The sequence below is a fragment of the Mesorhizobium sp. BH1-1-4 genome (genome assembly GCF_020165665.1).
In the GTDB taxonomy this organism is placed as follows: domain Bacteria; phylum Pseudomonadota; class Alphaproteobacteria; order Rhizobiales; family Rhizobiaceae; genus Mesorhizobium.
In genome coordinates, this window is record NZ_JAIUIN010000001.1 from 688344 (window position 1) to 803686 (window position 115343).

Here is a 115343-nt window from a genome sequence, read left to right on the forward strand (position 1 = left end):
AAGCAACGTCGATATCGTTGAGCGAGCGCAAGGCGGTACCTTTCGCAAGGCTTCCAGACAGCAACATCTTCCTCAATGTGAAGTCCGGATGTTCAGCGAGATAGCCTTCGAGCTTCTCGCGAAGACGCCTTACCTGAGCTCGGTACTCATCGGCCTGCTCTTTGGGCAGGTTCACTCGCTCCTGCGCGAAAGTGGCGATATCGCCATGTCCAACATGCATTCGTGTCATGCTCGCGCCCTCCCTGAAATCTGGAGTGCGTGAGCTTCTCTGTGCCGGGGTTTGTTTTGTGACATGGTTTACCTCACCCGCCGGCGAGACTGAGCTGCCGGGGATTTGCAATTGCTGGGGATGTGCGTTTGGAGATGAGCGTCCGGGCTGTACCCGAGACACTTACATCGAGTTCAATTTTTTATGATTGCTGTCGCCGCGTCGCCTTCTTCAGGCAGGGCTATTGACATCCAGAATCGCTGAGGGTTTTCTCTCAGGTGTTGTGATCCGGTTGTGTCACCGCTCTGCGCTGATCCAATCGATTTCATTCGGGCCGCCGGAGTTTGCCGCTCCGGCGGCTTTTTCGTGGACTGGTACTAAGGCTGTCATCCTCCCTTGATACAATTTGATGCTGCTAGGGGCCTCGTTTGCCGGCGGGAGCCAAGCACTTTACCTCTCTGAAACCATATATGGCACATTTGGACAGAATGTCAATCATTGATCAATGATGCTAGTTGATAATTTCCTGCGATGCTCTATGTTTCGCCGCAGGACAGACAGGATGATGAGATACCCAATGAGCGATTGGACCTTAATGAAGCAGCTTCCCAAGGCGTTTGAAGCGGCGTCACAGCTTCCGCCCGGGGTGTTTTCTGCAATTGCCACCCGCATCGAGGACGCTATCGCGGATGGTTCGCGCGAGCATTTGATCGAGATGCAGGACCAGCTCTCAGGTCTATTGAAGCTTTATGCGAGCAGATCAGGCGATGAGGTGATTGGTGCATTGCAAGGCTCGGCGAGCCCGGACTCCGCAGCTGCGACCGCCTATGCCCTCGGCCAAATAAATTTCGCGCAGCTTCTAACGGCGCAGGCTGGGACCCGTCGCGTGGAAGCGGCATTTGCGATGCTTGTCGAGGATCACGGCGATATCGTTCGCATGCTTTTGTCACGCAACATGACAGGATTGGAACTGGCCGAGGCGACCGGCTTTCGACCTGAAACAGTCAGTCGAAAGCTTAAGGTCATGAGAGAGGCTGGCATTTCGGATTATTACCGCGAGGGCACTAGTCTCTACAATTTCCTGACACCTGCGGCAAAGGCGCTCGCGCCGGACCTCCAAAGCGCGGATGAACCGCGCCACGGCGGGGTGGCGGTTCGGCGAGCCATTGTTTCCCGGCAAAGCTCGCTGCAGCTTCACATGCGCCACGCGCTCACATTCGCACCAAATCCTCCCTCCGAAACCGCATCCGCAAGAGTTGGATTATGACCGGCAGGATTGTGACCTTCTACTCCTTCAAAGGGGGGGTGGGACGCACAATGGCCTTGGCCAACATCGCCTTCCTGGCTGCCCTGAACAAATTTCGGGTTCTCGTCATGGACTGGGACTTGGAGGCTCCGGGTCTGCCGTATTACTTCCGGGGGCTGATGGAGGGGGCCGACCTGAAGGACCTGAAGGAGGCGCCTGGTCTGCTTGACCTTGTCTGGAATTGGCGCAACGGTCTTGTGGACGCTAGGTCGGCGAACCAGGTGGATCGTGTGCTGGAGGATCACCGGGACGGCGGCGCATTTTCTCCATTCGTCCGCCGAATATTCACTAACCGGGACGGGGAGGGCGGATCCCTTGATTATCTGGGCGCAGGCAGTCCTCAGATCGATGCACCTGAGCGGTTACCTTATGAGGAAGCTCTCGCTCGCTTTTCATGGCCGGATTTTTTCGACCATCATGCTGGTGGCGTGTTTCTGCAATCGATGCGTGACTGGGCCAAGAACAGCTACGACTATGTATTCATCGATAGCCGTACGGGCATGGCCGATGTCGCCGGCATCTGCACAATGCAAATGCCGGATGTTGTGACGCTGTGTTTTGTCTTGAACCGGCAAAATATCGATGGCGTGTCGAAGGTCGCCGCTGCTATCCGCGCTCGTCGGGAGGATCGCATCGAGCTGCGTGCAATGCCGATGCGTGCCGCCGGTGTTGGTGCATCTCTCGAAACGGATGCAACAGCGAGAGCGCAGCAACAGCTGATCAAGATTGGTGGCTTCTCGGCGGATGCTCTCCAGGACGATTTTCGCGCACTCTCTGTAAATGCAGTACAGGATCTGCCCTACTACGAGACGCTGGCGCCTTTCGTCGCGCAGGATCCGAATTTGGACTATCTGACACTGAATTATATCAGGGCGGCAAACCACTTGTTGGAAGCCAATTTTGAGATTCCAGAGTTCGACCCGGACTGGATTTCCGTCATTCAGCGTCGCCTGCGTCCAACGCACGCCACCGTCGAATACGTTCTGAAACTACGAGGCGCTGAACCAAGCAGGGCTCTCGATGAGCTTGCTCGACTGATCGAAAACGCCGTCGAAGACGAAATTGACGGCGCCGAGCTCGACGATGACTACGTCTCGGCTCTGGTGGAGGCCGCGTTAGGACTTACCGACTATTCGGATGATCCGTACGAAGCGGTCGAAATGCTGAATCGCGCGATAGATTTGCTTAGAGACCTAGAGAGCCGGCATCCGGAGAAATGGAAGGCATTGCTGGTTTCCGCGCTCGAGCGATGCCTGTCGGATCTAAATGCGTATCTTGAACCCAGCGAAGAGCTTGCCCTTCTGGAAGAATTGGACGGTCTGCTGGCGACAGACACTACATTGGCGGGACGTCTGCGCAGAATCTATAACCGCAGACGCACCGCGCGTATCTACATAAGCGAATTCGAGCCGGATCCGGCCAGCCAGACGGTAGGCGAGCTTACCAAGCTTTTGAAGGACATCAGGGAGATTGGTGCTGATGTTAAGCTGTCGAGCGACCAGATAGACGACATAACGGCTGGGGATGTCGACGTTTCGATACTGCGTGGCGATATATCCCAGATTCACAAGAACTATCGAAAGATGGTTGATGAATATAGAACTGGCCTGCGCAAGTTGGCGGCGGCTATGACAGGTTTTCGCCCGGAATTCTTGAAGCTCCAATATGATCTGAACAGCCGTCTCGCTCGCTCGCCCGTGGAATTTGTCGGCAGCGAGGAAGCGGCTGGATACGCTCTCCAAGCCGCAAGAGGGGTAAGCTGGAGCGCAAGTGTCAATGCTATGGTAGGCCAATTCGAGGATTTGGCGCGGGCGGTGATGCGTTCGGAAAATGACGAGAATGTATTCCAATTTCTTGACGCTGCCTTTGCGGACGAACGGCGTGGAAATATTCAGTATGCCAATTACTACGGCAGACATCCGCGTTTCGCTGTGAGTTTTCTTTCTGTTCTTGAAGATTTGGGAAAGCGCCTCGTCAAAGGTAGCTATCCAAGAAAGGAAGTGATCAAGCGGCAGATTGCCGCAATCGCCACAGTTATTTATTCAATCCTTGAGCGAAGACGACACACCATAAACGATAAAACCCGCTCGGATGTCCGAGAGCGCGTGGAGCGGGTCATGAATATGGTTGCGCCTGACGATCAAAGCTGGAGATCGGCGCATGTACCGCTACCCCGACCGAAGAGATCAGAATGAATGATCTCGCCGTGCTCCTCGCCGGCGGTGTCAAATGCCCGTCGGCTCTTTTCGTTGCATTGTGGAGGGCGGCCGAGGTCTGGACGCCTAGCGAAAGGGCAACAGCGGATCCGCCAGCGCACACTTTCACGACGCGGCTCGATCAGGCTCTTGATTTGGACGATGCCGAAGACGCTTACGACGCTATCATAGATGTCTTCGCAGCGCCGGCTCGTTCAGAGGCTGCCTATCGTGGTCAGGTGCTAAGGCTGATGCGGGGGATCGACCAACATTTTCTAAGCATTCATCCTCGCAGCGTGAGTGTCATACCGACGTCGGGGCGGCGCCCTTCACTGCCTCGCTGGCTGGGGGAGGCGAGAGAAACTAGGGAGGTTACAGGGACTTACTGGCTTGACGGGAGCGCCATGCTGATTCCGCGCGGCCCTCTTTGCCGCCAGTCTCGTCATCCAGTCGCAGCCAATGCCGATACATTGGCCGACAGATTTGCCGCATTGAGCGTTGTGGCATCCTTGGTTGAGCACGATGGCCGGCCAGTTCAAATACAGCATCAATTCGTTACCGCAGACGCTGCGCGCGGGATTGTGCCTTCGGCGCGCGTTGGCACCGAGAAAGTGGCCTTCCTGCCTGTGGCCGAGGGTGACACAGACATTACCAAGTCCGAGATTCAGCGTGGTGAGAATTCGTTTGTTGATTTCCGTATCGCCGGGCATCTCGATGCAGCGAAAGCTGTCATCGAGGCGCTCTCCGCTGCGGGCTTTGTCGACATTGCGATCGCTGCCGAGTTCGTCATGAGTGAGGACGATGCTGATCGCCTGGCGCAAGGTTTGCTTAAGGCATCGGACAGCCCCCGCGCTGTCATCTCTGGCTCGGGGCCTACACGGACGTTGAAGGAAGGGCAATCCTTCAACGAGGCCAGAATTCTGAACGGCTTTGGAACAGAGATCTGGAGGCAGAAAAAGCTTTGGCCTGCTGGTATCACGCGTAGTCTGGCCACTGCCTATGGGCTGTCTGACCCTGGCATTGGAATGCTGATTGAGGATAGTGCCAGTGGCGATCAAGTTTTCGTAGCCGACGCAGATGCACTCGGACGTTGTGTCGTGTTCATCTGCCAAGATCTTCAGGCGCGCCCGTTGACCGAAGACATTTTGCGAATGTATCAGCCCGATTGGGTTTTCATACCTGTTATGGACTACGGAGTAGAGTCCAGCAGATGGACGCATCGCAGATCAGCGGAACTCAGTTCGGTTTCGCAAGCCAGATTCCTTGTCAGCAGCAGCCTTACACTTGCCCGATGGCTGAAGATGGATCCTCTTCCCCCCTGTGGAATGGCTATGGGTCCGGCGGCTCCCGCGTATGGTGATGGCGGTCGAGTGGAAGATGACGAGCGAGCTGTCGCGTTTGCCTCTGTTGACCCTGCGTCAACACCCGGTTTTTCGGTGGTAGTGTGGAGGTCCGGTACTTGGGAAAGGACTAATGTATCAACGAGTGCGCCCGCCTTATCGGCCTAGTATTGAACGTCTAGGACAAAGGGTCTTAGCTTGGCGCTGAGGCGGCGGGTGCGCTTCGCGCCGGCATGCCTGTCAGTTTGGCGCGTACCGCCTCTAAAACAATTACCAAGGTCTCATCGGTAGCTGAACCAGCCGGGCGACGGCTTTGTTGTACCCATTCTGAGCTATGATCGGGCATCCCGGCAAATCGACCGATTGATCTCCTAGTCATTGGTGCCGCTATCGCCTCCGTCGCTGCTTTCGGCAAGCGTCCCGACGACCTCTCGAACGGGCTGATCTGGCCGAAGGACGGCGGAAATCGACCGCCTATGCCGCAATGGCGCGTCACGCGTTTCTTCCCCTGGGCAAAGCCCATTCCTCGCGGAACCAAGAAACGCGCGCCTGCGCCATCCTCCGCTTTGCTGCGGTCGCAAGCGATGCGGCGGCGGTCGCCTCCGGCCCCACGATCGCCATCGAGGTCGCATGGTGCGGGCTCGGAAACGAGAAAACGGAGAATGAAAATGGCTACCATCGGCACTTTCAAGAAGACCAATGCGAACGAGTTCACCGGCGAGATCGTGACCCTCAGCGTCCATGCCAAGGGCGTACGCATCGTCCCCGACACAAGGGCCAGCGGCGAGAACGCTCCAAGCCACCGCGTGGTGGTCGGCAAGGCCGAAATCGGCGCCGCCTGGTCCAAGCGCTCCAATGAGGGCCGCGACTATCTCGGGCTTAAGCTGGACGATCCGAGCTTCACCGCTCCAATCTACGCCAACCTCTTCGCGGACGAGGAAGGCGAGGGTCACAGCCTCATCTGGTCCCGCCCCAACCGCCGCAACGGCGAGTGAATCAATACAGTCTCGCCTAGCGACCGCGCCAGGCGAGACTTTCCCTAGTTTTGATCAGACCTTCGCGCAAATCGGAGGCCGGCACCGCCGCCGTTCTCTGCAAGGAATTCTATCCCCGCTGCCTCAAACGCGCGTCGGATCGCAGCAAGGTTATTTCGATGAGGAATACGAATACTCCTCTCGAAGTCTACTATTGTAGTCCTCGAAACAGCAGCTGCCTCGGCTAGGTCGCCCTGACTCCATCCGAGCATAGCTCTTGCAGCACGACACTGCTGAACAGAAATCGCCTCGTTCTCAAAATCGTTCTTTTTGGTTGACATAGGTCAAAAAAGCCGCTTTTAGTAGGCAACCCTACGGAAGTCATTGATGAGGTCCGGCGAAAAAGCCTCGCTCGGCCCCACTAGACGACGTCGTTGATAGCTCAGAATCTTCGTTGATTCTGACGATAGCTACCAATTGTCCTTTCGTCACGGGTTAGAGCGGGAGGAGGTGTCGGTGAGTGGAGATATGCCAGCTTCAAAATCTTCATCAATCTCCCACAACGAGCCATCAGCCGATCCGGCACTTGTCTTGTCCGTTGCATGGATCGACGCTCATGTCGGGATGCAGGCCTCCTGTATCCGGCAGCAGCAGGCGGAGGAACGGTTCTTGGAGCGCGGCGTCAGGTGCGGGGAGGGGGCTGAGACCTACCGCGACTATCTCGATGCCCGGACCGTGGAGCAGGATGACGCGAAAAGGGCCGATGCCTTGTTGGCAGAGCTTGCGGCGACGCCCGCTCAATCCTTGGCGGGCGTGGTTGCCAAGCTCGCGGTCATCCTCCGGGAAGCGAGTGACAACACAGACCTTTTTGAATTTCCGGTGCCGCACATCCGCTCGGCCTTGGAGGATCTGCGGCGTCTCGGGCATGAAGCGATAAGCGACCAGCGTGCCGGCTGGCCCGACGGCGACCAGTCTATCGCCTCGCTGTTCGAGCAGCCCGCATCCTCTTTCGCGGCCTGGCGCGCTTTTAGTGCCTGGAGCCATGGTGATGATGACGCCTATCGCGCCTGGTCAGACACGTTCAAGACGCTACAAGGGGCGAGCCAGTAGGCATCACAAAAGTCTCGACTTGATCGCTCAGCGGCGAGATCTCTTCTCGTCCATTCGTCAATGACGGAATCCAAGGATTTCGCCCAACACCGCATCCCCCTATCAAATTCTTGAAAAGGGAAGGATGCGGATGAAGCCGGATACATCGCAGTGGCGTGACCCACAGGCATATGCGTTCGTCAAAGGGGCCGCTGCCGATGCGATTGCCTGGGAGTTCCTGAGACGCAATCCGCAGTATCAGCAGGACTTCGCGGCGGTCCGCTCGGCCAAGGCAATGCGCGCATTGCGCAAGCGCTGGGGGTTGCAGTTTCGCCGCCAGGCCTGACCAATCCGCAGTCGAGCAGCCAGTCTATTGGGCGCCTCAGATAGACCCTGGGGTTGTGAACCTAACCGAAGTTCCGCCGGATCTGCGAGCGCGGGAGGTCAGCACCCTCGACGTTCCGCTGGCGGCAGGCCAGCGTGATGAAGTCGGTCGTCACCTCCGCTCTTCGCCGGGCGGAACGCAACTGACGCTTCTCGGCGATGCGCAGCCCGGCGAACCGTTGGCCGCCATAATTCCACTCGATGACTTGGCACACGACCGGCTCCAGGCGATCGAGCGGTTCATCCGCTCGATCCACAGGCAGCACCTTCCCGACGCTCGCTTGACTGGGGCACAGCGCCGGCGCCTCGGCCTTATGCTGCAATGCCTCGACGGCCGTGAGGAACAAGCATCTCATTTCGACGTCGCAACCGCCTTGTTCGGCCGGCGGCTGGTCAGGGCTGCCGACTGGCACGACTCGGCTTTTCGGTACCAGACGCAACGCCTCGTGCGCGACGGCCTGAAGATGGTCGAGCGCGGCTATCGCCAATTGCTTCGCGCGCGACGGCGCTCTTCTTAAGGTGTTGGCTGCCTGATCGACCTTTTATCAGTGCCTGCGACCCAAGGGCCCACTACTTGCATCTTCTTCCTCAGGCGCTAGATCCGGGCCACCTCAGACTGGCGTTACACATAGAACTTGAACGGCTGGCGTTCCTGACCTTTGGCCGATCCCATTGTCAGGACATCGCCGACCATGCGCGCAAAACGAACCGTGACAGGCAGCCCATCGTTGAAGTTGCATGAATTGTAGTTGATCTTGGTCAGACCCATGATGTCTTCGAGGACGGTGCTGATTTTCGGTTTGGGGTTTTTAGATCGCATCACCGTGATGTGCAGCGGATTCGGCGTTTCGGGCCCAATGTAAGTGTCGAGCTGCGGTACGTAGCCTGTTGTCCACAGGTAGGCCGTCTGATCGTCGAGCACGAGCGCTGTGCCACGGAGCACCGGGTAGTCGCCATCGCGAAAGAGTTTGGTCTCGCCACCCGTGGGTCGGATCCTCACGCCGACGACATTTGTCTCCTTCGGCGCGGCCGCGACGAAGGCATCCCACTCTTCATCGTTGAAATAGGTTTGACCATGAATGAACAGCTCCTTCGGCGGGCCGCCATGCTCTTCGCTGTAGGTTTTTAGCACGAGTGCAAGCAAGTCCTTCGCTGCTGGCGCCTTGAGATGATACTCGTAGTCTCCAGTCTTCCACGGCCCATTGGCGCCGCGGAAAACGACGCCGTCGCCCTCATTGAGGAACATCTGCGCCGCGCAGCACGCGTGCCCGTCAGGATCGTTTGGCAGGCTCTTGTAGACCATGCCGATGTAGCAAACACCAGGCCGCACATCGGCCAGGCGCCATGGCGGTTTCGGCTGCGTTTTATAGTAGAGCCCCGTTGCGAGATTCCATGCGACCGTCGCCGCGTCTTGAGTTTTGCGAACGGGATAGTTGGCCTTGTTAAGGAAGGCACCAGGCGCGAGCGTCGTCTCACGAACCAACTGAGTAGGCGCGATCCTGAGGAACTCGGCCTTGATCCTGCGATGAAAGTCCGGGACGTCCTCAAAGATCGCTTCATCGGACTGATCGATCGCACCCATGGCAGACAACAGCGGCAGGTTTTCTTTTGCCTTCTGCCGCTTCTTGAAATCACCCAGTTCCATCGCAAGGCCCGCCCGCTTAGATTGGGGCCGGCAGCGCTCATAGACGATATCCGGCAGGACAAGGACCCAGACATCGACCGATCGCTCGTCGTTGCGGCGATGCTGCTCGACCCGATCGATGTAGAGACGTGCGACCTTGTCGACGGCTTCGTTCAGATTGAACATGCGCGTGGCGCGATCGATATCCTTCAGCTGGATGGATAGCGCACTACATTCATCCGGATCGAAAGATATCCCGAAGGCCTCCTCGAGACCGGGGAAGTTCGCCAGGTGCAGGCGATCGGCCTTCTCACCCTTTCCGGCCGGCGGAACCAGAACAACGGACTTTAGCTTGCGCGCCCAGGTGCGAAAATGCGCAATGCCGTCGCTTGTGCCGACCACACCGACACGGATTTCACGGGTCTTCTTCGCCTTGGCATGTGGTCCGTAGAGAAACAGGCCGTCTTTTGGATGAGGACTGCGCTGCGCGTAGGCGAACTCCAGCAACGGCTCATTGAAGTGTTCGACTTGGAGCGATTTCTCGGGAAACTTCATGCGTCGGCCTCGTCATCATTTTCCGGACGACCCAAGGTGCTGATGTCGGCCTCCTCTTCCTCGGCATCGAGAACATCGGGAAGTGCTGTACTCACCGGGGACGTGAACAGCATCGGCGCTGCATCGATCACGAGCTCGGCATCCCTCGCGAGCGTCAGGCGAATATTCGGACTTTCGCCGGACAGGAGCTCGAGAAACGCAAGCATGCGGCCGTGCCATTGCTTGTTACGCCATCCTTTGCAGACGCTACGGCGCAATCGATGCAGTTTCTTGGCATCTTCAATATCGAGCCCGGCCGGCGTGTTGTTGTCTACGGAGAACAACACCCGCGCCTTCAGCTTCAGATGCCAGAACGGCCAGAAATAGGGCATCGCGGTGACGCCAAACTGCCAGATATGTCCCTTCGCCACATTGCGCAGCATCGAGGATCGTTGATCCCCTTGCCTGCCCCAGGGGATGCGTTGACCGGTCCGCACCTGCGCGGCCGACGCGTGGAAACCAATCGCGTTGGAATAGTGATACTCGACGAAGCCCTTCTCCCTGCAGAACGCGAACCAAGCCTTCTTGATCATCGCAATGACGAGGTTGGATGCCACCTGACGCTCGATACCAAGCTTCGGGAAACCCTTGTTGACGAAATCCAGCAACGGGACTTCGTGCTTCATCCGAAAACGGCCAGCGGATGCGAACGCCATGTCGACTTCGGTCTGGTCCGCGAAGGTGATAAAGCCGGCGCTCTGCAGGGTGCATGGATACTTGAACTGCTCGACCGCTCGATCGAGCAATCGGCTGTCGATCGCTCCAATGCTCTCGTAGTAGCGGATGACGTCGGGCGCCTCCGCGGCGCGAAGCCAGTTCGATGTCAGGCGCTCGGCTTGGTTGATGAGCGGGACCGCGCCGCGCCGACGAAAGATTTCCCAGTTCGGATCGATCACGGCTGGACTACCGGATCGCGGAATCTTCTGTCTTTGAAGGGCATCCAGAAGACCGTCGACGCCTTCTCCCCACCCACGGACGAAATCGACGGGCATCGCGTCGCCGAGACCTTTTACCTTTTTCCCCTGTTCGAGACGCAACGGGATGATGAAGCGTGGATCGTCGATTTCCTTCGCCACTTCCAGCGCGATGTCGAGATCGTCCTGCAAGTGCTGATCGGCGAGCGTCGCGTCACGCCACACGAGGAGGACTTTCACCGCTCGATACTGCAGTGCCTGATTCACCTGCCGCCGCCATTTGTCGCCCGGCTGCAGCGTCAGGATGTCGGCGAAAACCCGATAGCCTTCTGCTTCAAGCTTTGGAGCCAGCCACAGCGCAAATTCGTCGTCGATCGGCGAGGCCTTGAGCAGAAATATCGTGTCGCGCTTCGCTGGCTCGACAGCCGCGCCGGGTGCGGGCCCTTGCGCTGTCGGCAGCAGATTAGCGAGGACGGGAGGGACAGGCCCCGGCTTTGCTAGCGCTTCTTCGAACGCTTCCTTGATCACCGATTTCAGGACAGGGGTGCTTTGCGCCCAAAGCTTCTGATGAGCTTTCTCGACCTCGGGATATTTGCGCAGCAGCGCATTGAGGTCGCCAGGCCCGAATATGTCGCCAGGGGTTTGCAGCGCAGGCCCGACGATCTCAGCCAAGACCGTCTTGTTGTTCGGCGTGAGCGAGGCGGACGTGACGAGGATGTAACGCGTGGGTGCCAGTCCGTCGATGGCCGCGCGCTCGTTCTTCATCTTCGATTTCAGCGCCGAGAAGCCCGATCGGTAATAATGCTTCGCCTGCAGCACAATATCGCCGTCGGCGAGGGCGTGGCGTCCGTCCATCGCGTCGTCCGGTCCCTCCGCAAAGGCCTCGAAACGCTTGTCGATCTCGCGACCTATAAGATCGCGGGCCAGATCCTCAAACTCGTTGTGGGACAAACTCGAGAAGTCGTAAGCCATGCGTCCAAATGAGTGCCCATTTCATGGGCAGTCAAGCAATCGCAAGCACAATTGAGTAGCGTATAAGCCTTACCAACAGATAACGTGCCTGCCGGTCCGAATGCCAGACTTACTTCGGCAATCCACCCAGCCTGAAAAACGGCTGGCTACAGCGCCCCACCCGATACAGTTGGACGACCGACAATGCTGCAATCTCCCGAGCCGCGTGGTTGTTAAGCGTTGAGGGAGAGCCGCCAGAAAGACTGCATGATCTGAATGCTGGCCTTTTCGGCGCAGAGCCGCCGGTCCGCTCACGGCCTAGATAAGACACACGTGGTGTGTGTCGTCGTATGCGCTTGGCACCGGATGGGCAGCTGAAATCACCGGCGGTTCATCGACCATGGGAACCATCGCCGCGATGTCAGCCGCGGCTCCTCCGCCGGGCGCGGGCAAGCCATCCGGGACTCAAGCACAGCCCGAGTGGGCCAGACGCCTGCACCGCTCCCAGCGCCTCTCTCATGGGGCCCAGACCGCCGCTCACGCGGTGCGCGCCGGCGACAGCCATGGCGGCGGAGCCTCGATTTCTCTTTCTGAAGGCGAACGACCATGAACATCTTTAGGCGCCCCGCCGTCCACTACGGCAAGACCCCTCGACCCGAAACGCCCTATCAAAAGGCGGAGCAGATCTGGGATGAACGCATCGGCTCTGCTCGCGTGCAGGCACGCAACTGGCGCGCCATGGCGTTCGGGTCGCTCATCTTGTCGGCAGGCCTTTCCACGTCATTGGTCTGGCAATTGGGCCGCGGCACCGTCGTGCCCTGGGTCGTGCAGGTCGATACGATGGGCCATGTTCAAGCGACCGCGCCCGCGATCGCGGATTATAAGCCGACCGATCCTCAGATAGCGTGGCATCTCGCCCGCTTTGTCGAACAGGTGCGCTCCATCCCCGCCGATCCGATCATCCTGCGCCAGGACTGGCTGCGCGCCTATGATTGGACCACCGACCAGGGCGCCGCAGCGCTCAACGACTATGCGCGCGCTGCGGATCCTTTCTCCAAGGTCGGCAAGCAGCAGGTCGCCGTGGACGTTTCTTCGGTCATCAGAGCCTCGCCGGGCTCCTTTCGTGTCGCCTGGATCGAGCACCACTACGAAAACGGTCAGCTTTCAGGCACCGAGCGCTGGACCGCGATCCTGACGATCGTGACGCAGATGCCAAGCGACGCCGAACGGCTTCGCGCCAATCCGCTCGGCATTTACGTCAACGCCATCAACTGGTCGCGGGAGATGAGCCAATGAGCCCGACATCGCGTCTTGTTGCCTGCACGACTTTCCCAAGATACCTGCTATCCGCCATATTGGTCTCGGGGACGACGCTGCTTGCGGGTTGCGCCACGCCGGCGACGAAGCCGCCGAACATCAGCTACGATACCTATGTTCCGCCCTTACCGCCGGCTCCGGCCGCCGCGACCGACCAACTGCCGAAACCCCTTCGCGTCCCACCAGGCTGGGCGCCCGCGCGGGGCGGCGCCACCGGAGAAACGCCGGCCGCCCGCGTCGAGAACGCAAATGCCGCGGCGCGCGTGCAACCGCGCCGTGAGGGCTACTACAACGCGATTCAGATCTACCCATGGAGCGAAGGTGCGCTCTACCAGGTCTACGCCTCACCTGGCCAGATAACGGACATCGCGCTTGAGCCGGGCGAGAGCTTGACCGGAGACGGTCCGATCGCGGCTGGTGATACCGCGCGCTGGATCATCGGCGACACCGAAAGCGGCTCCGGCATTGCCCGACGCGTCCACGTCCTGGTGAAACCCTCGCGGGCGGACATCACAACGAACCTTATCATCGCCACGGACAGGCGCAGCTATATGCTTGAGCTACGCTCAGGCGCGAAGTCCTACATGCCCGCCGTTGCGTGGTCCTATCCGACTCTGAAAGCGGGCCTCCTGCAGACGATCGCCACAACCCCGGTCATACCGGATGTCACGGTGCGCAACTATCGCTACGGCCTCACCGGCGACAGCCCGCCCTGGAAGCCGGTGAGCGCCTATGACGATGGCCGCAGGGTCTATGTCCAGTTTCCCCGCGGCATCGTGCAAGGCGAGATGCCGCCGATTTTCGTCATCGGTCCGGACGGCGAGGCTGAAATCACCAACAGCCGCGTCTATCAAAACATCCTCATCATCGACCGCCTTTTTGGTGCCGCCGAACTGCGTCTTGGCGCAGGCAAGCGGCAGCAGACGGTAAGGATCGTCCGCATCGATGGAGCAAGAACCGATGGGTTGTGGCGGAGGCCAAGCGACAGCGCCGCTTCAAAGGTGCCGAACGCAACGCACAGGGGAGCGCTTTCGCCATGAACGAGGACGATATGGCCGTCGAACCGATGCGACTTCGCGCCGACCCGCCGCGCGTGACGCGCCTGTCGCGCAAGATGCTGGCAGGCATCGGCTTCGTCGCCTCGCTCGGTCTCGGCGGTGCGCTGATTTACGCTCTGCAGGACGCTAACACATCCAAGCAGGGGGAAGAGCTCTATCCAACCTCCAATCGGCCGCCTGCCGACGGACTGGCGCGCCTGCCACGCGACTATGCCGGCCCGATCCTTGGGCCGCCGCTGCCTGGCGATCTCGGCAGGCCAATCCTCGATGCTCAGAACAAGGGGCAGACCGTCGCGCCCCCGTCGACCCCACCCCCCGCGATTGACGAAGCCGAGCAACGCCGGCGGGCTGACGAGGAAGCGGCCAGAACCTCGCGCGTCTTTTTCCAGACAGCGCGGGGAAATGCCAGATCGGCGGAAGCATCCTTACCGCTCGCTATCCCCAACGTTAACGACCTTGCCAGTCAGAACGGTCAAGCGAATGCCCAGGATCGCCAGCTTGGCTTTCTGACCGCCGCCGCCGACCGGCGTACGGTGGCCCCGGATCACATCACGCCGCCGGCGTCACCTTATGTGCTTCAAGCCGGCGCCGTGATCCCGGCCGCGCTCATTACCGGTATCCAGTCGGACCTGCCCGGCCAGATCAGCGCTCAGGTAACTGAAAATGTCTATGACAGTCCCACCGGCCGCTCGCTGCTCATCCCGCAAGGCACTCGCGTTATTGGGCAATATGATAACCGAATTGGTTCGGGGCAGCGTCGCGTGCTGCTCGTCTGGAACAGGCTGATCTTTCCCGACGGACACTCCATCGTTCTGGAACGGCAGCCTGGCGCGGACGCTCAGGGTTATGCTGGTCTCGAGGACGGGGTCGACTATCACTGGGGCGAGCTGTTCAAGGCCGCGGCGTTGTCCACCGTTCTGAGCGTTGGCGCTGAGGCCGGTTCGTCCGACCAGGACAGCAATATCGTGCGTGCTCTGCGCAGCGGCGCCTCCGATAGTGTGAGTCAGGTAGGCCAACAGGTCGTTCAGCGGCAACTCGCTGTAGCGCCGACGCTTACGATCCGACCCGGGTTTCCCGTTCGCGTCCTCGTCACCCGCGACCTTGTGCTTGAACCATACGGAGGTTGACATGGCCAAGTTGAAACTCGCAACGATCGCTGACGACAAGCCAGTCAAGATCACGCTGGAACTGCCGGCGCCTCTGCATCGTGATTTGGTCAAATATGGAGAAATCCTCGGGCGGGAGACCGGGCGGCCATCCGCCGATCCATTGCGCTTGATCGTGCCGATGCTTGAGCGGTTCATCGCAACCGATCGCGGTTTTGCGAAGGCAAAGAAGGAGGAGGCTTAGATAAGGCTGTCCTGTGGCCGACGACGACCGAGAAGTGGTTTGCCAAAGTCGATTCAAGGAGCCGGTCCAGCCACTTCCGATCGCATCTATCTTCTACGGCATTCAATCGTTGACCGACATCCTCCTCTTGGGGCCATCCTCTTGTGACCAAGCGAGCTGCAAGCTGCGGGCTCCCTCGACATCCCGTACGTTCCAGGTCACGGCGACCGAACCCTTATTGCCGACAGGACTCCATATTTGGCGGCGTTCCTGCAGAGCTCATCGAATGCGATGCAAAGATACGGTACCGTCAAGTCGTTGGGACACCAAACGCCCTGTCGCCGCTACCTCCCATTTTAGCGATTGTTTGGCAAACTTCGCTCTGAAGTGGGTCACTTCGCTTTTTCCCCGCAGGCAGGCCGTTTGTTCTGGCATCAACAAGATCCATGAGCCAGGGACGATATTTCCCCCGTGACAATTTTACCATTACCACGTGAACGCAACCGCCGTACTTCGCGAACTCGGAGACCGCACCCTGAACTAATCGCCTAGACTAAGAGTAGTGCCACCCAAATGCATGGAGCCGCATCCTGTGCATCGTAACCCGCTACGGCAAGCGCGACCACCACAGGGAATGGAGGGAGAAATTCATTTTAGTTTATTCGGCAGAGTTTATGACCGGCATCTGCCTGCAATAGCTATAATCTCCAATCTGATCACCAGCGGTAACTTTCTCAGAATGCTTTCGAGATTGCAACTGATGTCCATAGTGCTGTAGTCAACCTTAATTGCTGAAGTTGCGCAGCTGTGTTCAAGGACATATCCGCTGCCGCCTAGACCGTCGCCCTTTCGGCCTTCCTCCAGCCCACGTAAGACGAAGCGGGGCCCTCACAGCTATGTCCTGACTTTTGGTATCGGGAAGCGGCTTTATCGCGTTCCCGTTGAGCGCATGTGGCCTCTTGCTCTTGCACTGCTATCTCATTTTCGTGAGTGATTGCTGCTCATCGGAATAGACTGAGCAGCCATCGCTGCAGCGCTGGCCACTACCGCCCCTTCGACCCGATTCGCCCATCTGACGACGCGTCACGAAGCGTGCGCCGCCCTCTATCTGCGTTCAAAAGGCGGGTTATGTCGTCCGCTTGCAAGAAGGGCATGCCGATCAGCACCAAGGCACCGCGTTCGTAGGGCTGGCCGGTGAACACGTCGAACATGGTCCAGGAACCGTCTTCCTCCCAGCGGGCGTCATAGCGATCGGTCGTCATCCAAGGGAGGCTAGCGCATGCGAGCATGAACGCAAGGGTTACGTGATCGCGCCATTCACACGGTTGCCGACTCGGCTATCAGTCCGGCTGCGGCGGATCCGAGCGAACCGCCCGGCCGGCGCTCATTTAAACCCCAAAGCCCCCCGCCCAATGAGCGCCGGCCAATTAGCCTTCGTAGTGATGCATCACCAAGTGCGCCCTGCCATCCCTCTCGGCGACGAGCTCAAGATATTGCCGCCCGGTCAACAGGGCCGCCGGCAGGTCGGATGGATCGATGGCAAGGCCGAAGCCGGACTTGGCGCGTTCCGGCACACTGGCAAGGTCGGCGTCGATCGCCACGGTCCCCCCGTGCGGCCGGATCTGGTCGGTGATCGCCCTGAGCAAGGTGGACTTGCCCGAACCATTGGCGCCGAGCAAGCCAAGGATGTCGCCCCGGCAAAGGGATAGGTCGATCCCGCTCACGACTACGCGGCCACCATAGCTGGCGCTGAGCCCGCGAACCCTCAAGATCTCGGCAGGATCGATGAGATCAGAAGAGTGCTGGCGATTTCATAATGCTCGCTCGCCCCGAAGAGGCACATCCATAGGCACTTGCTCTAGGCGCCATGAAAAAGGTGCCTCAGCTGCAGCGCGACGAAGGGCGGCAACGGTGCTATTTCGCCAGCCTCTGCCTCCGTTTTTCCATACATCATGTGACCTCGATCGCTTCTTGCGGACCGGAGAAAATCTAGCACTCCGGCTGATCCCGCTTATGAGAAATTAGAGCCATAAGCCGACGGTTGCGCCATGCCGAACGGGCCTCAAGCTCTGGCTTTGCGAGTATTTCCCGGCGCTCGGCCGTGGCGAATTCTATCAGATCAGGGGACCAAGGTTTCGGATCGCGGCGATCCTGCGCGATCGAGTGGTAAAGCGTTCCCAAACGCTGCGCGTAATCGTCTATGCCACCGGGCGCATTCAGATCGATCGTCTCGAACGGTCCCATGAACGACCAGCGCAGGCCGAGACCATGAGCAACTGTTCGATCGATGTCGGCCACGCTTGCCAAGCCCGCATCCAACAGCGCCCAGGCCTCGTTCAGCAGCGCACCTTGGAGGCGGTTGAGAATAAAGCCTTCGATCTCACGGTTGACGACGATCGGCACCTGTCCGACTTGCTCCATCGCCTCGCGCAGCCATGGAACGATTTCCGGATCTGTCCATGGCGCAGCTACCAGTTCGACAAGCGGCACCAGATGCGGCGGATTGACCGGGTGGGCGATTAGAAAGCGCGAACGCCTGGGAGCCTGGTCCGTAAACGCAGATGCCGGTATGCCTGAACTCGAACTGCCAACCACCGCATCGTCACGCATGGCCGCGCCGATCTCGGCGGACACTGCTTTTTTTACGTCGACGCGTTCGAAGACGGATTCCTGAACATAGTTGGCCGCTGATACTGCATCGACCAAGCTGTCAACCACTTCGATGCGTTGCGCGATTGCATCGACATCGCTGACCAGACCAAACTCTTGCATGTCCGAAAGACTGGCACGGATACGAGAGGGCGCGCCTTGCCGGATGTCTTCACTTGCGTCGAATAGCCGAACCGGGATGCCGGCACGCGCAAAGACGACCGCCCAGCCGCTTCCGACCAGTCCGCCGCCGATAACTGCGACTTGCTTCAACTTCCCTGTCATCATCGTACCTTGGACGTCTCGCCGTCAGCCAGGCAGATCTCCGAAATGCGCAGTCCGTCCTTGGTGATCCGCGACGGAAAGCGGTCCTTGAGCCTTTCCTCGTGTACTGGAATGACACGTTGGGCTTCATAGCCGACCTGTTTCATCATCGCTTCGGTGGCCATCAACAGGTTCTGTTGGCTGCCAAGAGCAAGACCGACCGGCACATACATCGGCGTATCGACATCGACGACGCCCCCTGGGCCTTCGACATTCTCGAAGACATAGACCAGGTCGCCGGCGAGCACCCAGGCGTCGGAAGACCGCGCCTTGCCGTCGTTGCGGACATTGACCCACATGGACGCAAAGGTGTGGCTGTCGTAAGCGACATGAAGGTCGATCCCCGGAAGAGCGTTCTCTACGGTGCCATCGACGCAAATGAGCCGTTTCTGGCGCGCAAGATCGACGCCACGGATGATGTCGCCGGGATCGACAGCCACCATCATCCAGCGGAGCCTGTCAGGCAGCGACATCGCCCAGGTCCACTTCGCGATCTCGCGTTCCTGAATGTAGAATTTCGCCTTCGGAAAATCCTCGACATTGCCGAAATGGTCGAAATGGGCGTGGGTGATGAAGACCGTATCGACCTCCTCGGGTGTCAGGCCGACCCCGGCGAGAACCTCCTTTGGGGAGCGCCAGTTCTCGACACCGAACTTGTCTCCAAGGTGCTTTCCATAGTCTTTGTCGTTGTAACCGACATCCACCATGGCAACGTGCCCGTTGCCTTTGATCAGGGCGTAGCAGTACGGAAGTTTGACGTAGCCCTGGTTGTGCGCACCATAAAGAACGCCACTTTTGTGGTATTTGGTGACGTAGGAATATTCGAGAATCCAGATCGAATACTGTGACATTATTTCCTCCCTAGACTGATGATAAGCGGCCTTCGGCCCCGCAGTTGCAACAGGAATGCCTGAAGTCGACCATGGTCATTCCGAAGCGATCCTCGGATGCCGATTGCAGATGCCTGTAAGCCGCCGACAAATTGCCGAGCGGCTCGGCGAGGTCTGGGGTGTTCTTGGCAGCTTGCTGCTCGCGCAAAACAGCGAGGCAGGTGCCCACGAGCCTGTGTGCGCTCATCAACTGCTGCAGATGCACATCAAGGCGAGACGTTGTCCGCAACTTTGAAAGGCGTTCGCGGAGTTCGTCGAACAATTCCGCGGCACTGGCGATAGACGGAAGATCGAGCACTTCGCGGCGGCCGCTTGCCTGCAGCAGGATCATCAGGCCAGCGACCTGCCCGATTAAACGCTTAAGACCGTTGTAGACCTGGCGGGCCTCGAGACCATAGGCGACCACCTCATCCGCCACACCTTCAGGCAGAGACAAGGCCGCGACTTCGCGAGCGGGGCCAAAGCCAGCACAGTCCAGGCCATGAATTTGCGCCGCCCAGTCCAGCATCGACAGAGAAGACTTATTGCCTGCCATCGATGGCCCTCGTGGTGCTGCGTTCGACGAGTTTTCCCGGAATGCGCTGCAGGGCGGGCTGACTGGCATCGTTGCGCGACAGGGACAGCGTCAGGTCCACGGTGCGCTCCACCATCAGTTCCATTGGCTGACCAACAGTTGTGAGATCATGCGACGGCCAGGAGGCCATCGCGATGTCATCGAAACCAACGACGGACAGACGGTCCGGTATCGAAAGGCCGAAATCGCGTCTTGCCGCGTCCATGGCGCCGATCGCCAGGATGTCGTTCGCACAGAAAAGCGCAGTCGGTGGTTCGTCGGACGAGAGAAACCCATGCGCGGCGGCATAGCCGGCCGCGTAGCTGAATTCCTGCCCTACGCTGCTGAGAGGAGCCTGCACGCCTCTTTCCAGGCAGCGGGCATGAAAACCCTTCCAGCGATCGACGTTGGTCGAGGCATTCGGCAAGCCGGCGACATAGGCCAGGCGCCTGTGTCCGAGATCGATCAGGTGGTCGGCGACCGTCCTGCCGCCGAGTTCATTGTCGCAGGTCACCGCATAGGAGCGCTGGCTGGCATCGTAGCGGTTGAAAAACACGACGGGTGTACCGACCTTGCGGCAAGCATCGGACGATGCCGAAGAAAGCGTCGTGGCCAGGATGATCACCACGTCGGGGTGATAGGAGAGCAGGACGCGAAGCGTCTCATCCTCGCTGCGCTTTGGTTCGGTCACCACCAGCATCACATTCAGGTCCAGGGCTTGCAGCTTTCCCGTCAGCCGCGTCAGCACTTCGGGGTAGAATGGATTGGTGATGTCGGACACGACGATGCCGACGATGCGGCTGCTCTTGGTGATGAGGCCGCGTGCGAGCGGATTGGGCTGGTAGCCGAGTTCCGCCGCGCGCGCGAGGATTCTCGCGCGCGTCTTTGGCGCGATCACGGCGTCCTCGTAAAAGGCTCGCGAAACCGTGGATACCGACATGCCCAATTGTCTTGCCAAATCTTTCACCGTTATGCGGGGCGTGTGAGGCTGCTTCAGGGCGACTTCGGTCATGGCTGCTAGGCTCCAGTTTTAGCGGCGAACCATGTTTTCGACGTGCTTTGTTCAAGGTCGTCAAGCGGCGTTTCGGCCGCCGTAGCGCCGCACGCGGATATTGGCCTGCTCGGCGTGTCCGGCAAAACCTTCCAGCATGCACAACCTCGAGCAATATTCGCCGACCAGTCCACTGGCCTCGTCGGTGAGGATCCGCTGGTATGTGCAGGTCTTGAGAAATTTGCCGACCCACAGTCCGCCAGTATAGCGTGCTGCTTTCTTGGTCGGCAGCGTGTGGTTCGTGCCGATGACCTTGTCGCCAAATGCCACATTCGTGCGGGGCCCAAGGAACAAGGCGCCGTAGTTGGTCATGTTGTTCAAGAAGTAATCGGGGTCGCTCGTCATGACCTGCACATGCTCGGAAGCGATGCGGTTCGCCTCGCGCACCATCTCCTCATCGGACTCACACACGATCACTTCGCCGTAGTCTGCCCAGGCCTTGCCGGCGAGTTCCGCTGTCGGCAATCGCAGAAGCTGCCGTTCGACTTCGGCCATCGTTGCCCGGGCGAGCTTCTCGGAGGTGGTAAGCAAGACGGCGGGCGAGGTGGGCCCATGCTCGGCCTGGCCGAGGAGATCGGTTGCGCAGATCTCGCCGTCGACGCTTTCGTCGGCGATGATCAGTGTTTCGGTCGGGCCAGCGAAGAGGTCGATACCGACGCGGCCGAAGAGCTGGCGCTTGGCTTCGGCGACAAAGGCATTGCCGGGACCGACCAGCATGTCGACCGGGGCGATAGTACCGGTGCCGAGCGCCATGGCGGCTACTGCCTGCACACCGCCAAGCACGTAGATTTCGTCGGCACCGCCCAGATGCATGGCGGCGACGATCGCCGGATGCGGGCCGCCGTGGAAAGGCGGTGCGCAGGCAATCACGCGCTTCACGCCGGCTACGCGCGCCGTGACCACGCTCATATGCGCCGAAGCAACCATCGGATATTTGCCGCCGGGCACATAACAGCCAACGGCATTGACTGGAATGTTGCGGTGGCCGAGTACGACGCCGGGCAGGGTCTCGACTTCGATATCCCTGATGGAATCGCGCTGATGCTGGGCAAAATTGCGCACTTGCGCCTGGGCGAAGCGGATGTCTTCAAGATCGCGTGGAGCAACCGCGGACAGGGCTTTTTCAATGTCCTGCTCGGAAAGGCGAAAGCTTTCTGGCGACCAGTTGTCGAATTTTTCAGAGAGCTCGCGCACGGCCGCGTCACCTCTCGCCTCGACGTCGGCGAGAATATTTTCAACGGTCAATCGCGTTCTGGCGTCGACCGCCGCCACTGTGCTCGCGTCCTGGCCGCGCTTGAGATAACTGGGCATGTTCGTCCTCGTTCTTGAAAAAGGTGGAGCGGGCGGCGTGACGCCGCCCGCCTTGGCCATTACGGATTGACGGTTGGCTGAACCTTGGTGAGCTTGTACTGGTCTGCCGGCGGCTCGCATTTCTGGCAGTTGATGCCGGGCTCGTCGGCGGCTTTCGGAACATCGGCCGGCAAAGGCTGGATGGTCGCGCCTGGGGTTGGCTTGCCTTCAAGCGCCGACTGGATGGAAAGCTCCGGCAGCAGCGTCGGGCTGAACACCTCCGTCACGAAGGAACTGGGCACGACGCCTTCCGGGAAGGCGTTGCAACCATCTTCGAACGTCTGGCCTTTGCACAGCTTGACCTGGTCGGCGGGCACCCATGGCAGAGGATATTCGATGTTGCCCGGCTTGAGATCGCGCTTTCCAGTCAGGGCTTCCATCATCAGCTTGAAAGCATAGCCAGCACTGGCCGGCGGCGAGCCGGCGGAAACGCCTTTCAGGCCACGCTTCTGGAAATCTGGATTGGCCAGCGCAAGGCGGAAGCCATTCGAGTTTTCGCCCGTCATCGGCACCAGTTTGCTTCCCTTGTCCATGAGGGCCTGGATCGCACCGTATTCACCGGCCTGAGCCCAGATGCCGTCGACGTCGGGATGCGCTGCGAGCGCCTTGGCTGTTTCCTGCTGGGTCGTACGGTCGTCCCAGAAGGAATAGTATTCGTCCACGACCTGTATGCCGGGGTACTTATTGAAGACCGACATGGCTCCATCGGTGTGGCGCTTGTCGACCGAGTTGCCCGGAACGCCGCGGCTGAGGAAGATCTTGCCTTTGCCGCCGAGCGCATTGACCAGGGCCTGAGCGCTGTTCTCGCCAAAGCCAGCGGTAATGTAACTGACGTTGTAGGCGCAGGGCTCGGTGACCGTCGCGTCGTACATGAAGAACTTCACGCCCTTCTCGCAGCCTTTGTGGATGACGCGATTGAGGGCGGTGGAAGAAATCGGAAAGCTGATAATGCCGTCGGCTTTGGCGGCAATCATGCTCTCATACGCAGCGATCTGAGCCTGGGGATCCGTGCCCGAGATCACCTGGGTCAGTTCCACGGTCTTGTCGTAGGGTGGGGTGGCGGCAAGCGCCTTGACGATGTTGGCTGCCTCCGACTGCCAAGAGTTGCCGCTGTAGCTCATGCTCAGGTAGATTTTGAACTTCTTGTCCTGCGCTGACGCCGACGGGGCGGTGAGCGAAAGGCTGACCGCGGCAGTACAAAGAGCGGCTGCGCATAGACTTAGTTTTCTCTTCCAGTTTGGCATCGAAGGTCTCCCAGATCGTTGACCGCTTGTTGATGGGAACGTTCTCACTGAACGTCCCGGATCGCCGGGCGCGGGCGGTCTTTTACCGCGCCAATCGGCGTCTTAGAAACGCGAAGGTGTTTTCCCTCAGCAGGAGCAAGGCTATGAGGATGATCGAGCCCTCGATAACTGTGCGCCAGCCCTGTGGAATGCCAAGGGCCGAGATCACCGTGCTCAACGCCGTGAGCAGGATCGCGCCGCCTATCGTGGCGACAAAAGAGCCACTGCCACCAAGAATGGACGAGCCGCCGATGACGACAGCTGCAATCGAGGGCAGCAGATAGTCGTCGCCCATGCGCAGCGTTGCGCCGTTTGCGTAGCCCGCCAGCATCATGCCGGCAAACCCAGATGCGGCTGCGCTCAGCATATAGGCGATCAGAACCGAACTGCGCACTGCAATGCCTGCGACATCAGCCGCGACCGGATTGGCGCCGATGGCCGTCAGGCGGCGACCGTAGGACGTTCGACCCTGCAGCACTGAGCCGAAGATGGCGAAAGCCACGATGAACAGGAGGATGACCGGGATGCCGATCCAACTCGCTTTCATCAGCGCGGTCAGGATTGGGGGAGCCGCGCCGCGCGGTGTACCGCTCGTCAGCCCAAGTGCCGCGGAAGCGGTGATGATCCCGGTCGCCATGGTCATGATGAAGGGCGGGATACGCAGCAAGGTCACCCCAAGGCCGCTGATCCCGCCAATGCAGGCGCAGATCAGCAAGATTGCCGGTATCAGCGGCAAGCTCATGCCGTTCGAGGCATCGATCCAGCTGGTCGTTAGCACGCCGCCAAGCGTTATGAGCGCCGGGACCGAAAGGTCGAGACCTCCGATCATGATGACGATCCCCTGGCCGAAGGCCACGACGATCAGGAACGACGCTAGTAGGATAATGGTGTTGACGTGATCCCATGAGCCGAGTGTCGGGCTGACGAAGCGCGACCCCAGCACCAGCAGGATACTGATGCCGAACACGCAGACCGCCGTGATTGTCTCTGACCGCAAGCGGGCGGTGCGCCGATTGTCAGCCGCACTTTCCGTCTGTCGTCGTGCCTGCGGGGCAGGGGTTAAAGTCACGCCGGGAGAGTGCGTTTCGGTCACGATGCACCTCTTCGTTCGACAAAATGCGTCACGACATTTCCAAACACCACCGCCATCACGAGCACCACGCCCTGGAAAATGCCGGTGTAGAAGGACGACACGCCACCGGCGAACAGCACCTTCTGCAGCAACATGAGCGTGGCGGCGCCGATGATGCTGGCGATGACACTGCCGCGCCCACCGCTCAACGAGGTGCCGCCGAGCGCTACGGCTGCGAAGGTCAGCATCAGGAAAGAGGCGCCTGCGTTGGGATTACCTGTCGCGGTTTGAGCGCTGAGCATGAAACCCGCGAGGCCGTAGAGCATGCCGCCGATGACAAAGCTTAGGATTCGCACACGTTTGACATTGATACCGGACAGATGCGCGGCTGTTTCGTCAGCCCCCACGACATAGAGGCCCGTGCCGAACGCCGTGCGTCGGCAAATCATCCAGAGGACGACAACGGCCGCGACGAAGAGCCCCGAGATCGGGATCACGCCGAAAAGCACGTCGGTCAGATCGTAGGAAATGAAATCGGCGACCGTACCTCCCGGCGCGTCGAGGATCACCAATGAAAGGCCCTGGCAGATGATCATCGTCGCCAGCGTGGCGGCGATCGACTGGAGACGCAGCACAGCGACGAGGAAGCCGTTTATCAGGCCGACCAGGCCCCCGATCGCCAGGCAGATGGCAAGGCTTTCGACCGCTCCCATCGGGCCGTCCAGCGGATAGGCGGCCATGATGACATTGGTCAGCGAGATGACGCCGGCGACGGAAAGGTCGAAGCCTCTGGACAGCACGATCAACGTCTGACCCGCCGCCGCGATCGCAAGGGGAACGGCATTGTTCGTTAGGTTGAGCACCGTGTCGGCGGTGAGCGCGGTAGGATCCCATATGGAATACAGGCCATAGAGGATGATGTAGAGAACAATGATGATGCCGGTGCCGCTGGCCAGCAAGGCTTTTGCCCTTGCCGACATTGACGGAGCGAGACGGTGACGGGTGGCTGCTGTCTTGGTTGCAAGAATGCTCATGCCGCGGCCTCGCGCTTTGATTTTGCGGGGTCTCGGGAATGACCGGTAAGGGCTGCGACCAGCGCACGCTCTTCGATGGCTTCGCCCGTGAACTGCTCGAAAATACGTGCGCCGTAGAGCACCAGACAGCGGTCGGCCAGACGCGTCAGTTCCGTCAGTTCCGATGAATAGAGAAGCACCGATCCACCCCTGTCGGCGAAGGCCTGAATGGCTGCGTAGATAGCCTGCTTGGTGCCGACATCTACACCTCGTGTCGGATCGTAGAGAAGCAACGTGCGCGCGCCCGTAAACATCGCACGCGCAAGCAACGCCTTCTGCTGATTGCCTCCGGAGAGGTCGGCGATACGAAAATCGAGATAGCGAGGATTAAGTTCGACCGCTTCGGATGCCCGTGCGGCACCGTCCCGTTCCAGCGCGGGCCAGACAAAGCCGGCCCGGCTGATGTTCTGGATGACGGGCAGCACGATGTTTGCTGCCGTCGACAGCGTCGAGAATATCCCTTCCACCTTGCGTTCTTCAGGAAGGAAGCTCAGTCCGGCCGTGATGGCATGACGCGGGCTCTTTGGTTGTACGGGTTTTCCCTCGACGAGTATTTCTCCCGACGTCGCTTTATCCAGGCCGACAAGCGTGCGGAAAAGTTCGCGCTGACCTTGGCCTTCCAAGGCGGCGATGCCAACGATCTCGCCCTCTTTCACGTCGAGTGTGACGCCCTTGAGTTTTGCGCCGGTGACATTCTTCAGTTCGAGCACCGAACGCGTCTCGCGACCGAGCGAGTGGGTGCGGCGTCCGTGCGCCATCTCCGTGCGGCCGACCATCAGCTCGAAAATATCGGCATCGCTGGCATCTGACAGTCCGACGCTTGCCACAGAACGGCCGTTTCGCAACACCGTTGCCTGCTTGCACAAGGTGCGCACCTCGGCCAGGCGGTGAGAGATATAGAGGACCGCGGTCCCGGCCGCAGTCGTGCTGCGAACCAGATCGAACAACCATTCGACATCGGTCAATGCCGCCGTAGGTTCATCAAGGATAAGAACCTTTTCGGCATAGTGCATGGCGCGGGCGATCTCCAGGCGCTGCCTGTGGGCGAGCGACAGGCTGGCGATGCCAGCGATCGGCGAGACGTCATCCAAACGATAGCGGTGCAGGATTTCAGCTGCGGCTCGCGCTGTCTGGTAGGGAGAGACCAGGCCGAACGCCCCGCGCTTCATGGCGGGCAGCAGCAGCGCTTCGGCAACGGTCAAGTTGGGCGCAAGGCTCAATTCCTGGAAAGCCGTCGCCACGCCTGCTTGTCGTGCATGGAGGATTGAATGCGGCGCATAGACCGCACCGTCGAGATGCATCTGACCGCTGTTTGGCGCAAGCACACCGCTGAGGATCTTGACCAGCGTGGACTTGCCGGCGCCGTTTTCGCCGAGCAGCGCATGGACTTCGCCCGCCGCCAGATCCAGCGACACATTTTCCAATGCTGTGGTCGCACCGTAAGATTTGGTAACGGCAACGGCCTGCAATCGTGGCGGCGACACACTCAACGGATTTCCTCCAAAACGTTCTCTTCGATCCCAAAATACGCTGTGAGAACGTTCTCTTTTTACTATTTCATCGAAACGCGCTGCGATCAACCGATCATCGCTGGTTAAATGGCGGAGCCACACACCATCGAGTTTTCATACCTCGCTGCTGCTTTCATCGGCGGTTCAACGAGACGGCAATGATGATGATGGCTCCCTTAATGACCTCCTGAATGCTGGTCGAGAGACCGAGAACGAGAAGGCCAAACCCGAGAATGCCTATGAAGATCGCACCGACGACGGAACCGACGATTGATCCGTAACCGCCAAAGAGACTTGTCCCGCCTATGATCACAGCCGCGATCACGTCCAGTTCAAGACCCGCTCCCAGGCTGGGATTGCCAGCCGTTGAGCGAGCCGCGAGCATCAGGCCCGCCAGGGATGCGGTCATGCCGCACAACACAAAAGCGAAGATCTTGACGCCGTCCGTGCGCACGCCGGAAAAGCGCGCGGCAACGGCATTTCCACCGGTCGCATAAACACGCCGGCCGTAGGGCATCTGATGCAGCAGGTAGTAGCCGGCGGCCGTAAGGACGATCGTCCACCAGATCGGTGCCTGAACGCCGAGGAAACTGCCGTTCCAGAACAGATTCGAAAAATCATCATCGACGATCGACACTGGCCGGGTGCCGGTGATGGTCAGCGCCAGCCCGGAAAAGATGGACAACATGCCAAGGGTCACAAGAAACGATGGGATGCGCAGTTTTGTAACAAGCACGCCCGACACTGCTCCGATCGCGGCCCCGGCGCTCAACACCAGAAGCGCGGCGACATAGGTCGGGACATTTTGATCGAGCAGCAAGGCTCCGATCATGCCTGAGAAGCTGGCAACCGACCCAACCGACAGGTCGATTTCACCGCAGATGATGACGAACGTCATGCCGATCGCCATCACGGAGACGATGGCCGTGATACGCAGAACCGCGCTTGCGGTTGAGACCGACGCGAAGTGGGGAGCGAACAAGACGAAATAGAGGGTGATCACTAGAAAGATCACATAGGTGATGTGATCGCGGAAGAAATCCATCGCAGCTAAGCGCATCGGCATCGAGGACGGTTTCACGCTGCAACTCCCTGGGTGCCTACGTTGGTTTGTCTGGCGGCCTCGGCCTGCAGCAACGCGCGCAGCGCGGCCTCGTCGTGCGCGTTGCCGATGCTGCGGGTTATCCGCCCCTGCGCCATCACCAGAATGCGATCGGACAGATCCAGGAGTTCCTCGAGTTCCGAGGAAATGAGCAGCACGGCGACGCCTTCGCCGGCCGTGCGACGCACAAGCTCGCGCATATCGCGCTTGGCATTGACGTCGACGCCGGAGGTTGGCTCATCGAGGATCAACAGCTTCGGCTTCATTGCCAGCCATTTTGCGAAGACGATCTTCTGCTGATTGCCGCCCGAAAGCTCCTGGGCTTTCTGCAAGGGGCCGCGGCACAGGATATTGAGGTCGTCGCGGTATTGTCGGAATAGTGCCGTTATCCGGGCCTTCGCCATCGGCCCAAAGGGGCCCGCCAGCGAGAAATCGGAAAGGCGGGGAAGGGAGAGGTTCTCCTCGATCGAGCGCCCGCCAACAAGCCCTTCGAGCCGACGGTCTTCTGGAACAAGCGCGACACCAGCAGCGATGGCCCCACTGACGCTGCCTGGGCGAACGGGTTCTCCCGCGACAGTGATGTGGCCGGATACATCCGGAAGGATGCCGAACAAGGCTTTGCCCAACGTCGAGCGGCCGCTGCCGACAAGCCCGGCAAGGCCGATGATCTCGCCTGGATCGATCGAGAACGATACGTCGGACAGCTTGCGCGATGTGGCCAGATCGCGGACCTCGAGAGCCGGCGTCCCGACCGGCGTTGCCGGGGGGCGTTTCGCAGGCGCCGCCACGGTAGGCAACGACGCTTCGCCCTTTGGCCGCGACATCATCGCGGCGATCTGCTCGATCGATGTGCTGCCCGGATCAAGCGGGCCAACCAGCCGCCCATCCTTGATGATCGAGATGCGATCCGAAAGCCGCAGCACATCGGCCATGCGATGGCTGATGTAGACGATACCGATCCCGTTCTGCTTGAGCTGACCGATGGTGCGGAAAAGTGTTTCTTCCTCGTGGATGGTCAGAGAGGAAGTCGGTTCATCCATGACGAGCAGTTTGGCGCCGCGCGAGATCGCCTTGAGGATCTCGACCATCTGCCGTTGGGCGAAGGCCAGATCGCCCACACGCGCGGAAGCATCAAGCGAGAAGGCGTACCGCTCGATCAGAGCCTGGGCATCGCGAACCATTTTTCTGGCGTCGACGCGCAGGCCGTAGGCGAGCGGCTCGCGAAGGACGAACAGGTTTTCGGCAACCGAGCGGTTCGGCAAGACGCTCAGTTCCTGGAAGATCATTGCGATACCGCGGTCGATCCTCTCGCGAAGCGACAAGGCGGTGACGTCCTCTCCAGCGAACAGGATGCGGCCTTCATCCGTTCGATAGGCTCCCATGAGAATCTTCATGAGCGTCGATTTTCCCGCACCATTCTCGCCGAGCAGCGCGTGCGTTTCACCGGCCATGACCTCGAACGAAACATTGGACAGCACGCGGTTCGCGCCAAACGACTTGCTGATGCGTTGCATCGCTACGATCGCGTTCCGGGATGTTGAGGTTTTGGCTTCGGCCATGACGATTTTCTCGATCGCTTGGGGAGCGGCGGCGGACCGCGGGGGCCCGCCGACGAAAAGTGGCTAGAAGCATTCGCCGTTGCAGATTTTCACCACCGAGGCGGGAGCGTCTTCCTTGGTGACCTGCTTGAGGGCACTGAGAAGATCGAGTTTCTTGACACGCAATGTCGGCACCGAGATGTATGGCGGGACGTCATGTCCAAGCAGTGCAAGCGCGGCTGCCTTGGCCTCGGCGACGCCCTGGTCGTAGGGACGCTGCGCGCCTACCGCCAGAAATTCGCCACGTGCAACGTTCAGCGCGCTGTCCGCGGCAATGTCATTGGTGGTGACGACGATATCGCGGCCGAGTGTCTTTGCCGCAGCCACGACTTGCTGGGCGGGCGTGTCCCAGGCAACGAAAATACCCTTCATGTCGGGGTGCGCCGTCAACATTGCGGTGGCAACCTCGTAAGCCTTCTCCGGCGCCGTGAAGGTGCCGATATCGGCAACCTTGATGTCGGGATGTTCACCGAACGCCTTCAAGGCACCGACCTTGCGGGCCGCGACCGAGTAGTAATAGTCATAAACCAGCGTGATGACGCCGACCTCACCCTTGCCACCAATCGCCCCGACAAGTTCCTGCGCGGCGAAATAGGCGTTCTTCTCGTTGTCGGAAGCGACGACGGTCACATAGTCCTTGGCGGGCGCCATATCGACGGGGACGTTGTCCATGAAAACCAGCTTGATGCCAGCTGCCGCTGCCTTCTTGTAGGCTTCGGACTCAGACTTCGGATCGATCGGGATCGAGAAGATCACGTCCGGCTTGCGGGCGATCATCTGCTCCAGATCGCTGATCTGCTGCCCGGGCTGGAACTTGGCGTCGGTGGTTCCGACAACTTCGATGCCCAGGTCCTTGAGCGTGTTGCTGATTCCGGCGACTTGCAACTGAGGCCAGCCGGCATCCATGGTGTGCATCACCAGGCCAGCGGTGAACTTTCCCGCCTTGAGCTTGGCAAGGTCCTCATCGGAGAATTTCAGCACATCGGGTGATACCGCCGGCGGACCGTCCGGGAAGCCTGGGACAGGTTGGCCCCTCGGCGACAAGGGCAGCGGCTCGAGCAGGGCTTTTGCTGCCGGTGGAATGGCGTCATCGGCGAGCGCCGGCGATGCGGCCAGTCCCGATAGCGCCAAGGCCAAGGCGGCCCCCATAAATCCACGATAGTGCATGTCATTCCTCCCGATCAGATGAAACGGCCGCAACGGCCGGGTGGCGACCTGGCTGGTCGTACTGGTTGGGCGCTGTTCAGCGCCCGTAAGGCATCAATGCCGCCGTGGCGGCACCCGAATAGTTCACGTAGACCGTCTTCTTGCGCATGTAGCTCTCGAGCCCATGCACGCCGTCGTCACCGCCCAGGCCGCTTTCGCGGAAGCCGACATGGAAACCCTGCAGCATTTCCGGTCCAATCCGGTTCACGTAGATCTCACCGAACGAAACCTCGTTTACGGCGTTCATGACGCGGCCCAGATCATTGGTGAAAAGATAGGCCGACAGGCCATAGTTGCTGGCATTGGTGATGCTGACCGCCTCCTCGAAAGTGTCGAAGGGCATGATCGGCACGACCGGGCCGAAGATTTCGCGCGTCATGATCGGCATGTCGGGCGTGACGTCTGTCAGTACGGTCGGATTGAGCCAGTAGCCGCCATCGATCGGCGCCTTGGTCGGGCGCCCGCCTGCGAGGGCAAGCCTCGCGCCGCCCGCGACGGCTTCCGCAAGGACCGCCTCGACCTTTTCCAGCTCGTCGCGGCTGACTTTCGGGCCGATATCCGTATTTGCCTGCATCGGATCGCCGACGACGAGCGACTTGGAGAATTCCACGAAGCGTGTGACGAACTGATCGTAAATCGAACGGTGAACGAGCGTGCGTTCGTTGCATATGCAGACCTGTCCGCAATTCATGTAGCGCGACGTGGCCGCGGAACGAACCGCCAGTTCGAGATCGGCATCAGCCAGGACGATGAATGGGGCCTTGCCGCCTAGCTCCAGCGAAACAGGCGTCAGATTGCGCGACGCATTCGCCATGATGCGCTTGCCGGTCGGTACGCTTCCCGTCATGGTGATGAGGTCGACGCCGGGTTGCGTGCAGAGCACTTCGCCGATAGTTTCACCTCGTCCCGTTATGACGTTCACCACGCCGGCCGGCACGCCCGCTTCGACAAAGATGCGGGCCATTTCGAGCGCCGAAAGGGGCGTGTCTTCATGCGGCTTGATGACGATGGTGTCGCCGGCGATCATGGCTGGCGCCACCTTGCGGCTGACCAGGGCGCTCGGGTAATTCCATGGAATTATGGCGGCGACGACGCCTACCGGCACACGCTGTATCCAGACCTGCTCTCCCGCGTAGTCGGATGGCAGGATCTCACCTTGAATGCGACGGGCAAACTCGGCGTAGTAGTCGAAGAACTCGGCCGCGCCGCCGACTTCACCTATTGCTTCATTGATCGGTTTGCCTTGTTCCCTGACCACCACTTCGGCCAGATGTTGGGCATTCTGCCGGATCAGGACCGCGATCCGCTTCATGATCATCGCGCGGGCGAGAGGCGATTTGAGCCCCCAAGCCTTCTGCGCCTTGCGGGCGGCTTCTATCGCCTGGCGAGCCTGGTCCGGGCTTGCCTCTGGCACGTCGACAAAGGCCATGCCATTGGCCGGATTGATCACCGATCGCGTGCCGGCTTCGCCGCTGACAAACTTCCCGTCGATCAACATGAGATAGGATGTCTTGTCTTCTACTGCCATGGTTCAATCCGCTTCCGCGTGCGTTGCAGGCGTGCCGACGCCTAAGGGTTGGATTTCGCCGCGGCCATCTGGACCGCGAACTCGATCGCTTCGACCAGACTGTCCTCATTGGCGATGCCCCTGCCGGCTATATCGAAGGCCGTGCCGTGGTCGACGGAGGTGCGGATGATCGGAAGGCCGAGCGTGACATTGACACCGGAGAGCGCTTTCCACTCACCGGTCACGGGATCGACGTTGAAGCCGAGCAATTTCACGGGGACATGGCCCTGATCGTGATACATCGCGACCACGGCGTCATACTGGCGGGCACGCAGCTTGACGAAAACCGTATCGCCCGGAACAGGCCCGAATACCGTAAAATCCGCGGATTTGTAGGAGACGACGACAGGGGTCGTGATGTCGATATCCTCACGACCGAAAATGCCGCCCTCACCGGCGTGCGGGTTAAGCGCGGCGATCGCAATGCGGGGATGGGCAATGCCGAGGCCGCGCAACGCCTCGACCGTCAACTGGATAACCCGCCGCAGCCGAGGCTCGGTCAGTTTCGACGGAACCTGGGCCAGCGCCACATGGGTCGAGACGTGGCTGACGCGAAAATCGCCATGGGCGAGCATCATCACGGAATCGCGGGCGCCTGTCAGTTCTGCCAGCATGTCGGTGTGGCCGGCATAATGATAGCCGGCCAGATTGAGCGCTTCCTTGTTGAGGGGGGCCGTAACGATGCCTGCAATTGAACCGGCCTGCGCCAGGCGAACAGCCTTTTCGATCGCCAGATAGGCGAGGCGCCCGCCTTCGGCCGACAGGACGCCTGTCTCAATAGGTGTCCGTTCGGGGCCGGCTTCCAGAATGGCCAGCGGCGGAAAAACCCCAGTGGCCGAAGCCGACGGCTGTTCCTCCTCGATGCGCCCGGAAATCGACTCCATTGCACGCATCGCGGTGACGCTGCCGATTATGAGAAGGGACAACGATCCGTCGGCAAGGCGCGGTTTCAGCCGTGCGCATGCCTTTGCGATGATCTCGGGGCCGATGCCCGCAGGATCACCCATTGTGATGCCGAGTCTTGGACCAGACATGAACGCCTCTAATTGGTCAATTGTGATCATCTTCTAATCCTTATAACCATGAATACGCAATAGTTTTCTTTTGCGGTCATTCGTAATCAACCGCGCGGTGAAAATCCGCATGTTTTTCAACCGCTCCGAAGGGGCGATCCCATATCCCCGGGCTGCTGAACCGTCGTTTGACGTCATTTGACCGGCGCTAACGACCCGCCCCCAATGCCTTTGGTCGGCGACGGTCGTGATCAGCGATGGGCTGGAGCCGCGAGCCTGCAGAAGAGGGCGCTGTCGCCGAATGCGCCAGATTTCGAGATTGTGGCCAGCCCCTTGAAGACGCCGGCTTCGATCCTGGAGATCGGAAGCCCCGGCTCAATCTCGCTCTCGACCGTGAGTGCGACGACGCCCAGGCTGGAGCACACCGATCGCAATGTTTCACCGCCGGTGACGAGCAGCGTTCCAGGCATTGGCAAGCCGTCGAGAAGCGAGGCAAACGCCTTGCTGATATGATCCGCCACCACGTGGCGATCACCCGATGCAGCGACGGTGACAACCGATGGCGCGCCTCTCATGATGCGTTTCGCCAAATCCCTTTTCGCTTTGTCGATGTCGCTTTCCACGACGATATGCGCGTCCGCATGCCCGGCGGAAAAGCAGGCCACTTGCGCCGCCGTGACTTCGTGATTGGTGCCGACAAGGCCCAGGAATGGGGCGGGCAATGCCGGAACAGGTTTGTGTGGCGTGCCCAGGTGCCGTGCCAGCGCGGCAGCCAGGCCGCCCGTACCAACCCAGAGCGTCCGCGGCGCGCTCGCCGTTGCAACGATTTCGTTCAGGTCCTTGTCCGTTTCGGCGTCGTAGAGCGTGATGAAATGAACTGGCCGCTCCCCCGGTACCGACCGGCCAGACGAAAAGCGCCGACCCAAGCCGGCGACGATGTCGGGACCTACCATTTCGGGCCGGTCGAGCCGCCATTGACGCCCAAGGCGTGTAACGCGGCCCTGAAAGGGGAACGCGGGCGCCAGGACAACGCGCTGGTAGCCGCTGTCGACGATACAGGCTTCTATTTCGGCGATGACGTGACCGCGCAAAAGGCTGTCGATCTTCTTGAAACTCAGCTGTCCGGCGGCAAGCCACGGCGCGAACCTCAAATGTCTCGCGACGGCCGTTGTCTCGGCGCCCTCACGTGTGGCGATATCGACAGCCAAACGGCCCGAGAGCTCACGATCCAGTTGCCAGCTCACGCGGACACCCTGGCCTGGCGAGGCGAAGCAAACCGCGCTGTCCAGGGCGCCGGTCAGGTCGTCCGCGATGATCCGGATATCCACAGTCTCAAGTACGCTCAACTGAAGAACCCGAACGGCTGACGCGCACGACGCGGACGTTCACATCGAGCGTCCGAAGATTGGTGAGGTTGGCCTGATCGATGCCGTCATCGGTAATGATCTGGTGGATGTCGGCCAGGCGGCAGATGGTGCAGAAATTGGGAGTGGTGAATTTGGAATTGTCGGCAAGCACGACGACCCGGCGCGCCGCGGCGATCATCGCCTGCTTCATCGCCGCGACCTCGAGCGAGGTCTCCGTGAGCATGTCCCCGGTGATGGCGTGAGTGCCCAGAATTGCCACATCGGCGTGGATGGTGCGCAGGAAATTCTCGCCAGGCTGGCCAACCAGAGTCAGAGAACCCGGCTTGCAGGTGCCTCCAAGCATGACGAGCCGCACTCCAGGCACGTTTGCAAGTATCTGCGCGATCGCGAGACTGTTGGTGACGGCCGTAAGCGCAATGGGTGCAGCCGCGATGGCGCGAGCGACTTCCAGAACTGTCGTGCTTGCGTCGAAAATGACACTCTGGCCGGGGCGAAGTTCCGACATCATGGCCGCACCTATGGCCTCCTTCTCAGCCCTGGCGAAGTGCGCGGCAGTGGCGAGATCCGGCTCGAAGGTGGCGAGTTCCGTGCGTTGAAGCATCGCGCCACCGTGCGTTCGCTCCAATGCTCCCTGCCGTTCCAGTGTCTCGAGGTCTCGCCGTATGGTCGAAGGTGACGCGCCGATGAGATCGATGAGTTCCTGAACGCCGACGGTTCCTTCCCGTTTGAGGCATTCGAGAATGAAAGCATGGCGCTTGGCCGGTATCAGATCGACCCGTCCACGCCCGCCATCGTCTTCCCATGACCCGGCGGACGCCGAGGGCCCGGTATCTTCCACCGTTGATTTTCGAACATTCCTTGCCACGTTCGTATCTCCGCACAGTGCAGCAACGCGCTCGCCGGAATCATAGCGAGCCCAGCATCGCGAATATCACGAATTCATTCGGCGAGCCCACTGGTTTGTCATGGCGATGAGCGAATTCCTGTCGCTTTTGGTCTTATTAGAATTATTTTGACTGATTTTGACCATATGTGATAAGCGGTGATCGTCAATCATCGTCAATTGGCACTGACAAGTGCGCAGTTCTTGTCAAAAAATGGGAATTAAGTCAGCGATTCAGAGCGCTTGGCTCTGTTGCGAACCGGGTTGGAGGAACCATGTCTTTCTTGTCGAAGCTGAAATCGGCCCTTGTCGGCGCCGCTGCCGCGGCCTTCTTGTCAACGGCGGCCGTCGCTGCCGATGAACCCACGGTCGGCGTTGTCGTGCCGACCCTGGATGCGCAATTCTGGAACAGTTATGTCGCTTTCATGAAGAAGGGAGCGGATGAGCTTGGTGTGAAGCTCGTCGTGCTCAATGCCGACAACAAGCCTGACCAGATGGTCAAGTCGCTTGAGGATCTGGTGGCCCAGAAGGTCGACGGCATTGTCTTCACGCCCTATTGGGCCACTGCCGCTCGCGGGCTTACCCTGGCGAAGGAAGCCGAGATACCGGTCATCCTTACCGACAGCTATCCGGATTTTTCGCCTCAAACCGAGCGTTTCCCCAATTACATCGCCTTTATCGGGCCGAGCGATGAGGACGCCGGATACCAAATGGCCAAGGCGCTGTTCGCCGCGATCAAGCCGGGGCCTGATGGCAAGAAAGTTATCGGAGTGGTGAACGGCACCGCCGGCACCTCGGTCGCCATTGATCGCCGCAAGGGGCTGGAAGATGCTCTCAAGGAAGCGCCCGATGTGCGCGTCGCCGGCGAAGTCGATGGCAATTTCGTCCGTGATACGTCACAGACCGCATTTGAGTCCCTCTTTCAGGGCAACCCGGACATCACCGGCGTCTGGGCCGCCAACGGCGGCACCGCGACCGGCGTAATGGCTGCGCTCAAGAACCATGGGAAAGCGCCCGGCAAGGACGTTATGGTCGTCGGGATGGATCTCAACCCCGAGAATGTCGATGCGGTAAAGTCCGGCGACCTGCTATTCGATATTGGCGGTCATTGGCTTCAGGGCGGCTTCGCCCTTGTCGCCCTTTTCGACCAGATCAAGGGAATTCCGGTTCCCGCGGGCGCCGACAATGTCAAGCTGAAGCTGCTGCCGCTGACCAAGGATCGCGTTGCGCAGTTCGAGAAGGACTTCCCCGGCGGCGTGCCAACATATGATTTTAAGCAGCACTCCCGCTTCTACAACAAGGACGCCAAGCCGGCCGTGTTCGAGATGCAGTATAGCAACTGAAGGTCCGATTGGGTCTGCCTGTGATCCCACGGTTGCAGGCAGGCTCTGCTTGGCATTTGGGCGTAGTCAATTCATGACACTTGCTGCGAGCGACCTGCGCAAAAGCTACGGCCAGACACGTGCCGTGGATGGCGTATCCGTGGTGCTTCGGCCCGGTATGGTTCACGCCATCGTCGGCGAAAACGGAGCCGGCAAATCGACGACCTTGCGTATGCTTGCGGGCGCGGAGCGGCCTGACAGCGGCGTCATGACGTTGGATGAAGCAAGCTATGCACCACCAAGCGCCATCGGTGCGGCGGCCCTTGGCGTATCGCTTGTATACCAGGAAATCACGATCAACCGTTCGCTGACTGTTGCCGAAAACATCTTCATCGATCGCCTGCGGCAGTTCGCCGGCCCTCTCGGTTTTATCGATCGCAGACGTATGGAAGCCGCGGCGCAAGCGATCCTGGAACGGATCGGCGCGCAAATATCGGTCTCTGCCGATACAGGCCGCCTCAATCTCGGCGAGCTGAAATGCATCGAGATCGCCCGAGCGCTGTCTGCAAATCCGAAAATCCTCCTTCTCGACGAATCCACCGCCTATCTCGATCATCGAGAGGTTCAGGCCGTCCTTCGCGTCATCAGCGAACTCAAGGTGCAGGGGATGACGGTCGCCTTCGTTTCTCATCATCTCGATGAGGTGCTCGCCGTCGCGGATGAATTGACGATCCTGAAAGACGGGCAATATGTCGGAACCTATCGCACGACCGAGATCGAGCCCAATGAAATTCATCGCCGCATGGTGGGGCGCGAGCTCGCGAGAAGCATCTATCCGCCGCGGCCGCCGAGAGATCAAAGCAAGCCAGTTGTCTTCGAAGCCTGCGAGGTCGCCGTTGGGCGCGAACTCGGCGGCGTCAGCCTGAATGTGCGTGCCGGCGAAATTCTCGGCCTTGCCGGATTGAAGGGCGCTGGCGCCGAAGCGCTGTTCGCGGCCATTTGCGGCGACTTGCCCTTGCGTGGCGGCTCGATGAAGCTTGCGGGTGGTTCATATGCGCCATCCAGCCCGACATCTGCCTGGGGACAGGGCGTCGCCTATCTGCCGGGTGACCGTCACAATGAAGGCCTGATCGCCGACTTCAGTATCCTCGACAATCTGGTGATGGCCCGCCCGCCGAATCATGGGCCGTTCTTCGATCGCGCCGCCGCCACTGCCATCGCGGGTGACCTCATCGCCCAGATCGGCATCAAGACACAAAGCGTCGATTCGTCCTGCCGTTCACTCTCGGGAGGCAATTTGCAAAAGGTGGTGATCGGCAAATGCCTGGCTGTCCAGCCGCGTCTGCTCCTGCTCAACAATCCTACACGCGGGGTCGATATCGGCGCCCGCACGGAAATCTATCGCATCGTCAGGCAGAAGGCGGCGCAGGGCCTCGCCGTGATCCTGTCTTCAGAAGACATGGCCGAACTGATCGGTATGTCGGACCGCTTGCTGGTGCTCCGGCAAGGACAAATTACGCATCGCATCGAGACGGCAGCAGATGCCACCGAGCATGACATCATTGGACATATGGCCTGACCATGGAAACGAACGAGACCTCGATCGCCACCAAAACACCGAACGCAACCGGGGAACCTGGCGTCAATGCCAGCCGGTTCGAAGTCGTCAAGCGCGGCTTTCCGCTCGCCATGCTCGTCCTGCTCATTGTGATCTTCTCGATAGCCTCGCCACGGTTCCTGACTTTCAGCAACCTTCTCATCGTGCTTCAACAAGGCACGGTGCTGCTGGTTGCTGCGCTCGGCATGACCTTCGTCATCATGGCCGGTTCAATCGATCTTTCGGTCGGTTCAATTGTTGCACTCGCGGCGTTGGCAGCGGCATTGACAGCTGACAGTCTTGGCGCCGCAGCGATCATTCCCGCCATTGCCGTCGGTGCTGTTGCCGGATTGATCAACGGCGTTCTCCTGGCCAAAGGCAAGGTGCCGTCCTTCATCGCAACCATGGGCGCGATGGTGGTCTATCGCGGCATCGTGCTGCTTTTCACACGTGGCGCTCCTGTCTCGATCGAGGATGAGCAATTCCTGAATGTCTATACCAATCGGACTTTGGGCATTCCGCATTCCGTGATCATTGGCCTGGTGCTGATGGTTGTCGCGTATGGCATCATCAACAGGACGGTGTTCGGGCGCGAGGTTCGCGCCATAGGCGGTGGGGAACGTGTCGCCATTTTAACGGGCATCCAGGTCGCACGCGTGAAAATCTATATGTATGTGCTTCTCGGCGCCTTGTGCGGCATTGCCGGCTTGCTGCAAGGCGCGCGCGCCATGGCCGCCACCGCTCAACTCGGGGAGGGGCTGGAACTGGACGTCATTGCCGCGGTGGTGGTCGGCGGAACACCGTTGACCGGAGGTGTCGGCAGTGTTGTCGGCACCACGCTGGGCGTTTTGATCATCACTCTGCTTTCCAACGGAATGAACATGGCCGGTGTCGATCCATACCTTCAGAATATCGTCAAGGGCACGGTCCTGGTCTGCGCGGTATTCGTGACCATTGATCGCAGGAAGATCGGCATCATCAAGTGACCGGAAGCGTCGACATGCGGTTGGGGGAGATCTTGCGCCTCTTTAGCGGATCTTCGCGCACTCGAAGTTGTATATCCAGTCCGCAGCAGTTCGTATCACGGCCTCTCGATGGACGCTGACCGGGCCTGTGAATAGACTGCCACCGCGATCAGCGTCAGCAGGCCGATGAACCAATATTGCCAAGCTTGCGACAGGCCCAGGAAAACCATCGACGAATTGACTTCCTGGATCAGGACGGCGCCCAGCAGCACGCCGATGAAGCTGCCGCGTCCGCCGAAGAGACTGGCTCCGCCGAGGACCACTGCGGCGATGCTGCCCAGCGTGTATTCGATGCCCTGATTGGGATCGCCTATCCCGAGCTGCGCCACCACCATCATGCCACCAAGCGCCGTGAGCAAGCTGCAGACGATGAACGCGCCGACGACAGTCCAGCCTGTGCGCACACCGATATGCGCCGCCGCCTTCTCGTTCGAGCCAACGGCGCGCAAGCTCATCCCCCAACGGCTGTAGCGCAAGCCGACTTCGAGGATGATTGCCAGGACCAACGCGACGATGAACATGATCGGAATGCTGCCGATAGTGGCTTTGATGGTATCCATGACGGTGGCGCTGATGGCTCCATCGGGATAGGGCCGCAGCAACACCGAGATGCCCTGAATGATGATGTAGACCCCTAGCGTCGCGGCGACGGAAGTGAAGTTCCCGAACCGAACCAAGGTCCCGTTGGTCAGGCCGACAAGGGCTGCGGCGCCAAACACGGCCAACACGCCAACGATTATCGTTCCCATGCCGGCGCCTTCATTCAGGAAGAATGACGCGATGACGAGGCTCAAGCCGATCAACGGGCCGACCGACAGATCGATCCTGCCGGTGAACACCGCGCACATCTGGCCAAACGAGACGAACGCCAGCGCAGCGGAAAGGAACAGGATCTTCTCGATGTTGAAGCCTGAGACGAAACGTATGTTGTGGGCAGACGCTACCAGGCCCAGCAGCACTATTAGCCCGGCAAGCACGAGGCTTGGAACATAGTCGCCCGCAGCAACTATTTGCAGCCATGAACGCCTAGTACCGGATCTGTCTCGTCCTTGCTGGTCGGTCTTGCGATGGGTGGTGGCCGTTATCATGGTCCGGCCGATACTGGCCTCATTGACGTCTTGGCCTGAGAGTTCGCCCACTACGTGCCCACGGGAGAAAACCAGCACGCGGTCGCATAGGCCCTCAAGCTCAACGATATCGGATGAGACGATCACCACCAATGTCCCGCGCGAAGCGACGTCACGCAGGATGCGATAGATTTCGGCGCGGGCACCCACGTCGACCCCGGCTGTCGGCTCCTCTGCCAGCACGAGCGAAGCTTCTGCCAGGAGAGCTCGTGACAGGATCGTCTTTTGCTGGTTCCCGCCGGAAAGCGTGGCGACATTCTGCTCGATCGATGCCGCGCGAATGTTCAGGTCCACTCGCTGCGTTTCCATTTGCCGCCGTTCGAGCGAGCGGTCCACGACGCCAAAATTCGCGAAACGTGACAGGGCCGAGATGGTGCCGTTCTCGCGCATGGAAAGACTGGGAAAAAGGCCTTCATGCTGGCGGTCGGGAGACAGATAGACAATGCCGGCACCACGAGCGGCACCCGGGTTGCCGAGCGGCACGGTCTTCCCGTCCAGAGTGACGGCTCCACGGGCATTTCCAAGACCTGCCAGCGAGCGCAGGAAGTCGCTCTGGCCGTTTCCGGTAATGCCGGCGATACCAACGATCTCGCCGCCACGCGCCGACATATTGATGTCTACGAAATCTGCGCCCGAAAGCCCTTTGACCTCAAGAACACTTGCGCCACTCATGACACCGGATGATTTGGCCGGAAATTGCTTGGTAACGGTGCGTCCGACAATAAGGTTGAGGATCTGGTCATCGCTGACATCGCGCACCGGTGCCGATCCCTTCACTTCACCGTCACGCATGACGGTGACCGTGTCTGCGATCTGTCTGATTTCCTGCAGCCGATGCGAAATGTAGATGACCGCCGCGCCGCGAGCCGCAGCTTGGCGCACGTTGCGAAACAGGATATCGACAAGGTCGGCTGTCAAAGCCGCGGTGGGTTCGTCAAGAATGAGGATCTTCGGGTCGATCGCAAGCGCCTTGGCAAGTTCTATCAGTTGGCTTTGTGCTATGTCGACATCACACAGCCGGGTCTTGGGATGAACGGCAGAGCCAACACGATGGAGCTGGGCGACTACCCAGTCATTGGCATTCGCATAATCCGTTCGAAGCGCTGCTGGAACTGCAAGCAGCAGGTTTTCAGCCACCGTCAGATCAGGAAGCACTGCCGGGTGCTGATGCACGATGGCGAGCCCGAGCCGCTGCGCCTGTGCCGCGCTCAAGCGATCTAGAGTTTGTCCGCATATTTCGATCGAACCCTGATCGAAGCTCAAATTCCCGGAGGCAATGCCCATCAATGTCGACTTGCCTGCGCCATTTTCTCCCAGAAGCGCATGAACCTCGCCACATCGCGCGTCAAACGAGATGTCCTTCACGGCCACGACATTGCCGAAACGCTTCCATACGCCTTGCATTCGCAATCCCAAAGGGGCGCCCGATACGGCGTCGGCCGGGGGTGCCATGTCAGGCTGAAGCTGTTCGACGGTGGCCATGGTCGATCCTCCTAAGTGTCTCCATCATCCTCCTTGAGGAGATGAAGGGGCGGGCAGAAGCCCGCCCCGTTTTGCTCGAGATCAGAGACCGCCCTTAAGGGCCGCCAGGACTTGTTCGTCCGTCAGGCTGCTGCCATTCGAAGCGGATTCCGGGAGCTTCGGATTGCAGAACACCGTTCCGGCAAGCGAATCCTCCAGCTGGAAGTTCGTCACTTCCTTCACACCCGCCGCGGCCACCGTATGCTTGGTGCCATTGGGATCGGTTATGACGAGCGGCTGATCCATCTTGCCGCCGGCGGCCTCGGCAATCGCCCAGCGCACGGCCAGGCGAACATTCCACTGCTCGGCGCTGTTTGTCGTGTACTGGAAGGTGGACTTGGCGTCGGCGTCGTGCAGCTTCTTCCAGGTGCAGCCGAACACGTTGGCGTCTTCACCGGCGATCAGCGGCAGCGGCCGACCGGCCCGTTCGAAAACGCCCGAGGCGACAACGCCCATGCTGAGGTCGGCGATCACACCGTCGATCTGCGGATACTGGGCAATCAGCGCGCCCAGTGATTTGGCGACCATGCTGGAATCCCAATTCGTCACTTCGAACGGTTTCTGCCCGATCTGGACGATGCCCGGATAGTCCTTGAACGCTTCGAGGATGCCATCGGCGCGCTCACGGCTCTGGCTGGTTCCGGCAGGTCCGCCGAGATAGGCGACATTTCCCTTACCGTTGAGGGCCTTGGCCATCCATTTTCCCCAGTCGACGCCGTCCTGGTGGAAGTTCGTGCCGACGAAAACGCTGTAGTCCTTGCCTTCCTCGCCGCCGACACGGGCGCGGTAGGGGACGACGGTGCTGCCTTGCTTGAAAGCATCGCGGATCGCCGGCAACATGGCTGGGCCGGCATCGGGGAACACGACAATGGCATTGACGCCGCGTGCCGCGAGACCGCTGAGGTCGGAGATTGCCTTCTGGGTGTTCCCCTGTCCGTCGGTATGATCCCAGCCGGTGACATTCGGGCACTGGCTGGCCTCGTTGATCGCAGCGGCCGTCGTCATCTGCCGCCAGGGGTTTTGGGCGAAGCCATCCGCCAGCGCGACGGAGATTTCCTTCGTGCCGCAGAAGCTCGGCGGCGTCGCCGCCGGTTCGGCGCAGAAGACACCACCGGCGATGCCCTTGCACCAATCCGCGGCGCCGGCTTGTGTGACCGACAGCGGTGAGACAGTTGCAAAGGCCGACAGGGCGAGCGCGGCGCCCCATATCACGTTTAATCCAAGATAAGACTTCATCATTTCCTCCCAACGAAGTTTGGTTGCTGTTCTCCAACCTGCCCGTGATGGACAGCGTTGAAACTGTTTATTCCCTTGGCCGCCGACCATCATGCGGTCGACCTGTTCCTCAAGCTGATTGCACGCCTGAGATTGCGAAAATTAAGACCATAGATGCCGACCCCGACCAGGATCGCGGCACCTTGAAAAAGGTATTGAACGCCGATGCTGGCGCCCGTCGTCAGCACCAATTGCTGGAGCTGTGTGAGAAAGAGAGCGGCGATCACGGTTGCCGCCAGATTGCCCTTGCCGCCAAACAGCGAGGTTCCACCCAGAACCGTCGCGGCGATCGACGGCATCAGGTAGTTGTCGCCCTGCTGCGGACTTGGCAGTTGCATAAGGCCGCCGAGCAGAATGCCGCCGGCCGCATAGAGCAGGCTCGCGCCCACATACGCGGCGATCTGGTAGCGGTCAGCGACGATACCCGCCGCGCGTGCCGCTCGGCTGTTTGCGCCGACAGCCTCGAAATTACGCCCGAAGGTCGTCGCCTTGACGACGAAAATGACGACAATAGCCATCGCCACTGCCAAATAGGCGAGCTGCGTGATGCCAAATATCTTGCCGTTGGCGAATGCCGCTATCGACCCGGGTACCGACACCGGCGTGCCGCCCGAAATCTTGACGTTCATGCCATAGAGCAGCGCGTTCATGCCGATCGTGGCCACGATGGGCGCAACACGAACCTTGCTGACGAGCAGGCCGCTAATCAGCCCCGCTACAGCTGCAGCGGCGAAAGCGTAAAAGAGTGCCAGGACGACACTGCCCTCGGCATTCGGTTGGCTCTCTGAGAAGTAACAGACGATGACAGCGCTGAGCGAAACCATCCCCGGCACGGACAGATCGATGCCGCCCTGCTGGATGACGAGTGTCTGACCCAGGCTGACCAAGGCCAGGATCGCGGCAAAGGGAAGCATTCCGCTCATCGCTCCGGTGCCAAGACTCTGCGGGGCGATCAGGCCGCCGAAGACGAACAGGACCAGCGTTGCCGCCGCGATACCCGCGGTCGGTCCGCCAGCTGAGGCAAACCAACTGCTCGGTCCGGATGCACCTTCTCCTAAGGCCGTGACCGGCTTTGGCTTCTCTGAAGGCTTTTCCACGTGTCTTGTCCTTCTGCGGATTCGCGGCAATGAACTTGTTGCTTAAAGCAGTGCGGATCTTGCTCCGCTGGCCAGACAGATTTCGCTGATGCGCAGCTTCTGGCTGGAGAGCCGGGACGGGAATGTCTGTTCAAGCCGCGACTCGTGAACGGGTATGACCCGTCGAGACTCATGGCCGACCTGTTTCATCATGGCTTCGGTGGCCATGATCAGATTGATCTGGCTGCCGGTGGCAAGGCCGACCGGGAGATACATGTCGTCGATCTTGAGCTGTTCGGAGGCGCCGTTCAGGTTCTCGAATTGGTAAACAAGATCACCGGCAAGCACCCAGGTGTCCTGGGAATCCGTCTTGCCATCATTGCGCACCGTCACCCACATGCATGCGAAGGTGTGGCTGTCATAGGCGACGTGAAGATCGATGCCGGGGAAGACGTTTTCCATGGCGCCATCGACCGCGATGAGGCGTTTGTCGCGCGCCAGCTGCACACCGCGCAGGATATCCGCCGTATCGATGCCGGACAGGATCCAGCGCATGCGGTCCGGCAGCGACATTGCCCAGATCCATTCCTGCAGCTCCTTCTTCTGGACGTAGAAGGTGGCGTTGGGAAATGCATCGACATTGCCGAAATGATCGAAATGCGCGTGCGTGATAAAGACTGCGTTGATGTCTTCCGGCGTCAATCCGATTTCGGCAAGAACCTCGCGCGGTCCGCGCCAGTTCTGGACATTGAACAGCGTGCCAAGATAGTTCCCGTAGTCGCGGTCGTTGTAACCGACGTCGACCATCGCGGCCCAACCGTCTCCCTTGATGACGGCGTAGCAGTAGGGCAGCTTCACATAGCCTTCATTGTGAGCGCCGTAGATGACGCCGCTCTTGTGGTATTCGGGCACATAGCCGTACTCGAGGACGTAGATCGAATAGAGTGACACCGGTTTCCTCCCTTGATCCACCCGGTTAATTTTTCGCGGGTCGGCAGTTGCAGCAGGCCGCCGTGAAATCCACGGGGGTCAGTCCGGCGGAAGGTTCCGAAACCATCCGCAGCGACCGCTGCGCGGAAAAAAGCGCGTCAACGACGGCATCGAGATCGGGACTTGCCGGATCAATGAGATCGGCAAGACGATCAAGCCGCGAGAGTATCCGGACGAGAAGCAGGAGTAGATCGGCTAGCGCGGCTTGGTGGCGGGCTGCTTTCGGCGGCGCCTTCACCGCACCCAGACGGTCGGTTGCCTCGCGCAACTGCCTTGTCACCGACGCCAGCAAGAGATCGTTGCGGTTGCGGTCGAGGCTGTCGGTCTGGAGCAGAAGCAGGATTCCCGAAAGCTGGCCAACGCATCGCTTGGCGGCGTCATAGAGCGGGCGTGTGTCTGACAGGTAGGAGGCGAGCACTTCATCCTTGATCCCTGACTTCAACAACGCATCGGGCTGGTACTCGCGGGGGGTGTCCCATATGGAGCAGGTGGGACGATGCACGCCTTCGATCCCTGACGAAGGCGCTGGAAATTCGCGACAAAACGGTAGAGGCACCCTCCCACCCGCAAGCGGAGCCTCGTCTCGTCCGGAATTGATCGTAAGCATGCGTCGCCTCCAATGTTCGTCGTCGCATCGATCCGCAGGCCCGTGCGGACTGTCTTTTCAGTGCATGAATCGGCCGCCGTTCACGTCGAGAATGAGCCCCGTCACGTAGTCGGACAGGTCCGAGACCAGGAACAGGCAGGCTTTTGCGATATCGTCAGCCGTCCCGAGCCGGCCCAGCGGGATGTTCACGACGATGTCGCGCCGCTTGTCTTCGGTCAGCTTGTCTCCAAAGATGTCCGTGTCGATCGTGCCTGGGGCAATCGCGTTGACGCGGATATTGTGCTGCGCCAGTTCACGCGCCATCGACTTGGTGAGGCTGTGGATGCCGCCCTTGGCTGCGGAATAATGCGGCCCGCCGAAAATGCCGCCGCCGATCTGGGCCGCGATCGAGCCGATCGAAACGATCGCGCCGGAGCGCCGTTCGATCATCGAAGGCACGGTAGCCTGGGCCATGTTCAGGCTGCCACGCAGGCTGGAATCGATGACCAGGTCGAAATTCTCCTGGGTGATATCCATCAGCCGGTCTGGTTGGCTGATGCCGGCATTGTTGACCAGGATGTCGACATGTTCGAAGCGGGCCATGACGTCACCAACTGCCTTGCGGCAAAAAGCAGGATCCCGGACATCGCAAGCGACGCCGATGTGTTCGGAGCCGATGTCGCGGGCCGCATTCATGGCGGCCTCTTCGTCGAGGTCGAAGATCGCCACGCGGCAGCCCTGCGCGGCAAGCCGCCGGGCCGTGGCCTTGCCTATGCCGCGCGGCGAGGCGGCGCCTGTGATAATGGCGGTCTTGTCGTTCAGCATCACGGTGTACTCCTCCCCATATGAATTCATTCGGCGGCCTCGGCCTCGTCTTCGATATTCAGGCCTGCCCAACCCTCGATGAGGGCCGCGATGCGCGAGCAATCGGCGTCGGCCATGCCTTGAGTCATGGCGAACTGCCAGAACTGGCGGACGTTGGCCCCGAGCCACATTGGCACGCCCATACGCTCGGCTTCCTGCATGCAAAGTGTCACGTCCTTGTGCATGAGCTCGGTGCGAAAATTCTGGTCGTAGCGGCGTGTCACCACATGCTTTGGATAGGCGATCTCCGACACCCAGGACCGGCCTGAGCCGGCATTGATGATCCGGAACAGATCCTCGGGCTCGATACCGCCCTTTTCGGCGAATGCCAGCGCTTCGCCAACGATCACCATGTTGGTTGCGGTGAGAAGATTATTGGCGAGCTTGAGGATCTGTGCCTTGCCGACGTCCGGGCCGAGATGGACAAAAGTCTTTGCAAATGTCGCCAGGAACGGTCGTGCCCGTTCCAGTGTCTGCTCCGACCCCGACGCCATGACCGCCAGCGTCTCGTTGCGGACGCCGATTGGTCCGCCGCTGACGGGCGCATCCAGCACCGAAACGCCGCGTTCCGCCATCGCATCACCGACCTTGCGCGCCATTGTCGGGCCGGTGGTCGAGAGATCGATATAGTGATTGATGCGTTTGCCATGGATGAGGCCGGCCTCGCCGAGCGCGACGGCCTCGACGATCGGCGCGTTTGGCAGGCTGACGAAGACCGTCTCGACCGCATTGGCGACCGCGGCGGCGCTGTCTTCCCGCTTTGCTCCCTGCGCGACAAGCACGTCGACGGCCGCAGCGTTGGTATCGAAAATGTGGACGTCGAGCTGGGCTGCCAGAGCCTTGCTCACCATGGGCATGCCCATCGCACCGAGACCGACGAATCCGTAAGAATTACTGGGCACGCGCTCTCTCCCCGATCGCTGTAAGATGTGACGGCGCGCCTTCGTAGAGGCGATAGATGCCGGTGCCGTCGATGTCGCCGTGGCCGGCGGTGACAAGAAGACGAAAGAGCTGGGCAGCTTGGCCGGACATTGGAGTTGCCGTGCCCGACATACGGGCAAGCTCCTGCACCATATCGAGGTCTTTCAGCAGCTGACGCGCATAGGCCCGCGGCGCGAAATCATGTACGGCGATACGTGGATAGAGCTGTTGCATCAGAACGCCGTCGGCATGGCCGTATTTCACGCATTCAGGCAGCAGTGCGGCATCCATTCCTGCCGCTTCAGCGAGGCGCACGGCTTCGGCCAGAACAGCATAATTCGTGCCGACCACGAGCTGCGCGATCATCTTGGCAACCGAACCCATGCCTGTCTGTCCGACATGGGTGAACTGCCGGCCGATATCCTGGATCAAGGAACGGATGCGTGCGATCGCCCAATCCGAGCCGCCGGCCATGATCGTCAGTGTGCCTTCGCCTGCCGCCGAGGGACCACCCGAAACCGGAGCGTCGATCCATTCGCATCCCGTGGCCGCTAGGACGCGCGAACCGATGGACCGGCAGAAATCCGGCGACACGGTTGAGAAATCCACCACGATCTGCGGTGACAGCAGAGCATCCGACAGGCCCGCTTGGCCAAACACCACGGTTTCGACCGCCGCCTGCGACGGCAGGTTGAGGAGCACGAGATCCGCATCCGCGACACAGTCTTTTGGCGACGCAGCGCCAACTGCACCCGAAGCCATAGCCACCGCTTGCCGGCCGGCATCGGCGTCGAAGACCCGCAGCTTGTAGCCAAGCCCTCCAAGGCGCGCGGCCATCGGTCCGCCCATCAGGCCGACGCCGATATAGGCAAGGCGCGGCTTACTGTATGTCATAGAATTGGACCGCATTGTCGTGGAACAGACGCTTTTGCGCTTCGGGTCCGAGATCCGCCGTGATCTCCTTGTAGCCACCGAAGATCTTGTCGAGCGTGCCGCACACACTGTCGACCGGGAAATTGCTCCCGAACATGCAGCGCTCGACGCCGTAAATTTCGATGATCGACCTCACGATGTCGCGGTTGTTGGCGACCGTCCAAGGCTGGCCAGGCAGGCCGATGCCGGAGATCTTCACCGCCACGTTCGGCCGCTTGCCGAATTCGGTCATTGCCGCCCTCCAGCCGGCAATCCCCTCGGCACTGCGATCGGCCGGCAGCCCTGAATGCAGCAGGATGATCTGCGTCTGCGGGAAGCGGTCGGCGAGCGTGCACGCCTCGTGCAGATGCCACCATGGTGTCTGCAGATCGAACCGCAAACCATAGCTGGACAGCATCGAGAAACCTTCGACCCAATGCGGGTCGACCATGCTGCCTGGAGCGGCTGAGCCGGGCTTGGGATTGGATTTCGGCTTGTGACGCAGGCCGCGTACGAAGGCGAAACCGGCCAGCCGCTCCAGCACCCGCGCGCGGTCGTCCCGGTCGAGCCATGCCTGGCCGACAGCGACGTCGGGCCACCCCGTCTCGCGACGAAGGGAGGCGATATAATCCATCTCGCCGATCGGATCGCTCGGATCCCACTCGGCTTCGATATAGACCGTCTTGACGACGTTGTGGCCGGCAGCGTCCCGCTTGTAGTCGGCCGGCAGATAGGGTCGGCATATCAAGGAGTAGTCGCCATAGCGGAACGGGATCAGAGGCCGATCGTTCAGCCACGGATAGTAGTTCTGCTCCGGATTCCAGAAGTGGACATGAGCATCCACCATCAGCATATCAGTCACGTCTGTCTCCTCACCGTCCCGGGACAACCCATCTCAGATTGGATGCCAGCTCCTCTTCCAGCATCCGCAGTCGTCACCGCGATTCATTCAGCGGCGGCCGCATAGGGAACATTGCGCCCGCCATAGCGACGGACACGAACGTTCGCCTGCTCGGCATGGCCGGCGAATCCTTCAAGTATGCAAAGGCGCGAACAGTATTCGCCGATCATGGCCGAGGCCTGATCGGTCAGGACGCGTTGATAGGTAACGGTCTTCAGGAACTTGCCGACCCAGAGGCCGCCGGTGTAGCGGGCGGCTCCCGCCGTCGGCAGCGTATGGTTGGTTCCAATCACCTTGTCGCCGTAGGCGACATTGGTTCGCGGCCCGAGAAAAAGCGCACCGTAGTTCGTCATCCGCTCGAGAAAGATATCCGGGTCACGGGTCATTACCTGGACGTGCTCCGACGCAATGCGGTTTGCTTCGCCGATCATTTCGCCTTCCGTCGAACACAGGATGACCTGGCCGTAGTCTTCCCATGCGCGACGGGCGACGACGGCAGTCGGCAGGATGGTCAGCAGCCTTTCGACCTCTGCGATCGTGGCTTTGGCGAGTGCCTCTGAATTGGTCAGCAGGATTGCCGGTGAGTTGGGGCCATGCTCGGCCTGGCCGAGAAGATCGGTCGCGCATAGTTCGGCGTCGACGCTGTCATCGGCAATGACCAGCGTTTCGGTTGGGCCGGCAAAGAGATCGATGCCGACCTGCCCATAGAGCTGGCGCTTGGCTTCCGCCACGAAGGCGTTGCCTGGACCGACCAACATGTCGACGGACTGGATGCTTTGCGTGCCCAGTGCCATGGCGGCCACTGCCTGCACACCGCCGAGACAGTAGATTTCATCCGCGCCTGCCAGATGCTGCGCCGCAACGATTGCCGGGGCGGGGCGCCCCTTATAAGGTGGCGCCGCCGTGAGGATGCGCGGTACGCCAGCAACCTTGGCCGTAATGACCGACATATGGGCGGAGGCCAGCAACGGATACTTTCCACCCGGCACATAGCAGCCGACGGACTGGACCGGGATGTTCTTGTGTCCAAGAACAACGCCTGGCAAGGTCTCGATCTCGATATCGCGCAACGCTTCCCGCTGATGCTGCGCGAAGTTGCGAACCTGTTCCTGCGCAAAGCGAATGTCGCTCAGGTTCTGTTCGGACAGTTCGGCAAGGCAGGCGCGTATTTCAGCATCAGTGAGGCGAAAATCCTTGCGGTCCCATTTGTCGAAGCGGATCGAAAGCTCGCGCACCGCAACATCGCCACGCGCACGGACATTGGCGATGATGCCCTCAACCGTGGCTCTGATGGTGGCCTGATCGGCTGCCACCGCGCTCGGATCGCGCCCCTCTTTGAGCTTGCGGATCACTTGGTCGCTCCTTCCGTCGTCCTGCCTTCGAAGTAGCTGTCGAGATCGAGCGCCAGTTTGATGATGCTCGAATAGTCCTCGCCGGCATGTCCGTTCTGGCAATGGATGGCGAAGAGCTCGGTCGCGAGATTGCCCATAGCTGCCAAGACTTTCGAGCTGTTCGCCAGTTCCTTGGCGAGCCGCATGTCCTTCAACTGGAAATCCGAGCGGAAACCGCCGGCAAAACCGTTGGCAGAGGGCACATTCTCCATCAGACCCGGGAATGGATGATAGCGCTCAAGCGCGTAGTTGTTGCCCGAGGAATTGCGCATGACATCACTCAGCACAGCCGGGTCGAGCCCATTGGCGACACCGAGTGCCAGCGCCTCGACGGTTCCCGCCATGCAGATCCCCGACAAGATATTGTTGCAGAGCTTTGCCGTATGGCCCGCTCCCGATGCTCCGACATGGTAGATGCGCTGCCCCATCGCCTCGAGCAGCGGTCGGGCCTCCTCGACATCCGAGGCTTCGCCGCCGACCATGAAGGTCAGGCTGCCCAAATGAGCTCGAGGCGTTCCACCCGAAACAGGTGCGTCGATCATGCGCCGGCCCGCTGCGCGGGCGGCAGTCGCGATTTCCACAGTAACGGTTGATGAAATCGTGCTGCTATCCATTAGCAGCGCACCCTTGCGGGATACCGCGATGAGACCCGACACTCCAAGATAGGCGTCGCGGACATTGTCTCCGGTCGGAAGCATGGTGATAACCACATCGGCCGACGAAGCCGCCTCGGCGGCGGAGGCTGCACGCTGCACGCCCTGCTTCTCAGCCGCGTCGAGTGCCGCCGAAGACGGATCGAAGCCAATGACTTGAAAGCCGGCTTGGACCAGATTGCGGGTCATTGGTTGACCCATATTGCCAAGACCAAGGAAAGCGACAATTTTCAATTGGGCATCCTCCGGTCAGGCAGCCGACGTGTTGACGATGACCGTCTTCGACCAGGTGAAATGCTGGATCATGCTCGCCAGCGAGAGCTCACGTCCCATGCCGCTCATTTTCGTCCCTCCGTATTCGATGTTGGCTTCCGCGACGGCAAATTGGTTGACCTGCACGAAGCCAGCTTCGATGCGCGACACGAAGTCGAAAGCCGCCGGGAGGTTTTCCGTGAAAATCGTTGCCGCGAGGCCGTAAGGCGTATCGTTGGCCTCCTGCAGCACGGTCTCGAAATCGGTAAAGCGTGAGACAGTCGCGACCGGCCCGAAGATCTCGTCGCGGCAAACGGGTGAGCTTGCGGGAACGCCCTCGATCAGCGTCGTCGAGTAGTAGTAACCCTTGTCCAGGCCTTCGGGACGCTGGCCGCCGCAAAGGATACGGGCGCCGGGCGTCTGCCGCGCCATTTCGATGTAGCGTTCGACACGATCGAACTGCTTGCGCGATACGATACAGCCCACCTGTGTCGCTTCATCCAGCGGGTTTCCAACCCGAAAAGACGTAATGCCGGCCAGCACGCGCTCGATCACCGCATCATAAATGGCGTCGTGGATATAGATCCGCGTACCGGCGGAACACGACTGGCCCTGACGCTGAAGCCGGAGCCCCTGCAGAATGCCACGCGCCGCGCGATCGATATTGGCATCGGCCAGGACGATGTTCGGATTCTTGCCGCCGAGTTCGGCTGTGACTGGAACGATCTTGTCGGCGGCGTAGTGCATGATCATGGCGCCGACCGCGCTCGATCCGGTGAAGCTGATCTTGCGTACCGCCGGATGTTGGCAAAGCAGGCGACCCGCTTCCTCTCCGAGCCCGGTAAGAGCGTTTGCGACGCCGGCTGGCAGAACCTCCTGCAGCAGTTCGAACACTCGAAGCACTGCCAGGGGTGCCTGTTCGGCCGGTTTCAACACGACGGTGTTGCCCGCCGCGAGTGCCGGGGCGATCTTGCTGGCAAGCTGCATCAGCGGTGCATTCCACGGGATGATTGCCCCAACGACGCCAAGCGCCTCGCGCCGCGTATAGAGCAGCCGGCCTGGATCCGGCGGATAGGTGAGGCCGTTGATCTCTCCAGCCAAGCCGCCGAAATAGCGCAGTATATCGACCATGGTGCGCACTTCATTGCGCGATTGGGTCGGCAGTGCGTTGCCTGTCTCCAGGGACGACAGCCGTGCGATGTCTTCGCGGAAACCGTCGAGATGGTCAGCTGCCCGAATGAGCAGGGCGCCGCGCTCTCTCGCCGGCAGGGCCGACCACGACCGGAATGCCAAAGAGGCCGCATTGACTGCGGCATCGACATCCTCGGTACCGCAGCGGGGCGCGTACCCAATGACCTCTTCGGTCGCCGGGTTCTCGACATCGAACTGCGCATGCGTGAGCGCCTTCCTCAATCGACCGCCATAAACGATCTGGCCCGAAAGGCGGCTCGCTTCGGCCGATTGTGCGGCGATGCGCGTTTCAAGTGAGTCTGTTGCCGAGGCGTTCATGCGAAGTGGCTTTTGTCGGTTTTTGATTGAGCATACGTATGCACTCTGTTAGACATTTGAAACGAGTTTGTCAAACAGGAGTGAGAAATGACCGTGACAACAATCGGCCTCGTCGCTGGCGACCCATCCGGTGTCGGTCCCGAACTTTGTGCCAAACTGGTCGATGCAAAGGGGCGTCTGAGTGACCTTCGCGTTGCCGTCTTTTGTGGGAAAGGGAGCTTTCGCGACGGAATGCGCATCGCCGGTCTCGATGCTGAAATCCCAGTCGTCGACAGCGTTTCATTGATTCCTGAGCATGGCGGCGTGGCGCTGATTTCAGGTCTGGATCGAGGCGGCTACAAACCCGGCGTGGCGAGCGCGGAGGGCGGCGCTGCCACGCTCGCTGCGCTGGAGAATGCAGCAGACGCGGCCGGGGCAGGGCAGCTAGATGCGATTGTCTATGGTCCACTCAACAAGCAGGCGATGTGGCTGGCCGGTCATAAGGCGATCGACGAACTGCATTTTTTCTCGAGCCGCCTCGGTGTTGCCGGCTTCTGCTGTGAAATGAATAACCAGGGGGCTCTTTGGACCGCCCGCGTAACCTCGCATATCCCGCTCCGCGCAGTGGCCGACAACATCTCCGTGGAGTCAATCATTGCGGCCACGGTGGCCGGCGCCAAGGCTGTCGAATCATCAAGCGGCAAACGTGCGAGAATAGCCGTTGCCGGCCTTAACCCGCATCTGGGAGAAGGCGGCGCAATGGGCACTGAGGAGATCGAGATTATCCTTCCCGCTATCGAAAGGCTAAAGGAGCTTGGATACGATGTCGCCGGCCTTTATCCGGCCGATACCGTCTTTCTACGCGTGGGGCCGGAAAAGCTAGACCTGATCGTCACCATGTTCCACGATCAGGGCCAGATCGCGCTGAAGACGCTCGGTTTCGCCAACACCTCGACCGTTCTTGGCGGATTGCCGCTGCCAATCGTTACCGCCTCACAAGGAACAGCCTACGACATTGTCGGCCAAAATCGCGCCGACCCCGCCGGCCTGACAGCAGCGTTTGATCTCGCGCATCGTCTTGCTATTGCTGCGCGCAAGGCAGCATAACAGGCGCAAAAGCTGATTTGCGCAAGGATCCAATGCATGAGACGGTCAACTTCGGTGGATGTCGCACGGGAGGCTGGCGTATCGCAATCGACTGTTTCTCGCGCGCTGGCCGGTGATGGGAGAATCTCGGAGGAGACGAAGAAGAAAATCCGCAAGACCGCAGAGCGCTTAGGCTACACGCCAAATGGGATCGCGCGCAGCCTGCAGACGAAGAAGACAAATATGGTTGGCCTGATCATGGCCGACATCCTCAATCCGTTCTACCCGGCCGTCCTGGAAATCTACACCCAGAAGCTCAACGCCATGGGCAAGCAGCTCCTGCTGCTTTCCGTGCCCAAGGGTTTTGAAGTCGATGACGTGCTGCCATCGATGCTCCAATACGAGATCGACGGTTTGATCGTGACGTCAGCTGTGTTGTCGTCGCGAATGCGCGACATTCTGCACAATAGGAACACCCGGGTGGTTTTATTCAATCGCTCCGTCGACGACTTTTCGATAAATTCGGTGTGTTGTGAGAACAGGTCGGCTTCCATGGAAGTTGCCGCCCTTCTTGTTGCTGCAGGCCATAGACGCATAGCCCTTATCGGGGGCCGCCCTGATACGTCGACCCATCGCGAACGTTGTGCTGGCTTTCAGGATGAATTGCGCCGCCATGGACTCGAAATCATCGGCGAGAAATTCGGCGAGAACACCTATGGCGGGGGCTACGGGGCCGCAATCGACCTTCTTTCCGGTCCGACGCCGCCGGACGCCATCTTCTGCATCGCCGATGTGATGGCGCTTGGCGCGCTGGACGCCGCGCGCTTCGGTCTTGGGCTCAAAGTTCCGCGCGATGTGTCCATCGTTGGCTTCGATGACATTCCCTCGGCCGCCTGGCCGGCATACGACCTCACCACCTTCCGCCAGCCGATCGAGGCGATGGTGGGGCGGTCGCTCTCCCTGCTGTTTGATCCGGCAGACTTTCCACCAGCGGCTATTCGCATACCCGGCGAACTGATCATTCGCGGCTCTACCAACATCGGTGCGGCAACCGCCTGAACTATCAACGCCCCATTCTAATTTAGCAAATGTGCGCGCATACGTATTCCCAATTCAAAGAAATGGAGAGAGATTTATGGAGGACAATCAGGTTGCGCCAAGTTTCAGGCTGGACGGAAAACGAGCGCTCATTACGGGTGCCGGACGGGGTTTGGGACTGGCTGCCGCACACGCGCTCGCCCACTATGGGGCCGAGGTGGTTCTGGCCGCTCGCACATTGAGCGAGGTGGAGGCTGCCGCAGCCAATATCATTCGCTCGGGCGGACGAGCCGAAGCCATCGCTCTCGATATCCGGGACGTTGAGGCAGTGAGTGAAGCAGTGTCACACAGGTCAGCTTTTCATGTGCTGGTCAACAATGCCGGGATGAACCGCACCAACCCATTTCTCAATGTAACACAACTCGATTTCGACGATATCATCGGTCTCAATCTGCGCGCTTCCTTCTTTGTCGCGCAGATCGTCGCGCGACGCATGGTGGAGCAGGGCGTGAGCGGCAGCATCATAAACATGTCGTCGCAGATGGGTCATGTCGGCGCTGCGACGCGCAGTGTCTACTGCGCCTCGAAATGGGCGATGGAGGGCATGACCAAAGCGGCGGCAATCGACCTGGCTCCATATAAGATCCGTATCAACACCGTCTGCCCGACGTTTGTCGAAACGCCGCTCGCTCAGAATTTTCTCAAGAATGAGGCCTTCAGGGCGGAGGTGCTGTTCAAGATAAAGCTTGGCCGCATCGGTCATGTCGACGACATAACCGGGGCGGTTGTCTTCCTGGCGTCCGATGCATCCTCTCTCATGACGGGATCGTCCATGGTTATCGACGGCGGTTGGACTGCGGACTAAGAACCTGCTGGAGGGGCGCATGATCTGGACGGGCCATGCGAACTAAGAATGAAAGCATGAGTTCAGAAACAGCGCTCGAAAGTGTCATTCAGGAGTTTTTTGCATGCTAGCCAGGAATGATCCCTGCGGCTGGCGAACAGGGCCCAGATTGATTGGATCGGAGCCGTAGCTATCGGGAAGGAATGCACATGGACCTCGGCCTTGAAGGCAAGATTGCATTGGTGTCGGGGGGCTCCTGTGGGTGCGCGCGTGTGGACGATGTTGCAGAAAAGCCGGCTGGGTCTCGGCTCACTTTCCCGAGCTTCCTCGTAAAGGCGGTTTCCTTCGATCATCGCTATCAAGCAGTCGCCAGCTTGTTTCCCGCTGATGCCTAGATCCGCAACGCTGTTCATATGATGTTTATCGAGCAGACAAAGGCCGCTCACGGCGAGCCCCTGCGCACGCAGCCGCGTCGCGAACTCTGCGGCTTGCCGATGAAATGGCGGCGTTTCCTGATCTCCGACCATGATGGTCACTGCCGTGCCCGGATCGTGCTGCCGCACCATCGGCGTAAAAGTGGTAGCCTCCTCGTCAGTGATGCCCATCAACGGCACGAGGAAGGACGTCCGCAGGGGCTTAAGATCGTAGAGGCCGCCCAGCAGCAGTGCTGCGCGGACGTGTGACGACGCTGGTGTCTTTTCAAACAGGAATGTAGCCGGATGTGCGCCGGCCGAATGGCCGCTGACGCTTATTCGGCTTGGATCGCCGCCGTGGCTGGCGATGTTGTCCAGCACCCATTGTTTGGCGCGCCGGACTGTATCTTATGATTATTAGTGATCTTTTACGCTTGGTCACAATCGCATTTGCTCGATACTGTGACGGACCGATCAACAACGGAGCTGAGCGCTTATCTGTTCAAGCGCTCTCTGCACGACTGATGTTTACGCAAAGTGAGTGTCGCCGCGATCACCGTGGCTTCTCGTCGTAACCCGGCGCTGCATTGGAGCGCTAAGGCGATGATGACAGCTTTGCGCCTCACATCCGGTCAATCAGAAACTCAAGAGCCGAAATTTCAAAGCGGACACCAAGACCGTCCTCTCACCTGTTTTGCCGCTCGGGACAGGTTCCGTAATGGGCCCTTTCGAGGTGAGGAAGAAGATACTGAATTGAGGGCGCTGGTGCTCGGCAGCGCCCATGGGATGAAGCGTCGCGAACATACACGAATGTTCCGCCTACTAGTGTCGCTCGGTCACCAGAGGGGCGCCGCGATCTGTGAAACGCGGTAAAACCTTGGCGCACGCGGAAATCATTCGAGGTTGGCCCGCGGATGTTCTGGAGTTTACCATGGCGATGGGATGGGCGCGATGTGGTGCATCTCCAAACGCGATGACGTGCTGCCCATAGGAGACTTCTCCCATTGCTTTCGTTGCCGCTAAAAATCGAATGACAATAAGATGCGGTCACTGGAGTGGCTCACGGCTAGGATGCCTGTTTTCGAGGAGGAGGAGTTGAAATGCGGATAAAATCATTGGTCGCCGCTGGCCTGCTGGCGGCTATCGCTTTTGCAGGTACCGTTCCGGCGTATGCCCAGATGAAAGCCAAACAGTTCAATATCCTGATGTTGACCGATCTTTCTTCGGTTTACTCAGAAACATCGGGTCCCGGTGACGTTGAATTCGCCAAGATGGCTGTTGATGACTTCGGTGGAAAGGTCAACGGCGTACCGATCAATGTCATCGTCGTCGACAACAAGCTGGATCCTGCACTCTCGGTCAATAAGGCGCGCGAGATCATAGACTCTCAGGGCGTGAACCTCATTACCGACGTGTCGAGTTCCGCTGCAGCCATCGCCATAGCCAAGCTCGCCAACGAAAGGCACATTCTGACGACCTTCGTTAGCCCGGGAACCATGGCGCTTACTAATGAAGCCTGCGGCAAATACACTTGGCACTATGGATACGATACCTCAGCCATGTCCGCGCCGGTCAAGAAAATGACCCAGGACGGCACCAAAAAATGGTATTTTATCACAGCCGACTTTGCCTTCGGAAAGTCATTGCTGGCTTCTTTCTCGAGTGCCGTTAAGCAAAATGGTGGGGAGGTCGTTGGGGTGGATATGGTGCCGTTCCCGAACGACGATTTCTCAAGCTATCTTCTCAAAGCGCAGGCGGCTGGCGCCGAGGCTATTGGCATCCTTGAATCCGGACAGGATCTGCGCAACGCGGTTAAGCAGGCCCGTGAATTCGGCTTGATGGATGCCGGAATGAAGATTGTTCCCGGACAGTTGAATCTTTCTGATGTGAAGGCTCTCGGGCCGGACACGTGGGCCGGCGTAAACGCCGCGCTGATCTGGTATTGGGATCTCGACGACGAAACCCGGAAATTCACAAAGCGTTTCCGCGAGAAGCTGAGCTTCTACCCTGGTGACATACACGCGGGCAACTATTCTGCCGTCTATCAAGTACTGAAGGCCGTCCAAGAAATCGGGACGGACGATCCCGACAAGGTAACGGAAGCCCTAGAAGGTCGGCGTTTCAGCGACATGTTCACCAAGGACGCGCTCATGCGCAAGCGCGACCATCTTGTGGTGAAGCGTACCTTTATTGGCCAGGTGAAACCCGCATCGGAGGTCAAGAACGACAGCGACTTTTTTAACATCGTCGGGTCGGTTCCAGGGGAGGAGGCGTACTACCCGGAAGCAGAAAGCACCTGCAAGCACGATTGGTAGCGGAAGAAGCATGCCTCCCGCCATCGGCTGATCGCCGACGGAGGGAGGCGTTCATCCGCAACGCAACCGAGGCCGGCCAATGTCTTACTATGCAATTTTGCTCTTCAACGGACTTGTGACGGGAGGTGTCCTGGCGTTGATGAGTCTCGGCATGAGCATCATCTTCGGCATGATGCGTGTGGTCAATTTCATGCATGGCGCGATGTTCATGCTGGGCGCAATCGTCGCGGTGATTCTGGGATCGCATCTCGGTGTTTCGCTTTGGCTGGGCTTTCTCATTTCCGCCGTTCTGGTCGGACTGCTTGGTGTGATTATTGAGCGGCTGCTCATCCGCCGACTTTATGGCTTGGATCTCGCCTACATCCTGATTTTGACCTTCGGCCTCTCGCTGATCATCGAAGACGTTGTTCGAATTTTTTACGGCGTTACGTCGGCGCCATACCTGGTGCCTGACCTTCTCAAGGGTGCCGTCAGCCTCGGCTTCGCCTCATACCCTAAATATCGACTCTTCGTCGTTGTGGTATCGGTATTTCTATGCCTGGGCACATATTTGGCGCTTGAGCGCACGCGCCTGGGAGCGCTGATCCGCGCGGCATCGGAGCGGCCCGATCTGCTTAAATGCTTCGGCGGCAATGTGCCCCTTCTCGTGTCCGGCACGTTCTTTTTCGCCTCCGCTCTGGCTGGGCTCGCGGGGGCGCTTTCCGCACCGATGCGCAACGTGTCGCCATTCATGGGAGAGGAAATGATCAATTTCGTCTTCGCCGTGGTCGTCGCCGGCGGCATGGGCTCGATCGCCGGATCGGCAATCATGGGCTTTGCCTCAGGCCTCGTCTCGGCTATCGCGGCCATCTTCTATGCGCCGGCGGCCTCCGCAGTCATATACATTCTGATGCTTGTCGTGCTTCTAATACGCCCGGGCGGGATTTTCCAAGGCATCGATATTTCGCATTTCGCGCTGCATTATACACCGATGACCGAGCGTGCGCGGCGGGTGTTCTTGAGCCGACCCACCGCCCTCATTGCGCTGGCGGCAACGCTTTTGCTTCCGTGGCTGGTCTATCCGGTCCTTGCGACCGACATTATCCTTTGGGGGCTGTTTGCGGTTGGTTTCGATCTGTTGTTCGCGATCGGCGGACTCCTCTCGTTCGGCCAGGCTGCCTATTGGGGCATGTCGGCCTACGTCACCGGGATCCTGATGGTTAAGTTCGGGGCTCCGATGTTCCTTTCGCTGCTCGGCGGCGTCGCCCTGAGCACGATTGTAAGCCTTCTTTTTGGCTTCATCGTCGCAAGAAAGAAAGGGATCTATTTCTCCATGATCACCTTTGCATTCGCGTCGATCGTTTATTTCGTCGTCAATCAGTTTCCCGACTACACGGGCGGTGAGGACGGGTTGCACGGATTGGTTCGACCAACGCTCCTGGGCTTGGACCTCAAGGACGACCGGATCTTCTATTATGTTTGCCTCGCTGCCGCTGCCTTGGTGATTTTCACGGTAATTCGACTTTTAAAGTCGCCGTACGGCCTTGCGCTTCTCGGCGCCCGCGAGAACGAGCAGCGCATGATGAGCCTTGGCTACAGCGTCTACGGCTTGCGTGTGAAGGCGTATGTATTTTCGGCGGTCGTGTGCTCGATCGGCGGCGCTCTCTATGCCCTTAACCATCAATTTGTTACCCTTGAAATGGTCTCATGGCGCGCTTCTGGAGAGCCTATCATGATGACGCTGCTTGGCGGCGCCGGTACCATCTTCGGGCCATTTCTAGGCAGTGGCATCGTTTTGCTCATGCGCAATACGTTGTCGACAATCACGGACAATGGCAGCCTGTTCCTCGGCCTTCTGTTCGTGGCCGTCGTACTGTTGTTCCGACGCGGAATACTCGGCGAGATCGTGCATCATTCGGTCGATCGCGCCACGTCGCCCGATATGCCGGCAAAGGGTGAGCTTTACGCTGCAAATCCGAACCAGATTGCAACAACCGGAGAGGTGGCCGATGCCTGATCCTGGCGTTAGTAACTCCGTCTACGGGGCGGGTTCGACAGACGTGCCGCTCCTTGAACTGCAGTCGGTCACAATGAGCTTTGGCGGTTTCACGGCCATCAACAACATCAGCTTGAAGTTCGAGAAAAAGCCGGTTTACGGGATCATCGGACCGAACGGCGCCGGCAAGACCACTCTGTTCAATATCTTGAGCGGTTTTTATCGGCCCAAGCGTGGTCGTCTGCTGTTTAACGGTGAAGACATGACTTCGCTGCGCACCGAACAGTTTGCACGGCGCGGAATCGTGCGAAGTTTTCAAATCACCAGCATTTTTCCCAATCTGGCGGTCATGGACAATGTTGTCCTGTCGGTGCAACGGCGAGCGCATGGGGGCGCCAAAGTGCTGGCGAAGTCAGGCTGGCACGAGAACCACAGACCTGAAGCAAACGCTTTGCTGGATCAGGTCGGCATTCCGCCATCTTTGCGCGAGCGGCCGGCCAGTGATCTTTCCTATGGCCGCAAACGGGCCTTGGAACTCGCGATCTCCTTGGCGGCGCACCCGGTGATCCTTCTTCTCGACGAACCGACCGCAGGGATGACGAGTGCGGACGTGTCACGCACAACTGACCTAATCGCCCAATTGTCCCGCGAGCGCACGATCATCGTTGTGGAGCACAATCTTGGAGTCATCGCCGATGTCGCCGACGAAATCATCGTCATGCAGCAGGGTGCTCTGCTCGCTTGCGGGCGCTATGACGACGTACGAAAGGACCCTCGCGTAATCGAAGCCTATCTGGGAAAACGCCATTGAGTATGTTGGAGATAAGAAATCTCGATGCCTATTATGGTGAAAGCCATATATTGCAGAGCGTCGGCCTGTCAGTCGACGCAGGCGAGGTCGTGACGCTGGTGGGGCGCAACGGCGCCGGCAAGACCACGCTGCTTAAATCCGTTATTGGTGACATACCGCGCCGGACGGGAAGCATCCGTTTTGGCAGCTCGGAAATCATCGACCTTTCGCCCGAGCGCATTTGCAGGATGGGAGTGGGCTTTGCCCCTGAGGACCGCGGCATATTTTCGACATTGAACGTTTATGAAAATCTGACCATCGGTCGGCCGAACAAAACCACAGGATGGCCACTTGAACGGATCTACCAGCATTTCCCGATTCTCAAGGCACGGCGCCTGCAAAAGGCAGCGTCTCTGTCTGGCGGAGAGAAGCAGATGCTCGCGATTGCGCGTCCGCTCTATATGGGAGCGTCGTTCCTCTTGCTTGATGAGCCAACCGAGGGCTTGGCTCCTGTAGTTGTCGATGCAATCGGTGCGATCATTAATGATATCAAGTCGACCGGTCTGACAATTCTATTGGTCGAACAGAATCTTCAGTTTGCGGCTGAGGTTACGGACAGATACTACATGATCGAGAACGGGAAGATCGTAAAGGAATTGACGAATCTCCAGATGGCTGATGAGGAACAAAGTCTACTCGACTATCTTGGTGTCTGACTATTCTCCGTCTCGTTGCGTGTAGGAAGGCGTGCCGGGATCGGAGCCTTCATGACCGACCGTTTAGGCGTCGGCTTGGGAATGCCGACCAACGCCTGACAGGGCTGGGAGGCAGAACTGTCCAGCCGTTCCGCTGATTTTGAAAATGCGGCGGGCGGAAGCAACTGAACCGTGGCGTGATCCGCATCGTCGTTCGCGACGGAGCCATGTCGAAATGAGCCTTCAAGGCGTGTGGGCTAACTCCTAGATTGCGGGCGGCCTGATACCTCTGTGGATTTCGCCGACGACGAGCGCCTGGTGTCCAGTCGCATGCTCCGTTCAGCGAGTGTCCTCGGCAGATGCAATCAGGCGCAGCCGCGAAGAGGTCACCATGGCGAAGACGCTGTATGAAAAAATCTGGGATGCCCATGTCGTCAAGCCACTGGGCGACAACAGGGCAATTCTCTTTGTCGACCGACATCTGGTTCATGAAGGTGTCGCGACTTACGCATTTTCGGGGCTAAGTGCGCGCGGGCGCAAGGTGCACCGTCCCGATCTGACGATCGGCGTGGCCGACCACGTCGTTCCCACGACGCCCCGCGTCAACGGGATCGCCTATGAGGATGAGGACGCCCGCAAGATGGTCCAGGACATTGAGGTCTACTGCGGGCAGGCCGGTATCGACGTCTATTCGGTCGGCAACCGCCGGCAGGGTATCGTCCACGTGATCGGGCCTGAACTCGGCTTTGTGCTGCCCGGCGCGCTGCTGGTATGCGGCGACAGCCACACCTCCACCCATGGCGCATTCGGGGCACTCGCCTTTGGCATCGGCATCTCCGAGGTCGAGCACGTGCTGGCGACGCAGACCATCGTGCAGCGCAAGTCCAAGTCGATGCGTGTCAACGTGAAGGGCGAACTGCCCTCCGGCGCAACGGCGAAAGACCTAATCCTTTCGATTCTGCATACGATCGGCGTGGCAGGTGGTACCGGCCACGTCATCGAATACCAGGGGGAGGCGGTTCGGGCGCTGACCATGGAACAGCGCATGACGCTGTGCAACATGTCGATCGAGGGCGGCGCGCGCGCCGGCATGGTGGCGCCCGACGAGAAGACCATCGCCTATCTGGAAGGACGCAAATACTCGCCGAAGGACGAAATGTGGGGCCGGGCAGTGGATTCGTGGCGCTCGCTGAAGTCAGATCCGGATGCGTTCTTCGACGCGGATGTCGAAATCGCCGGATCCGACGTAGTACCCTTCGTCACCTGGGGCACCAATCCCGGCCAATCGCTGCCGATCGTAGGCAGGGTGCCAAACCCTTCGTCCTGCGACAACGAGAGCGAGCGCACCAGTATCCAAGGCGCACTCGACTACATGGGCCTGCAGCCCGGACAGGCGCTGACCGACATCCACGTTGATCACGTCTTCATCGGCTCGTGCACCAATGGCCGCATCGAGGATTTGCGGGCCGCGGCCGCAGTGGTGCGGGGGCGCAAGGTTGCCGACGGTACGACCGCCTGGATTGTGCCTGGTTCGGGGCCGGTCAAGGACCAGGCTGAGCAGGAGGGACTCGACCAGATCTTCATCGAGGCCGGCTTCGACTGGCGTGAGCCTGGCTGCTCGATGTGCCTGGCGATGAATGGCGAGCGGCTGAAGCCTGGCGAACGATGCGCATCGACATCGAACCGGAATTTCGAAGGGCGACAGGGGCGCGGTGCGCGTACGCATCTGATGAGCCCCGCCATGGCCGCGGGAGCGGCGATCACCGGCCATTTGACAGACGTGCGCGAACTGATCTGAGGCGAATATGGAACCGATCTCCGGACACAGCGGCATCGCCGCGCCCTTTCCGATGTCCGACATCAACACAGACCTGATCTATCCCCAGCAGTTCCTGCGCAAGCCGGATCGCAACGCGATGGCACCGTTCCTGTTTCACAGCCTGCGTTACAGACCAGACGGCACACCAGATCCGGACTTTATCCTCAACAAGCAGCCCTATGACGAGGCGACGATCATCATCGCGGGGCGTAATTTCGGCTCCGGTTCGTCGCGCGAGCACGCGCCCTGGGCACTGAAATCATTCGGCATACGCTGCCTGATCTCCTCCATGTTCGCCGATATATTCAAGGCGAACTGCATCAACAACGGCATCATTCCTGCGACCGTCAGCGAGGACGTGCTAGCAGAGTGCCTACGCGCGGCGGCGAATCCGCAGGAAGCGCGCTTCACGGTGGACCTGGAAAGGCGCGACCTCAGCCACCTCCGGCTTGGCACAGTGCCGTTCTTGATTGTCGATTCCGACCGGGAGCGGCTGCTGAAGGGCAATGATTTCATCGACGACACTCTGGCGGAACTGCCGGCGATCAAAGATCATGAGAAGGCGTCGGCGCAAGCAACGCCATGGCTCAGTCTCGGGGCTGTCGCCGACTGACACGAAAGGGCCAAATGGCGTTATTGTCGGCTGCGCTTTGAGACCACGCAGTCGCGGATGCACCGTTCTCTACGACGCTGGCAACGATCGTCTTCGCTGCTGTTTGAGCCACAACCGCTACAGAGAGCAACGCTATCGGGACACAGCTAGGGTCATCCATGGCTCGAACGACTTGCCTCGGTTATACGCCAAAACTCCATAGGGTCGCTCTCGCTCCGCCGCCCTGACACCCGCTCGACGCGCGCCGAACACCGTGAACGAAGCGCCGCTTCCCGCAATCCGGCTTATGGCTGAAGGCGTGCCATCTCGAAAATGTCGTCGCAGACAATGTAGCTGTTACCCTGCATCCGCCCGACGACGCGCATCTTCGCCGTATCGACATGGAAGCGTTCTGGATTGATGAGCAGGTCGTCGCGGATATGCATGATTTGCACAAGGCCTAGGATAAGCGAACGGTTTGGCCCCAGCTCGACGATCTGCATCAGCTTGCACTCGAAGGACACCGGGCTTTCTGCGATGCGCGGCGCGCCGATCGAAAGCGAGGCCTGCGAGCTCAGCCCGGAGACGGTGAACTCGTCGACGGCCGGGCCGTATTCAGTGGCCGTGATGTTCATGACCTTTAGCCGATCCTCGTCGACCAGGTTCACGACGAACTCGCCGGTGGCGCGGACGTTACAGCCTGTGTCCTTCCGGTCGCCGGGACTGCGGTCGTTGATCGAGAAGCCGACCACCGGCGGATCTTCGCCGAAAACATTGAAGAAGGAGAACGGCGCGGCGTTGCGCTGACCGATTTCGCTGATGGTGGAAACCCAGGCGATAGGACGGGGCGTGATGGTGGAGGACAGGAGCTTGTATCGCTCGATGGGCTTGAGGTCGGAAAAATTGAAGTGCATGCCTGCTCCGGCGGGTCTTGGAATGTCAGATGCCAACATTAGTGGGCGATGGGAAAGGTCCCTGTTGGGGTGGGGAACGGCGATCATCAGCCTTTGATGATTTTAATCGCTGGCGCCACGTCAAAGCCGTTGTCGATTTCAACCGTCATGAACGATCGCTATGCCTGTTCGCCAAGACCCTCGATGCCCAAGGTAATGACATCGCCAGCCTTTGAGAAAGATCTCGGCTTCTGACCGGAGGCCCACGCCGGGCGGAGTGCCGGTGGAAATGATATCGCCGGGGCGCAGGCTCATGAACTGCCGACCGATAGGATACCAAGTGTCGCACGCCGTAGACCATGGTCGCTGTCGAGCCGTTCTGGAAGGCTTTGCCGTTGACCTCGAGGTGCATCTTAAGGGCCTGCGGATCGGACACCTCGTCCGCGGTGACCGCCAGGGGCCGAGCGGGCCGAAGGTGTCGGCCGACTTGCCCTTGGTCCACTGACCTTGTCGTTCGGCCTGGAAGGCGCGCTCGGATAAGTCGTTGACGACACAATAGCCAGCGACATGGTCCATCGCCTCGTCTTCCGAGATGTATTTCGCGGTCTTGCCGATAACGACGCCGAGTTCGACCTCCCAGTCGGTCTTTTCGAAATCGCGTGGGATCTCGACCCGTCGTATGGACCGGTGATCGCCGAAGTTGCCTTCATGAAGATAATCGGCTCGGACCGGCACCGTGGCGCCGGTTTCTCGGCATGGTCGGAATAATTCAGCCCGATGCAGACGAACTTGCCGGTCCCGGCGACGCAAGGGCCAATGCGTGGATTGCCCTCGACGACCGGGAGACTGGCGATATCGATCGCACGGAGCGCGTCGAGTCCGCTGGGACACAGCGTCTCCGGCAATATCGGAGACATGACCGGACAGATTACGAATGAGGCCCTTGCGGTCGAGAATGCCAGGCTTTTCAGCACCCGGCTCGCCATAGCGCAGCAATTTCATCGCGTGTCGCACTCCTTTTGCGCCCACCCGGGATTTCAGTCGAGCGTCAGACCTGGATTGAAGACGCCCGGGCAGGAGACGGCCTCTCCTTCCCGGGAGCTTGCGACGCATAGGACGGATCAGCCGACCGCCTGCCTGCTGGTTCCGGCGACGAGAACCTCTACAACGGCGTCACCCATCTCGCTGGTGGAGACCCTGCGGCAGCCGGGCCGCATAATGTCGGCGGTGCGGTAGCCGGCGGCAAGCACCGAGCGGACCGCAGCCTCGATGCGCGCGGCCTCATGTTCCAGCGAGAAAGAATAGCGCAGCATCAGCGCTACCGACAGAATCGCTGCCAGCGGATTGGCAATATTGCGGCCCGCAATGTCGGGTGCGGTGCCGTGGACAGGTTCGTAGAGCCCCTTGTTTCCGACACCCAACGAGGCCGACGGCAGCATGCCGATTGAACCAGCAAGCATCGCTGCGGCATCGGAGAGGATGTCACCGAAGACATTTCCGGTGACGATGACGTCAAACTGCCTGGGATTGCGGATCAGCGCCATGGAGGCTGCGTCGACATAGAGATGGGTCAGTTCCACATCCGTATAGTCCTTGCCGACGCGGGTCACCACCTCGCGCCACAACATCATTGTCTCCAGCACGTTCGACTTGTCGACAGAGCACAGCTTCCCGCCGCGTTTTTGCGCCGCCTTGAAGCCTACATGGGCGATACGCTCTATCTCGCTTTCGGTGTAGCGCATTGTGTTGATGCCTTCGCGCTCGCCGGCCGCGTTGACAGAGATGCCGCGGGGCTCGCCGAAATACAGGTCACCATTCAACTCCCGCAGGATCAGCATATCGACGCCTTCGACCACCTCCGGCTTCAGCGTCGACGCGTCGAGCAATTCGGGATAGAGCAGCACCGGACGAAAATTGGCATAGAGCGACAGCGCCCGGCGAAGCCGCAACAGCCCGTTTCCAGCGCCCTCGGATGGTGGGCGGTGCTCGTCGGCGGGCACACCGGTACCGCCGAGCAGGATAGCGTCAACCGCACGGCAGAGCTCAAGCGTTTTAGCCGGCAACGCATCGCCGACGGTCTGAATGCCTTCGTCGCCGATGATGGCTTCGGTCATCTCGAAGGCGAGTCCAGCGCCGGCAAGTGCGCGCAACACTTTGACCGCCTCAGCGGTCACCTCCTTGCCGATGCCGTCGCCGGGAAGTACCGCGATTTTCACGTCCTATTCCTCCAGATGGATTTCACAGGAGCGCAAACCACCACGGCGCGCGCCCTTTCGGGTGTCTTATAGGAGTGTCGCGTGCATCCTCGAAGTCGTCCTTCGGAAACAGCCCATCGCCATAGGCGAACGCGCCTCGGCGGTCGCGGGCGGACCGCGCCGACGAGGACGGGTGGCGAAATCAAGCGGTCTTATCGGGTTTCGCTGTTGGTGAGATGATTGAGCAGCAGACGCACGGGCGGCGGCATGGTCTGGCTTGCCTGCACGCAAAGGTTCCACTGGCGCTCGGCCCAGGGTTCGTCAAGGACGATGGCGACGGTGTTGCCGCTGGTCACATAGCGCTCGGCGCATTTCTCCGGGACCAGGCCGATCCCCAGTCCGGCTTCAACCATGCTGAATACGGTCTCGAAACCGTTCACGCGGACCGGCATCCGCAACGAGCGGGCGAGGTCGGAAGCAGCGCGTAGCACAAGAGAGTCGAGGAAGGATCCCTTCATCGGCCCGATTAGATCGAAATCGGTGAATTCAGCAAACTTGACGATCGTGCGGTCCGCCAGCGGGTGGTCCACGTGAACGAGTGCGACAATGCGGTCGACACGGTAGGGGATGATCTTCAAGCCTTGGCGCGGCACAACGCCGCCGAAGACGCCGATATCGGCGGCGTTCTCCGCCACCGCCTCAAGCGCCTGCTGGCTGGTCCCTTCCTGCAGGTCAATGCGCACGGCGTCGTGTAGGGCGAGGAACTCGCGCAGGTCACGCGGAAGGTGTTGGATGATGGTGGAAACGCTGGCATAGACGCGGACGTGGCCGCGCACGCCGCTGGCATGATTGGACAGCTCGGATTCCATCTGGCGCAGGTCGCGCATGACCACGCGGGCGTGGTACAACAGGGAATTGGCGGCCGCGGTGAGTTCCAACCCCTTGGAACCACGCAAGAACAGCGGTGTCTTGAGCCTGGCCTCGAGATCGGAAATGCGCTTGCTGATTGCAGATGCAGCTATGTGCTCGCGGTCGGCGGCCTTGGCAATGCTTTGCTCCTCACAGACTGCGACGAACAATTCCAGTGACAACAGGTCGAAACGCACTCGTTACAAAGCTCCACGCTTAGGTAGCCCGGCCACGATCCAATGATGGACCGACAATCGCGAATGGTTCGGTCGCGCCGGAGCGCATCGCGGATCACGACGCACTCGTTCCCAATCAAGTCTTCGCCCTGTCCACCATGTCTCCAATAAGGTCGTATTCCCGTTTGGCAGAAAACACAAAATGAAATTGCCCAGGTGCGGCGAAGCGGGCACCAACTGAAAGGTCAGGATCCGTCCATACATGAATCAATTTGATCTCGAAGGCCGCACCGCGGTCATCACGGGCGGCGCTCAAGGTATCGGGTTTGCGGTGGTCAAGCGTATGCTCGAATCGGGCGCTAGCGTTGCCATCTGGGACCGCGACGAAACAGTACTAAGCGCCTGCGCCGACAAGCTCGCGGACGCCGACCGCGTATACTGCCGGACAGCCGATATCGGCGTGCTCGCCTCAGTGGAAGCGGCGACAAAGGCGACGCTCGGGCGCTACGGCAAGGTCGACATCCTGATTAACAATGCCGCCCTTGTCGGCCCTAACATGCCGACTTGGGAGTACCCGCCGGAAGCCTTCGCAGAGGTGGTCCAGGTCGGCCTCAACGGAACTTTCCACTGCTGCCGCACGGTCGTGCCGCACATGATGGAGAAGGGTTACGGACGCATCGTCAACATCAGCTCTGTCGCCGGCAAGGAAGGCAATCCCAATGCGGTCGCCTATTCGTCAATGAAAGCCGGCGTGATCGCGCTAACCAAGTCGCTTGGTAAGGAGTTGGCCGATCGCAACATCGCCGTCAACTGCGTGACGCCGGCCGTCGCCAAGACACCGGGCGCGATGGCCCAGGCGCCCGAACATATAGCCTATATCCTTGGCAAGATCCCACGCGGGCGCATGCTCGAACTGGAGGAGGCAGCGTCCATGATCTGCTGGCTGGCGACGCAGGAGAATTCCTTCACCACCGGAGCGGTATTCGACCTGTCGGGCGGACGTGCGACCTATTAACAGGAATGATTGAAGAGGAGATTCCCATGCCTTCATTTGTCTTCGAGAACGCGCGCGTGCTTGATGGTTCCTCGGACGACGGGGAGTATGACCGTCATATACGGGTGTCGGAAGGCATGATTGACGAAGTTTCCGACAAGCCGATTAAGGACGCCAACGCGACCATGATCGACCTGAAGGGCAAGACGCTGATGCCCGGCTTGATCGATTGCCACGTCCACGTTTATTCGGCCGCTGAAGATCCGTCCGCCAGCTCAAGTATGCCCAACGAACTGGTGGCGCTGCACGCGGCCAAGATCGTCAAGGGCATGCTGTTGCGCGGCTTCACGACAGTCCGCGACGTCGGTGGGGCGACGCTGGGCTTCAAATACGCGCTTGAAAGCGGTCTGATCGACGGACCCAGGTTGACCATGTGCGGTAAGGCTTTTGTCCAGTCCGGCGGCCATACCGATCCGCGCGAGCGCGGCGAACTGATCTCAGCTGAGACCTTCAACAATCAACTAGGCAACGTGTCGAAGATCGTCGACGGCGTTGATGAGTGTCGCCGCGCGGCGCGCGAGGAGATACGCAAAGGCGCTCAGTTCATCAAGGTGATGGCCGGCGGCGGAGCGGCGCAGCTGCGGATGCCACGCTCATGGAATGCCTATTCGATGGATGAGCTTCGCGCCTTCCAGGAAGAAGCGGAGAACGCCAAGACCTACGTCTGCGTGCACGCACATTCGGACGAGTCAATCGCGCGGGCGCTGGCCTGCGGGATCAAGTCGATCGAGCACTGTACGTTGATCACCCCCGAAACGGCCGCGATCATGGCCGAGAAGGGCGCTTATTCAACGCCGACAATCAGCGCCTACGAGGGACAAATCATCGAGGCTGAAAGGCTCGGACTCGACGCTGCCGCCGTTGAGCGCCTGCAGTGGGTGCGTGATCGTGGCCCGGAATCGCTTGAGATCATGCACAAGGCGGGTGTAAAGATTTGCCACGGTTCGGATCATCTCGGCTTTCTACATCCACACCAGAACCTGGAATTCAATATCCGCGCCGAGGCGCTGCCGCCCATCGAGGTGATCCGCTCGACCACCCTCAACGCGGCCGAACTGTGCTTGATGCCTGGCAAGATCGGCACCATCGCCGTGGGGGCCTATGCTGACATGATTGTGATAGACGGCGATCCACTGAAGGACATCTCGCTGCTCGGCGACGAGGGCAAATCCTTCCAGGCGATCATGAAGGGTGGGGTTTTCTATAAGAACGAACTTTCCCACTAAGGGTGGACGGATTCGACAGATGGAGGCTGTGGCGAGGGCGACGGGCGCGAAAATTCCGCTCCGTCTTTTCAGTATCGTCGGGCGACGCGGACCTGCGGCCCACGCGCGATCTGAAGTGACAGCGCACTGTACGTTGGCAATCCGGCGGACGGGCCGCTTCTCGGTACACGTCGATGAGGCGCATGGCGGCAGTCGAGGCGCATGGCGTCAGCAGTTAGATGGACGCCGCTGAGCTAAGGACATTCGCCTCGGAGGATGAGGACCGACGCGCCTAATCTCGGTCATTGTCTCCAATAGCCGTGGTTCCAACAAACGGATTGCACGGTTAAATCGAGGGGTGTCCTTTGAGGTTAGCCCGTGGATTGACGAACCTGCGTTTCAGGACGTTGCAGCCTCCCAGTTTGGAGCAAAAGGCGGGTCCACGTAACGTAGGTCCTTCGGCAAAGTCGCGATGGCCGTGCGGTCCTGATCGTCGAGGCGAATGTTGAGCGCATCGAAATTGGCTAGCTGACTCGAGGGGCGAGCGGCTTTGGGAATCGCGATGACTCGTTCCTGGTCCAGAAGCCAGGCTATGGCGATCTGGGCGGCGGTGGCGCTGTGCTTTTCACCGATCCTGGCGAGGACGGATCCATTGCGGCCCGACCCTGCGCAAGCGGCACATAGGCGGTCATCGGAATACCCTTGCCACGAAGATAATCCAGCATCGGCGTCTGCGACAGGAACGGATGATATTCCACCTGATGAACGGCGATGGGGGCGCCGATATCCTCAACAGCGCGCCGGATCATGGGCAGGTTGAAGGTGCAGACACCTATGGCGCGGGCCAGCCCTTCTTCCTTCAGTTTGGTGATCGCTTCCAACGTCGCGCCCATCATGTTCGCCGACGGCCAATGGACCAGAAAGAGATCAATATGGTCGAGACGAAGCTTGCCGAGGCTGGCATCGAACGATCGGCGCAGGGCGTCGGGGGCAAGCTTGTCGTGCCAGACCTTGGTGGTGACGAAGAGATCCGCACGCTTCAAGCCGGAAGTGGCGAGTGCGGTCCCGTCGGCGGCTTCGTTATCGTACATGGCTGCCGTATCGATATGGCGGAACCCGAGCGCAACCCCGCTTTCGACCACGGATCGGGCGGCATCGCCCGGCATCCGTTCCTTTGAATTTGTGAAGGACGCGGCGGCGGAGGCAGAAGCCGTCCGCCGACCGTTCTCCCGGCGGGCTCAGGCGGTCTCGCCCGCGGCCGCCTGCCGGACCAGCGCTTCGATCACCTGCTCAAGTGACGTCGTGCCCATGGCACGGTTTTCGCCGTCTGCCTTGAAGTCGATCCAGCCTTCGTTGAAGCCGTCGAGCATGCGCATGCGCGGCTGTGGGTTACGCGTACCCTGGGCACGGAACAGGCCCTCCCAGCTTTCCCGCGGGACGATCTCCACCCGCACCGGATGCCCGAGCACCGACGCGAAGGCATTGGCGAGATCGTTGGGCGAGACCCGTTGGGGGCCTTCCATTTCCACGACCCGCTTGCCGGTCCACTCCTCGCGGATCAGATCTGCGGCAAGCCGGCCGATATCCTGCGTCGCCACCATGGCGAAGGTCTTGTCGGCAGGCTGGAGGAAGCTATGCAGCACGCCTTCATCGCGGGCCGGCGCGACGTCCCAGGCCGCATTTTCCATGAACCAGCCGGGCCGCAGGAAGGTGACGGGAAGATCGAACTCGCCGAGGGCTTGTTCCAGCATCGTCCGCTGGCTCAACAGATTGTCCACTTCCGCGTCGGCGCCGATGGTGGAGAGGCAGACGACCCTTTCCGGGCGGGCAGCAAGGAGAGCGGTCGTCAGCACCTCATTCTGTTTCGCCGCTTCCGGATAGCCGGGCGCCGGGTCGAATTCCGACGGCGGCAGGATGAACACGCCAGTGGCGCCGTTGAAGGCGGCAGCAAGCTGCGCGGCGGCGTCCATCTCGGCAAAGGCGACTTCGCAACCTCGCTTACGCCAGATTTCCGCCTTGGCGGGGTCGCGCAGCACCGCACGGACCGGTTCTCCGGCATCGATCAGGGCTCTCGCCAGCGCGCCGCCGACCTTGCCAGTAATTCCTGTAATCGCATACATGATATGTCTCCTGGTGTTGAAGTCGGGAATTGATCAGGCGAGGCTGTCGTAGAGGCCGCGCTCGAATGTGCCGTAGAGCTTCACGACCTTTTGGTCGTAGAAGGGCAGAAGCTGGGCGAAGATGGCTCCGGTCACCTTCCTGACCGGGTCGAGCCAGAAATAGCAGTTGAGCAGGCCGGCCCAGGAAATGCTGCCTGCCGACCGACCGTTCGGACCGGGCAGCGTGTTGATGTCGAACGAATATCCCCACTTGTGGGGCTCGCCGGGAAACTGGTCGAAGCTCTGCGAATAAGCAGGCTGGGCGGTCCTCATGGCCTGGACGTCGAGGTCGCCGATCTGGTTGCGCATCATCGACGCGACCGTTTCCGGCTTCAGCACCCGTACGCCTTTATGAGTGCCTCCGTTCAGCAGCATCCGCAGGAAGGCCATGTAGTCGCGCGGCGTACTGAAGCCGCCGCCGCCGCCCATGAAGAATTCCGGCCGCTGGGGCATTTCGAAGGGCGCGGGCGTCAGGCCGCCGTCTTCGCGACGGTTATGGAAGGTGGCGACCCTGGCCTTCTGCTTGCTTCCGATCAGGAAGCCTGAATCGGTCATGCCGAGCGGGGCGAAGATGTTCTCGCGGAAATAGACTTCCAGTGACTGGTCGCTGACCGCTTCCACCAGCTTTCCGACCCAGTCCATGCTGATGCCGTATTGCCAGCGTTCGCCAGGGTCGAATTCGAGCGGTGCCAGGAAGGCGCCGTTCTTGCACGTGGCGATGTCCGGCATGCCGGTGACGTTCTCGTAGCGGGTTAGTGCATCGCTCCAGATCGAATAGGTAAAGCCGGAGGTGTGTGTGAGCAGGTGACGCACCTTGATGGCTCGCTTGGCCGGACGCAGGCGCGGCTGGCCGTCGCCGTCGAAACCCTCCAACACCATAGGATTGGCGAGTTCCGGCAGATATTTCGCCGCGTCGTCCTCTGGATCGATCCTGCCCTGCTCGATTAGCTGCATGCAGGCCGTAGCGGTGAAGGCCTTCGTCATGGACAACAGCCAGAATACCGTATCGGTGCGCATCATTGCTCCGGTGACGGCATTGGCCTTTCCGAAGGTTCCTTCGTAGATCATGCTGTCTGGTCCTGCCGCGGTGGCAACGACGCCGGCGACGGTACCGTCCCGCACCGCCTGTTCCATGGCCATGTCAATGGACTTGAAGTTGCCGGACCGCCCTTGCGGGTTGGCCGCCAGTGCGTGGACCGGCGTGTTCACGGCGGCGGCGCCCGCCAGCAACAGGCCGCCACGCGCCAACATGCATCTGCGTGAGATCGCATTCATGGATGAATTCCTTCTCGCAAGGCCGGAGACTTCCGCGGTCCGGTGTGCCGCTGCGCCGTCCGGGCGCTCAAAAATCATCTATGGGAAGCGATGCGATGATTCACGCGCAATAAAATCAGAGATAAGATGACTCAAAATCATCATGATGGGACGGTTGAGATCACCGACCTTGCAAAGGAGAGAGGGCATGAGTTTCGACACGCGGTTGTTGACCGGGGTCGGCGTTTTCGGGGCGGTGATGGAAGCGGGCAATTTCGTGCGGGCCGCGGATATTCTCGGTCTCACGCCATCGGCGGTCAGCCGTGCGGTGGCGAGGCTCGAACAACGCGTCGGTGTCAGGTTGTTCGACCGCAATCCGCGCGAGGTCACGCTGACGGAGGAGGGCGCCCGCTTCCATGCCCGGATAATGCCGCTGCTGGCCGGACTGGAGGAGGCAGCCTCCGAAGCCGCCGGTTCGGCGGCATTCGTCGGCGGACGGCTCAGGGTTTCGATCGATCCCTGGTTCGCGCGAATGGTGCTGGCGCCGAGGATCGGTGAATTCCTCGCACGCTACCCCGCACTGTCGCTCGATCTGACCACCAGCAACTATCGCGAAGAGATGATGAGTGGCGCGGATGTCGCCGTGCGCTTCGGTCCGCCGGACGAATCCTCGCTGATCGCGCGCAAACTACTGGACGTACCGGTGCTGACCTGTGCCGCCCCAAGCTATCTCGACCGTCACGGCATTCCAGCCACGCCCCACGACCTGATGCACCACGATTGCATCCTATTTCGCGACCCGCAGACCGGGCGGCCGTTCACTTGGGAGTTCCAAGGGGATAGCGGGACCATAGAGATCAAAGCGTCGGGGCGGTTGGTCATGGACGATCCCTCCGCTGCCGTCGCGGCCGGTCTCGCGGGGCAAGGCATATTCCAGAGCCTTGCCATCGGCCTCGACGAGTGGCTTGAGAGCGGGGCGCTCACGACGATCCTGGCGGAATGGTCCGACGAACAGTTTCCGCTTTACGCCTATCATCCGTCACGCCACATGCCGCCGGCAAAAGTACGGGCTTTTCTGGATTTTGTTCAACGGATCGCGGCGGCGTAGCGCGGGGCATTCTTGCCGCGCACTGCCTTGGCTGTCCGCCAGCAAAAATGCTTGCCGCCTCGCATGATGGTTTTGCATATCGGTCATCTGAGCCGACGGGGTGCCGCTCACGCCATGCATCGAGCGGCCGATGCAATCAGCGCCTCAGCCGCTGGATATCCGCATGCTTCAGCTTTGACGAGGGGCACATGGTCGAGCACTCGGCGACCGCCTTCGCACGCGGGGGGACATTCGCGTTCAGGCAATTGCCAACGGTTTGGACAGGATGTGAGCTTTCCCGTATTCGGCCGAATCGCGTGTGCTCATGACGAAGATTGGGCCTCCAGGAGATGCGATTGGGCAAGCTAGATTATCGCACTCGCTCCGGACTTGAATTCCCTTGGGCATTTCATCGCAACGATCATGATGACTATGTATCCAGCGCCTCCGAGACGCGCCTGGAGGCGATGGACAGCCCGACAGGCCCGTGCCGCGGCGTCCGATAAGAACTTCGACGACATCCCACAGCAACTTCAACTTTGGCGACGCTTCCTTAGCGCATAATGTCGTCGAGGGCGGCCTGACGCAGACCAACCGCGGATGGACCAATACCTCCAGATGCTCGGCAGCAACATCGACGGCATGGGCCACCACGTCAACGCCATGTCGACCAAGGTGGAGCTGCTTACTCAGAAGATCGACGCCATCTACCCGCAGAAGCGACTGAACTCGGCTCTCTGCCCCAGCAGCCCTATGCCTAAGTCACTGATTTCGATGCCCCCTGCAAAACTGAGTGTAAGGGCAGCAGATCAATCTGACCATACTTTTCGTACGCGGCTCAAGTTTCGAGAAAAGTAACGTCACCCGTTTTCTCAAGGCCATTCACACAGCCATAGATGGCGGATGGGCCAGGCATAATCGTTGGAAACCGCACTACCACAATCTGCAGTGGCGCCTTTCGGCCGCATTGTGGTGCGGTCCTCAGCTCAATGCGTGGCCGGCCAATCCGTAAACCCAAGGTCCGTTTTCTTCCCGGTTCAGGAATCGGCGCCCTTTGGACATGGTCGTAACGGTCTCGGCAATGCCAAGGCCGCACTGCTCGAGAAACGCGGCAAACATGCCATCCTTCTCCCGGGTATCGACTCGGACGAAGCGTCCTGCAAGATTTCTCAAATGAACGGCTGTGAGATAGACCGCGTCCAGATCGCTGCGCGCGACCATCGGGCCGATCACATAACCACGCCCGAATTCGCGACACATGGAATAGCCGACGATCTCGCCGCCACGGCTCAAAGTTTGGATTGAGGCATTCGCCGAAAGCAGTGCGAGCAGCCTCTCGCGGTCTGTCCCAAACGCACGCTTGTCGAGCGCCATAATTGCCTTCAGCCTGTCGCTCGGCAGCACCTGCAATTCACCATCCATGGCCGGCATGGTCGGGAGTGCCGACGGAACCTCCCCTTGGCGCATGAATACGATTCCCTCGGTCGTGAAACCAAGTGAGACATAGAGAGGATAGGCGGCATGGGTGGCGTTAAGTGCCAAATTGCGATCGCCACATTGCTCGAGTACCTGGTCCATGAGCCATCGGCCGCCGCCTTGCGCTTGTGTGCGGGGCGTTGTGATCACCACGCCGATGGTGGCGAAATCGTCCCCTTGCGGAAACCACATTGCGCTGCCGAAAACCCGGCCAATACCGTCTACTGCAACGATGCCGCGGCCCGCACGACGCAGAGTGTCCCAGTCTTTCGGCCGATGCGGCCAGCGGACTGAGATCGACAGCGCGTGGAGCAACTCGACTTCGACTTCGTCGATGTCCCGCGCGACCAGTTCGAAAGACTTCAGGCGCACTGATCTCTGCATTTCAGTCGACCCGCTCCTTATCCAAGTCCCGTGCTCGCGCCCACGTCCTGACGCCGCTGACGGTTCCGCAGCCGTCTTTTGCCCTATGATTGCATCCGAAAGCCAGCAGGTTTCGCTGGTTACGGACCGATATTCGAAATCTTCGGCCAAAGCATAGCTTCATTCGGCACGGAATGCTCTCGCCTGCTGCCACACTTTGTTGCATCCAGCGAACTGCGAGTGGAGCGGCGCCCTGTGAATGTCGAAGAAATTCTTGCGAGGCTGATCGCGTTCCCCTCAGTCGTGGGCTCGCCCAATGGCGCGATCGTCGACTGGGTGCGTGAATATTGCGAGGCGGCCGGAGCAGAAGCGACCGTCCTTCGTGGCCCCGAAGGCGACCGGTCCAACCTGTTTGTCACAATCGGACCTCGGCGCGCCCGCGGCTACATCTTGTCGGGCCACATGGACGTGGTTCCGGCCGGCGAACGGGAATGGAACTCGGATCCCTTTGTGCTGCGCCAAGACGGCGCCAGGCTGCATGGTCGCGGCACGTCCGACATGAAGGGCTTTCTCGCATGCGCGCTGGCCGCCCTGCCGCGGCTTGCGGCGGTGGACTTGCAGCGGCCAATTCATCTCGCATTCTCCTATGACGAGGAGGCAGGTGCCCGTGGTGTGCCGCATCTCATCGCCGTCCTGCCAAGCTTGTGCGAGAGGCCGCTTGGCGCTATTATCGGTGAGCCGAGCCGGATGGAAGCCGTGCGGGCGCACAAAGGCAAAGCGGCTGTGCGGTTCGAGGTGATCGGACGGTCCGGCCATTCTTCGCGGCCCGAACTGGGACTGAATGCCGTGCACGCAATGGCAGGTCTCGTCACGCAGATCGTGACCTATGGCCAGACCCTCGCAAACGGGCCGTTCGACACCGATTTCGCGCCTCCATATTCGTCATTGCAGGTCGGGGTCATCGCCGGCGGCCAGGCCGTCAACATCATCCCCGATCGCTGCACTGCCGATATCGAGGTCCGCGCCGTGCCGGGTGTTTCCCCATCATCCTTGCTCGAGCCGGTAAAGGCCCAGCTCATGGCTCTACGCGACAGCGGCTTTCAGGTGGCATGGCACGAGTTGAGCGCCTATCCGGCCCTTTCGCTCACGCAGGAGAGTGAATTGACAGCCCTTCTGGTCGAGTTGACGGGGCGCGACGCCCTGTCAGCGGTGAGTTACGGCACGGAGGCTGGCCTCTATCAGCAGGCCGGCATCGACGCGATCATCTGCGGCCCCGGCGATATCAGCCGCGCTCATCGTGCCAATGAATATATCGAGATCGGCGAACTTGCTGCCGGCCAGAGCATGATCGAGCGTCTCGGCACGCGCCTTGCCGCATAGCAGGAGGGAGCGGTTTCATGACGTTTCTTTTCAATTCCGACCCGGTGCGCGCAGCGGTCTTCCGTAAGGTTTTCGCACGCGAACTCCCGGACGTCGAATTGTTCCACAGCAGCGAATGTGTCGACCCGGACAAGGTGCGCTACCTCCTGACCTGGACGGCGCCGGACGATATCGCGCGCTATCGCAATCTCGAAGTGCTGTTTTCGCTTGGAGCCGGCGTCGACCAGTTCAAGCGTGAAAGTCTGCCTCGGCAGGTGAAGCTGGTGCGCATGGTCGAGGACGGCATCATTCGTATGATGCAGGAATATGTCGTTCTTGGCGTGCTGAGCCTCCACCGGGATATGGTGGCGTATCGTGAACAGCAGAAGCGCCAAGCGTGGCTCGGTCTTGTCGCTCCGCAAGCCGCCGAGCGCCGCGTGGGCTTTCTGGGCCTTGGCATGCTGGCGCAGGCGGCTATCGAGCGATTGCTGCCGTTTCGCTTTCCCCTCGCTGCCTGGAGCCGAAGCAGGAAGGAGCTCGACGGCGTCACCTGCTTTCATGGCGCGGATCAGCTTGCCGGGTTTCTCGCGCGGACGGATATTCTCGTTTGCCTGCTGCCGCTGACGGAAGAAACCCGCGGCATCCTCGATGCGGAACTCTTCTCCCGGCTGCCAGCCGGGGCGAGGCTGCTGCATGTCGGCCGCGGGCCGCAGTTAGACCAAACCGCCCTGCTTCAGGCCCTCGATAGCGGGCACCTTGATGCCGCAATGCTCGATGTCACCGATCCCGAGCCGCTGCCGGACGGCCATCCGCTCTGGCGGCACCCGAAGGTGGCGATCACGCCGCACATCGCTTCCGTAACGCAAGCAGATTCCGCGGCGCAATCCGTCGTGGACAATATTCGGCGCTACCGCGCCGGAGAAGAACTGATCGGCCTAGTCGATCGCACACTCGGCTACTAACCAGGGAAACATGACATGTCACTTCTGATCACGATCGACACAGATCCAGCCTTCGCGCCCAAGCAGGCATTACCGGCTCCAGAGCGGCTTATCTCCGGCAATCCATCCTTCAAGACTTGGGCGCAGGACGCTTCGAAAGGCGAGAAGGTTCTGACCGGCGTCTGGGAGGCGACGCCTGGCGAGACGCATTCTATCAAGGGCACTACCTGCGAGTTCTGCCACATCGTTTCGGGCCTCGTCGAGATCGAGGAGACGGGCGGTGAGACCAAGACTTACCGTACCGGCGACAGCTTCGTGATGAAGCCCGGCTTTGTCGGCGTCTGGCGCACGATCGAAACCGTGCGCAAGATCTACGTCAGCGTTTACGACTGAGCCCAACGCTCAAGATCCGGCCGAATAGCGCGCGCGGCGGTTCCAGAACAATCGACTTTCCAAGTCCCGCCCGACGCGATTCGACGCGGTCGGGCGGCTCATCCTCGGCGGAAAATGCGGCGCGCTGTCGACTATTGTTCCGATGAAACCCGGTACGAGATGCCGAATGTCGCTGCCGAGTTGAGCAAGCTGCGACCTTCGGTGCCCATCCGTCTCCAGGAGGATCTCAATGAAGGCTTACACGATAGCGCTCATTCCCGGCGACGGCATCGGCAAGGATGTGACCGAGGCGGGATGGCAGGTGCTGCAGGCTGCGGCAAAGCGAGGCGGTTTCGCCCTTGAGGATACAAGGTTCCCATGGTCGTGCGCCTACTATCTGGAAACCGGTGCGATGATGCCGCCTGACGGCGTCGAGATACTGCGGAAGTTCGATGCGATCTACCTCGGCGCTGTGGGATGGCCAGCGAAGGTGGCCGACTCCGTATCGCTTCACGGACTGCTCCTGCCGATCCGCAAAGGGTTCACGCAGTATGCCAACACACGGCCGCACAGGCTGTTGCCAGGCGTTCAGGGTCCCCTTCGTCGTGAGGGTTTCGATATCCTGTGCATCCGCGAGAACACGGAAGGCGAATATTGCGGCGCCGGTGGGCGCATTCATTCCGGCACGGCCAATGAGGTCGCGATCGAGACGGCAATCTTCACGCGTGCGGGTGTCGAACGAATCCTTCGTTTCGGTTTCGAACAGGCGCGGACGCGCCGCAAGAAGCTCGCATCTGTCACCAAATCCAACGCGCAAAAACATTCCATGGTTTTCTGGGATGAGGTCACGCGCGAGGTGGCGAAGGACTATGCCGATGTGGAGGTCTCGCACTACCACGTCGACGCCATTGCCGCCCGCATGGTCCTGGCGCCGGAAAGCCTCGACGTGATCGTCGCCTCGAACCTGTTTGGCGACATCCTCACGGATATTGGAGCGGCCATCCAGGGCGGGCTGGGATACGCCGCCTCCGCCAATATCAATCCCGATCGCAGCGCCCCTTCTATGTTCGAGCCGGTCCATGGTTCGGCACCCGATATCGCGCATCTACGCGTCGCCAATCCGATCGCCGCGATCTGGTCCGGCGCCATGATGCTTGGGCATCTGGGCGAGGGGCAGGCCGAGGCTGAAGTGATGTCGGCGATCGAGTCTGCAACCGCACGCGGGATAGGCACGATTGCAGGCAAGGACCGGACTGAAGCAATCACGCAGGCCGTGCTGGCAGGATTAAGCTGAAAGAGCAGAGGAAAAGAGCCATGAACGCAATAACGAAGATTGGTTTCCTGAAGGATGCGAACCTGTTTCGCCAGCGGGGGCTCATTGGTGATGTCTGGCAGCATGCGCACAGCAACGCGACTGTCGATGTGACCGATCCCGCCAGCCTGGAGGTGCTTGGAACCGTGCCCGACATGGGCCGGGATGAGACGAGGGCTGCAGTAGACGCCGCCCAGGCGGCGTTCAAGGACTGGAAGGCCAGGACGCATGCCGAACGCGGAGCGCTTCTGGAACGCTGGCACAGCCTGATACTGGAAAATGAAGCGGACCTGGCGTTGCTGCTGACGCTGGAACAGGGCAAGCCTCTGGCGGAGGCCCGCGGTGAAATCCGCTATGGCGCCTCCTTCGTGAAATGGTTCGCCGAAGAAGCACGCCGGATCGGCGGCTCGACCATTCCGTCGCCGACGCCCGATCGCCGCATTCTGGTGCTGAAGGAGGCCGTCGGCGTCTGCGCCATCATCACGCCATGGAATTTCCCCAACGCGATGATTACGCGCAAGGTGGCGCCGGCACTGGCCGCGGGTTGTACGGTTGTCATCAAGCCGTCGGAATTCACGCCATTCTCGGCAATAGCGCTCGGCGTTCTGGCGGAACGGGCAGGTATTCCGGCCGGTGTGATCAACATTGTCACCGGCATGCCCACCGAGATCGGTGACGAACTCATGGCCAACGAGACGGTGCGCAAGATCTCGTTCACCGGCTCGACCCGCGTCGGAGCGCTGCTCATGCGAGGTGCTGCCGATAGCATCAAGCGGCTTAGCCTCGAGCTCGGCGGCAACGCGCCCTTTATCGTCTTTGACGACGCCGATCTGGGCAATGCAGTGGAGGGGGTGATCGCATCCAAGTTCCGCAATGGCGGTCAAACCTGCGTCTGCGCGAACCGGATTCTCGTGCAGGCGGGCGTTTACGATGCTTTCGCAGAAAAGCTGAGCCAGCGCGTAGCGCGAATGAAGGTTGGCGCAGGGACCGACCAGGGCACGGAGATCGGCCCGATGATCAATGCGGCAGCGATCGACAAGATCGAGCGTCACATCGCCGATGCACAGGCGAAAGGCGCGCGGATCATCGCTCAGAGCGAGTCGATGCCCGACGGCAAGCAATATGCACGGCCCGTCGTACTGGGAGAGGCTACGACCGAGATGCTGCTGGCGTCGGAAGAGACGTTCGGCCCGGTGGCGCCGCTTTTTCGCTTCGAAACGGAGGACGAGGCCATCGCGATCGCGAACGGCACGCCCTTTGGCCTTGCCGCCTACTTCTACACCGACGATCTCAAGCGGTCATGGCGTGTTGCCGAGGCGCTGGAGTTCGGCATGGTTGGGCTCAACACAGGCATGATCTCGACCGAGGTGGCGCCTTTCGGCGGTGTCAAGCAGTCAGGGGTGGGGCGCGAAGGATCGCAGCTCGGCATCGAGGAATATCTCGAGGTCAAGACCCTTCATGTTGGCGGGCTTAACTAGGAAGTAGGTGGAAGCACCTGCAGCTTCCAAAGCGTTGGAACAACAAGAAAGGGGCGGTGAAAACCGCCCCTTTCTCTGTATTGCGACCAGTGATCATTAACGTGGTGGGGAGCGCCTCAGCTTGCCGCGACTGCACTAGCAACAGACGTTCAGGCGAATTCGCGAACGGGCTCCAGTCCGACGGCGCCCGCCAGACCGCCGATGTCCTTGATTTCGGTGTACTCGTAGTAAGGGTTCGCGGGTTCGTGGCCACGATTCACCCAGACCTTGCTCTTGATGCCAAGATCATAGGCGGTCATGAGATCGTAGCGGAATGAGGACGACACATGCGTGATGTCTTCCGGGCCGCAGCCGAGCTTGTCGAACATGTACTCGAAGCCCTTCATATGCGGCTTGTAGGCGCCGGTCTCCTCGGCCGTGATGACCATGTGGAAGGGTGCGCCGAGTTTCTCCACGTTCGACATGATCAGGCTCTTCATGGAGTTCGACAGGATCACCAGTGGGATTTCCTTGGCGACCCTGGCCAGCCCCGCCGGGACATCCGGGTGCGGACCCCATGTTGGTATTTCCGAATAAATGCGCTGGGCATCCTCGGGCCGGAACGTCACATTGTTGCGCTTGCAGGCGCGCTCCACGGAATTGTGCACGACCTCGCTATAGGGCTTCCAGGCGCCAAGAACCTCATCGAGGCGATAGGCGGAGAAATCCTTGATGAACTGCGCCATCACAGTTGCGGATAGCCGCGCACCATAAACGCGTCGCGCTGCGCCGGCCATGTCGAAGTTCGTCAGCGTACCGTAGCAATCGAAGGTGATGTATTTCGGTCTGAAACGCGTCATTGGCGTCTATCCTTCCAATCCTGGCGGCACCGCGTGCCTTTAACGACAAGGATCATAACGAGCAAAGGAAAGGACTAGTCACCGCATTCTTTGCCGCTTGAAGCAGATTGTTTTGTATCGTGGCAGGGCTTTGGCAGCGAGTTGCGCGCGACGTGGTTTCCGAGTTTGCCAGCCGCTTCCCTCGCCGCCGGCTCGTCGGCATAAGATGCGGCGCGGGCGGCAAAGGAAAGTCAAAACACCTATGGCTCAGGTTCCGGTCGGGAGGAAGTGCTGTCGGCCGCAGCCTAACATGGCATTGAAGAATTCAGGCCGGGAAACGACCCATGACCGCAGAGCGGGTCACGCTCAAAACGATGACAGCCGAGCATCTGAGCGATGCTGTCGAATTGTCCCGTCATGTTGGATGGCCGCACAGTCGTGAAGACTGGGAACTGATGCAATCGCTCAGCCAAGGCGTCGTTGTCCAGGAGGAAGGACGCGTGGTGGGGACGATCTTGATGACGCCCTATGGCGACAATGCCGCTACCGTCAACATGGTCATCGTCGATGCTGCACTGCGCGGTCGCGGGCTCGGCCGCAGGCTGATGGAGGAGGCGCTTGCCAAGGCAGGCGGGCGCGCCTGCTATTTGGTGGCGACGCAGGAAGGGCTCCCGCTATACGAGAAGCTGGGATTTATCGCGACCGGCAAGATCGTGCAGCACCAGGGCCTGGCGCCGTCTGTCGACGCGCCGGCACATGTGTCATGGGGCGAGCCCGGCGACCACGCGCGCCTTGTTGCTCTGGATCGCACGGCGTTTGGTCATGACAGGTCGGCACTCATGAGTTCATTGCGTGAGCGCGCGAAGTTCGCCGTCGTTCGCGATCAAGGCGATGTTCAGGCGTTTGCGGCAATTCGTCGGTTTGGCCGAGGGCTGGTCATTGGGCCGGTGGTGGCGAGGAAGCTTCACGAAGCGAGATGCCTTATCGACTTCCTGCTGGCCAACAGTGCGGGCGAGTTTGTCCGCATCGACACTGATGAAACCACAGATCTCGGCGAGTGGCTCACCCGTCGCGGATTGGCCCATGTCGGCGGTGGCATAACGATGCGACGAACCGCAGGCGAGCCGAAGGACGAAACCAAACCACACCGAACTTATGCGCTCGTCAGTCAGGCGCTACGCTGAAATCGGAGGAAGAAATGCTTGCAAACTCCCTGATCGAACTCGATCGCGCACATCTGGTTCACCCGTTTTCATGCTACCGGAGCCACGAAGAGACTGGCGTGCGCATACTCAAGTCCGCCAAGGGTGCGACAGTGACCGAGGCAAGCGGGAAAACCTTGCTGGACGGATTCGCGGGTCTATGGTGCGTCAACATAGGATACGGGCAGGAAAGCGTCGTCGAGGCGGCGGCCAAGCAGCTACGAGAGCTTCCTTATGCGACGGGATATTTCGGGCTTGGGTCTGAGCCGGCCATTCGTCTTGCCGCCCGGCTTGCCGAACTGGCGCCTGGCGATCTGAACCATGTCTATTTCACGCTGGGCGGTTCCGACGCGATAGACAGCACGATCCGTTTCGTTCGCTATTATTACCACGCCAAGGGCACGCCGCGAAAAGACCAGTTTATCTCAGTCGAGCATGGCTACCATGGATCCTCGACGGTAGGGGCAGGTCTGACCGCGCTGCCGGCTTTCCATGCTGGCTTCGGCGTGCCTTACGACTGGCAGCACAAGATCCCCTCGCACTACGCCTATCGCAATCCTGTCGGCTCCAACCCGCAGGCGATCATCGATGCATCGGTCGCTGCGCTGCGGGCCAAGATCGCTGAACTGGGCGCCGATCGCGTCGCGGCCTTCTACGCTGAACCCATCCAGGGTTCGGGTGGTGTCCTGGTTCCGCCAGCAGGCTGGCTAAAGGCCCTGCACGCCGTGTGCAAGGAACACGACATTCTGTTCGTCGCCGACGAGGTCATCACCGCGTTTGGCCGCACCGGTCCCCTTTTCGCTTGTGAGGAGGACGAGGTCGTGCCGGATCTGATGACCACGGCGAAAGGACTGACGTCGGGCTATGTGCCGATGGGCGCCGTCTTCATGACCGACCATGTCTACAATACGATAGCGGACAGAGCCGGCAAAGCGGCTGTCGGCCACGGCTATACCTACTCAGCCCATCCGGTGAGCGCGGCAGTCGGGCTCGAATGCCTGCGTCTCTATGAAGATGGCTTGCTCGAGAACGGGCGCAAGGTCGGGAAGCGCCTGATGGAGGGCCTCCGCTCGCTCGCCGATCACCCGCTGGTTGGCGATATTCGCGGTCGCGGCATGTTGGCTGCGATCGAGCTGGTCACGGACAAGGAGCGCAAGACGCCGCTGCCGGCGGCGGCCGACCCGGGGCGCCGCATCTTCGACCGCGCCTGGGAGAACGGCCTTGTCATTCGCGCGTTCAACAGCGGCATCCTCGGCTTTGCGCCGCCGCTCTGCTGCACGGACGACGATATCGATGGTATCCTCGAACGCACTCGGATGACGCTCGACCAAACACTCGAAGACAAGGATGTGCGGGAAGCGATGCAGGGGTGATCGTCGTCACGGGTGAAGCCACACGGTCCGCGGCAGACATCGAGCGGGGCCCGAAGCAAACCCTCAGGTGTTGCCGCATTCCGTCAAGTGCCAAGCAAGTTGCAGTTAGGTGGATTTCCGCCGTGGCACACGCGCAGCGAAAGAGAACGCTGGCGCGCTCGCTCCAGGCTCAGACCGCGGAGCGGCTTTTCATCTGTCGAAAATGATGTCGAGAGGCAAATGGGATTTTACGATCGGTGACTTCAGCACGACGAAGCTGAAATACTTGTCGATCCCGATATCCAATTCGAGCAGGCGCTCCATGATCGTCTGATACTCGCTGATGCCCGCTGTGACGAACTTCACAAGGTAATCGTACCCGCCCGAAATCAGATGGCATTCGATGACGGAATCGACTTTCTGAATGGCGGTGAGAAATCTCGCGAAGTCGTTTTGTTGATGGTGCTTGAGCGTAACCTCGGTGAAGATCGTTAGAGTCTGTCCGAGTTTGGACACATCGATCTGGGCGGAATAGCCGGTAATGAAGCCTTCCGCCTGAAGCTTTTTCACCCGCATCAGGCAAGGGCTCGGCGAAAGGCTGACCAGGTCGGCAAGCTCGACGTTGGTGACCCGCCCATTCTTTTGCAGTTGGGATAAGATCTTGATGTCGATCTTGTCGAGCTTCATCGTAAACCTGTCACACGTTCGAACCGCGGATCGTCCGGCAGACGGCGTCCGTCACGTCCTGCGTGGTCGCTGTGCCACCAACGTCCGGCGTCAGCACGCCTTCACTCGTCACCGTTTCTACAGCGCTCATCAACCGGACGGCGGCTGCGCTTTCGCCAAGATGTTCGAGCATCTGGGCAGCGGTCCAGAAGGTGGCGACGGGGTTGGCGATACCCTTGCCGGCGATGTCGAAGGCCGATCCGTGAATTGGCTCGAACATCGAGGGATAGCGCCGCTCGGGATCAATGTTGGCGGTCGGTGCAACACCGAGACTGCCCGCCAGCGCGCCTGCAAGGTCCGACAAAATATCGGCATGAAGATTGGTGGCGACGATCGTATCGAGGCTGCGAGGTTTGAGTGTCATGCGCACCGTCATTGCATCAACCAGCATCTTGTCCCACGCGACGTCAGGGAACTCTAGCGCCACTTCGGCTGCGATTTCGTCCCACATTACCATGCCGTGACGCTGCGCGTTGGATTTCGTAACAACAGTCAGGAGCTTTCGCGGCCGTGACCGCGCCAGCCGGAATGCATAGCGCATGATGCGGGTGACGCCGACGCGCGTGAAGATCGCTACCTCGGTTCCAACCTCCTCGGGCAGGCCGCGATGGGCGCGCCCGCCATGACCGGAATACTCACCCTCCGAATTCTCCCTCACGATCACCCAATCCAGATCGCCAGGGCCAACGCCCGCCAGCGGCGAAACGATGCCGGACAATATCCTGGTCGGCCGCACGTTCGCGTATTGATCAAAGCCTTGGCAGATCGGCAGCCGGAGACCCCAAAGCGTGATGTCGTCAGGCACATCGGGAGCGCCGACCGCACCAAAGAAGATGGCATCGAAGCGCTTCAGTTGCGCCACTCCATCTTCGGGCATCATCCGGCCATTGGCTTTGTAGTAGTCTGAGCCCCAGTCGAAGTGCTGGACGCGCAGCTTGAAGTCCCCGCAGCGCTGCTGCAGCGCCTCAAGCGCCTGGAGACCGGCGGCGATCACCTCTGGGCCGATCCCGTCGGCAGGAATGGCGGCAATCTCGTATTCGCGCATCGTCACTTCCTGTTTTCAGCGCTGGCTGCTCGCAGCCTTACACTCGTGTGCGACCGATTGTTACCTTCGCAAATTGATCTTCTCAGAATTCAGCGACCTTGCCCCACGCAGCCGTCTTCAGGCGCTCGGGCCTATAAGGATGCGGATCGACGATAGGCTCGCTGCCTGTAATGATATCGGCGATCATATGCCCCGCGCCGGGGCCAATCCCGAAGCCGTGACCACTGAATCCCGCCGCCAGGATGAAGCCCGGAATCCCCTCCACTTCGCCAATCGCGGGAATGCCGTCGGGTGTACTGTCGATATAACCCGCCCAGACATCGGAGATCGCCACGCGTTGGAGTTCGGGGATCAACTCGCAGGCTCTTCGATATGTTAGCCGAATCTGCCCCATGTCGGGCTTCGGGTCGAGAATCCGGTTCCGTTCCATTGGCGTAATGTCGTCAAGGCCCCATTTGCGCAGGCTTTCATGGCCTTGACGCCAGCCCTCGAAGGCGCCTGGGGCGAGATTGCGCCAGCGGCGGGCGAACATCGGTATAAACTCGCGGCTGAACCTGAACTGCTGTGGCGTCGGGTCGATCCGAGCCCGCCCGCTGATCGCCAGCGTGTATCCACCGTCACTGCGCCGCGTCAGCGAGACGCTCGCGGTATGCAGGGCATCGGGCAGGCCGCTTGCGCCTGGGGCCACGGCTAGAATGGATTGGCGCACGGCAGCTTGCGGAAAGCGCATACCAAGCTGGTTGCAGAAGGAGGAAGCCCACGCGCCTCCGGCCATGACCACGGTCTTCGTACGGATGGTTCCAGCTTCCGTCACGACGCCGCTGACCCTGCCTGCGCTCAACTCCAGTCCACGCGCCGCGCAATGCTGATACACGGTACCGCCCGCCGCCATGATGCCGCGCGCGGCAACCGGCACTGCCTTGGAGGGATCCGCCGTGCCGTCAGTCGGTGAGAAAACGCCGCCCTTCCATTTGCGCCCGGTCGCCTTGCCCTTCTCGGTGGCTTCCTCTGCGCTCAGAACATGCGTCGTAACGCCCACCGTCCTGGCGAAGTCACGCCATTTCGCCCAGCCCGCCAGCTCATTTTCGTCCTGTGAGAGATAGAGGAGCCCGCAACGGCGAAATCCAGTATCCTCGCCAGTCTCCTGTGCCACCTTCTCCCAGAGATCGAGGCCCTTGGTTGCCATAGGCAACTCGCGCGCATCGCGGTTCTGCTGGCGGCACCAGCCCCAGTTTCGACTGGACTGCTCGGCGGCCACGCGCCCTTTCTCGACCAGGGCGACGCTGACGCCGCGGCGGGCGAGATAATACGCCGTGAACACGCCCACGACGCCGCCGCCGATGACGACGACCTCTGCCTCGCCGGGCAGGCAAGGGCTGCACTCGATGTGCATGAGCGGCGCGGGCATCTGCGGAACTCCGGCAATTTTGAAGCATTCTAACTGCGCCGAGAATAGACAGGCTGCGGAGTTGTGCGCCTGGACGGAATATCCTGCGGTTAGCGGCCCTTGGGAAATGCAATTGTTGCGTGAAAAGCTCGGGCCTCCCACCTTGCGGAGGGAGGTAGGCTGAAGCCTCAAAGCCATCTCATGTGAAGGTCGTTGCGTGTGAGGCCTAAAACTCAGCGACCTTGCCCCATGCCGAGTTGCTAAAGCGTTCCGGTCAATACGGACCGGGGTCGACGATAGGTTCGGCTCCGGTGGCAAGATCCGCGATCGGGTGGCCGACGCAGGGGTCAATCCGAAGCCGTGCCCGGAAAAGCCTGCGGCCAGGATGAAGCTGAGGTTGCACATGGTGCGCCGTCGGGGCGATGCTGCACTATAGCCACGGTCACGATTGCTCCTGCGCGTTGCGCCATGATTTCACTGAAACCCAGTCGGTACCGTCGTGCTAAGCAGTCAAGTGGGATCGCTCAGAGCGAGCGAGATCAGTTCCCGCGGGTGGGTAGCAGGGTAGAGCGGGTGTAGTTGTCAGCAACACTTCACATCCCTCTTCGCCCAAAGCCACCGCACAGTGCTCAACGCCATACGGGACGACGATGAACTCTCCGGGTTCGATGATCTCTTCACGGTCACGAAATTTCATCAGAAGGCGTCCCCCGTGAACAAAAAACAGTTGATCGTCGTTCTGTCGAAATGACCAGCTAGAGGCTCCCCTAATCATGACGACCTTGATTTGCATGTTGTTGAGATGCACCTCGACTTTAGGGTCCCAAGGCGCACGCAGCCCGGCAAACTCAATTGACAAATTCTTCTTGTGAATTGGCGAAAGGTGCTTGTTCAGGGCAGCGACGTCGCGAATGATTGCGTTGAGTTGGCTTGGTAGGTCATTGCCATTGGCCGGGTATTTACCATCCAAAGCCGCAGTCCCAATCGTAAAACCAGCTGCGCCGACGCTTTGCACGACTGCAATTCGTTCAGGGGTATCGATCGACCCTGCAATGTAGACAGGCTTGGCGACTGCAGCGCAGACAGCCTTCATCAACTCGGGCACGTTCTCCGCCGAACGGTATGCCAGCAGGTCCAGGCCATGCACTCCATCGTGCCCTGCAATCGTCTTGGCACTTTCGACGATTTCGTCGATGGCGCCTTCAAGCACGCTCGGATGACCGGCGATCCGGCCCGGAAACGGGAAGTACCGGATGCCCGTGCCCTTGATGATCGGCAGCACATCGTCGACCCGCGTGCCACCAAGAAGAACGTCAACGCCGATTTCGGCAGCTGCCCTTGCCGAAGCAATTTCGCTTTCGCGGTCCAGGGACACGACTTCCAGATAGGAAGTTGCACCGCCCGTCCTGATCGCTGCATTGAGGCCTTTCAGCTGCTCGAGCGGCAAGCCGATATCCTTGAACCCGATGTGCCGCACGCCGAGGCTGAGCGCGGTTTTTAGTTGCTGCGAGGCGTCCGGAACCGTTCGGTCGTTGCGCGTAAGCATGAAGATGAAGCGTAACCCCATTGGTGTGGTTCCTTTCGTATCTAGTTCGTCTTGGTTTGCGCCAACACGAGGCGCTTGGCGTAGGCAAGTGCTGTTTCCAAGCTGGCCTGGTCTGCAATCCCCCGGCCAGCGATGTCGAACGCCGTGCCGTGATCTGGGCTGGTACGGACGAACGGCAGGCCAAGCGTGATGTTCACGCCTTTTTCCAGCCCGAGATACTTCACCGGGATCAGCCCTTGATCGTGGTATTGAGCTACCACAATATCGAATCGGCCTTGACGTGCTTGCATGAAGACGGTGTCGCCGGGATATGGGCCAGTCGCATCGATCCCCTCGGCACGGCATGCTTCGATTGCAGGTCGTATGATCCGGATCTCCTCGTCGCCGAAGAGGCCACCTTCACCTGCATGCGGGTTGAGACCCGCTACGGCGATACGCGGGGTCGCGAAGCCGAGAGCTTTTCCACCCTCATGGGCAAGCCGGATAGCGGATAGCTGAGCGTCGAAATCGCCTTGTTCGATCGCCTTGCTCAGCGACGTGTGAATGGTGACGAGCACCGTGCGGATGTCATCGTTCGCAAGCATCATCGCCACGCGCTTGGCGCTGCCGTAGTCGGCCAGAATTTCGGTATGGCCGGGGTAGCAGATTCCCGCGCTGGCCATCGCCTCTTTATTGATCGGGGCCGTGACGATGCCGCTCACTTCTCCGGACTTCGCGGCTGCGATCGCTGCAACGATGGCGTCGAAGGCCGCCTGCCCGGAGATCGCGCTGATACGCCCGATTGGAGGAGGCTCAGTAATCCGGGTGGTGTCGATGACTTCAATTGCCTTCGGCTGGAACTGAGCTGCATCGGCCGCATTGATGCGCCGCACTTCGACGTTCAACCCGAGCCGCCGCACGATGTCCTGCATGACAACATAGCTGCCGAACACGACGACGCGTTCGCCGCCCTTCGCAAGCACCTTCGCCACGATCTCCGGCCCAATGCCGGAGGCGTCGCCCATCGTGAGAGCAAGCGGGGGAATGTTCTTCATTCAGTTGCTCCACGTATCCGCGCGACGGCGCGCTCCAGAGCGTCGTCACTGCCAAAGCCACCCGCCTTCATACCGAGCAAGAGCGAGCGCCCATCGCCAAGCCTGGCGAGACCAAGCGGGAATCCGGGATCGAGTTCTTGCAGGATCTCGAACTCACGGACGTTGAGAAGGTCCAGGATCGCTTCCATCGTGTCGCCGCCGGTGGCGATCAACGCGCCGAAGCGTGGGCTTTGAAGCTCGCGCGCTGCGTCTTGTGCCAGACGGCGCAGCACCGCTGCCGAGTCCCCCTCGCGCGCCCTTGGTCCGCGCAGCAGCATCACGCCGCTGAACTCCTGGAGTTGATCTGCCTGCTGATGACTGCGCAAATTTGCGCTCCCAATGACCACCAAGACATCGCTACTGATGCCATCGAGCAATGGCGGTAGGGTCTTCGCCGGCACAAAACGCCGCGATAGCGCTGCAGCCATTCCAGGAGAGCCAACCCAAAGGATCGACGCTGGATCCTCGACGGCAGCAATCTGCGAGTCGAGTTCTTCTTGTGTTACTGCATCAAGCAACGTGACATTCTTGATGCAGCTCGGGACCAAGTCGACTAGTGCGGAATGCCGCACGGGATGCACGGGGTCATGGCCATACGAACTTTCCGAGACCGGAATGCCGTCAACAAGCTGAATGCCCCTCACTGTCGTACGACCGGCCTGGGGGAACGCCGGTGCAAACAGCAGTGCTTTGCGGCCGCTCGCCGCAAAACATGCTTCAAGCTCCTCCGTTATGTGGCCGCGTAGCGTGGAGTCCACTGTTTTGTAGAGCACGGCACGGCCGGCAAGTCGGGCGGTCAATCGATCAACCGCCTCGAACGCTTGCGATGGAGTAGCAGACCGCGAACCGCTATCGACTGCAATTACCGCTGCCGCTTCCGCTTGGCGCGGAAGCTGGCCTCTGCCGATCGACGCGGTCAACCCGCGGGCGACGAAAGGTGCTGCACCATCTGCCGCGCTGGTGAGGTCATCGGCGAGGACCGCTATACTGGGTTGATGATTGGTGCGCATGCATCAATTAACAAAGCCTCACAAAGGATGAATAGCGATAGTTTCTGACGAAATCGGTGATAGATTGTCACGGATGGATCGCTCAGACATACCTTCACTGGACGACCTGCGAGCGTTCGAAGCAACAGCGAGACTGGGCTCGGTCCGGCTTGCAGCAGACTCGCTTGCGCTCACGCACGGCGCCGTCAGTCGCCGTATTACCAAACTCGCCAATGACATCGGGGTCAGGTTGTTTGAAAAGAATGGGCGAGGCCTGCGGCTCACCCCGGCCGGCGAGACGCTCAACCTCACCCTCAGCAGGTTTTTCGGCGAGTTGGCCGCTACATTACAAAGCCTGCGTGCTGCCAATGCCGGGAAGAGTGCCCTGGTGCTCTCCTGCGAGCCTTCAGTTGCCATGCGTTGGCTCATTCCGCGGCTGGGGGCGCTTCAAGTGGCGCATCCGAACATGGCCCTCCACCTCTCCGCAGGTGGAGGGCTTGTCGACTTTCGTAAGAAACAGGTCGATCTCGCTATTCGACGGCTAGACTTCACTGTGCCTGAGACATGGAACGTCCGGCCCCTTTTTGCCGAAAAGGTTGGGCCTGTTATGAGGCCGGAACTCTTGCCAGAGTTCGAACATGGCGACTATCTCGCTCTCGGGTCGAAGACCCGACCTGACGCATGGGCGCAATGGCTGAAGACCCATCCGTCTGCGCGTCGACCCACAGAAATCCGGTACTTCGACAATCACGCCCTGATTGTCGAAGCTGCATCCGCAGGCCTGGGTGTGGCCCTCAGTCCGCTCGTACTCGCGATTGACGATGTGGAACGAGGAAGCCTGGCGGCGCCTGCTGGCTTTGACCCTGACGGTAGTCAATATGGGTTGATATGGTTGGGGTCGAGTGAGCTACAAGGTGTGGAGTTTGAACTTGCAGAGTGGCTCCAAGCGCAGTTCAGCCGCCTGGGCCCAGATCACCTTTGAAAGAGCGCCCTGCGAGCTTTGCACAGCTGAACGTGGCCGACCCGGCGTCGAAAAGCAGCAGCCGAGCATTGATGGGCAGGGTAGAGTTCCTCGATAAGTGGCACAGTTTGCCGTGCTTGGTTCCGCACTACCTTCTATATGCATCCAGATGACGCATCGCATGGGCGCATCGCGGGATTCGTGCACCTGACGCCGGTTGTTACCTGCCTTCAACGACTGGATGGGCGCCAGTCTATTTCAAATGCGGAAAATTCCGGCGCGGCGGATCCTTCAAATTTCCTGGGGCAAGGAATGCCGTGCCCGCCTTGGACAGGTCGGCACGGGCCGCTGGCGTGATTGCTCATTCATTTTCGGGCAATCACTCTCAGACTCTCACCTATGCCAGCTACCATCCTCAGGCCAAACAGAGTGAAATGCCAATTCGGACGTTCTTTTCAGAAGTTCGTGCCGCCCGATGGCCAAGTTTCGAAGACTCTGCGGAAACAGAACGGTCAAACTGGCTGGAAGAACGGGGCACCCTTCCTTACGGCAGGCAAGCTCCAGAGGACCTCCGATAGGCAGAGCTTGCCTGTTTGGAGAGTTCTCCAAGAAAAGGGAACAGTGTCCGGTAGGGGCCGGGCTTCATAAGGGAGCCGCCAGGATGAGTAGAATCCGTCTCTCGCAGCCTCAGGGCGCGAAGCGCCGAGATGGCCAGGCTACGGAAGCTACGGTCACGCGTTGCTGCTCAAGGGGCGATGATGCGGTCCGCAACAGGGTGGATCCGCTTCGGTTGAATGGGAGGTGATCCAGATGGTCGCAAGCATCCAGGCTGTAGCTCATCACGATGTGGCGCTTTCGGTGCGCGACCTCACGGTGAATTTGCCGAAAGGCATGGAACGAACCTATGCGGTCGAGAACATTTCCTTTGATCTGAAACGCGGCCAGATCCTGTGCATCATAGGCGAGTCCGGATCGGGTAAGTCGGTGACGGCAAACGCGATCATGGGCCTTCTGCCAAAGGTGATCCGCGTCTCCTCGGGTGTGATCCAGCTGGAGGGAATGAACATCGTCGGCATGTCGCCCGACAAGCTGCGCAACCTGCGTGGTCGGGTCGTGTCGATGATCTTTCAGGACCCACTCTCGGCGCTCAACCCCCTGATGACGGTGGGCGCGCAGATCGACGAGGTCATGGCCGCGCATGGCTTCGGCACGTCACAAGCCTGTCGAAACCGCGCCATCGAGTTGCTCACCGAAGTGGGGTTGCCAGATCCCGAACTCATGTATCACCAATATCCTTTCCGGCTTTCGGGCGGGCAGCGGCAGCGCGTAATGATCGCCATGGCCTTGGCGCTTGAGCCGACGGTGCTGATCGCCGATGAGCCGACCACTGCGCTCGACGTGACCACCCAGGCACAGATTCTGGAGCTGATCCGCGACATTCAGCGCCGCAAGGGCATGAGCGTGATGTTCATCACCCACGATTTCGGCGTGGTGGCCGAGATCGCCGACAGTGTCGTGGTCATGGAAAAGGGTTACATCGTCGAGCAGGGCAACGCCGAGCAGATCTTGAAGGCGCCCAAGCATCCTTACACCCAGCGCCTGATCGCGGCCGTACCACATCTGATCGGCGAGGATCGCCCTCGTGCGGAGCCTGCCAGCAAGGAGCCAATCCTGAAGGTCGAGGGTCTAGTGAAGACCTATCGTGGCGGCGGCGCGCTGTTCGGCGCGAAGCGAATTGTGAAAGCTGTGAACGAGGTTTCGTTCGAACTGGCGCCTGGCCGAACGCTGGGGGTCGTAGGCGAGAGCGGTTCGGGAAAATCCTCGCTGGGCCGGCTTCTGATCAAATTGCTGGACAGCGACGGCGGCGAGATTTTGTTCGAGGGATCTGACATCGCCAAGCTTTCCGAAGCGAAGTTCCGCCCGCTAAGACCACGGATCCAGATGATCTTCCAGGATCCCTTCGCGTCCCTGAACCCACGCTCAACGGTCGGCCACATCATCACGGTAGGCCCGGTGGCACACGGGATGCCTTATGCCCAGGCGCGCGAAGAAGCGCGGACGCTTCTGGCCCGTGTCGGTCTCGATGCCGGCGCCTTCGACCGCTATCCGCACGAGTTTTCCGGTGGGCAACGCCAGCGAATCGGTATCGCGCGGGCTTTGATGTTCAAGCCGAAGCTTTTGATTGCCGACGAGGCGGTCTCCGCGCTCGACGTGTCGATCCAGGCGCAGATCCTGCAGCTCCTGGATCAGATCCAGCGAGAGACCGGCGTGTCGATGGTCTTCATCACGCACGATTTGCGTGTCGCCAGCCAGATCTGCGACGAAATCGCTGTGATGCAGAAAGGCCGGATCGTCGAGCGCGGACCGCCCTCGCAGATATTCCTGAACCCGCAAGCGGCCTACACGCGCCAACTCGTGGCGGCAATTCCAGGAGAGAGGTCGGGCAATGCCCGTCCAATTGCAGCAAACGCATGAAAAATAACAAGAGAGGAACTACCATGACCAAAGATTCAACGACTACATCCAACTACTCGAGACGCCAGGCGCTGCGGCTGATGGCGCTCGGTGGAGCTGCAGGCCTGATCGCGCCCAATCTGCTGGGCAAACGCGCTTTTGCCAAGACCCCTGCCGGAGGTCCGGCCGGTCGCGTCGTCGTCGGTCTTTCACAAGAGCCGACCGTGTTCAATCCGTTGATGGCGCACATCGAAGTCGATGACGCGGTCCATTTCTCGGTTTTCGATGCGCTGGTCCGGATGGACGCCAAGGGAGTCTTTCAGCCGAATCTAGCGGCCGAGGTGCCAAGCCAGAAGAACGGCGGCATTTCGCCGGACGGTCTCAACTGGCGCATCCGGTTGCGTGACGATGTACGCTGGCACGACGGCGAGCCCTTCACGGCCGAGGACGTGAAGTACACCCTGGAACTCATCACGAACCCGAAGTTTCGCGCCTGGCGTACGAGCGGTCACACGCTCGTCCAGGACATCACAGTGGTTTCACCCACCGAGATCACATGGCGGATGAAGGAGGCTTTTGCGCCCTATCTGTCGTTCCTGGCCGAGACCTTCATGGTGCCCAAGCACATTCTGGGGAAAGAGGCCGATCCGAATGCAGCCGGATTCAACCAGGCGCCGGTCGGCACCGGCGCATTCAAATGGAGCCAGCGCGTCGCGGGAGATCATATCGAACTCGTCGCCAATCCTGAGTATGCCGGCGAAGGTCCGTATATCGAACAGCTCATCTTCAAATACATTCCTGATATGACGGTGCTCTACACTCAGTTCAAGAGCGGCGACGTTGACCTGGTCGATCAGTCGTACATCACTCCCGACCACTACACTGAAGCCCACGAACTGCCCGACCGTTTGGTGACACTCGAGACCGGGTCGTCCCTGGAGTCGTTCTTCCTGAATTTGGGCCGCCCGCAGTTCAAGGACGTGGCCGTGCGCCAGGCGCTCTACGCGGCCCTGGACAGGAAAGCGATTGTCGACACGATCTACTACGGCGTGGGCACTCTCACCGAGAGTTTCATGCCGAAGGAGTCCTTCTACTACGACCCGAACCTGCCGGCTCAGGAGTTCAATCTGGACCGGGCGCGCCAAATCCTTGATGAGGCCGGCTGGGCACCAGGGCCGGATGGGATTCGCGCCAAGGACGGAGTTCGGCTATCCTTCTCCAACTCAACAACCTCTGGCAACAACCTGCGCGAGCAGACGCAGCAGTTCTTGCAGCAGACGTTTGCCGAGATCGGCGTCGAGATGACGATCTCGAACTTGCCAGCTGCCGTCATGTGGGGAGATTTCTGGCTGAAGTCGCAATTCGACACCGCCATGTCGGGCGTCACCTATCTGATTGCCGCGGACCCCGACGCCACAAACCGGCTGCATACGAAGGCAATCGCTGCTCAAGGCGGACACGGTTCGAACACCGCGCAATATTCCAATCCCGAGGTCGATGCCCTGCTCGACAAGGGTGCTCGCAGCTTCGATCCGGAAGAGCGGCGTGGGATCTACAATCGCGTGCAGGAGATGGTGCGCCATGATCTGCCCTTCCTGCCGCTGTTCGCCTACACAAACGTCCTCGGGCGCAAGAAGGGGCTGGACGGCTTCGAGCCCAATCCCAACACGCGCACCGCGTCGTGGCATGCCGCAGTCTGGCAGTGGAAGGCCTAAATCCAAGCCGTTGCCGCCGCCCGGTTTCACCCTGGCGGCGGCAATGGACCGTATCGTCAACCCACCATGGAGGACTCGAATGCGCGGCTTCCTGCTCAATCGCCTCTCGCAGAGCCTGGTACTGCTTGTGATCGTTTCGATCATCGGCTTCGGCATTCTGAACCTTCTTCCCGGCGGCCCGATGGCGCAATTCGGGCTCGATCCCGGAATGACCCAGCAGGATATCGAGCGTCTCAAGGGGCTGCTGGGCCTTGATCGCCCCATATGGATCCAATATCTGGACTGGGCTTGGCGGCTGCTGCAGGGCGACTGGGGTCACTCCTTCCGCGACGGAGCGCCGGTATTGCAGATCATTGGCAGCCATCTCTTTGCCACCCTGCTGCTGATGGGATCCTCAACCGCGATTGCGATCTCCCTTGGCGCCTGGATCGGAATCCGCGGCGCCACACGCCGCTACTCGCTGTTCGACTATCTCGCCACTGTGGGCGCCATGGTTGCATTGTCGGTCCCTACGTTCTGGTTCGGCCTCGTCGGCATCTACATCTTTACCTTGAAGCTAGGCTGGCTGCCCGCGGGCAATATGTCCGAGATCGGCGATAGCTCGATTTTGGGCTACCTTCACCATCTGATCCTGCCTAGTGTCGTGCTGTCGCTGGTCCATGTCGCGATCTGGAGCCGCTACATGCGGACGGCGACCCTCGATGCCATCAGCCAGGACTTCGTCAAGACGGCTCGGGCCAAGGGGTTGAGTGAACGCCGGATTTTGATGAAGCACGTCGTCGGCAACGCGCTTTTGCCGATGATTACGTTGGCCGGGATGCAGCTTCCCAGCGTCCTGACCGGCGCGCTGGTGACCGAAACTGTCTTTACCTGGCCAGGAATGGGACGTTTGTTCCTCGATAGCCTTGGTTACAGCGACTATCCGGTTGTGATGGGGCTGCTGATGTTCTCCGCTATCCTCGTTCTGCTTGGAAACCTGATCGCCGACATTGTCGTCGCTATCGTCGATCCGCGCATTCGACTGGCTTGAGCGCGCAACTTCCCCGACAGGAGACAGCCGATATGACCGCTCTCACCGCAAATGCAGCTCCAAGCCGATGGACAAACAACCGCGCGGCCCTTCGTTTCATGCGGCATCGCCTGGCGCTGCTCGGCTTGGCGATGATCATCCTTCTCAGCCTCGCTTGCGTCGTCGGCCCGCATCTCCTGCCTTATGACTCACTGTATATTGATCTGCGGGCCCGCTTTGCTCCGCCGCTTACGGGCCACCACTTTCTGGGCACTGATCCGCTCGGCCGCGACCTGGCGGCAAGGCTCTTGATGGCGGGACGAATCTCGTTGCTGGTAGGCTTCTTCGCAATGGTGTTGTCGACGCTGATCGGCACGCTCGTCGGGGTAATTGCTGGATACCGCGGCGGCTGGATAGGAGCGTCGCTGATGCGCATGGTAGACGGCTTTCTGGCCTTCCCGTCCATCTTCCTTGTGCTGGCCCTTGCCGCGGCCCTGAAACCCAGCCCGATAATGATTACCGTCGTCATCGCAGCGACCAGCTGGATGGAAGTAGCCCGAATTGTGGAGGCCGAGGTCCGCTCGCTCCGCGAGCGCGAATTCGTGCAGGCCGGGCGAATGCTGGGGCTGAGCGGCACGCATATCATGTTTCGGGAGATCCTTCCCAACGCCATCGGCCCAATTATCGTTGCTTCGACCTTGACCGTCGCGCGCGCCATTCTCATGGAAGCCTACATCAGCTTCCTCGGCTACGGCATCCAGCCGCCACTGCCAAGCTGGGGCAACATGCTCAATGGCGCCCAGCAATATCTAGGCAGCGCACCCTGGCTGGCGATCATCCCCGGAGCGGCAATCACCATCGCGGTGACCAGTTTCAATTTCATTGGTGACGGACTGCGTGACGCGCTGGACGTGCGAGATGATCATATTTGAATGCCGCGACCGGTAACGTTCCTAAACCCTGAAAACACCAAGAGAAGTCAGTCACGTGCAAGAGCCCGAAGTCGCCGAAAAGAACACGCCCTACTGGTGGGAAGCGGCACCGGTCATGCCGCTGCCGCGGCAGCCGCTGGCAAAAAAGCTCGACGTGGTGATTGTCGGCGCCGGCTATGCCGGGCTTTCGGCCGGGCTTGTGCTGGCGCGCGAGGGGCGCTCGGTTGCAGCATTTGATGCGATGCATCCGGGCGAGGGGGCTTCCACGCGCAACGGCGGGATTACCAGCGGGAGCATCCGCCCGGATTCTGCCACGATCACCAGGCGCTTCGGTGAAGAGAAGGCCATGGCGATCGAGGCCGAGGGCAAGATCGCGCGCGAATTCCTGTACGACTTCATCAAGACCGAAGAGCTAGACTGCGACCTCCGCCTGGTCGGCCAGTTCAAAGGCGCTTTCGGATATGAACAGTATGAGAAGATGGCGCGCGGCGCCGAGAGGCTGGCGAAGAAACTGGGGATCGAGTCCTATGCGGTTCCGCATGCCGAACAGCGAAACTATATCGGCACCGATTTCTACCGCGGCGGAAACGTTCGGATGGATATTGGCGGGCTGCACCCGGCAAAATTCCATGCTGAACTCCTGCGGGTGGCGCTCGCATCCGGATTGACGGTCCATTCGCATACACGGGTCAAATCGATCGAGAGGAATGGTTCGGGATTCCGCGTGGTGACTTCGGCAGGGACGGTGGATGCACGGCAAGTTCTGGTCTGTACAAATGGATATACCGACGGCGCCGCTCCCTTCCTGCGCCGGCGCCTGGTTCCGGTCCGCAGCCGGATCATCGTGACCGAGGAACTTGCGCCCGACGTCATGGCCCAACTGATGCCGAAGCTGATGACGATCACCGAGAACCGGCAACTCGGTTTCTATTATCGTCCCTCGCCCGACGGAAAGCGCATTCTGCTGGGAGGCCGTGACAGTTCTCGCGTCGGGGATCCGGTGGCCCCGAAACTTCTCCTGCGCAAGGGTCTGGTGAACCTTTTCCCGGAGTTGGAGAACGTGCGTCTTTCGCACTGCTGGTTCGGCAACGTGGCGATGAACCGCGACATGCTGCCCCGCATCTTCGAGAAGGACGGTGTGGTCTACGCCACCGGCTTCTGCGGTTCGGGCGTGGTCTGGGCACCGTGGGTCGGTATGCGTGCGGCCCACAAGCTGATGGGGCATGGCGAGCAGTCGCGCACGGCCTTTGACTTTCGGCCTCCCGCCTCCATCCCGCTATATCGGGGCAATCCGTGGTTCATGCCGGCGATTATCCGGGGCTATCGGTTGCAGGACCGTATCGCCTTCTGGCGCGCCAGCCGCTGACAGCCGAAGGGTGACGGCCTTTTTGACCATTCGTCAATGCGGCCCGGCTGGAGGCACCGCGGAGCTTGACGGCGCTGGCGATGCGCTATGGAATCAACCAGAAGACCGTCGCGAAGTTGCAGAGTAGGATCTGTGTCCTCGATATACCGAGTGGCCGACGGAGGTCCGGTCGACCGTGCTCACGGTCGAGGACGAGGCCGTCATCGCCGTTTTTCGACGCTATACGCTGCTGCCCGCTGGATGCCTCTATGCGTTGCAGCCGACGATCCAGCATCTGAGACCCTCGTCATTGCACCGCTGCCTGCAGCGTCACTGCGTCAGCCGCTTGCACAATGTCGAAGGCGACCGGCCGGCGAGAAGAAGTTAAAGAGCTATCCGATCGGCTACTTTCCATACCCCGCTCTGCGCCGAACTCGGACTCGGTCGGGCTTGCGCAGTTCGTATCGATCAAGGGATCAAAAACCCGCACATCTGGCGAAGTCCTAGATGATTTCGGCACATTCTTTCGAGCGCACGATGCGATGAAGGGCTGATCGGAACTTTGCTTCCGCATTCTTGGCAACCGAGGTTGGTTGGAACATGTCGCCCCGAGTCGAACGCATTCACAGCGATGAGCGTCTCCCGGCCGAAGTCGACGCCGTCATCGTCGGCGGCGGCATCCTTGGCTCTACCGCTGCCTATTTCCTGGCGAAGCGTGGCCTCTCTGTGGCTCTGCTCGAGAAGGGCCACGTCGCCTGTGAACAATCGAGCCGAAACTGGGGTTGGTGCCGCCAGCAGAACCGCGATCGGCGCGAACTGCCGCTCTCGGTGATCTCCATGCGACTGTGGAACGAGCTGACGCGCGATATCAATCGGGACCTTGGATTTCGACGCTGTGGTCTCGTCTCTGCGACTCACGACGAGGCTGTGCTCGCCGGCTGGGAAAGGTGGCGCGAGGTCGCCAGGGAGTACGAGGTCGACACCCGCATGCTGAGCCGGGCGGAGGTGGCCGAGCGCGTCCCCGAAGCGCGCGACAAATGGGTCGGCGGGACCTATTCGGAACGGGATGGTAAGGCCGAACCTGCGCTCGCCGCGCCGGCTATCGCCGAAGGGGCCAGAGCTCTGGGCGCCACCATCCACCAGGAATGCGCCGCGCGGGCGCTCGACTTAGCCAATGGCAAGATTGCGGGCGTGCACACGGAGAAAGGCTACATCAGAACCAGCGCGGTGCTGTGCGCCGCTGGCGCCTGGTCCTCGCGCTTCCTTAGGCCGCTCGGGATCAGCTTCCCCCAAGCGAGCATCCGGCAGACCGCGCTGCGTTCCACCCCGACAATCAACATAGGCGAGGCAATCTCCACACCCTACTGCACGATCACGCGCCGACTGGACGGCAGCTATACGCTTGCGATCAGCGGCAAGGCGAACCTCGAAATCACGCCCCAGGCTATCCGGTATAGCCGGGAATTCATGCCGCAATTCTTGCGTCGCCTAAAGAACGTCAGGCTCGGCATCGGCCAATCGTTCCTTTCGGGGCCGGATTCAATGCCGGCGCTGCTGACCAGCGACGATCGGATCTTCGAACAGAATCGCGTGCTAGATCCTCCACCCTTGAAATGGCTGGTAAGCCAAGTGGTGGAGAGTGTCCGGAAGACCTTCCCCCAACTCGGCGATATAGAGATCGATAGTGCCTGGGGCGGCTTCGTGGATTGCACGCCGGACGCAGTGCCTGTGGTGTCGCAGGTGGACGGGGTAAAGGGCCTCGTCCTCGCGGCGGGCTGCTCGGGCCACGGCTTCGGTTTAGGCCCGGGGCTTGGTTATCTGGCCGCAGAGCTTGTCGTAAACGACACGCCTTGCGTCGATCCTACACCGTTCCGCCTGTCGCGTCTGGTCGACGGCTCGAAGCTGGACATCGCCGCTATCTGAAGATCAGCCGGAAGTCAGGCCTGACGAGCACCAACAATCGCCGCTATGGCCTGCAGGACAAGATCGCCTTCTGGCGGGCCCGACGCTGACGGCTGAGGGTAGCGGCGCATGACCATGCGGCGCTGCGGCCCCGGCTGAACGATCGCACCTACAAGGAGGAGCATCTCATGCACTACATCTCGACGCGCGGGCACCCCGAACGCAGGAAGTTCTGCGAGATCCTGCTTGAAGGTCTGGCGCCGGATGGCGGGCTCTATGTGCCCGAGACGTACCCGCTCGTGGATGACGCAATGCTGGACCGGTGGCGGAGGCTGTCCTATCCGGACCTCGCCTTCGAGATCCTGTCGCTCTACATGGACGATATTCCGCCCGCCGATCTGAAGGCCATCTGCGCGAAGACCTACACGCCCGAGGTTTTCGGGAGCGCCAGGATCGCGCCGGTGCGCGCGCTTGAGACGTGTCTCCACGTGGCGGAACTGTCGAACGGCCCCACGCTGGCGTTCAAGGACATGGCGATGCAGTTGCTTGGCAATCTGCTCGAGTATGAACTGGCGCGGCGGGGTGAGGAACTGAACATCCTCGGGGCGACCAGCGGCGACACGGGCAGCGCGGCGGAATATGCCATGCGCGGCAAGAAGGGGGTGCGGGTCTTCATGATGTCGCCGCACGGACGCATGAGCACCTTTCAGCAAGCCCAGATGTTCAGTCTGCAGGACGAAAATATCCATAACATCGCCATCGAAGGGGTCTTTGACGATTGCCAGGACATCGTGAAAGCCGTGTCCGGCGATGGTGACTTCAAGAGGCGCCACCGGATAGGCGCCGTCAATTCGATCAACTGGGCCCGGCTGGTGCCTCAGGTCGTCTACTACTTCTGCGCCTACTTCCAGGTCACCGCGGGGAACACATCAGAGGTCGACTTCACCGTTCCTTCGGGGAACTTCGGAAACATCTGTGCTGGTCACGTTGCGCGCATGATGGGACTTCCCGTATCCCGTCTCGTCATTGCAACCAACGAGAACGACGTGCTCGATGAGTTTTTCCGCACCGGCGTGTACCGCGTGCGGGGCCGAGCGGACACGTATGAAACATCAAGCCCATCGATGGACATTTCCAAGGCCTCCAATCTCGAGCGTTTCGTCTTCGACCTGCTCGGTCGCGATGCGAGCCGGACGAAATCAATGTTCGACAACCAGCTCAGGGGAAGAGGATCGTTCGATCTCAGTGGTGATCCCGCCTTCGCGCAGGTTGCGGTTCGTTTTGGTTTCTGCAGCGGCAAGAGCACGCACGCCGACCGGTTGGAGACGATCCGTGACACGTGGCGCCGCTTCAACGCGTTGATCGACCCACACACTGCTGACGGCATCACGGTCGCACGCAGGCACTCCGTTCCGGAGATGCCGATGATAGCGCTCGAGACGGCCCTGCCGGTCAAATTTGCGGAGACCATCAGGGAGGCTTTAGGCCGCGAACCAGAGCGTCCAGAACGGTTCGATGGAATAGAAGATTTGCCGAGACGATTTAAGGTCCTTCCCGCCGATGCGCAGACCGTAAAAACCTACATCGCCGAAATCGTGCAGGGCGCGGCCTGCTGAAGAGCTGCTCGAGCAATCGGAGACCGTTATTTTCGCCATGGCTGTATATACGGAGCTATCAGTCGACGAAGTCGCAGCGTTCTTTGGAGCCCTGGGTCTGGGCAGGCCGCGCTCTGTTCGCGGCATCACGACCGGGATTGAGAACACGAACTACTTCGTCGATACCGAAACCGGAGAATATGTGCTCACGTTGTTTGAGCGCCTCACATTCGAACAATTGCCTTTCTACCTCCATTTCATAAAGCACCTCGCGGCGCGGCGAATGCCGGTCCCGAATCCGGTTGCCAACGTCAAAGGCGAAATCCTTCATTCGCTGAAAGATCGACCTGCGGTCGTCGTCAACAGGCTCCCGGGCGAGAGCGTGACAGCGCCTTCTGCGGAGCACTGTCGCGCCGTTGGAGCGATTTTGGCCCGATTGCACCTGGCCGGAAGCGATTACCCACGGCGACAAGCCAATCCGCGGGGGCTCCAATGGTGGAACGAGGTGGTGCCGGTGCTCGCCCGATACGTGTTCGATGGACAACGGTCGCTGCTCACCAACGAGTTGACCTTTCAGAACCAGATCGCTGTGTCTGCCACCTACGACCAACTCCCCAGGGGGCCGGTGCACGCCGATCTCTTTCGTGACAATGTGTTGTTTGCCGGCAGTCATCTGACCGGCGTCTTTGATTTCTACTTCGCCGGATGCGACACATTTCTGTTCGACATAGCCGTGTGCCTCAATGACTGGTGCGTCGATGACTGCACCGCCCGCCAAGACAGTAAGCGAGCCGCCGCTTTCTTAGACGCCTATGAGTCGGTTCGAGCGCTTACTCCAGCCGAACGCATATCGCTTCCCGCGATGCAACGCGCTGGAGCATTTCGCTTTTGGCTATCGCGTCTCTGTGATCTGTACCAGCCCCGGGAAGCTGCAATCCTCAAACCACACGATCCAAGCCACTTCGAGCGCATGTTACGCGTGCACAGGGGAGAAATCGCATGAGCAAGACCGCGAAGAAAACCAGTGGAAGCGAAAGCAGGGTGGCATCGACTTTCAACAACCGCGTTCGCGAGTTGCTTTCGCAGATCGAGCTGGAGGGCCTGTACAAGCGCGAGCGCGTCATCACCTCGCCCCAGTCGTCCGAGATCGAGGTTGGCGGCCGCAAGCTGCTCAATTTCTGTGCCAACAACTATCTCGGCCTCGGCGACAGCGAAGAGCTGCGCGAGGCGGCGAAGGCCGCGCTCGACCGATACGGCTACGGCATGGCATCAGTGCGCTTTATCTGCGGCACGCAGGAAGAGCACAAGCAGCTCGAATCCACGATTTCCTCTTTCCTCGGCATGGAAGACACCATCCTCTACGGCTCCTGCTTCGATGCCAATGGCGGCCTGTTCGAAACGCTGCTGGGCGAGGAAGACGCCATTATCTCGGATGCCTTGAATCATGCCTCGATCATCGATGGCGTGCGGCTGTCGAAGGCCAAACGTTTCCGCTACGCCAACAATGACATGGGGAGCCTTGAGGAAGAACTGAAAAAGGCTGAAGGCAGCCGCTTCAAGCTCATCGCCACCGACGGCGTCTTCTCGATGGACGGCATCATCGCGAATGTGGCGGGCGTCTGCGACCTCGCGGAAAAATATGATGCAATGGTGATGGTGGACGACAGCCACGCTGTCGGCTTCGTCGGTGAGCATGGCCGTGGCACGCCGGAATATTGCGGCGTCGAGGGCAGGGTGGACATCATCACCGGTACGCTAGGCAAGGCGCTGGGGGGTGCCTCGGGTGGCTATACGGCGGCGAGCAGGCCGGTGGTTGACTGGCTGCGCCAGCGCTCGCGGCCCTATCTCTTCTCCAACACGCTGATGCCGGCGATCGCCGGCGCTTCGATCAAGGTGTTCAAACTGATCAAGGACGGCGATGGGTTGCGCAGCAAACTCTACGACAATGCGGCGCGCTTTCGGTCGCAGATGGGCAAACTCGGCTTCACGCTGGCCGGAGCCGATCATCCGATCATCCCGGTGATGCTGGGCGATGCCAGCCTGGCGCAGGAGATGGCGGCACGCATGCTGAAACGCGGCATCTATGTCATCGGCTTCTCCTTCCCGGTGGTGCCGAAGGGCCAGGCGCGTATCCGCACGCAGATGTCGGCTGCGCATTCCAGCGCCGACATCGACCGCGCGGTGGAAGCGTTTGCCGCCGTCGGGCGCGAACTCGGGGTCATTTCCTGAAAGGCCGGAATCGAAAAGCGATTCCGGATCAAGAGATTCAAGGGACAAAAGCATGTCGAACATGATGAAGGCGCTGGTGAAGGCCAAGGCCGAATCGGGCATCTGGATGGAAGAGGTGCCCGTGCCGGAAATCGGCCCTAACGACGTGCTGATCAAGATCAAGAAGACGGCGATCTGCGGCACCGACGTGCATATCTACAATTGGGACCAGTGGGCGCAAAAGACGGTGCCGGTGCCGATGGTCACCGGCCATGAATTTGTCGGCACGGTCGCCGATTTCGGCGCCGCGGTGACGGAATACAAGGTCGGCCAGCGCGTGTCGGGCGAGGGCCACATCGTCTGCGGTCATTGCCGCAACTGTCGCGCCGGGCGAGGGCATCTGTGCCGCAACACGCTCGGCGTCGGCGTCAACCGTCCCGGCGCTTTCGGCGAATATCTGGCGATCCCGCAACACAATGTCGTGTCGATCCCCGATGACGTGCCGGACGAGATCGCCGCGATCTTCGATCCCCTCGGTAATGCCGTGCACACGGCACTCTCCTTTGATCTGGTCGGCGAAGATGTGCTGGTCACCGGCGCCGGGCCGATCGGCATCATGGGCGCGCTCGTCGCGCAATGCGTCGGCGCGCGAAAGGTGGTCATCACCGACATCAACCCGGTGCGGCTGGCGCTGGCGAAAAAGCTCGGCGTCCAGCATGTCGTCGACGCCTCGAAGGAAAAGCTGCGCGACGTCATGCCGGTGCTCGGCATGACCGAGGGTTTCGATGTCGGGCTCGAAATGTCGGGCGCGGCCCCCGCCTTCCGCGACATGATCGACACGATGAACAATGGCGGCAAGATCGCCATTCTGGGCATCGCGCCGACCGGCTTCGAGATCGACTGGAACAAGGTCATCTTCAAGATGCTGCATCTCAAAGGCATCTATGGCCGCGAGATGTTCGAAACCTGGTACAAGATGATCGCGCTTGTGCAAGGCTCGCTTGATGTCTCTGGCCTGATCACGCACCGCATCGGCATCGACGACTTCCAGGCCGGCTTCGATGCAATGCGCAGCGGCAGTTCCGGCAAGGTGGTGATGGATTGGTAGGCGGCGGTCGGGACTAGCCTCGAGAGGGGCGATCTACGGCATGAACTTCCGGGGCAACGCGTTTTCCGATTCCTGAGGTCTTCTCACTCAGGGCTGCCGTGTGTGGTTGGCGGTAGGCTGGCGGACATGCACTCGTACGGGGCCGTAAAGCTCTTTGTTCCAGTGCAGCCGCACCATCGAGGCGGGGATTTGTCGCTGCGAAGCTGATTAGCGGTGGGGCGTCTTGGCGCGGATCAGAGCGTCAGCCATATAGAGGTCCTGCAGGGAGATACCTGAGCTGTCGAAGACAGTGATTTCGGTGTCGGAGAGGCGTCCAGACACACGCTTGGCAATGACGTTGCCGATTGGTGTTACTGCAAGCACGCCGGCGTCGATCTCGTCGCGCACGTGCTGGAACTCGCCGATCTGAACGGACTGGGAAAGCAGATCACAAAACAGACGTGCGTTGGGAAATAGTTCGCCCGGCAATTCGCGCTTGCCTGGAGCATCCGACCCCATGCTGACGATATGGGTTCCGGGTCCCACCCAAGCGGCATCGAACAGCGGTTCGCGTGAGGGTGTCGCCGTCACCACGATGTCGGCCGCACGCACGGCTTCTTCAGGCAAGGCAGCGCGCCCCTTCAGGCCCCATTCGCCGATCTGATCGACAAAAGCGTCGCGCTGCGGCGAAGGCGGGGCCACCACCAACACGCTTTCGATTGCGCGGATGCGTGCCAGCGCCCTCACCTCGAAGCTTGCCTGATTGCCGGCGCCGAATATCGCCAGAACCTTGGCCTGCTTGCGCGCAAGAAGATCAGCCGCAACCGCGTCGGCTGCGGCAGTCCTGTAGGCGTTCACCTTTCCGGCCTCGACTATGGCGCGGAGCCGTCCTGTATGTTGATCGAGCAGCACGATGGTGGAGTTGTGGCGGGGAAGGCCACGTGCGGGGTTGCCCGACCAGAAGGAGCCGATTTTCACTCCGGTCAGGTCGTCAGACGACCCGGATTTGATAGAGAAGGTATTGGTCGCCACCTGCGTACGCCCGATCACAGCAGGGAACACCCAGCTCTGCCCCGATGCTGCTGCCACGAGCGCCTTCCGCGCCGCCTCGAAGGCAAGCTCATGCGTGACGAGGGCGGCTGACTCGTCTTCGCTGATGTATATCATCCAAAATTCCTCGTGAGCATCAGGCGTTCCTTCGCTGGGGAGTATTGGCGGCTATGTCATTGCAGAGCGTGAGATCACACCCATTGTGAACGGTGCGGATGTCGGCCGATCGCGGGGCAACCACGAGCTAGCGATTCCAGATAGTCCTCGTCTGATTTGCGCAATTTGAGATGCCGAGGAACTGCTTAAAACGAATAATCCCGCTGAATTGAAAGGGCGAAACAGCAGCGAAATCTGTCCGGCAGACGCGACTCTAATGTGCGACTTCAATTCTGGATAAGGTGACAGCGTTGCACTTATGGCCATTGAGCATGACACAGACACCGTCAGCAACCCGATAGAGCTGATGAAATTGGAGCCCCGCCATCTGCCGGGCGCGCTGAAGCTGTCGCAGGAGATGGGCTGGCCCTATCGCCTGGAGGATTGGGAATTTGCCGCCACTGTCGGCAGGGGGCTGGTTCTCGAGCAGGCAGGGCAGGTGATTGGCACCGCCATGTCGTGGATTTACGGCAAGGCTTTTGCCACCGTCGGCATGATCATCGTCACTGGCCCTGCGCAAGGCGGTGGCAACGGTTCGCGGCTGTTTGATGGATTGCTTGAGGCGGCGCAGGGTCGCAACGTGCTGCTCACGTCCACCGAAGAGGGGCTCGCGCTCTACAAGCGCCGCGGCTTCACTGCCTGGGGCACGGTGCTCCAGCACCAAGGCCTGCTGACCACTGCGGTGACGCGGGGGGGCGGTGACGGTGTGCGTCAAGCGACGGTCTCCGACCTCGCGGCGATTCAGACCTTTGACGAACGGGCAACGGGCATGCCCCGCTCGGCGATGGTGGCTGCGCTCGCCGATGCGGGCAAGGTCGTCGTAATCGAACGCGACGGGCGGATTGCCGGCTACGCCATCAGCAGGAGGTTCGGCCGTGGCTATGTCATCGGCCCCTGTGCGGCAGAGAGTGACCAGGATGCGCGGCTGCTGATCGTGGCCCAACTTTCGAAGCTTCACGATCAATTCGTTCGCATCGATATCTATGCCGAAGATGGATTGGGCGATTGGCTCGAAAGCCTCGGCCTCCAGCAGGTCAGCTCGGCGACCGCCATGGTCAAGGGGCAGCGGCCTGTCTCCGAGGGCTCAGCCCATATGTACGCGCTGGCAAACCAGTCGTTCACCTAGGAACCGAGATCATGAACAAGATGGCGGCAACCCTGGCAGTGAGCGAGACGGCTAGGACGATCGACGCCCTGATCACCCCGACACTGCTGCTGGACCGCGGACGGCTCGAACGCAACATTCAACGACTGGCTGAGCGTGCCAAGAAGCTTGGCGTGGTGCTGCGCCCCCATATGAAGACGGCCAAAAGCATCGATGTCGCCCGATACGCGTTCCCTCGCGAGCCCGGTCCGATCACGGTCTCGACCATCGCCGAGGCGGAATATTTCGCGGACCACGGCTTTCGCGACATCACCTACGCGGTCGGCATCTCGCCGGATTCGGCCAGGCGCGTCATGGAGCTTTCTCGCCGTACCGGCGCAGATGTGAAACTGCTGCTCGATTCCGTGGAGCAGGCCGACGCCCTGGCCGGCGTGCGCGAAGCCACGGGCATGGCGCCATCGGTCTTCATCGAACTGGACTGCGATGACCACCGCGGTGGCTTGAAGCCGGACGACCCGACGTTGGTCGACGTCGCGAGCAGGGTCGTCGCGGCCGGTGCCAAGCTCGTCGGCGTTCTTGCGCATGCAGGCGAATCCTATGACTTGAGCACGCCCGATGCGCTGGTCAGGGCAGCGGAGAACGAGCGTTCAGCCACCGTGCGCGCCGCTGAAATCCTGCGCGCCCATGGCCATGCCTCTCCGATCGTCAGCGTCGGCTCGACGCCAACCGCGCATTTCGCCCAGACTCTCGAGGGTGTCACGGAGCTGCGCGCCGGGGTCTACATGTTCTTCGACCTCGTTCAGCACGGGGTTGGGGTCTGCGAGCGCGACGATATCGCGATTTCCGTATTGACCACGGTGATCGGCTCCAAGCCGGAAAAGGGATGGGTGCTGGTCGACGCTGGGTGGATGGCGCTTTCGCGCGACCGGGGAACCGCAAACCAGCAGATCGACCAGGGTTACGGCGTTGTCTGCGACGAGAAGGGGCGGGTGATGGAAGATGTGATCGTGGTCCAGGCCAGCCAGGAACACGGTATACTCGCCATTCGTGCCGGTTCTGGAAAGTCCATGCCCGACTTGCCGCTCGGCTCTCGGGTGCGGATCTTGCCCAACCACGCATGTGCGATGGCCGCCCAGCATGATTTCTATAGCGTCGTTAACGGGGACAGCACCAGGATTGAAGCGCGTTGGGAGCGGATGCGCGGCTGGTAGGCGCGCAACTATGCCTCGGATTTCGCCCAATCAAAGCATTGGTGGTCAAGAAAATGAAGTTTACCTCTTACAAGCTGGATATGTCGACGCTGATAGGCAGCACCACGACTGATGTCATGGATGGGCGCCCCGACTTGAATCCCTGGAGGATTTCGATTGGCCGGCGATCCCCGGCTATTTCGGGCGTACCTTGTTCCTGCCCGTTCTCGGCGCCTATTACCGCATGAAGGACCTTATCGGGTGATGACGCCCCTCGAACACCTGTCGCGCAACGGCCACCTGGACAAGTTCTTCATCGACGGTCGATGGGCTGAGCCGCGCGGCACCGCGACGGGAGTCGTCATCAATCCCGCCACAGAAGAGGTCGTTAGCCAGTTTCCGCTTGGCAATAGCGAGGACGTGGACGCAGCCGTGTCAGCGGCTCGCAGGGCATTCGCCACCTGGAGCCGGACCACGCCAGAATACCGCGCGGGTCTGCTCGATCGCCTGCAAGAGTTGCTGGAGGCCCGCGGCGAACTGTTGGCTCAATGCCTCACCCTCGAAATGGGCGCGGCGATCGGCTATGCTCGCAGCGCACAGGTGCCCCTGGCGATCGCGCATGTTAAGGTTGCGCGTGATGTGCTGACAGCCTTTTCCTTCGTCAAGCAGCGGGGGCAAACCGCCATCACCCACGAACCGATCGGTGTCTGCGCCTTGATCACTCCATGGAACTGGCCACTTTACCAGATCACCGCCAAGGTTTCGCCGGCTCTCGCGGCAGGCTGCACGGTCGTGTTGAAGCCGAGCGAGCTTTCCCCCCTTGACGCTCTGCTGTTCGCCGAGGCGATCGAGGAAGCCGGCTTCCCTGCCGGAGTTTTCAATCTGGTGCAAGGTGATGGTGCATGCGTCGGTGCTAGTCTGGCATCCCATCCGGATGTCGACATGATCTCCATTACCGGGTCCACCCGCGCGGGCATTGCGGTGGCCCAGGCTGCAGCGCCGACCGTCAAGCGTGTCGCGCAGGAACTCGGCGGCAAGTCGCCGAACGTGATCCTGCCGGACGCCGATCTCGACCGCGCTGTTTCCTTGGGCATAGCCGCCGCCTTCCGCAATCTCGGCCAGTCATGCAGCGCCCCGACGCGCATGATCGTGCCACGCGAGCGGCTGTCCGAGATCGAGGCAATCGCCAAGAGGGCCACGGCCCAGGTCGTCGTCGGCGATCCTCTTTCGGAAGCCACCACTCACGGTGCGATCGCCAATCGTGCCCAATTCGACCGTATCCAAACCATGATCGACGCGGGCATATCGGAAGGCGCCAAGCTCGTCATCGGCGGGCCGGGTCGTGCACACGATCTGAAGGTCGGCCTCTATGTGAAGCCGACGATCTTTTCGGACGTGCGCACTAGCATGCGCATTGCACAGGAAGAGGTTTTCGGTCCAGTTCTCTGCATCATCCCGTACGACACAGTCGAGGAGGCGGTCACCATCGCCAACGACACGGTGTACGGCTTGGGGTCCCATGTGCAGGGTGAGGATTTGGACGCTGTCAGGGATGTCGCGTCGCGGATCCGCTCCGGTCAGGTGCATCTCAACTACCCGGCCTGGGATCCGCACGCCCCGTTTGGCGGTTTCAAGCAGTCCGGGAACGGACGCGAATATGGCGTCGAGGGGATGCTGGAATATCTCGAGGTCAAATCCATCCTCGGCTATTTCTAAGTACCTGACTGCCCCTATTTGCAGCTGGTGACGGTACTTTTTCGAGACGGCTGACGATCGTTCTCGAAGGCTGAATGTGCAAAAATCGCCCGATTGGTCCCGATAGCTGCTGAAACCTCAAAATATTTTTTGCGGCGATTTTCTCTTTAAAATCAACAGCGCCACTTTTTGACGGTTCTGATTTCGGACTTTGTGCGATTGCGGAAAATATTTGACGGTAATTTCAAGGGCTTATACGCTGTTTGAACAATCGAGTGGGAGTAGGGGGAAAACGGCGACGGTAGCTCAGGTTTGTCGTTCTCGCCCTCTGTCCGCGTCTATTCCCCGGTCGGCCTTAGTAGTCGGTTCGTGTCCTTCCAAGCAGCTTGTTGATCTGAACGCGCTGGTCCGCGAATGTAAAGCGCCATCGGGAGTGCTTAGGGAATTGGCGTGCAATGGCGTGTAAATCGGCGGCAACATGGAGCACCATAGCCACCACTCTCGGCCTGACAATCCTTGGTCGAATCGTAGCTGGGAGTAATTGTCGGCCCGTGGTCGCTTCCGGCAACGCGCCGATCACCGGCGGCGCGCTTTGGGAACGAAGTCTGCGGTGGCTTGATCGCTTCGCTTCGTTCCCAGAAATAATCACCACGGTCCGTGCGATCCAGCGCGCCCCCACACTTATGTCACGACGAAGGAATTCCTTCTCATTTTTCCCTCGACACGTTGTGCGATCTGCCAGACGTCGAGGCGACAGAAGTCGCCGCACGGCCAAGCAGGACAAACCGCTCAGGGGAACCAACGGGAGGGGATCCGAAATTAGGTCGCCAAGTTCATTTGTATGAACGCTCGCGCCTGGCCATGCCTGTAACGACCGCTTTGGTCTTAAACGGCAGGCGCCTTTACGATGGGACGCTCTAGGCCTATATTGTTCTTCACAAGGAGAAGAATTATGGGAGCACTCACTCGCGTCTATACCCCCGCAGAGGCGGCCGCCATAAGCGGGATAGGCATCAAGGCCGTTCACAATGCGATCGACAAACACATTGTCGATGCGGTGCCAAGCGCTGTCCAACGCGCTGGCGGGATCGTTCGACGGGCATTGACCGGTGAGGATTTGCTGCGGCTCAAGCTCTGGTACGGGGTGGGTGCGACACTTACCGCTGATCGCCGTCGCCGACTATTCGAGGAAATCAAAGCTGCCCCAACTGCCATGACCGTAAGGGCTGATGACCTGTTGATAGTCGACATCGCCGAGGCGCGCAAACAGCTGAAAGCCCGCATCATCGATCTCGACGAAGCGGAGGCTGTAATTGGTCGCGTCA

99 protein-coding genes and 3 pseudogenes (2 of these 102 cut by a window edge) are annotated in these 115343 nt (G+C 60.3%); 50 read left to right on the forward strand and 52 right to left on the reverse strand.

What is annotated here, in order from left to right:
- A protein-coding gene (locus LB569_RS03140) for a CBASS oligonucleotide cyclase (RefSeq protein WP_224691016.1) crosses the window boundary here: on the reverse strand, positions 1–229 show its 5' end (the start). 737 nt of this gene lie to the left of the window's left edge; the window shows 229 of its 966 coding nt (coding positions 1–229); the start codon lies at positions 227–229; its stop codon lies beyond the left edge, outside the window.
- 556 nt (positions 230–785) lie between these two features.
- Between LB569_RS03140 and LB569_RS03145 the strand changes: the two genes are divergently transcribed.
- The 4 genes from LB569_RS03145 (at position 786) to LB569_RS03160 (ending at position 6044) form a co-directional block, all read left to right on the forward strand.
- The gene (locus LB569_RS03145; RefSeq protein WP_224691017.1) at positions 786–1475 is read left to right on the forward strand and encodes a helix-turn-helix domain-containing protein; all 690 of its coding nucleotides are present in this window, start codon (positions 786–788) and stop codon (positions 1473–1475) included.
- The gene (locus tag LB569_RS03150; protein WP_224691018.1) at positions 1472–3709 is read left to right on the forward strand and encodes a KGGVGR-motif variant AAA ATPase; all 2238 of its coding nucleotides are present in this window, start codon (positions 1472–1474) and stop codon (positions 3707–3709) included. Before LB569_RS03145 ends, LB569_RS03150 begins: the two co-directional genes overlap by 4 nt.
- A gap of 404 nt (positions 3710–4113) precedes the next feature.
- Positions 4114–5217 carry a hypothetical protein gene (locus LB569_RS03155; RefSeq protein WP_224691019.1) on the forward strand — a complete coding sequence of 368 codons (1104 nt, stop codon included), beginning with the start codon at positions 4114–4116 and terminating at the stop codon, positions 5215–5217.
- A 500-nt stretch (positions 5218–5717) separates the two neighbouring features.
- Positions 5718–6044, forward strand: a complete 327-nt coding sequence (locus tag LB569_RS03160; RefSeq protein WP_027042653.1) for a DUF736 domain-containing protein — start codon at positions 5718–5720, stop codon at positions 6042–6044.
- A 44-nt stretch (positions 6045–6088) separates the two neighbouring features.
- Here the strand turns inward: LB569_RS03160 and LB569_RS03165 are convergent, their stop codons facing one another.
- Positions 6089–6364, reverse strand: a complete 276-nt coding sequence (locus LB569_RS03165) for a helix-turn-helix transcriptional regulator (RefSeq protein WP_224691020.1) — start codon at positions 6362–6364, stop codon at positions 6089–6091.
- 175 nt (positions 6365–6539) lie between these two features.
- On the opposite strand from LB569_RS03165, the gene LB569_RS03170 reads away from it, so the two are divergent.
- From LB569_RS03170 to LB569_RS31905, 3 genes are all read left to right on the forward strand, one after another.
- Complete coding sequence (locus tag LB569_RS03170) at positions 6540–7133, forward strand: hypothetical protein (RefSeq protein WP_224691021.1); 594 nt, start codon at positions 6540–6542, stop codon at positions 7131–7133.
- 130 nt (positions 7134–7263) lie between these two features.
- Positions 7264–7458: a transcriptional regulator domain-containing protein gene (locus tag LB569_RS03175; RefSeq protein WP_224691022.1), complete on the forward strand. Its 195-nt coding sequence runs from the start codon at positions 7264–7266 to the stop codon at positions 7456–7458.
- A 55-nt stretch (positions 7459–7513) separates the two neighbouring features.
- Entirely contained in the window at positions 7514–8014 is a 501-nt protein-coding gene (locus LB569_RS31905; RefSeq protein ID WP_224691023.1) for a DUF2285 domain-containing protein, read from the forward strand.
- A 104-nt stretch (positions 8015–8118) separates the two neighbouring features.
- Here LB569_RS31905 and LB569_RS03185 read toward each other — a convergent pair whose 3' ends face one another.
- A complete protein-coding gene (locus LB569_RS03185) occupies positions 8119–9675 on the reverse strand; it encodes an argonaute/piwi family protein (protein WP_224691024.1) in 1557 nt (518 codons plus the stop codon).
- Positions 9672–11600, reverse strand: coding sequence for a toll/interleukin-1 receptor domain-containing protein (locus tag LB569_RS03190; RefSeq protein ID WP_224691025.1), 1929 nt, complete (start codon positions 11598–11600; stop codon positions 9672–9674). Before LB569_RS03190 ends, LB569_RS03185 begins: the two co-directional genes overlap by 4 nt.
- Positions 11601–12185: 585 nt before the next feature.
- On the opposite strand from LB569_RS03190, the gene trbF reads away from it, so the two are divergent.
- The 4 genes from trbF to LB569_RS03215 are packed head-to-tail and all read left to right on the forward strand — an operon-like array spanning position 12186 to position 15304.
- Positions 12186–12875, forward strand: a complete 690-nt coding sequence (gene trbF / locus LB569_RS03200; protein ID WP_224691026.1) for a conjugal transfer protein TrbF — start codon at positions 12186–12188, stop codon at positions 12873–12875.
- Positions 12872–13936 carry a P-type conjugative transfer protein TrbG gene (trbG, locus tag LB569_RS03205; RefSeq protein WP_224691027.1) on the forward strand — a complete coding sequence of 355 codons (1065 nt, stop codon included), beginning with the start codon at positions 12872–12874 and terminating at the stop codon, positions 13934–13936. The genes trbF and trbG overlap by 4 nt, the downstream gene beginning before the upstream one ends.
- The gene (locus LB569_RS03210) at positions 13933–15081 is read left to right on the forward strand and encodes a TrbI/VirB10 family protein (RefSeq protein WP_224691028.1); all 1149 of its coding nucleotides are present in this window, start codon (positions 13933–13935) and stop codon (positions 15079–15081) included. Before trbG ends, LB569_RS03210 begins: the two co-directional genes overlap by 4 nt.
- Before the next feature lies 1 nt (position 15082).
- A complete protein-coding gene (locus LB569_RS03215) occupies positions 15083–15304 on the forward strand; it encodes a DUF2274 domain-containing protein (protein ID WP_224691029.1) in 222 nt (73 codons plus the stop codon).
- Between the two features lie 1022 nt (positions 15305–16326).
- On the opposite strand, the gene LB569_RS03220 is transcribed toward LB569_RS03215, so the two are convergent.
- From LB569_RS03220 to LB569_RS03305, 18 genes are all read right to left on the reverse strand, one after another.
- Complete coding sequence (locus LB569_RS03220) at positions 16327–16545, reverse strand: hypothetical protein (RefSeq protein WP_224691030.1); 219 nt, start codon at positions 16543–16545, stop codon at positions 16327–16329.
- 165 nt (positions 16546–16710) lie between these two features.
- Positions 16711–17007, reverse strand: a complete 297-nt coding sequence (locus LB569_RS03225) for an ATP-binding cassette domain-containing protein (protein ID WP_224691031.1) — start codon at positions 17005–17007, stop codon at positions 16711–16713.
- A gap of 265 nt (positions 17008–17272) precedes the next feature.
- Entirely contained in the window at positions 17273–18220 is a 948-nt protein-coding gene (locus tag LB569_RS03230) for a 3-hydroxyacyl-CoA dehydrogenase (protein WP_224691032.1), read from the reverse strand.
- Positions 18217–19107: an N-acyl homoserine lactonase family protein gene (locus LB569_RS03235; protein WP_224691033.1), complete on the reverse strand. Its 891-nt coding sequence runs from the start codon at positions 19105–19107 to the stop codon at positions 18217–18219. The genes LB569_RS03230 and LB569_RS03235 overlap by 4 nt, the downstream gene beginning before the upstream one ends.
- Positions 19108–19117: 10 nt before the next feature.
- Positions 19118–19681 carry a hypothetical protein gene (locus LB569_RS03240; protein ID WP_224691034.1) on the reverse strand — a complete coding sequence of 188 codons (564 nt, stop codon included), beginning with the start codon at positions 19679–19681 and terminating at the stop codon, positions 19118–19120.
- Complete coding sequence (locus tag LB569_RS03245) at positions 19668–20711, reverse strand: LacI family DNA-binding transcriptional regulator (RefSeq protein WP_224691035.1); 1044 nt, start codon at positions 20709–20711, stop codon at positions 19668–19670. The genes LB569_RS03240 and LB569_RS03245 overlap by 14 nt, the downstream gene beginning before the upstream one ends.
- Positions 20712–20771: 60 nt before the next feature.
- Positions 20772–22061 (reverse strand): histidinol dehydrogenase, encoded by a 1290-nt coding sequence (gene hisD, locus LB569_RS03250; protein WP_224691124.1) that lies wholly within the window; start codon positions 22059–22061, stop codon positions 20772–20774.
- 59 nt (positions 22062–22120) lie between these two features.
- Positions 22121–23344, reverse strand: a complete 1224-nt coding sequence (locus LB569_RS03255; protein ID WP_224691036.1) for a sugar ABC transporter substrate-binding protein — start codon at positions 23342–23344, stop codon at positions 22121–22123.
- Between the two features lie 82 nt (positions 23345–23426).
- Positions 23427–24350, reverse strand: coding sequence for an ABC transporter permease (locus tag LB569_RS03260; RefSeq protein WP_224691037.1), 924 nt, complete (start codon positions 24348–24350; stop codon positions 23427–23429).
- A 122-nt stretch (positions 24351–24472) separates the two neighbouring features.
- Complete coding sequence (locus tag LB569_RS03265; protein WP_224691038.1) at positions 24473–25489, reverse strand: ABC transporter permease; 1017 nt, start codon at positions 25487–25489, stop codon at positions 24473–24475.
- Entirely contained in the window at positions 25486–27012 is a 1527-nt protein-coding gene (locus tag LB569_RS03270) for a sugar ABC transporter ATP-binding protein (RefSeq protein WP_224691125.1), read from the reverse strand. The genes LB569_RS03265 and LB569_RS03270 overlap by 4 nt, the downstream gene beginning before the upstream one ends.
- Before the next feature lie 160 nt (positions 27013–27172).
- Positions 27173–28120: an ABC transporter permease gene (locus LB569_RS03275; RefSeq protein ID WP_224691039.1), complete on the reverse strand. Its 948-nt coding sequence runs from the start codon at positions 28118–28120 to the stop codon at positions 27173–27175.
- Positions 28117–29700 carry a sugar ABC transporter ATP-binding protein gene (locus LB569_RS03280; RefSeq protein WP_224691040.1) on the reverse strand — a complete coding sequence of 528 codons (1584 nt, stop codon included), beginning with the start codon at positions 29698–29700 and terminating at the stop codon, positions 28117–28119. The genes LB569_RS03275 and LB569_RS03280 overlap by 4 nt, the downstream gene beginning before the upstream one ends.
- A gap of 63 nt (positions 29701–29763) precedes the next feature.
- A complete protein-coding gene (locus tag LB569_RS03285; protein WP_224691041.1) occupies positions 29764–30906 on the reverse strand; it encodes a substrate-binding domain-containing protein in 1143 nt (380 codons plus the stop codon).
- A 76-nt stretch (positions 30907–30982) separates the two neighbouring features.
- Complete coding sequence (gene aldA, locus LB569_RS03290; RefSeq protein ID WP_224691042.1) at positions 30983–32473, reverse strand: aldehyde dehydrogenase; 1491 nt, start codon at positions 32471–32473, stop codon at positions 30983–30985.
- Between the two features lie 41 nt (positions 32474–32514).
- The gene (gene pdxA / locus LB569_RS03295) at positions 32515–33519 is read right to left on the reverse strand and encodes a 4-hydroxythreonine-4-phosphate dehydrogenase PdxA (RefSeq protein WP_411970183.1); all 1005 of its coding nucleotides are present in this window, start codon (positions 33517–33519) and stop codon (positions 32515–32517) included.
- A gap of 257 nt (positions 33520–33776) precedes the next feature.
- Positions 33777–34871 (reverse strand): four-carbon acid sugar kinase family protein, encoded by a 1095-nt coding sequence (locus LB569_RS03300; protein WP_224691044.1) that lies wholly within the window; start codon positions 34869–34871, stop codon positions 33777–33779.
- On the reverse strand, positions 34858–35757 hold the full coding sequence (locus LB569_RS03305) for a DeoR/GlpR family DNA-binding transcription regulator (RefSeq protein WP_318013094.1): 900 nt from the start codon (positions 35755–35757) through the stop codon (positions 34858–34860). Before LB569_RS03305 ends, LB569_RS03300 begins: the two co-directional genes overlap by 14 nt.
- Positions 35758–36059: 302 nt before the next feature.
- Here LB569_RS03305 and LB569_RS03310 point away from each other — a divergent pair, with 302 nt between their 5' ends.
- The 3 genes from LB569_RS03310 (at position 36060) to LB569_RS03320 (ending at position 39680) form a co-directional block, all read left to right on the forward strand.
- Positions 36060–37118 (forward strand): ABC transporter substrate-binding protein, encoded by a 1059-nt coding sequence (locus tag LB569_RS03310; RefSeq protein WP_224691045.1) that lies wholly within the window; start codon positions 36060–36062, stop codon positions 37116–37118.
- A complete protein-coding gene (locus LB569_RS03315; RefSeq protein ID WP_224691046.1) occupies positions 37042–38676 on the forward strand; it encodes a sugar ABC transporter ATP-binding protein in 1635 nt (544 codons plus the stop codon). The genes LB569_RS03310 and LB569_RS03315 overlap by 77 nt, the downstream gene beginning before the upstream one ends.
- Before the next feature lie 110 nt (positions 38677–38786).
- Positions 38787–39680 carry an ABC transporter permease gene (locus LB569_RS03320; protein ID WP_224691047.1) on the forward strand — a complete coding sequence of 298 codons (894 nt, stop codon included), beginning with the start codon at positions 38787–38789 and terminating at the stop codon, positions 39678–39680.
- A 95-nt stretch (positions 39681–39775) separates the two neighbouring features.
- On the opposite strand, the gene LB569_RS03325 is transcribed toward LB569_RS03320, so the two are convergent.
- The 12 genes from LB569_RS03325 to LB569_RS03380 form a co-directional block, all read right to left on the reverse strand.
- Positions 39776–42328, reverse strand: coding sequence for an ATP-binding cassette domain-containing protein (locus LB569_RS03325; RefSeq protein ID WP_224691048.1), 2553 nt, complete (start codon positions 42326–42328; stop codon positions 39776–39778).
- Positions 42329–42409: 81 nt separating this feature from the next.
- Positions 42410–43696, reverse strand: a complete 1287-nt coding sequence (locus tag LB569_RS03330; RefSeq protein ID WP_224691049.1) for a substrate-binding domain-containing protein — start codon at positions 43694–43696, stop codon at positions 42410–42412.
- Complete coding sequence (locus tag LB569_RS03335) at positions 43693–44739, reverse strand: ABC transporter permease (RefSeq protein WP_024505466.1); 1047 nt, start codon at positions 44737–44739, stop codon at positions 43693–43695. Before LB569_RS03335 ends, LB569_RS03330 begins: the two co-directional genes overlap by 4 nt.
- 42 nt (positions 44740–44781) lie before the next feature.
- Complete coding sequence (locus LB569_RS03340) at positions 44782–45669, reverse strand: N-acyl homoserine lactonase family protein (RefSeq protein ID WP_024505467.1); 888 nt, start codon at positions 45667–45669, stop codon at positions 44782–44784.
- A 25-nt stretch (positions 45670–45694) separates the two neighbouring features.
- Entirely contained in the window at positions 45695–46315 is a 621-nt protein-coding gene (locus tag LB569_RS03345) for a hypothetical protein (protein ID WP_224691050.1), read from the reverse strand.
- Between the two features lie 57 nt (positions 46316–46372).
- The gene (locus tag LB569_RS03350; RefSeq protein WP_224691127.1) at positions 46373–47122 is read right to left on the reverse strand and encodes an SDR family NAD(P)-dependent oxidoreductase; all 750 of its coding nucleotides are present in this window, start codon (positions 47120–47122) and stop codon (positions 46373–46375) included.
- Between the two features lie 23 nt (positions 47123–47145).
- Positions 47146–48060, reverse strand: a complete 915-nt coding sequence (locus tag LB569_RS03355; protein ID WP_224691051.1) for an NAD(P)-dependent oxidoreductase — start codon at positions 48058–48060, stop codon at positions 47146–47148.
- Positions 48050–48973, reverse strand: coding sequence for an NAD(P)-dependent oxidoreductase (locus LB569_RS03360; RefSeq protein ID WP_224691052.1), 924 nt, complete (start codon positions 48971–48973; stop codon positions 48050–48052). Before LB569_RS03360 ends, LB569_RS03355 begins: the two co-directional genes overlap by 11 nt.
- The gene (locus tag LB569_RS03365) at positions 48960–49844 is read right to left on the reverse strand and encodes an amidohydrolase family protein (RefSeq protein WP_224691128.1); all 885 of its coding nucleotides are present in this window, start codon (positions 49842–49844) and stop codon (positions 48960–48962) included. The genes LB569_RS03360 and LB569_RS03365 overlap by 14 nt, the downstream gene beginning before the upstream one ends.
- 92 nt (positions 49845–49936) lie before the next feature.
- A complete protein-coding gene (gene hisD / locus LB569_RS03370) occupies positions 49937–51244 on the reverse strand; it encodes a histidinol dehydrogenase (protein WP_411970187.1) in 1308 nt (435 codons plus the stop codon).
- Positions 51241–52170, reverse strand: a complete 930-nt coding sequence (gene mmsB, locus LB569_RS03375) for a 3-hydroxyisobutyrate dehydrogenase (protein WP_224691053.1) — start codon at positions 52168–52170, stop codon at positions 51241–51243. The genes hisD (LB569_RS03370) and mmsB overlap by 4 nt, the downstream gene beginning before the upstream one ends.
- Before the next feature lie 15 nt (positions 52171–52185).
- Positions 52186–53697, reverse strand: coding sequence for an aldehyde dehydrogenase family protein (locus LB569_RS03380; protein WP_224691054.1), 1512 nt, complete (start codon positions 53695–53697; stop codon positions 52186–52188).
- A gap of 87 nt (positions 53698–53784) precedes the next feature.
- On the opposite strand from LB569_RS03380, the gene LB569_RS03385 reads away from it, so the two are divergent.
- The 3 genes from LB569_RS03385 to LB569_RS03395 all read left to right on the forward strand — a co-directional run bounded on the left by LB569_RS03385 (position 53785) and on the right by LB569_RS03395 (position 56665).
- Positions 53785–54783, forward strand: a complete 999-nt coding sequence (locus tag LB569_RS03385; protein ID WP_224691055.1) for a 4-hydroxythreonine-4-phosphate dehydrogenase PdxA — start codon at positions 53785–53787, stop codon at positions 54781–54783.
- A gap of 36 nt (positions 54784–54819) precedes the next feature.
- Complete coding sequence (locus LB569_RS03390; RefSeq protein WP_224691056.1) at positions 54820–55821, forward strand: LacI family DNA-binding transcriptional regulator; 1002 nt, start codon at positions 54820–54822, stop codon at positions 55819–55821.
- Between the two features lie 76 nt (positions 55822–55897).
- Positions 55898–56665 carry an SDR family NAD(P)-dependent oxidoreductase gene (locus LB569_RS03395; RefSeq protein WP_224691057.1) on the forward strand — a complete coding sequence of 256 codons (768 nt, stop codon included), beginning with the start codon at positions 55898–55900 and terminating at the stop codon, positions 56663–56665.
- A 62-nt stretch (positions 56666–56727) separates the two neighbouring features.
- Here the strand turns inward: LB569_RS03395 and LB569_RS03400 are convergent, their stop codons facing one another.
- On the reverse strand, positions 56728–57438 hold the full coding sequence (locus LB569_RS03400) for an alpha/beta hydrolase (protein ID WP_224691058.1): 711 nt from the start codon (positions 57436–57438) through the stop codon (positions 56728–56730).
- Positions 57439–58157: 719 nt separating this feature from the next.
- On the opposite strand from LB569_RS03400, the gene LB569_RS03405 reads away from it, so the two are divergent.
- The 6 genes from LB569_RS03405 to leuD all read left to right on the forward strand — a co-directional run bounded on the left by LB569_RS03405 (position 58158) and on the right by leuD (position 65264).
- A complete protein-coding gene (locus tag LB569_RS03405) occupies positions 58158–59372 on the forward strand; it encodes an ABC transporter substrate-binding protein (RefSeq protein WP_224691059.1) in 1215 nt (404 codons plus the stop codon).
- Positions 59373–59451: 79 nt separating this feature from the next.
- The gene (locus LB569_RS03410) at positions 59452–61368 is read left to right on the forward strand and encodes an ABC transporter permease (RefSeq protein ID WP_224691060.1); all 1917 of its coding nucleotides are present in this window, start codon (positions 59452–59454) and stop codon (positions 61366–61368) included.
- On the forward strand, positions 61361–62158 hold the full coding sequence (locus tag LB569_RS03415) for an ABC transporter ATP-binding protein (protein ID WP_224691061.1): 798 nt from the start codon (positions 61361–61363) through the stop codon (positions 62156–62158). Before LB569_RS03410 ends, LB569_RS03415 begins: the two co-directional genes overlap by 8 nt.
- Before the next feature lie 2 nt (positions 62159–62160).
- Entirely contained in the window at positions 62161–62853 is a 693-nt protein-coding gene (locus LB569_RS03420; RefSeq protein ID WP_224691130.1) for an ABC transporter ATP-binding protein, read from the forward strand.
- 370 nt (positions 62854–63223) lie between these two features.
- Positions 63224–64630, forward strand: coding sequence for a 3-isopropylmalate dehydratase large subunit (gene leuC, locus LB569_RS03425; protein WP_224691062.1), 1407 nt, complete (start codon positions 63224–63226; stop codon positions 64628–64630).
- Between the two features lie 7 nt (positions 64631–64637).
- On the forward strand, positions 64638–65264 hold the full coding sequence (gene leuD, locus LB569_RS03430; RefSeq protein WP_224691063.1) for a 3-isopropylmalate dehydratase small subunit: 627 nt from the start codon (positions 64638–64640) through the stop codon (positions 65262–65264).
- A 284-nt stretch (positions 65265–65548) separates the two neighbouring features.
- Here leuD and LB569_RS03435 read toward each other — a convergent pair whose 3' ends face one another.
- From LB569_RS03435 to LB569_RS03455, 5 genes and pseudogenes are all read right to left on the reverse strand, one after another.
- Positions 65549–66244 carry a flavin reductase family protein gene (locus tag LB569_RS03435; protein ID WP_224691064.1) on the reverse strand — a complete coding sequence of 232 codons (696 nt, stop codon included), beginning with the start codon at positions 66242–66244 and terminating at the stop codon, positions 65549–65551.
- Positions 66245–66302: 58 nt separating this feature from the next.
- Positions 66303–66548, reverse strand: coding sequence for a hypothetical protein (locus LB569_RS03440; protein WP_224691131.1), 246 nt, complete (start codon positions 66546–66548; stop codon positions 66303–66305).
- Positions 66443–67249: pseudogene (locus tag LB569_RS03445) on the reverse strand (fumarylacetoacetate hydrolase family protein); the annotation flags it as partial. The gene LB569_RS03440 and the pseudogene LB569_RS03445, both read right to left, overlap by 106 nt.
- A gap of 8 nt (positions 67250–67257) precedes the next feature.
- A complete protein-coding gene (gene leuB / locus LB569_RS03450; RefSeq protein WP_224691065.1) occupies positions 67258–68352 on the reverse strand; it encodes a 3-isopropylmalate dehydrogenase in 1095 nt (364 codons plus the stop codon).
- Between the two features lie 191 nt (positions 68353–68543).
- A complete protein-coding gene (locus LB569_RS03455; protein WP_224691066.1) occupies positions 68544–69437 on the reverse strand; it encodes a LysR family transcriptional regulator in 894 nt (297 codons plus the stop codon).
- Between the two features lie 241 nt (positions 69438–69678).
- Here LB569_RS03455 and LB569_RS03460 point away from each other — a divergent pair, with 241 nt between their 5' ends.
- On the forward strand, positions 69679–70431 hold the full coding sequence (locus LB569_RS03460; RefSeq protein ID WP_224691067.1) for an SDR family NAD(P)-dependent oxidoreductase: 753 nt from the start codon (positions 69679–69681) through the stop codon (positions 70429–70431).
- 26 nt (positions 70432–70457) lie between these two features.
- Positions 70458–71696, forward strand: a complete 1239-nt coding sequence (locus tag LB569_RS03465) for a metal-dependent hydrolase family protein (RefSeq protein ID WP_224691068.1) — start codon at positions 70458–70460, stop codon at positions 71694–71696.
- A 378-nt stretch (positions 71697–72074) separates the two neighbouring features.
- Here the strand turns inward: LB569_RS03465 and LB569_RS03470 are convergent.
- The 3 genes and pseudogenes from LB569_RS03470 to LB569_RS03480 form a co-directional block, all read right to left on the reverse strand.
- A pseudogene (locus LB569_RS03470) lies at positions 72075–72841 on the reverse strand (aldo/keto reductase).
- A gap of 72 nt (positions 72842–72913) precedes the next feature.
- Entirely contained in the window at positions 72914–73795 is an 882-nt protein-coding gene (locus tag LB569_RS03475; RefSeq protein ID WP_224691069.1) for an NmrA family NAD(P)-binding protein, read from the reverse strand.
- Between the two features lie 33 nt (positions 73796–73828).
- A complete protein-coding gene (locus LB569_RS03480; RefSeq protein WP_224691070.1) occupies positions 73829–75109 on the reverse strand; it encodes a serine hydrolase domain-containing protein in 1281 nt (426 codons plus the stop codon).
- A 187-nt stretch (positions 75110–75296) separates the two neighbouring features.
- Here LB569_RS03480 and LB569_RS03485 point away from each other — a divergent pair, with 187 nt between their 5' ends.
- Together LB569_RS03485 and LB569_RS03490 are read left to right on the forward strand one after the other, a co-directional pair.
- Positions 75297–76196 carry a LysR family transcriptional regulator gene (locus tag LB569_RS03485; protein ID WP_224691071.1) on the forward strand — a complete coding sequence of 300 codons (900 nt, stop codon included), beginning with the start codon at positions 75297–75299 and terminating at the stop codon, positions 76194–76196.
- 579 nt (positions 76197–76775) lie between these two features.
- Positions 76776–77033 (forward strand): hypothetical protein, encoded by a 258-nt coding sequence (locus tag LB569_RS03490; protein ID WP_224691072.1) that lies wholly within the window; start codon positions 76776–76778, stop codon positions 77031–77033.
- A 123-nt stretch (positions 77034–77156) separates the two neighbouring features.
- Here the strand turns inward: LB569_RS03490 and LB569_RS03495 are convergent, their stop codons facing one another.
- The gene (locus tag LB569_RS03495; RefSeq protein ID WP_224691073.1) at positions 77157–78035 is read right to left on the reverse strand and encodes a GNAT family N-acetyltransferase; all 879 of its coding nucleotides are present in this window, start codon (positions 78033–78035) and stop codon (positions 77157–77159) included.
- 234 nt (positions 78036–78269) lie between these two features.
- Here LB569_RS03495 and argE point away from each other — a divergent pair, with 234 nt between their 5' ends.
- The 5 genes from argE (at position 78270) to LB569_RS03520 (ending at position 83476) form a co-directional block, all read left to right on the forward strand.
- On the forward strand, positions 78270–79394 hold the full coding sequence (gene argE, locus LB569_RS03500; RefSeq protein WP_224691132.1) for an acetylornithine deacetylase: 1125 nt from the start codon (positions 78270–78272) through the stop codon (positions 79392–79394).
- Positions 79395–79411: 17 nt separating this feature from the next.
- On the forward strand, positions 79412–80335 hold the full coding sequence (locus tag LB569_RS03505; RefSeq protein ID WP_224691074.1) for a 2-hydroxyacid dehydrogenase: 924 nt from the start codon (positions 79412–79414) through the stop codon (positions 80333–80335).
- 15 nt (positions 80336–80350) lie between these two features.
- Positions 80351–80707, forward strand: a complete 357-nt coding sequence (locus LB569_RS03510; protein ID WP_224691075.1) for a cupin domain-containing protein — start codon at positions 80351–80353, stop codon at positions 80705–80707.
- A gap of 229 nt (positions 80708–80936) precedes the next feature.
- Positions 80937–81980: a tartrate dehydrogenase gene (locus LB569_RS03515; protein ID WP_224691076.1), complete on the forward strand. Its 1044-nt coding sequence runs from the start codon at positions 80937–80939 to the stop codon at positions 81978–81980.
- A gap of 20 nt (positions 81981–82000) precedes the next feature.
- Positions 82001–83476: an NAD-dependent succinate-semialdehyde dehydrogenase gene (locus tag LB569_RS03520; RefSeq protein ID WP_224691077.1), complete on the forward strand. Its 1476-nt coding sequence runs from the start codon at positions 82001–82003 to the stop codon at positions 83474–83476.
- 149 nt (positions 83477–83625) lie between these two features.
- Here the strand turns inward: LB569_RS03520 and LB569_RS03525 are convergent, their stop codons facing one another.
- Positions 83626–84315, reverse strand: coding sequence for a haloacid dehalogenase type II (locus LB569_RS03525; RefSeq protein WP_224691078.1), 690 nt, complete (start codon positions 84313–84315; stop codon positions 83626–83628).
- A gap of 323 nt (positions 84316–84638) precedes the next feature.
- Between LB569_RS03525 and LB569_RS03530 the strand changes: the two genes are divergently transcribed.
- Together LB569_RS03530 and LB569_RS03535 are read left to right on the forward strand one after the other, a co-directional pair.
- Complete coding sequence (locus LB569_RS03530; RefSeq protein WP_224691079.1) at positions 84639–85478, forward strand: GNAT family N-acetyltransferase; 840 nt, start codon at positions 84639–84641, stop codon at positions 85476–85478.
- A gap of 14 nt (positions 85479–85492) precedes the next feature.
- Complete coding sequence (locus LB569_RS03535; protein WP_224691080.1) at positions 85493–86869, forward strand: aspartate aminotransferase family protein; 1377 nt, start codon at positions 85493–85495, stop codon at positions 86867–86869.
- Between the two features lie 189 nt (positions 86870–87058).
- Here the strand turns inward: LB569_RS03535 and LB569_RS03540 are convergent, their stop codons facing one another.
- From LB569_RS03540 to LB569_RS03570, 6 genes are all read right to left on the reverse strand, one after another.
- On the reverse strand, positions 87059–87535 hold the full coding sequence (locus LB569_RS03540) for an Lrp/AsnC family transcriptional regulator (RefSeq protein WP_224691081.1): 477 nt from the start codon (positions 87533–87535) through the stop codon (positions 87059–87061).
- Positions 87536–87545: 10 nt separating this feature from the next.
- Complete coding sequence (locus LB569_RS03545; RefSeq protein WP_224691082.1) at positions 87546–88619, reverse strand: tartrate dehydrogenase; 1074 nt, start codon at positions 88617–88619, stop codon at positions 87546–87548.
- Positions 88620–88701: 82 nt separating this feature from the next.
- On the reverse strand, positions 88702–90027 hold the full coding sequence (locus LB569_RS03550; protein WP_224691083.1) for an NAD(P)/FAD-dependent oxidoreductase: 1326 nt from the start codon (positions 90025–90027) through the stop codon (positions 88702–88704).
- A gap of 481 nt (positions 90028–90508) precedes the next feature.
- Positions 90509–91573, reverse strand: coding sequence for a cupin domain-containing protein (locus LB569_RS31910; protein WP_318013095.1), 1065 nt, complete (start codon positions 91571–91573; stop codon positions 90509–90511).
- 20 nt (positions 91574–91593) lie between these two features.
- Positions 91594–92586 carry a 4-hydroxythreonine-4-phosphate dehydrogenase PdxA gene (pdxA, locus tag LB569_RS03565; protein ID WP_224691084.1) on the reverse strand — a complete coding sequence of 331 codons (993 nt, stop codon included), beginning with the start codon at positions 92584–92586 and terminating at the stop codon, positions 91594–91596.
- Positions 92583–93635: a four-carbon acid sugar kinase family protein gene (locus LB569_RS03570; RefSeq protein ID WP_224691085.1), complete on the reverse strand. Its 1053-nt coding sequence runs from the start codon at positions 93633–93635 to the stop codon at positions 92583–92585. The genes pdxA (LB569_RS03565) and LB569_RS03570 overlap by 4 nt, the downstream gene beginning before the upstream one ends.
- A gap of 73 nt (positions 93636–93708) precedes the next feature.
- Here LB569_RS03570 and LB569_RS03575 point away from each other — a divergent pair, with 73 nt between their 5' ends.
- The 12 genes and pseudogenes from LB569_RS03575 to tdh all read left to right on the forward strand — a co-directional run bounded on the left by LB569_RS03575 (position 93709) and on the right by tdh (position 108843).
- Complete coding sequence (locus LB569_RS03575) at positions 93709–94596, forward strand: LysR family transcriptional regulator (protein WP_224691086.1); 888 nt, start codon at positions 93709–93711, stop codon at positions 94594–94596.
- A 789-nt stretch (positions 94597–95385) separates the two neighbouring features.
- Positions 95386–97050, forward strand: coding sequence for an ABC transporter ATP-binding protein (locus tag LB569_RS03580; RefSeq protein WP_224691087.1), 1665 nt, complete (start codon positions 95386–95388; stop codon positions 97048–97050).
- A gap of 23 nt (positions 97051–97073) precedes the next feature.
- Positions 97074–98744: a peptide ABC transporter substrate-binding protein gene (locus LB569_RS03585; protein ID WP_224691088.1), complete on the forward strand. Its 1671-nt coding sequence runs from the start codon at positions 97074–97076 to the stop codon at positions 98742–98744.
- Between the two features lie 79 nt (positions 98745–98823).
- On the forward strand, positions 98824–99774 hold the full coding sequence (locus tag LB569_RS03590) for an ABC transporter permease (protein ID WP_224691089.1): 951 nt from the start codon (positions 98824–98826) through the stop codon (positions 99772–99774).
- A gap of 32 nt (positions 99775–99806) precedes the next feature.
- Positions 99807–100685 carry an ABC transporter permease gene (locus tag LB569_RS03595; RefSeq protein ID WP_224691090.1) on the forward strand — a complete coding sequence of 293 codons (879 nt, stop codon included), beginning with the start codon at positions 99807–99809 and terminating at the stop codon, positions 100683–100685.
- Positions 100686–100800: 115 nt separating this feature from the next.
- Positions 100801–102051 (forward strand): NAD(P)/FAD-dependent oxidoreductase, encoded by a 1251-nt coding sequence (locus tag LB569_RS03600; protein WP_263494212.1) that lies wholly within the window; start codon positions 100801–100803, stop codon positions 102049–102051.
- Between the two features lie 62 nt (positions 102052–102113).
- Positions 102114–102441, forward strand: a pseudogene (locus tag LB569_RS03605) (IS481 family transposase); the annotation flags it as partial.
- Between the two features lie 189 nt (positions 102442–102630).
- Positions 102631–103953, forward strand: coding sequence for an NAD(P)/FAD-dependent oxidoreductase (locus LB569_RS03610; RefSeq protein ID WP_224691092.1), 1323 nt, complete (start codon positions 102631–102633; stop codon positions 103951–103953).
- 167 nt (positions 103954–104120) lie between these two features.
- A complete protein-coding gene (thrC, locus tag LB569_RS03615) occupies positions 104121–105548 on the forward strand; it encodes a threonine synthase (RefSeq protein WP_224691093.1) in 1428 nt (475 codons plus the stop codon).
- A gap of 37 nt (positions 105549–105585) precedes the next feature.
- Entirely contained in the window at positions 105586–106530 is a 945-nt protein-coding gene (locus LB569_RS03620) for a homoserine kinase (protein WP_224691094.1), read from the forward strand.
- Positions 106527–107756: a glycine C-acetyltransferase gene (locus LB569_RS03625; protein WP_263494121.1), complete on the forward strand. Its 1230-nt coding sequence runs from the start codon at positions 106527–106529 to the stop codon at positions 107754–107756. Before LB569_RS03620 ends, LB569_RS03625 begins: the two co-directional genes overlap by 4 nt.
- A gap of 52 nt (positions 107757–107808) precedes the next feature.
- A complete protein-coding gene (tdh, locus tag LB569_RS03630; protein WP_224691095.1) occupies positions 107809–108843 on the forward strand; it encodes an L-threonine 3-dehydrogenase in 1035 nt (344 codons plus the stop codon).
- A gap of 207 nt (positions 108844–109050) precedes the next feature.
- Here tdh and LB569_RS03635 read toward each other — a convergent pair whose 3' ends face one another.
- Positions 109051–109989: an ornithine cyclodeaminase family protein gene (locus LB569_RS03635; RefSeq protein ID WP_224691096.1), complete on the reverse strand. Its 939-nt coding sequence runs from the start codon at positions 109987–109989 to the stop codon at positions 109051–109053.
- A gap of 298 nt (positions 109990–110287) precedes the next feature.
- On the opposite strand from LB569_RS03635, the gene LB569_RS03640 reads away from it, so the two are divergent.
- The 4 genes from LB569_RS03640 to LB569_RS03655 all read left to right on the forward strand — a co-directional run.
- A complete protein-coding gene (locus LB569_RS03640; RefSeq protein ID WP_224691097.1) occupies positions 110288–111154 on the forward strand; it encodes a GNAT family N-acetyltransferase in 867 nt (288 codons plus the stop codon).
- An 11-nt stretch (positions 111155–111165) separates the two neighbouring features.
- A complete protein-coding gene (locus LB569_RS03645; protein ID WP_224691098.1) occupies positions 111166–112344 on the forward strand; it encodes an alanine racemase in 1179 nt (392 codons plus the stop codon).
- Between the two features lie 240 nt (positions 112345–112584).
- Complete coding sequence (locus tag LB569_RS03650; protein ID WP_224691099.1) at positions 112585–114039, forward strand: aldehyde dehydrogenase family protein; 1455 nt, start codon at positions 112585–112587, stop codon at positions 114037–114039.
- A 931-nt stretch (positions 114040–114970) separates the two neighbouring features.
- Positions 114971–115343, forward strand: partial view of a DUF433 domain-containing protein gene (locus LB569_RS03655; RefSeq protein ID WP_224691100.1) — the 5' portion only. The gene runs 362 nt beyond the window's last position; only the first 373 of its 735 coding nucleotides appear in the window; the start codon lies at positions 114971–114973; its stop codon lies beyond the right edge, outside the window.

What these genes read in the sequence shown, in the direction of transcription:
- LB569_RS03145 (WP_224691017.1), top strand. Translation starts at nt 786, where the DNA reads ATGAGCGATTGGACCTTAATGAAGCAGCTTCCCAAGGCGTTTGAAGCG.
- LB569_RS03150 (WP_224691018.1), top strand. Translation starts at nt 1,472, where the DNA reads ATGACCGGCAGGATTGTGACCTTCTACTCCTTCAAAGGGGGGGTGGGA.
- LB569_RS03155 (WP_224691019.1), top strand. Translation starts at nt 4,114, where the DNA reads ATGCTGATTCCGCGCGGCCCTCTTTGCCGCCAGTCTCGTCATCCAGTC.
- LB569_RS03160 (WP_027042653.1), top strand. Translation starts at nt 5,718, where the DNA reads ATGGCTACCATCGGCACTTTCAAGAAGACCAATGCGAACGAGTTCACC.
- LB569_RS03165 (WP_224691020.1), bottom strand. Translation starts at nt 6,364, where the DNA reads ATGTCAACCAAAAAGAACGATTTTGAGAACGAGGCGATTTCTGTTCAG.
- LB569_RS03175 (WP_224691022.1), top strand. Translation starts at nt 7,264, where the DNA reads ATGAAGCCGGATACATCGCAGTGGCGTGACCCACAGGCATATGCGTTC.
- LB569_RS03185 (WP_224691024.1), bottom strand. Translation starts at nt 9,675, where the DNA reads ATGAAGTTTCCCGAGAAATCGCTCCAAGTCGAACACTTCAATGAGCCG.
- LB569_RS03190 (WP_224691025.1), bottom strand. Translation starts at nt 11,600, where the DNA reads ATGGCTTACGACTTCTCGAGTTTGTCCCACAACGAGTTTGAGGATCTG.
- trbF (WP_224691026.1), top strand. Translation starts at nt 12,186, where the DNA reads ATGAACATCTTTAGGCGCCCCGCCGTCCACTACGGCAAGACCCCTCGA.
- trbG (WP_224691027.1), top strand. Translation starts at nt 12,872, where the DNA reads ATGAGCCCGACATCGCGTCTTGTTGCCTGCACGACTTTCCCAAGATAC.
- LB569_RS03210 (WP_224691028.1), top strand. Translation starts at nt 13,933, where the DNA reads ATGAACGAGGACGATATGGCCGTCGAACCGATGCGACTTCGCGCCGAC.
- LB569_RS03215 (WP_224691029.1), top strand. Translation starts at nt 15,083, where the DNA reads ATGGCCAAGTTGAAACTCGCAACGATCGCTGACGACAAGCCAGTCAAG.
- LB569_RS03220 (WP_224691030.1), bottom strand. Translation starts at nt 16,545, where the DNA reads ATGACGACCGATCGCTATGACGCCCGCTGGGAGGAAGACGGTTCCTGG.
- LB569_RS03230 (WP_224691032.1), bottom strand. Translation starts at nt 18,220, where the DNA reads ATGATGACAGGGAAGTTGAAGCAAGTCGCAGTTATCGGCGGCGGACTG.
- LB569_RS03235 (WP_224691033.1), bottom strand. Translation starts at nt 19,107, where the DNA reads ATGTCACAGTATTCGATCTGGATTCTCGAATATTCCTACGTCACCAAA.
- LB569_RS03240 (WP_224691034.1), bottom strand. Translation starts at nt 19,681, where the DNA reads ATGGCAGGCAATAAGTCTTCTCTGTCGATGCTGGACTGGGCGGCGCAA.
- LB569_RS03245 (WP_224691035.1), bottom strand. Translation starts at nt 20,711, where the DNA reads ATGACCGAAGTCGCCCTGAAGCAGCCTCACACGCCCCGCATAACGGTG.
- hisD (WP_224691124.1), bottom strand. Translation starts at nt 22,061, where the DNA reads ATGCCCAGTTATCTCAAGCGCGGCCAGGACGCGAGCACAGTGGCGGCG.
- LB569_RS03255 (WP_224691036.1), bottom strand. Translation starts at nt 23,344, where the DNA reads ATGCCAAACTGGAAGAGAAAACTAAGTCTATGCGCAGCCGCTCTTTGT.
- LB569_RS03265 (WP_224691038.1), bottom strand. Translation starts at nt 25,489, where the DNA reads ATGAGCATTCTTGCAACCAAGACAGCAGCCACCCGTCACCGTCTCGCT.
- LB569_RS03280 (WP_224691040.1), bottom strand. Translation starts at nt 29,700, where the DNA reads ATGGCCGAAGCCAAAACCTCAACATCCCGGAACGCGATCGTAGCGATG.
- LB569_RS03285 (WP_224691041.1), bottom strand. Translation starts at nt 30,906, where the DNA reads ATGCACTATCGTGGATTTATGGGGGCCGCCTTGGCCTTGGCGCTATCG.
- aldA (WP_224691042.1), bottom strand. Translation starts at nt 32,473, where the DNA reads ATGGCAGTAGAAGACAAGACATCCTATCTCATGTTGATCGACGGGAAG.
- pdxA (WP_411970183.1), bottom strand. Translation starts at nt 33,519, where the DNA reads ATGGGTGATCCTGCGGGCATCGGCCCCGAGATCATCGCAAAGGCATGC.
- LB569_RS03315 (WP_224691046.1), top strand. Translation starts at nt 37,042, where the DNA reads ATGATTTTAAGCAGCACTCCCGCTTCTACAACAAGGACGCCAAGCCGG.
- LB569_RS03320 (WP_224691047.1), top strand. Translation starts at nt 38,787, where the DNA reads ATGCTCGTCCTGCTCATTGTGATCTTCTCGATAGCCTCGCCACGGTTC.
- LB569_RS03325 (WP_224691048.1), bottom strand. Translation starts at nt 42,328, where the DNA reads ATGGCCACCGTCGAACAGCTTCAGCCTGACATGGCACCCCCGGCCGAC.
- LB569_RS03330 (WP_224691049.1), bottom strand. Translation starts at nt 43,696, where the DNA reads ATGATGGTCGGCGGCCAAGGGAATAAACAGTTTCAACGCTGTCCATCA.
- LB569_RS03345 (WP_224691050.1), bottom strand. Translation starts at nt 46,315, where the DNA reads ATGCTTACGATCAATTCCGGACGAGACGAGGCTCCGCTTGCGGGTGGG.
- LB569_RS03360 (WP_224691052.1), bottom strand. Translation starts at nt 48,973, where the DNA reads ATGACATACAGTAAGCCGCGCCTTGCCTATATCGGCGTCGGCCTGATG.
- LB569_RS03365 (WP_224691128.1), bottom strand. Translation starts at nt 49,844, where the DNA reads ATGCTGATGGTGGATGCTCATGTCCACTTCTGGAATCCGGAGCAGAAC.
- LB569_RS03380 (WP_224691054.1), bottom strand. Translation starts at nt 53,697, where the DNA reads ATGAACGCCTCGGCAACAGACTCACTTGAAACGCGCATCGCCGCACAA.
- LB569_RS03385 (WP_224691055.1), top strand. Translation starts at nt 53,785, where the DNA reads ATGACCGTGACAACAATCGGCCTCGTCGCTGGCGACCCATCCGGTGTC.
- LB569_RS03390 (WP_224691056.1), top strand. Translation starts at nt 54,820, where the DNA reads ATGAGACGGTCAACTTCGGTGGATGTCGCACGGGAGGCTGGCGTATCG.
- LB569_RS03395 (WP_224691057.1), top strand. Translation starts at nt 55,898, where the DNA reads ATGGAGGACAATCAGGTTGCGCCAAGTTTCAGGCTGGACGGAAAACGA.
- LB569_RS03405 (WP_224691059.1), top strand. Translation starts at nt 58,158, where the DNA reads ATGCGGATAAAATCATTGGTCGCCGCTGGCCTGCTGGCGGCTATCGCT.
- LB569_RS03410 (WP_224691060.1), top strand. Translation starts at nt 59,452, where the DNA reads ATGTCTTACTATGCAATTTTGCTCTTCAACGGACTTGTGACGGGAGGT.
- LB569_RS03415 (WP_224691061.1), top strand. Translation starts at nt 61,361, where the DNA reads ATGCCTGATCCTGGCGTTAGTAACTCCGTCTACGGGGCGGGTTCGACA.
- LB569_RS03420 (WP_224691130.1), top strand. Translation starts at nt 62,161, where the DNA reads ATGTTGGAGATAAGAAATCTCGATGCCTATTATGGTGAAAGCCATATA.
- leuC (WP_224691062.1), top strand. Translation starts at nt 63,224, where the DNA reads ATGGCGAAGACGCTGTATGAAAAAATCTGGGATGCCCATGTCGTCAAG.
- leuD (WP_224691063.1), top strand. Translation starts at nt 64,638, where the DNA reads ATGGAACCGATCTCCGGACACAGCGGCATCGCCGCGCCCTTTCCGATG.
- LB569_RS03435 (WP_224691064.1), bottom strand. Translation starts at nt 66,244, where the DNA reads ATGATCGCCGTTCCCCACCCCAACAGGGACCTTTCCCATCGCCCACTA.
- LB569_RS03440 (WP_224691131.1), bottom strand. Translation starts at nt 66,548, where the DNA reads ATGCACCTCGAGGTCAACGGCAAAGCCTTCCAGAACGGCTCGACAGCG.
- LB569_RS03460 (WP_224691067.1), top strand. Translation starts at nt 69,679, where the DNA reads ATGAATCAATTTGATCTCGAAGGCCGCACCGCGGTCATCACGGGCGGC.
- LB569_RS03465 (WP_224691068.1), top strand. Translation starts at nt 70,458, where the DNA reads ATGCCTTCATTTGTCTTCGAGAACGCGCGCGTGCTTGATGGTTCCTCG.
- LB569_RS03475 (WP_224691069.1), bottom strand. Translation starts at nt 73,795, where the DNA reads ATGTATGCGATTACAGGAATTACTGGCAAGGTCGGCGGCGCGCTGGCG.
- LB569_RS03480 (WP_224691070.1), bottom strand. Translation starts at nt 75,109, where the DNA reads ATGAATGCGATCTCACGCAGATGCATGTTGGCGCGTGGCGGCCTGTTG.
- LB569_RS03485 (WP_224691071.1), top strand. Translation starts at nt 75,297, where the DNA reads ATGAGTTTCGACACGCGGTTGTTGACCGGGGTCGGCGTTTTCGGGGCG.
- LB569_RS03490 (WP_224691072.1), top strand. Translation starts at nt 76,776, where the DNA reads ATGGACCAATACCTCCAGATGCTCGGCAGCAACATCGACGGCATGGGC.
- LB569_RS03495 (WP_224691073.1), bottom strand. Translation starts at nt 78,035, where the DNA reads ATGCAGAGATCAGTGCGCCTGAAGTCTTTCGAACTGGTCGCGCGGGAC.
- LB569_RS03505 (WP_224691074.1), top strand. Translation starts at nt 79,412, where the DNA reads ATGACGTTTCTTTTCAATTCCGACCCGGTGCGCGCAGCGGTCTTCCGT.
- LB569_RS03510 (WP_224691075.1), top strand. Translation starts at nt 80,351, where the DNA reads ATGTCACTTCTGATCACGATCGACACAGATCCAGCCTTCGCGCCCAAG.
- LB569_RS03515 (WP_224691076.1), top strand. Translation starts at nt 80,937, where the DNA reads ATGAAGGCTTACACGATAGCGCTCATTCCCGGCGACGGCATCGGCAAG.
- LB569_RS03520 (WP_224691077.1), top strand. Translation starts at nt 82,001, where the DNA reads ATGAACGCAATAACGAAGATTGGTTTCCTGAAGGATGCGAACCTGTTT.
- LB569_RS03525 (WP_224691078.1), bottom strand. Translation starts at nt 84,315, where the DNA reads ATGACGCGTTTCAGACCGAAATACATCACCTTCGATTGCTACGGTACG.
- LB569_RS03530 (WP_224691079.1), top strand. Translation starts at nt 84,639, where the DNA reads ATGACCGCAGAGCGGGTCACGCTCAAAACGATGACAGCCGAGCATCTG.
- LB569_RS03535 (WP_224691080.1), top strand. Translation starts at nt 85,493, where the DNA reads ATGCTTGCAAACTCCCTGATCGAACTCGATCGCGCACATCTGGTTCAC.
- LB569_RS03540 (WP_224691081.1), bottom strand. Translation starts at nt 87,535, where the DNA reads ATGAAGCTCGACAAGATCGACATCAAGATCTTATCCCAACTGCAAAAG.
- LB569_RS03545 (WP_224691082.1), bottom strand. Translation starts at nt 88,619, where the DNA reads ATGCGCGAATACGAGATTGCCGCCATTCCTGCCGACGGGATCGGCCCA.
- LB569_RS03550 (WP_224691083.1), bottom strand. Translation starts at nt 90,027, where the DNA reads ATGCCCGCGCCGCTCATGCACATCGAGTGCAGCCCTTGCCTGCCCGGC.
- LB569_RS31910 (WP_318013095.1), bottom strand. Translation starts at nt 91,573, where the DNA reads ATGGGGTTACGCTTCATCTTCATGCTTACGCGCAACGACCGAACGGTT.
- pdxA (WP_224691084.1), bottom strand. Translation starts at nt 92,586, where the DNA reads ATGAAGAACATTCCCCCGCTTGCTCTCACGATGGGCGACGCCTCCGGC.
- LB569_RS03570 (WP_224691085.1), bottom strand. Translation starts at nt 93,635, where the DNA reads ATGCGCACCAATCATCAACCCAGTATAGCGGTCCTCGCCGATGACCTC.
- LB569_RS03575 (WP_224691086.1), top strand. Translation starts at nt 93,709, where the DNA reads ATGGATCGCTCAGACATACCTTCACTGGACGACCTGCGAGCGTTCGAA.
- LB569_RS03580 (WP_224691087.1), top strand. Translation starts at nt 95,386, where the DNA reads ATGGTCGCAAGCATCCAGGCTGTAGCTCATCACGATGTGGCGCTTTCG.
- LB569_RS03585 (WP_224691088.1), top strand. Translation starts at nt 97,074, where the DNA reads ATGACCAAAGATTCAACGACTACATCCAACTACTCGAGACGCCAGGCG.
- LB569_RS03590 (WP_224691089.1), top strand. Translation starts at nt 98,824, where the DNA reads ATGCGCGGCTTCCTGCTCAATCGCCTCTCGCAGAGCCTGGTACTGCTT.
- LB569_RS03595 (WP_224691090.1), top strand. Translation starts at nt 99,807, where the DNA reads ATGACCGCTCTCACCGCAAATGCAGCTCCAAGCCGATGGACAAACAAC.
- LB569_RS03600 (WP_263494212.1), top strand. Translation starts at nt 100,801, where the DNA reads ATGCCGCTGCCGCGGCAGCCGCTGGCAAAAAAGCTCGACGTGGTGATT.
- LB569_RS03610 (WP_224691092.1), top strand. Translation starts at nt 102,631, where the DNA reads ATGTCGCCCCGAGTCGAACGCATTCACAGCGATGAGCGTCTCCCGGCC.
- thrC (WP_224691093.1), top strand. Translation starts at nt 104,121, where the DNA reads ATGCACTACATCTCGACGCGCGGGCACCCCGAACGCAGGAAGTTCTGC.
- LB569_RS03620 (WP_224691094.1), top strand. Translation starts at nt 105,586, where the DNA reads ATGGCTGTATATACGGAGCTATCAGTCGACGAAGTCGCAGCGTTCTTT.
- LB569_RS03625 (WP_263494121.1), top strand. Translation starts at nt 106,527, where the DNA reads ATGAGCAAGACCGCGAAGAAAACCAGTGGAAGCGAAAGCAGGGTGGCA.
- tdh (WP_224691095.1), top strand. Translation starts at nt 107,809, where the DNA reads ATGTCGAACATGATGAAGGCGCTGGTGAAGGCCAAGGCCGAATCGGGC.
- LB569_RS03635 (WP_224691096.1), bottom strand. Translation starts at nt 109,989, where the DNA reads ATGATATACATCAGCGAAGACGAGTCAGCCGCCCTCGTCACGCATGAG.
- LB569_RS03640 (WP_224691097.1), top strand. Translation starts at nt 110,288, where the DNA reads ATGGCCATTGAGCATGACACAGACACCGTCAGCAACCCGATAGAGCTG.
- LB569_RS03645 (WP_224691098.1), top strand. Translation starts at nt 111,166, where the DNA reads ATGAACAAGATGGCGGCAACCCTGGCAGTGAGCGAGACGGCTAGGACG.